This is a genomic window from Promicromonospora sp. NPDC050880 (assembly GCF_044456525.1).
Taxonomy (GTDB): Bacteria; Actinomycetota; Actinomycetes; order Actinomycetales; family Cellulomonadaceae; genus Promicromonospora.
On record NZ_JBITFV010000006.1, the window covers coordinates 109,326 to 224,668 of the forward strand.

Genomic DNA, 115,343 nt, shown 5'->3' on the forward strand with positions numbered 1-115,343 from the left:
CCCCGGCGCGCCCCCCCCCCCGCCCGCCCCCGCCCCCCCCCCCCCCCCACGTCCGGGGACGGGCAGGTGGGTCAGTACCCCGTGGACGTCGGCTCCGGGTAGTACTGCGCGTACTTGCGGCGGTAGTTCTGCGTGATCGCCTCGACGATGAGCCGGCGCTTGAGGCCGGAGTCGCCGTCATACTTCAGCGGGTTGACCACGTCGCCGCTCGCCTTGAGCGCCTTGAGCCGGGCCTTGAGCTCCGGGTCCAGCACGTACTTCGACAGCAGCCCGAACGGCACCACCGTGTACAGCACCTCGCGCACGGCACGCACCGCGCGGATGGGGCGGTGCAGCACCCAGTCCTCCACGAGCACGCGGGCCACGTTGGCCCCGCCGGCCGTCACGTAGTAGTTGTTCCGGCCGATGCGCGGGTTCACCTCGAAGTACACGTGCTGCCCCGTGCGCGGGTCCAGCTTGTAGTCGAAGTTCGCGAAGCCCACGTAGCCGGTCGCGTCGAGGAAGCGCGTGGCGGCGTCCATGGCGTCGTCGTACGGCTCCACGAGGATCGCCGCCGGGATGCCGAGCGTGCCCGGCGTGTGCTCCTCCAGGAGCACCCGGCCCGTGGCGAGCATCGTCACCGCGCCCGACGTGTCGCGGTAGGCGGTCAGGGACCGCATCTGCGTCTCGTCGCCCGGGATGAACTCCTGCACCAGGAACGTGCCCGGGAAGCTCGCGTCCGCCAGGTGACCCAGGATCACGTCGAGCTCCTCGCGGGAGTCGATGTGGTGGATCTTCGCCTTGCCGGGGAAGTCCACGTAGTACCACTCGGCGCTGTTGGACGGCTTGCCGACCACCGGGTACTGGAGGTCCACCTCCAGTGCGGGTACGGCGGCACGGCCGCCCTCGGCCACCAGCTTGGCGACGTCGACGGCGACGGTGCGCGGCGTCGGGATGCCGAGCTGGTCGCAGACCTCGGCGAAACCCTCCTTGCTGCTCACCTGCTCCAGGACCGGGAGCGACGGGTACGGCAGCACGTAGCCCGCCGCCTCCAGCCGCTCCCGGTTCAGGATGACGGTCCGCACGTGCCAGTCGGCGTTCGTCAGCAGCACCAGCGTCTTGTCCCGGTGCTGCTGCGCCACGCCCTCCAGGGTGGACAGGAACACGTCCACCTCGTCCAGGCCCGGCACCACCACGTTCTCGGCGATCGCCGAGTCCTGCATGGCGCGCGTGGCCACCTTGGACAGCACGATGGCGCGGGTGCGGTACTGCTCGTGGAACGCACGCACCAGGGCGTACATCCCGACGTCGCCGCCGACACCCACCACCAGCATCTCCGGCGCGGGCTGCTCCCCGCCGCCTACCGGCCCCTGCTCCGCGGGGAGACCCCTCACGCCTCGGCCTCCGTGCGGTCGCCGGACCACTCGGTGTGGAACGTGCCCTCGCGGTCGACGCGCTTGTAGGTGTGCGCCCCGAAGAAGTCGCGCTGCGCCTGCACCAGGGCGGCCGGCAGCCGCTCGGCGCGGACGCCGTCGTAGTACGCCAGGGACGAGGAGAACGCGGGCGTGGGCACGCCGTTCTGTGCCGCACCGGCGACGACGCGGCGCCAGGCCGGCAGGCCGCTCGCGACGGCGTCGGTGAAGTACGGGTCGGCGAGCAGCAGCGGCAGGTCCGCGTCCCGCTCGTACGCCTCGGTGATGCGGTTCAGGAACCGGGCGCGGATGATGCAGCCGCCGCGCCAGATCCGGGCCATGGCGCCCCGGTCGATGTCCCAGCCGTACTCCGCGGCGGCCGCGGCGATCTGGTCGAAGCCCTGCGAGTAGGCGACCACCTTGGAGGCGTACAGGGCCTGGCGCACGTCCTCGATGAACGCGTCGCGGTCCTTGACCTCCCACGCCTGCGCGTGCGCGGGCAGGGCGGCACGCGCCGCCTCGCGCTGCGGCACCGAGCCGGACAGGGCGCGGGCGAACGTCGCCTCCGCGATCCCCGTGATCGGCACGCCGAGGTCGAGACCGTTCTGCACGGTCCAGCGGCCGGTGCCCTTCTGCTCGGCCTGGTCGAGGATGATGTCCACGAAGGCCTTGCCGGTGTCCGCGTCGGTGTGCTTGAGGACGTCCGCCGTGATCTCGATGAGGAACGACTCGAGGTCACCCGTGTTCCACTGCGCGAAGATCTCGCCGATCTCCGCCGCGGAGGCACCCAGCCCCTGGCGCAGCAGGTCGTACGCCTCGGCGATGAGCTGCATGTCGGCGTACTCGATGCCGTTGTGCACCATCTTGACGAAGTGCCCGGCGCCGTCGGAGCCCACGTAGGTGGCGCAGGGCACGCCGTCCACCTTCGCGGAGATGTCCTCCAGGATCGGGCCCAGGGACTCGTACGCCTCGCGCGTACCGCCCGGCATGATGGACGGGCCGTTCAGCGCGCCCTCCTCGCCGCCGGACACACCGGTGCCCACGAAGTGCAGACCGTGCTCCTTGAGCGCCGCCTCGCGCCGGATCGTGTCCGGGAAGTGCGCGTTGCCGGCGTCGACGACGATGTCGCCCTCCTCCAGCAGGGGCACGAGCTCGTCGATGACGGCGTCCGTCGGACCGCCCGCCTTGACCATGATGACCACCTTGCGCGGCCGCTCGAGCGACGCGACGAAGTCGGCCATCGACTCGCTGGGCACGAAGGTGCCCTCGTCGCCGTGCTCCGCCACCAGCGACTCGGTCTTGGCGTAGGAGCGGTTGTGGACCGCCACCGTGTAGCCGTGCCGTGCGAAGTTCCGCGCGAGGTTGCGCCCCATCACCGCCAGCCCGGTGACGCCGATCTGTGCTGTGCCTGACACGTTCTTGCTCCTTCTCCAGTGGGAACCGGGCCGGCCCACGCGCGGCGCGCCGTGCCCCTCCGTCAGCCTAGTAGTGCCCGGGAACGGACGGCGACGCAGGTCACGATCCGGAGACAGCCGCGCGCCTCCACCCGGTGGACGTCAGGTGGACGTACGGTGAAGTGGTGACCAGCGGCCCGCCCACCGGCGTTCCCGTCGACTTCGCAGCAGCCCTCGCCGACCTGCGGCGTCAGGCGCTGCGTACCGAGGTGCGCCTCACGGAGATCCCGGCGCCACGCCGGGTGGCGCCGTTCAGCGTGGCCCTGGCGGGCGACGTGCTGCCCGGCCCGCCGGCCGGCCCGGCCGGGGCGGACGACCACGACCACGACGACGAACCCCTGGCCACCGGCCGCTTCGTGGTGCTGCACGACCCGGCGGGCCAGGAGGCCTGGCACGGCACCTTCCGCGTGGTGACCATGGTGCGCGCCACCCTGGAGCCGGAGATGGCGGCGGACCCGCTGCTGGCCGACGTCGCCTGGTCCTGGGTGGGCGAGTGCCTCCAGGCCGCGGGCCTGGAGCCCGGCACGGGAACCGTCGCCGAGGGTGGCACCGTCACCCGCGTGCTGTCCCAGAGCTACGGCGCGCTCGACGGGACGCCGGACGCGGTGGACCTGGAGATCCGCGCGTCGTGGACACCGGTCGACACCGGGCTCGGCACGCACCTGCGTGCGTGGGCGGCCCTGCTCGCCATGGCGGCGGGAGTGCCCCCGCTGCCGGACGGCGTCGCGGCTCTCACCAGGCGTTTTACCGGCCCTTCCAGGCAACGCCATACGGTAGGCCCATGACCACCACGGAGCGAGGAGTCCCTGCGGAGACATCGACGCCCGTGCCGCCACCCGTCACCCCGCTGACCGAGCCCGCCGACGGGCTGCCCGACGTCGTCGCGACCGAGGCCGTGTTCGCGCGGGTCGTCGAGGCCTTCGCCGCAGGGACCGGACCGGTCGCCGGCGACGCCGAGCGCGCCTCCGGGTACCGGTACGGCCAGGCCACCTACCTGGTCCAGCTCCGCCGCGCGGGCGCGGGCACGGCACTGATCGACCCGGTCGGCGTGCCGGACCTCTCCGCCCTGGGCGAGGCCGTGGGCGACGCCGAGTTCGTGCTGCACGCCGCCTCGCAGGACCTGCCCGGGTTCGCCGCGCACGGCCTGCGCCCCGCCCGGATCTTCGACACCGAGCTCGCCGCGCGCCTGCTGGGCATGGAGCGGGTGGGGCTGGCCGCCGTCGTGGCCGAGGTGCTGGGCCTCGGACTCGCCAAGGAGCACTCGGCAGTCGACTGGTCCACCCGCCCGCTGCCCGAGGACTGGCTGCGGTACGCCGCGCTCGACGTCGAGGTGCTGGTCGAGCTCCGGGACCGCCTCGCCGAACGGCTGGAGGCCGCGGGCAAGGCCGAGTGGGCGGCCCAGGAGTTCGAGGCCGTGCGGACCGCTCCCCCGCCGGCACCTCGCGTGGACCCGTGGCGGCGTACGTCCGGCATGCACGTGCTGCGCAACCCCCGGCAGGTCGCAGCCGTGCGGGCGCTCTGGCTGGCCCGCGACGCGAGCGCCCGGGCACGGGACGTCTCGCCGGGCCGGGTGCTGCCGGACCGGGCGATCGTCGCGGCGGCCAAGGCCATGCCGCGCACGGCGGGTCAGCTCGTGGCCCTGCAAGAGTTCGGGGGCAAGGGCACCAAGCGTCGGGCGGCCTACTGGCAGCGCGCGATCGACGAGGCGCGGGCCCTGCCCGACGCCGAGCTGCCCACGGTCCGTGGCCCCCGGTCCGACGGTCCCCCGCCGCCTCGCACCTGGGGCGACCGGGACCCGGCGGCGGCCCGGCGCCTGGCGTCCGCGCGCGAGCTCGTGACCGGGCTGTCCGCCGAGCACAACGTGCCGGTGGAGAACCTGCTGCAGCCCGATGCGCTGCGCCGCCTGTGCTGGACACCGCCGGCCGGCGCCGACGCGGCGGGGATCGCGGAGTTCCTGCGCGGTCGCGGGGCGCGCGAGTGGCAGGTCGGCCTGCTCGCCGAGGGCCTGGAGCGGGCGTTCGCCGACGCGGCCGCCGGGCGGGCACCGGCCCGTGCTGCTGGCTCGGCTACTGACTCAGCTGCCGACTCAGCTGCTGACCAGGTGTGAGAGCCCGGCCCGTACCCCAGTAGAGTCGTCCCCATGCCAGCCCTGTCGGAGCCCATCACGCTCGCCGTCGACGTCGTCACCGAACCTGCGACCTGGGACCGTGAGGTCCTCGCCCTGGGCGGGCACCCGCTCCAGCTCTGGGGCTGGGGTGAGGTCAAGGCAGCCGGGAACTGGCGCGCGCACCGGTTGCGCGTGACGGAGGACGGCACGACGGTCGGCCTCGCGCAGCTTCTGGTGCGCCCGCTGCCGGCCCAGTTCCGGGCGCTGTCGTACGTGCCGCGCGGCCCCGTGGTGGCGCACCACGACGGCGAGACGGCGCAGGCCGTGTTCGGCGTGGGTGACACCGCGACCCGCAACGCCGTGACCAACACCGTGGTCCAGTGGGCCCGGGAGAACGTGGGCGGCGTGGGCATCACGATCGAGCCGGACTGGCCCGCGGGCACGCAGCTCGACCTGGCCGGGCGGCGGTACGCGCCCAACCAGATCATGATCCCGAGCACGCTCATCCTGGACCTCACGCGGTCCAAGGACGAGCTGATGGCGGACATGCGCAAGTCCACGCGGTACGAGATCCGCAAGGGCGCGCGGGCGGGCCTCGACATCCGCCGGGTGACCGAGGAGGCGGAGGTGCTGCGCGTGCTCGACGTCTACAAGGAGACGGCCGAGCGCGCCGGGTTCGCCATCCACCACGACAAGTACTACCTCGACATCCACCGGGAGCTCGGCGAGCGGTCGGTGCTGGTGGCCACCTACATCGACGACGCACCGGCGACCTTCGCGTGGTGCGCCAACTCGGCCAGCACGTCGTTCCTGCTGTACGGCGGCGGCAACGACGCGGGCCGCAAGGCCACCGCCACGGCGCCCACCTACTGGCGCACCATCGAGATCGCCCAGGAGCAGGGTCTCGTGCGGTACGACATGAACGGCCTGCTCAACGACGGCATCAGCGACTACAAGAAGAGCTTCGCCAAGCACACCGACGAGCTGGTGGGCTCGATCGACGTCGCGTTCTCGCGCTGGTACAACACCTGGAACACGGCCCTGCCGACGGCCAAGAAGGTGGTCCGCAAGCTCCGCCGCGGCTGACCGCTCGGCGCGGCGCGCCCGCGCTTGACCTCGGTCACTCGCTCGGCGCTGTGCGCCTGACTTCGGTCACTCGCGCCCCGCCGTGTACCTGACTTCGGTCACTCGCGCCCCGCCGTGTACCTGACTTCGGTCACTCGCGCCCCGCCGTGTACCTGACTTCGGTCACTCGCCTCGCCGTCGCGCGCCTAAGTTCGGTCATTTGCACCCCGCCGTCGCGCGCCTGACTGCGGTCACTTGCTCCTCACTTGACTTCGGTCGCTCGCTCCCGACCCCGCGCCGGCTTCGGTCACATGACCCCACCCCGCGCTAACTTCGGTCGCTTGCCTTGAGATCGGTCACTCAACCGGCCGATCTCAAGACAAGCGACCGATGTCGTCGCGGCGCCCGGTGCAACCGACCGAGCTCGCGGCTCGGTGTCGCACCCTCCCCGGAGACTCCGTTTCAGCCGCCCCGAACTGGGTCTCAGATCGTGCGTGCTTTTTACCGGTACTCGCGGTAGCGTGTATCTCGATCCAGCGGCGTCGCTCACCGGACGTCGCCGTCCCGAAAACCCCCAGGAGTTGGAGCTGATGACCGCAGCCCCGGAAACACCGCGTACCCGCCGGGCGGTACGCGACGTCGTCTTCGTCGACGGCGCCCGCACGCCCTTCGGCAAGGCCAAGCCGGACGGTCTCTACGCCGAGACGCGTGCGGACGACCTGATCGTGAAGGTGGTGCGCGAGCTGCTGCGCCGCCACCCCGAGCTCCCGCCGGAGCGCATCGACGAGGTGGCCGTCGCCGCCACGACGCAGCAGGGCGACCAGGGGCTCACGCTCGGTCGCACCGTGGGCATGCTCGCCGGCCTCCCCCAGTCCGTTCCGGGCTACGCCATCGACCGCATGTGCGCCGGCGCCATGACGGCCGCCACCACCACGGCCGCGGGCATCGCCATGGGCGCCGCCGACGTCGTGATCGCGGGCGGCGTGGAGCACATGGGCCGCCACCCGATGGGCTTCGACGCCGACGTCAACCCCCGGTTCGTGGCCGAGAAGCTCGTGGACCCGCAGGCGCTGAACATGGGCGTCACCGCGGAGAACCTGCACGACAAGTTCCCGCAGCTCACCAAGGAGCGCGCCGACCGGTTCGCCGTCGAGTCGCAGGCCAAGTACGCCAAGGCGCTGGCCAACGGGAACATCGACCCCGACCTGGTCCCGGTCGCGATCCGCTCGTCCGAGCTCGGCTGGGGCCTGGCCACGGCCGACGAGCTGCCCCGCCCGGAGACCACGTTCGAGTCCATCCAGGGCCTCAAGACGCCGTTCCGCCCCGGCGGCCGCGTCACCCCCGCGACGTCGTCCCCGCTGACCGACGGCGCCACGGCCGCCATCCTCGCCTCGGGCGACGCGGCGGCCGAGCTGGGCCTGCCGGCGAAGATGCGGCTGGTGTCCTACGGGTTCGCCGGCGTGCCGCCGGAGATCATGGGCTACGGCCCGGTGCCCTCCACGGACAAGGCGCTCAAGGCCGCCGGCCTGACCATCGACGACATCGGCCTGTTCGAGCTGAACGAGGCCTTCGCCGTGCAGGTGCTCTCCTTCCTGGACCACTACGGCATCGCCGACGACGACCCGCGCGTGAACCCCTACGGCGGCGCGATCGCCATGGGCCACCCGCTGGCCAGCTCGGGCGTGCGCCTCATGACGCAGCTCGCCAGGCAGTTCGAGCAGCACCCCGAGGTCCGCTACGGCCTGACCGCCATGTGCGTGGGCCTGGGCCAGGGCGGCAGCGTCATCTGGGAGAACCCGCACCACGCCGACTACTCCGGCCACACGGACGAGGAGAACTGACCGTGACCGAGAACCCCGCCTTCACCGAGCGCGTCACCCACTCCCTCGTCCGGGACGTCCAGCTCCCCGGCGGCGCCGGTGTGCTCGCCCTGGTCACGCTCGACAACGGCCTGGACCACACCAAGCCGAACACGCTCGGCCCGGCCGGCATCGCCGAGCTCAGGACCGCCCTGGAGGGTGTCCGAGCCCGCGCCGAGGCCGGCGAGATCGCCGCGGTGGGCGTGACCGGCAAGCCCTACTTCGTCGCCGCGGGCGCCGACCTCAAGGGCATCACGTCGGTGCACGGCCACGACGAGGCCGTCGAGCTGGGCCGCATGGGTCACGCCGCGTACTCGATCCTCGGCGACCTGCGCGCCGAGACCGGCGTGCCGACCTTCGCGTTCGTGAACGGCCTGGCCCTGGGCGGCGGCCTCGAGGTCGCGCTCAACTGCGACTACCGCACCGTCGCGTCCGACGCCGCGGCGCTCGGCCTGCCCGAGACCGGCATCGGCCTGGTGCCCGGCTGGGGCGGCGCCTACCTCGTGCCGCGCCTGGTCGGGATCGAGAAGGCGATCGAGGTCATCCTGACCCGCCCGGCCGCGAACAAGCCGTTCAAGCCCGCCGAGGCCCTGTCGATCGGCCTCGTCGACGAGCTGTTCGACGCCGCAGACTTCCTGGAGCAGTCCATCCGCTGGGCGGCGAAGGTCGTCACCGGCGAGATCGAGGTACCGCGCCGCGAGCTCGACCCGCAGCCCGTGTGGGACGCCGTCGTCGCTGCGGCCAAGGAGCGGCTCGACGTCGTGGTCGGCGCGTCGCGCCCCGCGCCGCACCGTGCCCTCGGACTGATCGCCGCGGCCCGCAACGCCACCAAGGAGGAGGCGTTCGCAGCGGAGGACCAGGCCCTGGCGGACCTGATCATGACCGACGAGATGCGCGCCAGCATCTACGCGTTCAACCTCGTGGGTGCCGGCAAGAAGCCCGCGGGCGCACCGGACCCGAAGCTCGCGCGGCCGGTCACCCGGGTCGGCGTCGTGGGCGCGGGCCTGATGGCCGCGCAGATGGCGTTCCTGTTCGCGCAGCGTCTCGGCGTCCCCGTCGTCATGCGCGACCTGGACCAGGAGCGCGTGGACAAGGGCCTGGCGTTCGTCCGGGAGACCGCCGAGAAGCTTGCCGGCCGCGGGCGCCTGTCGCCCGAGGCCGCCACGCGCATCGTCGCCTCGGTGTCCGGCACCACGGACATCGGCGAGTTCGCCTCCTGCGACTTCGTCATCGAGGCCGTCACCGAGGTGATGGGGCTCAAGAAGAAGGTGTTCGCCGAGCTGGAGGGCATCATCTCCCCGGAGGCGATCCTGGCCACGAACACCTCGGCCCTGTCGGTGACCGAGATGGCGGCGGACCTGGCGCACCCGGAGCGCGTGGTCGGCATCCACTTCTTCAACCCGGTGGCCCAGATGGCGCTGGTCGAGGTGATCACGGCGGACAAGACGTCCGACGAGGCCCTCGCCACGGCGTTCGCCGTCACCAAGAAGCTGCGCAAGACCGCCATCGGCTCGGCGGACCGCCCCGGCTTCATCGTCAACCGCCTCCTGCTGCTCGTGATGGGCCAGGTCGTGGACGCGATCGAGGGCGGAACCCCCGTGGAGGTCGCGGACCGGGCGCTCGCCCCGCTCGGCTTCCCGATGCCCACGTTCGAGCTGACCGACCTGGTCGGCCCCGCCGTGGCGCAGCACGTGCTCACCTCGCTGCGGGAGAACCTGGGCGACCGCATCCCGGCGTCGCAGGGCCTGGCCCGGATCGTCGAGGACGGCACGCGCGTGGTGCTGGACGCCCCGGCGAAGGGCCTGCCGAAGCCGGTGAACCCGGCGATCCAGGAGTACTTCGGCCCCGCCCGGCCGGGTGAGCCCGGTGTGCTCGACGCGGACGGCGTGCTCGACTCCGTGCTCACAGCCCTCACGACCGAGATCGGCCTGATGCTGGACGAGGGCGTCGTGCCCGGCCCGCAGCAGATCGACCTGGCCATGATCCTGGGCGCCGGCTGGGGCTTCCACACGGGCGGCATCACGCCGTACCTGGACCGCACCGGCTACAGCGAGAAGGTGCTGGGCAGGCGGTTCCTGCCCGACGGCGTGGCGAACGTGCCCGCCTGAGCCTCCGCTCGGGGACCCTCCGGCACCGGCTGAGCCCGGTGTCGGAGGGTCCCGCTACGCTCGCGCCCATGACGGACGCCATGTCGGGCACGAGAGCGCACTACGTCGTCGTCGGGGACGGTCCCCTCGCCTTCCGCCTCACCCGTGCACTGTCCACCCGCTTCCGGGGCACGGTGGCCGTGCTGGTGCCGGACCGCGCCTCCCGGTACGCGCAGCAGATGGCGGACCTGCCGTCCGTCGAGGTCGTCGAGGTGGAGCGGGTCGACGAGGACTCCCTGGCCACGGCGGGGGCCGACCGCGCCGCGTCTGCGGCGCTCGTGGAGCAGGACGACGGCGGCAACGTCGCCCTGGCACTGCTGCTGCGCGAGAAGTGGCCCGCGCTGCACGTCGTGGTCCGGATCTTCGACGAGTCGCTCGGCCGGCACCTGGAGCGTGACCGCTGCACCGTCCTGTCGTCGTCGGCGTTCGCGGCGCCGGAGATCGTCGCCGCCGCCCTCCGGCGACAGATCCGGTTGCCGGTGGATCACCGCCGGCTCGTCACCGTGTCGGACGAGGAGGAGTCCCTGCCGACCCGGATGGTCCTGTTCGCCACCGACGAGGACGACGCGGTCGTGGCCCTGCCGAGCACCGCCGAGCTGCCCGGGCTGACCCCGAAGGTGCTCCTGGCCGACGCCGGCCCGGAGGACGTGATGCCGGAGGTCAGGGCCGAGCTGGAGCCGGACGAGGACGAGGTGGACCCCCACCGCCACCGCCGGTTCGGCGAGTACGTCCGCTCGCTCGCGATCACCTCGGGCCGCAACCTGCTGCTCGCGGCCGGCGTCCTGGCGCTCGTGGTGCTGGTCGGGGCGACGACGATCAAGATCGCCACCGGGTCCTCGTGGGCGGGGGCGCTGTACGAGGCGGTGCTGCCCTCCCTGGCCGGCAGCGACCCCGACCACGGCGCCCACCCGGTCGTGAAGGCGACGCAGGTCGCGCTCACGATCGTCAGCGTCGCCGTGATCCCCTGGGTCACGGGTGTCGTCGTCGACGGCGTCGTGCGCACCCAGCGCCTGCTCGACACCGGCGCCCCGCTGCACCCCATGTCCGGCCACGTGGTGGTCGTCGGGATGGGCGACCTCGGCACCCGCATCGTGCGGTCCCTGGATCGGCGCGGGGTGCCCGTGATCGCCGTCGACGTCGACGAGTCGGCACGCGGCATCGCCGTCGCCCGTGCCCGGGACGTGCCGGTCGTGATCGGCGACGCCCGCCGGTCCACGACCCTGCGCGGCGCCTACGTCGGCTCCGCGCAGGCGATCGTCGTGGTGACCAGCGGCGGCGCGACCACGATCGGTATCGGGTTCGCCGCGCGTTCCGTACCCCGGCCGGCGGACGCGCCGCCGCTGCGCACCGTGCTGCGCGTCTACGACCGTGACCTGTCCCGCCGCATCCGCCGGGAGGTGCCGGACTCCGTCGGGCTGAGCTCGTCGTTCCTCGCCGCCCCCTGGTTCGCCGCGGCGATGATCGGCCAGGAGGTCAAGGCCACCGTCCCGTACCGCGACCGGGTGCTGGTCCTCGCGGAGATCGAGGTCGGCGAGCACAGCACGCTCGTCGGCAAGCACTCCACGGAGCTCGACGTCCCGGAGACCGACGCCGGGCCCGACGACGGCGCCCCGGGACGTCCCCGCGTGCGCGGCATGGCGAGCCGACTGCTGGCGGTGCGCACGCTCTCGTTCGACAGCGGGGGCGGCGGCCACCTGATCGAGCCGGCCGCGGGGCGCTACCTCCAGCCGCACGACCGCGTGTTCGTCATCGCGACGACCGCGGGTCTCCAGCACGTGCGCGAGGCGGCCCGGTCCCGACCGGCCCCGACCGGCCTGAACGACCGGACCAGAACCGGCCCGCTCACCGGTCCACCTGCCGCATAGGTTCGGGGCATGCAGAACGGTCTCAGCGTGCCCCAGGGCGCGGCCCTCACCCTCGGTGCCATGCTCGGCACCGGCGTCATCTCGCTCCCGGCTCTCGCCGCGGGCGTGGCCGGACCCGCGTCGCTCGTGGCGTGGGCCGGGCTCGTGCTCCTCTCGGTCCCGCTCGCCACGACGTTCGCCGCCCTCGGCGCGCGCCACCCCGACGGCGGCGGGGTGGCCACGTACGCGCGGCTCGCGTTCGGCGAGCGGGCCTCCACCATGGTCGGCTGGGCCTTCTACGGGACCATCGGCGTGGGCGCTCCGGCCGCGGCGGGCTTCGCCGGCGCCTACGTCGCCGACGCGACCGGCGGCGGGTCCGGTACCGCGCTGGTCACGACGATCGCGATCATCGCGGTGTGCGCCGTCATGAACTGGTTCGACCTGCGCGTCTCCGGCACGGCGCAGCTCGTCATCGCGGGATCGGTGGCGCTGCTGCTCGCGGTCGCCGTCGTCGTGGCGCTGCCGCACGCGCAGACCGGCAACCTGGTGCCGTTCGCGCCGCACGGGTGGGGCGCCGTCGGCCCGGCGGCCGCGCTGCTGGTGTGGGCCTTCGCGGGGTGGGAGATCCTGGGCTCGCTGTCCGCGGAGTACCGGCGCCCGGCGCACGACATCCCCCGTGCCACGGCGATCGCGGTGGCGGCGGTCGGTGTGCTGTACCTCGGCGTCGCGTTCGCCACGGTCGCGGTGCTCGGGCCGGCGCCGGGCCCCGCACCGCTGTCGGACCTGCTCGTGCTCGGGTTCGGTGAGCAGGCGCGGCCGGTCACCGCGGTGGTGGCGGTGCTGCTGACCGTGGGCGCGATCAACGTCTACTTCGCGGGTGGCAGTCGGATGGGTGCGGCGCTCGCCCGGGACGGCGCCCTGCCCGGCTGGCTCGCGGCCCGGCCGGGCCGCACGCCGCGCCGCTCCCTGACCCTCATCACGGTGGTCGCCCTGGGCACGACGGCGCTGCTGGCGGCCCTGCACCAGACGACCGACGCGATCCTGCTCATGGCGACGGCCACGTTCTCCCTGCTCTACGTGGTGGGCGCGGCCGCCGCCCTGCGGCTGCTGCCCCGCTGGGGCGTGGCGTGGTGGTGTGCGGCGGTGTCCCTGGTCGCCGCGCTCGGGCTGCTCGTCATGACCGGCGCGCACATGACAGGCCCCGTGGTGGCGGCACTGGGCGGGCTCGCCTGGACCACCTGGCGGCGGCGCCGGGCGCGGCGCGCACCCGGCCTCAGGGATCCAGCAGGCTCGCCAGCACCCGGATCCCTGGCCGGATCGAGCTCGTGACGGCGTTCCCGATCCCGAGCACGATCCCGTCCCGGTGCGGACCGGTCGCATAGGTCGCGAGGGACTCCAGCGCGACGGACCGCCGTCGGGCCCGGGCCACGAGGGTCCGGGAGTCCACGCCGCCGTCCTCCGGCAGGTGGGCGGCCACGTGCAGGCCCGCGGCGGACGGCACCGGCGCGACGGGCAGGTCCGCGAGGGCGTCCAGCAGGATCTCGTGCCGCTCCGCATACCGCGCCGAGGCCTTGCGGACGTGCCGCGCGAGCAGCCCGTCGTCGAGGAAGCGGGCGAGCGCGGCCTGCACGTGCACGGCACCGTGGCCGTCGGTGAGCTGACGGGCCGCGAGCAGGGCGTCCCGCAGGGACGGCGGGGCCACGAGGTACCCGGCCCGCAGGCCGGGCAGCAGCGACTTGGAGAAGGTACCCACGTAGACCACCCGGCCGTCCCGGTCGAGGGCCTGCAGCGGCTCCAGCGGGCGGCGGGTGCGGCGGAACTCGCTGTCGTAGTCGTCTTCGACCACGGCGGTACCGTGGCGCCGTGCATGCGCCAGCAGCGCCCGGCGCCGCGCGAGCGACAGCGGCATCCCGAGCGGGAACTGGTGGGAGGGCGTGGTGTACACCAGGCGGGCGCGCGCCGGGACCTCGTCGACGACCAGTCCCTCGGCGTCCACCGGCACGGGAACCACGCGCGCGCCGTGCAGCGCGAACAGCTCGCGGGCCTCGGGATAGCCGGGGTCCTCGACGGCCACGACGTCGCCCGGTTCGAGCAGCACCCGGGCCACCAGGTCGAGCGCCTGCTGCGCGCCCGTGGTGGCGATGACGTCGTCCGGGCCGGCCTGGACGCCGCGGGCTCCCGAGACGTACCGCGCGACGGCCGCGCGGAACCGGGGCAGGCCCGCGGGGCTGCCGTACGCCCCCGCCGCCGGACCGCCCGCCCGGGACTCGGCGGCCAGCAGCCGGCGCCACGTGTCGAAGGGGAAGAGGCTCGCGTCCGGGATGCCCACGCGGAAGTCGTGGTCGGGTGCGGCCGCGTCAGCGCTGGTGGGCCGGGGGCTCCAGTGCCAGCCGGCGCGCGGCCGCAGCGCGCCCGTACCCCGGCGGCGCGCGGACGGCGCGTCGTTCGCCGCGTCGGTCGCGTAGGTTCCCGCGCCCGGCCGGGACTCCAGGAAGCCCTCGGCGACCAGCCGCTCGTACGCGGTGGCCACGCTCGCCCGGGACACACCCAGGTCGCGGGCGAGGTCCCGCGTCGAGGGCAGCCGCTCCCCCGCCGGGACCCGGCCCGTGGTCAGGGCGCCGCGCAGCGCACGGTAGATGGCGTCGGTGCGCCCGGTGCGGTGGCTGAGATCGACGGCGAGGTCCATCCGCCGATCATCGCCCATGGCCGCCGCGCTGCTCAGGTCCCGGGTTCCCCCGGCGGCCCGGACACGGTTGAATGCGTACCGACATGACCACGTATTACACGTCCGACCTGCACTTCGGACACCTGAACATCATCCGTTTCTGCGACCGCCCGTTCGCCGGCGTGCCCGCGATGAACGCACGCCTGGCCGAGCTCTGGAACGAGACGGTCACCGAGGACGACACCGTCTGGGTGCTGGGCGACGTCGCCCTGGGCGCCCTCGACGAGTCACTGACGTGGATCGGCCGGCTCGCGGGGCACAAGATCCTGGTCCCCGGAAATCACGACCGCTGCTGGGAGGGCGACCCCTCCCTGCGCAAGGGCGACCCGGAGGCACGGAGCCTGCGGCGCACGGCGGCCCGGGAGCGCTATCTGGCCGCGGGTTTCGCCGAGATCCACGACCGTCCGGACCCGGTGACGCTCGGCGTCCCGGACGTGACGCTGTCCCACTTCCCCTACGAGGGCGACTCGCACGGGGCGGACCGGTACGTCGAGCACCGGCCCCCGGACCGGGGCGGCTGGGTGGTGCACGGGCACGTGCACGACACGTGGCGCCAGCGGGGGCGGCAGATCAACGTCGGCGTCGACGCGTGGGGCGGGCGACCTGTACCTGCCGCGACCGTGGCAGCGCTGATCGCCGACGGCCCGCAGGAGCTGGCCCCGGTGGCCTGGGCCTGACCCTGGCCTGGTCCGGGTCATGGCGGCCGGACATGACAAGAGCGCACGTTCTGAAGGTGACGAACGTGCGCTCAGGCGTCAGTGTGCGTGGCGTCGCAGGTACGCGAGGCCCACGCACTGCGTCAGCGGAAGCGCCAGGGCGCCGGCCGCCGCGCGGGGGTCATGCCGATACGAGGGTCTCCGCGTCGCGGTGCTCACGGTCCGACTTGTAGGACGCGATCTCCGCGGCGTTGAACCGGAGGTCCGTACCGACCATGTGGTAGTCGATCTCACCCGCTTCGAGCAGGTCGATGACGTGGAGCTTCGACACGCCCAGCAGCCGCGCGGCTTCGAGCGTGGTGAGGTCCTGACGGGTCCTGTTGGCTTCGGCTTCCAATGTGATTTCGTTCACACGACAAGTCTTGCGCCTTCGAGCGGCTGGAGTCCAGTCGAATCGGTGCGAGTTTCCATATTCGATGATGATTCTTTTCTCCGCCCGGTCGCATTGTTCGGTAATTGGTCCCCCGCGGACCGCGACGAGTGGACGCGACGACGCTCCGGATGTGGCACGATGGCGGCGTTCCGCCGTGAGCCGCGGTGGACCTCCTGCCAGTTTTCCTGCCGACTGGCGGATCGAAACGATCCACCGCGCACGAGGGGGATGGATGGGCGCTCCGCCCGTAGTGCTCGACGAGATTCCCGCGATCAGCACCACGCCCTCGCAGCTCCAGGCGATTCTTGACATCAATCGGAACGCTTACGACGCGCTCGCGGGGACGTACCGGGCAACAACGCTCTCCCGCCAGGAGAACGCCAAGAAATGGCTCACTCAACGGCTCCCGCGAGTGACGGGTGCCGAGCAGCCCACGGCGCTGGACATCGGCTGCGCCGACGGGACCCACTCCCGAGTGCTGTCCGCCCTCGGGTACACCGTCACCGGCGTGGACTTCTCGGCGCAGATGATCGCCGCCGCCCGGGAGCTCTGCGCCGACCCGACCCAGCCCCGCCGCCCTCGCCTGCTGCACGGAGAGTTCCTGGCGGGCCGGTACGTCGACGAGGACGGCCGGGAGACCCGGCTCGACGGGGCGGTGTTCGACCTCGTGCTCGCCACCGCCTTCGTCCACCTCTTCCCGCCCGAGAGCGACGAGGAGGCCGTGCACAAGGTGCTCGCCCATGTGGCCCCGGGCGGGACCGCGCTCATCTCGACGACGGTCGCCGCCGCGGGCCACCGGGGCTTCGAGAGCAAGACGGGTGCCGACGGCCGGACCACCGTGCGCTGGCGGAACCGCTACGAGCTCGAGACCTTCGTGTGGCTCGTGGGCCAGGCGGCCCGTGATGTCTACGGCGCGAAGACCTCCGTGCGACCGTGGGTGGTCGGCGACCCGGAGGACACCGGCAAGGTCTGGATCGACGTCGCCGTCGCCCGCCCGTCCTGATCAGGCCTGCTGCAGGCCGCGGTAGACGGCCGTGCGGAGCTCGACCGCGTAGGGCCGCAGGGCGGGCATGCCCAACCGTGTGGCCGCGTCGATCTCCGCCTCGACGTCGTACGGCACACGAACGAGCTGGAGCCCGAAGGGCGCCGGGGCGGGGTCGTCGACCACGCCCTCCAGGATCGCGTAGCTCGGCACCGGCTCGTCCAGCGGATTACCCACGCTCCCCACGTTGAAGAGGGTCCGGCCGTGGTCCACCTTGACGAACGCGTCGTGGATGTCGCCGTACCCCACGACGGACGGCGCAGGACCCTCGCCCGTCATCGGGGTGTTGGCGAACATGCCGTCGAACTCCTCCGGCGTGTGGCGCGCCCGCACCCGGACGTGCGGACTGACCGCCGACGCGTGGAACAGCCGGATCTGACGCCCGCTGATCAGCAGGTCGTGGCTGAGCGGCAGCGCTGTCAGCCACTCGCGCTGATCCGCACGGAGCTCGTCGCGCCACCAGATCATCTCCGCGGCGGACTCGTCGTCCCAGACGGGCAGGTGGTCGTCCCAGTTGCCCCTGATGTTCACGTCACAGACCTTGTCGCACCGGTCGACGACCTCGCTGCCCCGGGGCCCCTTGCCCACGAAGTCACCGAGGTTGATGATCCGGTCGATCCCACGCGACGCGATGTCGTCGAGCACCGCGTCCAGGGCCGTGAGGTTGCCGTGCGCGTCGCTGATCAGGGCAATTCTCTCCAGAGGCACACTCCGGATCGTCCCACACCCCAGCCCTGCCTCACCCACCCGTCTCCGGCCGGAGGTGCTCCACGCCCAGGACGCGCCGTTCGCCGCCCGGGCCGAGCGCGGGCGCCGTCCGCTCGGCCGGCACCGGGTGCCCCACGGCCAGCGAGAGCGAGTGCAGCACGTGCTGCAGGATCGGCGGGTTCAGCTCGTCGCCGCCGTCGTACTGCGCCAGCCCGATGCCGAGCCGTTCGATCGACTTGCGATAGAGGTGGAACTCGACGTAGCCGGACGCCTCCGGCGTCCCCGGATCCCGGATGGAGCCGCTGTACTGGACGGTGGTCTGGTAGGTGTGGATGTTGAGCTGACCACGTCCGGCCGCGTTGATCTCCTCGGCGAGCGCGAGGAGCCGGCCGTGCGCCCGCACCACCTGCCCGATGAAGGCACCGTCGCGGTCGTAGTACCCGTCGATGGTCGCCGCGATCGCCGGATGGTCGACCAGCCACACCGGATCCACCTTGACCACGTCCACGTCCACGCCACGGTTGGCCATCGCCCAGATCAGGTCGGGATCGCGCGCCACGCTCGTCATGCCGAACCCGAACACGACGACCTGCCGCCGCGCCGACTTCCAGATTCCCAGCGAGGCGTTGCGATGCTCACGGTCGGCGCTCACCCACTCGATGCCACGGTACTGCCGCAGCTCCTCGAGCAGGCGGGCCCGTTCGAGCTCCGCCTCCCGCTCGAGCCGGTGCCGCGCGACGTAGACCTGCTCGACGAGGTAGAGCACGGCGATGACCACCGTGGCGACGGCCGTACACCAGACGATCGGCACCGTCACGCTGGGTGGCATCAGGTCGGGAACGAACGTGAGAGCCAGGTTCGACACCGCTCCCAGCGCGACGACCAGCAGACTTCCCCTTGCCCAGCCCTGCACGTGGACCACCCCCAGGACCTGCGCACAACGACCTGGTTTCTGTACGTCGATGCTATGGCAACAAGTAGGTCAAGTCTAGATAATTACGAAACGTCAGTTTCCTCGGCGAACCATCGGGGTCCCCAGGTCCTCCGCCTCCCCCCGTGCCTCCTGCGCCTCCCCGAACCGCTCCTGGTCGTGCAGAGCCAGCGCCAGCGCCCGCAGCGCCTCGGCCAGCGGCGCGCGGTGCCGCTCCGCGTCCGGGCCAGGGCCGCCCGCCAGGTCGCGCAGCAGCACGACCGCCTCGGACGCCGGGGCCACGGCCTCGTCGCCCAGCCGCAGGGCCGCGAAGCTCGCGCTCACCGTGGTCAGCGACCGGGCCAGCCGGGGGCGGTACCGCTCCGGGTCGCGGGCGGCGAGCTCGCGCCATGCCCGCGTCGCCTCCCGCTCCGCGTCGAGCGCGGCCAGCGGCCGGTCCAGGCGGGCGTACGTGGCGCCGACGCCGGACAACGCGCCGGCCAGCCCCGGCAGGTGCCGGTCGCGGTCGCCGGCCACGAGCCGCCGTCGGACCTCGACCGCCTCGAGCTGGAGCGCGACGCCCTCCCGGGTCTCGCCCCTGGCCGCCAGCGTGGTGCCCAGGGCCTGGAGGGAGCGGGCGAGGTCGGGCAGGTAGCGGCCCGGGTTCTCCTCGGCGGTCCGCCGGTGGGTCGCGACGGCCTCGGTGAGATACGGGACGGCCTCCTCGCCGTCCCCCTGCTCGACGAGCGCGCTGCCCGTCACCGACAGCGCGTCACCCAGACCCGGCAGGTGGGCGTCGGGGTCCGTGGCCGCCAGGTCCCGGCTCAGCCCCAGGGACTCGGCGGCCGGGCCGATGGCCTCGGCGGCCCGGCCCAGGTCCACCAGCCACCGGGCCACGCCCGCCAGCGCACGCGCCAGCCCCGGGACGAACCGCTCCGGGTGCTCCTGCGCGAGCCGCCGCCAGACCTCTACCGCCTCCCGGCCCGGCGCCAGCGCGGCCGCGGGGTCGCCCAGCGCCGCCGTCGTCGCGGCCAGGTCGGTGAGGGCGGTCGCGAGCTCGGGCCACGCGGCACCGGTGGCGTCGCCCGCGGCCAGGAGGCGCAGCAGCGCCACGGCCTGCCCCGCCAGGTCCCGGGCCTCCTCGTACCGGCCCTGCTCGGCGCACGTGGCCGCCAGGTGGGCGAGCTGGACGGCCAGGCGCGGCCGGAACCGCCGCGGGTCGGTCCCCGCGAGGCGCTGGAACTGGGACACCGCCCGGCGTTCGTGGGGTTCGGCGTCCTCGGCCCGGCCGGCCTCGCGCAGCGCGACGCCGGCGTCGTGCCGGGCCTCGGCGAGCCGGGCGCCGTCGGGGGCGGCACCGAGAGCCCCGAGCGTGCGCGACGCGAGCTCGGCGCGCAGCTCGCCCAGTGCCAGCGACGGGTGCGGGAAGGCCCCCGAGACGGCGCGGAGGGCGTCGTGCTCCGGGGGCAGGGCCGCGACCGCCGCGCCCAGCCGGTCCAGGGCCGGTCCGTGCTCCGCGCAGCGGGCGTCGAGCCGCTCGGCGGCGACGGCGGTCATCCGCAGGGCCGCCCGGCGGGCCGCTGCCGGGCTCGCCCCCGTCAGGCACGCCGCGAGCAGGTCGGGTGTGTCCGTCAGCTCGGCCAGCAGGTGGGGGTCGAGCAGCCGGGCGGGCAGGGCCCGGGCCGGATCCAGCGCCAGCAGCCAGCGGGCCACGCCGGCCCGGCCGGCGTCCTGCACGCCCGGTACCACCGCCGCGACCCGGCGGACGAGGTTCTCCGCCGCGTCCTGGGTGCGCACGCCGGTGAGCGTGGCCGCGGCGACCAGGGCGTCCATGGCCTCGGGCCGGAAGCCGGTGCCGCCGAGCACCCCCTCCTCCTCGGCCGAGCGGAACCAGCTCCAGCGCTCGTGCTCCAGCAGCTCGTCGAGGGCGTCGGACACGTCGACCGGCAGGACTCCCGCCGGCGGGCCCGTCTGCGAGCGCAGCACCGCGCAGAGCGCCGCCGCCTGGAGGTCGAGCATCCGGGCCCCGCCCGGCACGGAGGCGACCGCGACCCGCGGCACGGGTACGCCGAGCGCCTGTGCGTACGGTTCCACGAACGCGGTCACGAGCCGGGCGTCGACCTGGCCGGGCAGCACCTCGGGGCGCAGTGCGCGGTCGGACCGGGCGGGTCCGAGCAGCGCCCGGACGTCCGGGTCGGTCGCCGCCAGACGGTCGAACCACACACCGGCGTCCCGTGCGGCCAGCAGCACGCGCAACGCGCCGTTGCGGCCTCGGGCCGCCGTCCGCAGGAGGTCCGCGAGCGCCGGGCCGCGCCGTTCGGCGTCGTCCACGAGCAGGAGGGCGGGGGCACCGTCGGGGACGGCGGCCAGGGCGGCGGCCTCGGCACCGTCGGGCACGTCGAGGCAGGTCCAGCCGGCGTGCGCCCTCTCGTGCGCGACCTCGCGCGCGAGGCGGGTCTTCCCGACGCCGCGCGCACCGCTGACCAGGCGGACGGACACCGGTCGCGGGTCCTCGCACCAGGCGGCGAACGAGGCCCGCTCGGCCGTGCGCCCGAGGAACGGCACGGTGCGCCGGGCGGGGGCGAGCAGCCGGGCTGGCGAGGTGACGTGCGCGACCGTCGCACCGGCGGGTGACGACAACGGGGACACGACGTCAGTGAACCGGAAAACCTCTCGAACCGGTTATCACACCCGTCGCCGACCGCCGAGGCTCATTCCGTGCTGGCGAGGCGCCGCTGCTCCTCGGCCAGGATGGTGCGCGACAGCGTGGTCTCGGACGGCGCGGCGACGTCCACGGCCGACGGCGACGCGTCGGTGATCTCGGACTGGCGGGCGAACTCCTCGAACAGCGCCGCCTTGGAGCCGAGGATCTCCATCATCCGCTGGTCAACGGAGTGCTCGACCAGGAGCCGGTGCACCTGGACGGTGCGGGTCTGGCCCATCCGGTGGGCGCGGGCCACGGCCTGCGCCTCGATGGTGGGCTTGACCTGGGGTTCGCAGAAGATGACGACGCTCGCGGCCTGCACGTTGAGCCCGACTCCCCCGGCGGTGATCTGGCTGACCAGCACGGACGGTCCGCCGGGCGCGGACAGCGCGTCGACCATGGTCTGCCGCTCGGGCACGGGCACGGACCCGGTCAGCGGGCCGACGGCGAGGTCGCCGAGCAGGTCCATGACCTGTTCCAGCACGGACAGGAAGTAGGAGAACACGATGACGCGGCGGCCGGCGTCGACGGCCTCGGCGACGAGCTCGCGCAGGCGCACGAGCTTGGCCGAGTCCCCCGGGTCGGTGACCGCGAACGCGGCCTGGCGCATCGCCATGAAGCTCCCCGCGAGGACCGCCTCGCGGTAGGCGGCGCCGTCCACGGGACCGAACTGCTCCCACTCGTCCACCTGCACCATCTCGGGCAGCTCGGTGAGCACGTCCTCCTGGTTGCGGCGCAGGTAGGCGGGCGCGACGATGCGGCGGAACGCCTTGGCTCCGGACAGGCCGGCGTTGGGGTCGAGCTGCCCGGCCACCTCGGGCTGCAGGTAGCCCACCATGTTCTTGAACTCGGCGACCTTGTTCTCCATCGGGGTGCCGGACAGGAACAGGACGCGGTCGGACCGGTCGGCCCAGCGCCGCACCTCGCGGCCGCGCAGCGTCTCGGGGTTCTTCACGTAGTGGGCCTCGTCGACGACCAGGAGCGCGGGCCGCAGGTCGTGCGGCAGGTCGAGCCGGCCGAGCACCTCGAAGGTCGTCACGGCGACGCCGCCGTCGGTGACCCAGCGGGCGGCGGCCCGCTCCCGGTCGGTGCCGTGCAGCACGACGGCGGTCAGGCTGGAGTGCTGCCGCACCTCCCGCTCCCAGTTGGTGACCACGCTGGCGGGGCAGACGACGAGCACGTGCGTGCCGCCGGTCGCCACGAGGTGCGCGGCCACGGCGATGGACTGCATGGTCTTGCCCAGCCCCATCTCGTCGCCGAGGATCGTGCGCCGCTGCACCAGCGCGTACTTCGCGCCGAACTGCTGGTAGCCGCGCAGGCTGGCGCGCAGCAGGGTCCGGTCCAGGGGCTGCGCCTCGACCCGGCGGACGACGTCGGCGGGCAGCCCGCCCTCGGCGGCCTCGTGGTCGTCGCCGAGGTCCACGACCTGGGACAGCAGCCCGTAGTACTCGGCCGAGCGCGCCTCGAAGTCGGCCCACACCTCGGCCGCCTCGGGCGGCTGCCCGACGGCGGCGCGGACGGCCCGTGCGTCGTCGGTCAGCCGTGCGGCCGCCACCTGGTCCGCGAGCGCCGAGACCGCGACCAGGGCGGCGGTCCTGCGGTCGGCGGGGGCCACGAGCCGGCGCCAGACGCTCGCGGCGAGCCCTGCGGGCTCCAGGTGGGCGGGGACGACGTCGGCCACGCGGCGGGCCTCGTCGAGGTGCCGGTGCCGGGCGTCGGTGGCGAGGCCGAAGGCGTACAGCGCCTGGACCAGCACGGTGGCGTAGGGGTCGTCGGGGTCGACGTCGATGCGGAAGCGCAGCTGGGCGTCGGCCTGGTCGGCGAGCTCGCGGGCGGCCGACGTGGCGAGCCGTGCGGTGCCGGCGCCGATGCCGGCGTCGACCAGGCGGTCGGTCCCGGCGGCGAGCACCTGCGTGACGTGCGTGAACCCGGCCTTCTCCAGGACGGCGACACGCAGCTTCTTGCGCCGTTCCTCCAGTGCCGTGACCGGGACGGTGCGCAGGTCGGCGTGCACGCGGACCTCGCGGGTGGCGGTGTAGGCGTCCCGGACGCGCTCGCGCAGGCCGAGGTCGGCGGTGGTGAGCAGGCGGGCGTCGTCGAGCAGCGCCCGGGCCTGCTCCAGCACGCGGCGGGCCGCGCGGGCCTTCCAGGGCCGGGGCGGTGCGGGGGTGGCCGGGGTGTCCGCCGGGCTGGGGAGGGTCGTCTGCTCGGTCATGGCGCTGCGAGCGTACCCGGATGGTCTGACATGCCCCATTTGCTCCAGGGCTATGTTGAGGGCATGACCCACGAGCAGAGCACATTCGGCGGAACGCCCGTCACGACCGTTGAGGAGCTGCGCGAGATCATCCCGCCGCCCCTGGACACGGCGGCGAACAAGGTGCGCCCCACCCTGCACGAGCTCGACCGGCAGTGGCTGGCGGCCTCACCGCTGTGCCTGGTCGCGACGTCCGACGCCGAGGGCAACCTCGACGTCTCCCCCAAGGGCGACCCGGCGGGTTCCCTGGTGCGGGTGCTGGACGACCGCACGATCGCGGTCCCGGAGCGACCCGGCAACCGGCGCACCGACGGGTTCCTCAACGTGCTGGCCAACCCGCACGTGGGGCTCATCTTCGTGATCCCCGGCCGGGGCGACACGCTGCGGGTCAACGGCCGCGCCCGCCTGGTGCGCGACGCGCCCTACCTCGCCGACCTCCAGGTGCGCCGCAACGTGCCGGTGCTCGCGCTGGAGGTGGACGTCGAGGAGGTCTTCCACCACTGCTCCAAGGCGTTCCTGCGCTCCCGGGCGTGGGACCCGGAGACGTGGGACGCCGAGTCGGTGCCGCGCCGTGCCGTCCTCGCGCACACGCTGGAGCGGCCCGAGCAGACCCTGGCCGAGGTCGAGGCGCACTACGGCCCGGGGTACGCCGAGACCATCTACGGCTGAGCCTCATCCATCCCCAGCATCGCGCGGACCGGTGCCACGCCCCGCAGCGTCACGCCGGGGCGGTGCGCGTCGGGCCGCGCGTCCCATGCCGCACGCGTCATCCGGTACCGGTTCTCGGTGGCCCGCTCGCCCTGCCTGTCACGCAGGACGACGCCGTTCGGCGCGTAGCCGAGCGAGCGCGTCACCCCGTTCGACTCCGGGTTGTCGTCGAACGCCTCCGTGGTGGCGACGGCGGCGTCGAACCCCTCGAACAGCAGGTGCAGGGCCATGAGCCGCATGCGCTTGCCGAGGCCCTGGCCGTGGTGCGCCAGGCCGAGCCACGACCCGGTGCCGGCCGACCGCGTCACCGGGTAGTCGGTGGCGGCCACGGACTGCACGCCGACGGGCTCCCCGTCACGGAACACCGCGAGCTCCAGCGCCCACGCCTCGGGCGCCGTCCGGCCTCTGGCCGCCCAGTGGTACTGCAGCACGCCGCGCCGCACCTCCTCGGGCGTCCCGACGTTCCACGGGACCAGGAACGGACGGCGTCCCGGCTCGTGGACACCGGCCACCGCGAGGTCGGCCAGCGTGGCGAGCTCGGCGTCGTCGGGCAGGCGCAGCTCGAGGTCGGCGCAGGCGACCCGGAGGCCGAACGGCGGGAACATGTCGGCGAGGTCCATCGTCCGACCGTTCCAGGACCGGTCGGTCAGGGGCAACCCGATATTCCCCGCCGGCGGAGGCGCCGCGGGGCCCGGCGGCAGGTCCGGCACACGGGCCGGGTCTCGGCCGGCTCTCGTGGCAGGACGCCCCGGCCCGCCCGGCGAGCCGTCTACTCCAGGGTCGCGTCCGCCGCGCGCAGCGCGACCGCCGCGAGGTCACCCTCCGTCTCGGCCGCCCAGGCGCGCTGCCGGGCAGCGCCCCCGCCCGAGGCCCACAGGCCGCCCAGCAGGTCGGTCACGGCGTCGAGGTCACCCTGGTCGGCCAGGGCCTCGCGCACGTGCGCCACCAGCGCGCCGACGACGTCGTGCGCCGGGGCCGGACGCCACGTCCGCGGGTCCACGAGGTCACCCTTGAGACCGGACCGGCCCGCCCGCCACAGCGCCGTGCGCAGGATCTCGACCGGTACGTCCGGCGCGGGGTCGTCCGCGGCCCGTGCGGCCGTCTCGACCAGGGCACGGGCCAGTGCCGCCAGGAGCGTCGCGGTGTCCGCCGACAGGCACACGTCCGCCACCCGGATCTCCACGGTCGGGTAGCGCGCCGACAGCCGGGCGTCGAAGTACACCATCCCCTCGTCCAGGATGGTGCCCGTCGCCACCAGGTTCTCGACCGCCTCGTGGTACGCCTCCGGAGTGCCGAACCGCCGCGTGGGGCCCGCCGTGTGCCAGCGCGACCAGACCTGGGAGCGGAAGCTCGCGTACCCGGAGTCGTCGCCCATCCAGTACGGCGAGTTGGTCGACAGCGCCAGCAGCGGTGCGAGCCACGGCCCGATGCGGTCCAGCACGGCGACGCCCTCGGCGTCGTCGGCCACCGCCACGTGCACGTGGCAGCCGCTGGTGAGCTGCTCGCGGGCGGTCAGCCCGAACTCGGCCCGCGCCAGGAGGTACCGCAGCTTGCCGACCGTGGTGCCGGCGAGCGCCAGGGGCGACGTCCCCAGCGCGGCGATGCGGGCGTCGTGCCGGTCGGCCGCCGCCTGGGCACCCGCACGACCCTCCCGGATCGCGGCGGCGATGTCCTCGAGCGACCGGCGCGGCGGCGTGGCCGTCTCGATCTGCTCCTCCATGAGCTCGTGCTCCAGCGGCCCGTCGTCCGGCTGCGCGCTGCCGATCACGTCCTGCGCCCGCGCGATGGGGGCGCCGTCGTGCCCGACCAGCATCAGCTCCTCCTCGACGCCGACGGTGCGCCCGGCCCTGGTCACAGCAGCGCCAGTGCCGCCAGGGCGTCACGCGTCGCGTCGGCGGCCGTCATGCGCTGCGCACGGACGATGTGGTCGCGGCTGGCGTGGTCGAGGAACGCGACCGGCAGACCCAGGTGCACCTGCGGGGTGATGATGCCCTGCTCGCCGGCGCGCTGCGCGAGCATGTCGCCCACCCCGCCGTCCACCACGCCGTCCTCCACCGTGACCACCAGGTCGTGCTCGCCGCACAGCTTGACGAGGTTCTCCGGGACGGGCAGCACCCACGTCGGGGAGGCCACCGTGGCCTCGACGCCGTGCGCCGCGAGCGCCGCGCCGGTCTCCATGGCGCAGGCCGCCATCGAGCCGACGCCGACCACGAGCACCCGCCGGGCCGGGCCGTCCTGGCGGCGGTTGGTGTCGGGGGCGAACCGCCCCACGACGTCCACGCCGTCGAGGGCCTCGAGCGCCGGGATCTCGTCGCCGACGGCGCCCTTGGGGTAGCGGACCACGGTGGGCGCGTCGTCGACGTCGACGGCGGTGCGCAGGGCCTCGCGCAGCGTCGGCTCGTCGCGCGGGGCGGCCAGGCGCAGGCCGGGCACGATGCGCAGCATCGCCATGTCCCACATGCCGTTGTGGCTGGCGCCGTCGTCGCCGGTGACGCCGGCGCGGTCCAGCACGAACGTGACGCCCGCCTTGTGCAGGGCGACGTCCATGAGCACCTGGTCGAACGCGCGGTTCAGGAAGGTCGCGTAGACGGCGACGACGGGGTGCAGCCCGGCGAACGCCATGCCGGCGGCCGAGGTGACGGCGTGCTGCTCGGCGATGCCGACGTCGAAGGTGCGGTCCGGGAACTGCTCCTGGAACGGTGCGAGCCCCACGGGGTGCAGCATGGCGGCGGTGATGGCGACGACGTCGGGCCGGCGGCGGCCGATGGTGACGATCTCGTCGGCGAAGATCTTGGTCCAGCCGAACCGGCTGGGCGCCACGGGCAGCCCCGTCTCGGGGTGGATGACGCCGACGGCGTGGAACCGGTCGGCGATGTCCTCCTCGGCGGGCTTGTAGCCGCGGCCCTTCTCGGTGATCGCGTGCACGATCACGGGGCGGCCGTAGGCCTTGGCGCGGCCGAGGGCCCGTTCGAGCGCCTCGGTGTCGTGGCCGTCGACGGGACCGATGTACTTGATGCCCAGGTCCTCGAACATGCCCTGCGGCGCGACGACGTCCTTGAGGCCCTTCTTGAGGCCGTGCAGCCAGCGCCAGGCGAAGCGCCCGGGCGCCCCGGAGCGGTGCAGGGTGCGCGTGCCCCAGCTCAGGAACGCCTCGTAGCCGCGGGTGGTGCGCAGGGTGTCGAGGTGGTTGGCGAGCCCGCCGATGGTCGGCGAGTAGGAGCGGCCGTTGTCGTTCACGACGATCACGAGCCGGCGGTCCCGGCTCTCCGCGATGTTGTTCAGTGCCTCCCAGGCCATGCCGCCCGTGAGTGCGCCGTCGCCGATGACGGCCACGACGTGGTCGTCCTTGCCGCGCACCTGGTTGGCCTTGGCGATGCCGTCGGCCCAGGACAGGGCGGTCGAGGCGTGCGAGTTCTCCACGACGTCGTGCTCGGACTCGGCGCGGCTCGGGTAGCCCGAGATGCCGCCGCGCTTGCGCAGGTCGGAGAAGTCCTGGCGGCCAGTGAGCAGCTTGTGCACGTAGGACTGGTGCCCCGTGTCGAACACGATGGCGTCACGGGGCGAGTCGAAGACGCGGTGCAGCGCGATGGTCAGCTCGACGACACCGAGGTTGGGGCCGAGGTGGCCACCCGTGCGCGAGACGCTCTCCACGAGGAATCGGCGGATCTCCTCGGCGAGCTCCGGCATCTGGCCGGGCGTCAGCGCCCGGACGTCCTCGGGGAGGCGGATGTCGCTCAGCAGACCCATGCGCTTCCTTTCGTCGTGCCCGGTGAGGGGCGGATCGGGGCCCCACTCTAAGGGTCCCCGACCCCTCCACTGTGCCACGCCCGGCAGTCCTGCCACGGCTGTCTCCGGGGTGCCCGCGATACCTCCACACCGATGTGGCCGGACTCATAGGCACGAGCAGAAGAATTCTTTACCCTTGGTGAACGTGCGATTCCTCCCTGGGCAGTCCCCGGCCACCGACCTCACCTACGGCGACGTCTTCCTCGTGCCGTCGCGCTCGGACGTGACCTCGCGGTTCGACGTCGACCTCTCCTCCGACGACGGCACCGGGACCACGGTCCCCGTCGTCGTCGCCAACATGACGGCGGTGGCGGGCCGGCGCATGGCCGAGACCGTCGCCCGGCGCGGCGGGCTGGCGATCCTGCCGCAGGACGTCCCGGCCGACGTCGTGGCGGCCGTGGTCGCCGACGTGAAGGCCAAGGACCCCGTGATCGAGACTCCGGTCGTCGTCTCGCCGCACGACACCGTGCACAGCGTGCTGACCCTGCTCGGCAAGCGCGCGCACGGCGCCGCCGTCGTCGTGGCCGACGGCCGGCCCGTCGGGGTGGTGACCGAGTCGGACTGCGCGGACGTGGACCGCTTCACGCAGGTCGCCCAGGTGATGTCCGCCGAGCCGCAGCTCCTGGACGCCGCGCTGCTGGACGGGCCGGGCGGCCTGGAGGCGGCCTTCGACGTGCTGCACTCCGCCCGCCTCGACCTGGCGCCCGTCGTGCGCGACGGACACCTGGCCGGCGTGCTGACCCGCAAGGGCGCGCTGCGCTCCTCGATCTACTCCCCCGCGCTCGACGCGTCGGGCCGCCTGCGCGTCGGCGCCGCCGTCGGGATCAACGGCGACGTCGCCGCCAAGACGAAGGACCTGCTGGCCGCGGGCGTGGACGTGCTCGTGGTCGACACCGCCCACGGCCACCAGACCAAGATGCTCGCCGCCCTGGAGGCGGTGCGGTCCGTGGACCCGGACGTGCCCGTCGTGGCCGGCAACGTGGTCACGGCCGACGGCGTGCGCGACCTCGTGGCCGCCGGCGCCGACATCCTCAAGGTCGGCGTGGGCCCGGGCGCCATGTGCACCACGCGCATGCAGACCGGCGTGGGGCGACCGCAGTTCTCCGCCGTCCTGGAGTGCGCGGCCGCCGCGCGCGAGCTCGGCAAGCACGTCTGGGCCGACGGCGGGGTACGCCACCCCCGCGACGTCGCCCTGGCGCTGGCCGCCGGCGCGTCGCAGGTGATGGTGGGCTCCTGGTTCGCCGGCACGTACGAGTCCCCCGGCGACCTGAAGGACGACGGCACGGGCCGCCTGTACAAGGACTCGTTCGGCATGGCCTCCGCGCGCGCCGTCGCGGCCCGCACCGCCGGGAGCGGCACGGCCTTCGCGCGGGCCCGCAAGGCCCTGTACGAGGAGGGCATCTCCACCGGCAAGATGTACCTCGACCCGGCCCGGCCGGGCGTGGAGGACCTGCTCGACGAGATCACGTCGGGCCTGCGGTCCTCGTGCACCTACGCGGGCGCGCGGTCCCTGGCGGAGTTCGCCGACCGGGCCGTGGTCGGCATCCAGTCGGCTGCCGGGTACCAGGAGGGCATGCCGGTCGCCACGTCCTGGTAGCCGCCGGCTCAGCCGACCACGACGAGCCGCCGGGTCGGGCGGGTCAGCGCGACGTAGAGGTCGCGCTCACCGCCCGGCCGTGCGGCGGTGATGCCGCCGGGGTCGGCGACCAGCACGGCGTCGAACTCCAGGCCACGCACCTGGGACACCGGCACCACCCGGACCGCACCGGCCGCGTTCGCCGCGGTGCCCAGGACCTCGGTCAGGCCGGGGACGGCGTCGTCCGCCGCCACGACGGCCACGAGGTCGCCGTGCGCCAGCTCGCGGCCGACCTCCTCCGCGACCGCCGCCGCGAGGTCGTCGCCCGCGGCACGGCGGCGGGGCTCGTCCCCGTGCCGCACCGCCCGGGCCGGCGTCTGGCCGGGGGCGATCCGGGCGAGCAGCGGCGCGGCCTCGGCCAGTACCTCGGCGGTGGTGCGGTAGCAGACGGTCAGCGTGCGCACGTCGGCCCGCCGCGCCAGGTCCCGGCCCAGCGCGTCCGCCCACGACGCCGCGCCGGTCGCCGGCCCGGCCTGCGCCAGGTCGCCCACGACGGTCATGGACCGTCCGGGGCAGCGGCGCAGCACCGAGCGCCACTGCATGGGCGTCAGCTCCTGCGCCTCGTCGACCACCACGTGCCCGTAGGTCCGGGCGGGCGGCCCGTCCAGCAGGTGCGCGGCCTCGTCGAGCAGCGGCAGGTGGGCGGTGGTCCAGGCCGCCTCCCCGCCCGGCACGAGCCCGGGGCGCCGGTCGAGCAGGTCCAGCACCACGTCCTCCGGCACGAGCCGGGGCCACGCCGCCTCGACCGCGCGCTCCAGCGCGACGTCCTCGGCGAGCTCCGCGGCCAGCGCGGTGGGGTCGAGCTCGGCCACTGCGGCGGCGTGCCCGAAGGTGCCGCCGTCGTCCGGGGCGAAGCCGAGCCGCGCCAGGTCCCCGGCCGCGGCCTTGTCGACGTTCACGCCGCCGGTGAGCACCTCGATGTCCTCGTCCAGCTTCGCGAGGAACACGCGGGCGCGCGCCTGCACCTCGTCGGCCACGACGTCCACGACCAGGTCCTTGAACACGGCCCGCGCCTGGTTGTGCGGCAGGCCGGTGCCGACGGCCGTCTCCCGCGCCTCTGCGAGCGCGTGCTCGTCCAGCGTGACCGGGTCGCCGTCCACCCGCACCGTCAGCGTGCCGGACGCCGCCTGGTAGCCCGCCACCACCTCGGCCAGCTCGTCCGCCAGGCGCGCGTCACCCGCGACGCGCCGCAGCTCGTGACCTGCCTCGGGGATCCCGGGCAGGCCCAGCGCGTCGCCGAGCAGGCGGTCCGCCGTGCTCATGGCCACGTCGTTCTCGCCGAGCGACGGCAGCACCTCCGCGATGTAGTCGAGGAACCGGGTGTTCGGCCCCAGCACGAGCACGCCGTCGGCCCGCGCCTCCTCGAAGCCCGCCAGCACGTAGGCCGCACGGTGCAGGGCGACCACGGTCTTGCCCGTGCCGGGACCGCCCTCCACGACCGTGACGCCACGGTGCGCCGAGCGGATGATCGCGTCCTGCTCGGCCTGGAGCGTGGAGACCACGTCCCGCATGCGACCGGTGCGCCGCGCGCTGATCGCCTCCAGCAGCGGGCCGTCCCCGACCACGTCGTGCGGTCCCGGCTCGGTGCCGTCCAGGATCTCGTCGCTCACGCGGGCCACCCGGCGCCCGTCCAGGGCCAGGTGCCGGCGGCGGCGCAGGCCCATCGGGTGGGCGGCGGTAGCGGCGTAGAAGGGTCGCGCGGCCTCGGCCCGCCAGTCGACGAGGAGCTGGTGGTCACCGTCGCTCAGCCCGGTGCGGCCGATGTGCAGGGTGCGGCCGTCGGCGCCGTCGATGCGGCCGAAGCAGAGGTGGTTCTCGGCGGCGTCGAGCGTGCGGGCGCGCCGGTCGAGCATCGCGACCCGCACCTCGCGAGTGTAGGCCTCCTCGGGGTCGCCGGACGGGGCACGCAACGCCTCCGCCAGGTCGGCCTGCACGCGGGCCACCTCGGTGTCGAGGCGGGCGTACAGGACGTCGACCAGCACCTGCTCGGCGGAGCGCTGGTCGGGGAACTGCTCGGTCTGGCGTGACGGCACCGGGTCTCCTCGTGGTCGGGGCCTGGTGTCAACGCGATCGGGTCGCCGAACGTTCCCGGCGTGACACCGCATCCGGGCGCGTTCCCGCGCCCGTCAGGACTCACGCGCCCGTCGTCCGAACGTACCGGCGGTGACGGTGGACCAGGACCGCCGCACGATCTCCTCCAGCACGCCGAGGTCGACCTGCTCCAGGTCCTTGACGTAGAGGCAGCCGACACCCGTGGTGTGCGGCCCGAGCCGGGCCAGCAGCTCCTCGTGCGCGCCGACGCCGTCCGGCAGGTACACCGTGGTGGCCGCCTTGCGCGGCGCGAAGCTCGCCGCCGGCGCCTGGCCCGAACGACCGCTCGCGTACTCGTACCGGTACTGGCCGAAGCCGACCATCGACGTGCCGAACATGCGCGGCTCCTGACCGGTGACGCGACGCATCAGCTCGAGCAGGGTGTGCGCGTCCCGGCGGCGGACGGCGGGCGCGGCACGCTCGACGAAGGCGACCGGGTCACCGTCGGTCCAGGTCGTGGCCATGCGGTCAGTATCCACTCGTCGGCTCCCGCAGGCACCCCGCACGGGGACCCTCGCGGCTGAGGCCGTAAGGTTGTCCTCCTCCACCCCCCCCATCCGGCACCTCATCCGGCGCGCCCGGGTTTGCGCGCCCCGACGAAGGAGGAAACCGTGGTCGCCGCCGACCTCGACGTGACCGTCGACCTCGCCCGGGCGCTCCTGCAGGAGCAGCATCCCGACCTCGCCCGCCTGCCGCTGGAGCTGGTGGCCAACGGGTGGGACAACGTGGTGGTCCGGCTGGGCGACGACCTCGCCCTGCGCCTGCCGCGCCGCGAGCTCGGCGCGCAGCTCATGCGCAACGAGCACAGCGTGCTCCCGCTGCTGGCGCCGCGCCTGCCCGTCCCCGTGCCCACGCCGGTCCGCGTCGGCACACCCAGCGACGCACTCGGCTACCCGTGGCCGTGGGGCGTGGTCCGGTGGGTGGACGGCGTCGCCGCCGCGCTCGTCCCGCCCGCCGAGCGCACGCCGTGGGCCGAGCACCTCGCGCGGGTGTTCGTGGCGCTGCACCAGCCGGCGCCCGACGACGCCCCCGGAAACAGGTTTCGCGGCATCCCGGTCGGCGAGCGCGAGGCGACGTTCGAGGACCGCCTCGGCCTGCTGCCCGAGCGGCTGCACCGTCGCGCCCGCGCCCTGTGGGCGGACGCCGCGAGCGCCCCGGAGTACGACGGCGCCCCGATGTGGCTGCACGGCGACCCGCACCCGGCCAACCTCGTGACCGCGGGCGGCCGGTTGGCCGCCGTGATCGACTTCGGCGACGTGACCAGCGGCGACCCGGCGTCCGACCTGGGCGCCATGTGGCTCACGTTCGACGCCGAAGGCCGCCGTCGGTTCCGGGCCGTGGTCGACGCCCAGGCCCGGGGCGGGCGCGGCTGGGACGCCGGGATGTGGCGCCGTGCCCAGGGCTGGGCGCTGCTGTACACGACGATCTGCTTCTCCTACCCGGACACCCACCCGGTCATGGTGGGCGTCGGCGAGCACGCGGTGGAGCAGCTCCTGGGCTGAGCGACGGCCTAGAGCCGGACGGCGGTCGTGTTCGCGCCGCACACCAGCACCGCGACCCGCTCCCCCGGTGCGGGCACGTAGGCGCCGGACAGCACGGCGGCGAGCGCCGTCGCCCCGCCCGGCTCGGCCACGACGCGGGCCGTCTCCCACAGGGAGTGCTGGGCGGCCGCGATGGCCTCGTCGGTGACCAGCACGGAGCGCTCGACGAACTGCTGGGCCAGGGGGAACATGAGGCGGCCCACCTGCTGGGGCGCGAGCGAGTCGGCGGCGATGCCCTCGGTGGGTGCGTCGACCGGTTCGCCGGCCGCGAGGGCGCGGTGCAGGGTCGGCGCACCCTCGGGCTCCACGGCCACGACGCGCACGTCGCCGCGGAACCAGGCGGAGATGCCGCCGATCAGCCCGCCGCCACCCACGGCCACCAGCAGGGTGTCGAGGTCGGGCAGGTCCTGGGCGATCTCCAGGCCGAGGGTGCCCTGGCCGGTCAGCGTCTCCACCTGGTCGTAGGCGTGCACGGTCATGGCGCCGGTGCCGGCGACGAACTTCTCGCTGGCGGCCAGGGCGTCGGCGTAGCGGTCGCCGCCCACCACGAGCTTGGCGCCGTAGCCGCGGATGCGGTCGGCCTTGGCCGCCGACGTCACGCTCGGCACGAAGATCGTCGCGGGGATGCCCAGCCGGGCCGCGGCGTAGGCGACGGCGGCCCCGTGGTTGCCGCCCGACGCGGCCACGACGCCGGCGTGGGGCACGTCGCGGGTGAGCAGGCTGGTGAACGCGCCCCGCGCCTTGAACGAGCCGGAGTGCTGGAGGCACTCCAGCTTGAGCGCCAGCGGGTGCGCGGGGCGGCCGAAGTCGGCCAGGTCGGCCTCCAGCACCGGGGTGTGCCGCACGTGCGGGCGGATCAGGGCCTCGGCCGCGCGGATGGCGTCGCGGGTCACGTCGGTCATCGGTTCCTCCTCGGGCATCACGCGATGCCCAGCTCTCGGGTGCGGTCCCAGGGCTCGGTCCAGCCGAGCTGGTCGAACACGGCGTCGAGGATGCCCGCGGTGAACCCCCACACGAGGTGGGTGAGGTCGCCGTCGTGCACGTGGAAGCCCGGTCCGCGCCAGGTCTGGCGGCCGCGGCGCAGCACCGTGGTGAAGCGGTTGCCCGGGTCGAGCAGGTCGGCCACGGGGGCGCGGAACACGTGGGCCGACTCGGCGACGTCCACCACGCGCACGGGCGTGGGGCGGGCCCACCAGCCGAGCACGGGTGTGACCACGTGGTTGCTGACGGGCATCGGCAGCTCGCCGAACGCGCCCAGCACCTCCACCCCGGCGGGGTCGAGCCCGGTCTCCTCCTCCGCCTCGCGCAGGGCGGCCGCGACGGCGTCCTCCCCGTCCTCGGCCCGGCCACCCGGGAAGGCCACCTGCCCGGCGTGGCTGCGCAGCGTCGCGGCACGGGCCAGGAGCAGCACGTCGAGATCGGCCGGCACCGCGACGTCGGGGTTCGCGGCGCGGTCGGCGGGCAGGTCGTCGAGCACGCCGAACAGCACGAGCACGGAGGCGGGCCGGGCGTCCGCGGTGAAGTCGCCGCGCGCGTGCCGCCACGGCCCCTCGAAGCCTCGCTCGGCGAGGGCGACCAGCTGCTTGCGTGCGGATGCGGAGGAGCTCACCGCCCGACCTTAACCCCGCGCGGTGACACCCGGTCCAGGGCGGCGAGGTCGGCGCCGTGGGCCACGAGCAGGGCCCGCGCCGCCGCCAGCGCCCGGTCGTACACGCGATCGTCGCCCAGCAGCAGGGACCGGTCGTTCGCGGCGTTGAGCAGCGCGTTCACCTCGAACGCGACCTGTTCGGGGTCCGTGTCGCCGGACAGGTCGCCGGCCTGCGCCGCGAGCTGCGCCTGGTGCACCAGGTACGCCTCCCAGTCGCGCTGCGCCGCCACGACGGCATCGCGTACGGCGCCGGTGCGCATGTCGAACTCGACCTCGACCGTGCGGAAGAAGCAGCCGCCCCGGAACACGCGCGCCCGGGAGTACGCGGTCCAGGCCAGCACGAGCGCCCACAGCCGCGGCAGGCCGCGCGGGGCGGACCGGGCCGGGACGATCACGTGCTCGGTGTAGATCTGGCGCGCGCGCTCGACCGCGGCGAGCTGGAGCCCCTCCTTGGACCCGAACAGCCCGGCGATGGCGCTCTTGTTCACGGGGGCGGACGCCGCGAGCGCGCCGAACGACAGCGCCTCCAGGCCGCTCACGGAGGCCTCCTGCACGGCGGTGTCGAGCACGGTGCGGCGGGTGCGGTCGCCGCGCAGGCGCCTGCCGTCGGTCTCGGTGCCGGTACCCGCGTCGCTCGCCATGGTGGAAAGTGTACGACCGTTCGGATACTATCCGTACGGTCGTCCAGATTTCTCCCGACAGGAGCTCCCATGCCCCGGATCCACCCCGCCGTCCGCGCCGCGTTCCGGGTCACCGGCCGCGTCGCGCCGCCGCTCGCGCTGGCCGCGTCCTACCGCGCCTTCCGCACGATCGGCGCGCCCGCGCCGGTGCGCACCGCCGACCGCGCCGTCCACGAGCGCGCCCGCCGCGGCGAGCTGCGCGTGGCCGGCGAGCGGGTCGTCACCTACGCCTGGGGCGACCCGGCCGGGGACCCGGTGCTGCTGGTGCACGGCTGGCGGTCGCGGGCGTCGCGGTTCGCGCGCCTCGTCGAGACCCTGGAACGGTCGGGCCGCCACGTCCTGGCCTACGACGCCGTGGCCCACGGCGACTCGACCGGCCGGTACACGACGATCCTCGACCACCTCGCGATCATGCGCCGCATCGCCGACGACGCCGGGCCGCTGGCCGGCATCGTCGGGCACTCGTTCGGGGCGCTCGCCGCGGGCACCGCCGTCACGGAGGGCGTGGACGCCGCAACGTATACCGCCGTCGCCGCCGCACCGTCGTTCGACGCCCTGAACGACGGGTTCGTCCGGGCGATCGACCTCCCGGCGACCCTGCACGACCGGCACGCACGACGGGTGGCCACACGACTCTTCCCCGACGAGCCGGATCCCGCCGCCCGCTTCGACCTCTTCCGCCACCCCGTGGCGGCGCCCGCCCTGTTCGTGCACGGGTCGCGCGACCGGGAGATCCCGCCGGCCTCGTCACGCGCGCTGCACGCCGCACACCCGGGCAGCCGGCTGGTGGAGCCGGACGCCGGGCACAACGGCGTGCTGGACGCGCCGGAGACGCTCGGCGCGGTCCTCGGGCACGTCACGGCGGGCGCGGTGAACTCCGCGTGAACCCCTCGGTGAACATCGCGCGACATCACCAGCCAGATATCCGAAACCTTCCCTGACCTGCACGGACGTCTTAGGCTTGCGCCCGGTTTGTGCCGATTTCACGGCGCCGGTCCCGGGTGGAGGGAAGAACGATGGAGTACGCGAGCGACCACGCCCTGGCGGCGACCGCGGTCAGCATCCTGGGCGCGCTGTGGTTCGGCTGGACCGTCCGGCACTCGGGCCCGTGGACCCGCCTGGCCCCGGTCGCCGGGCTGGTCCTGGCCGGCGTCGTCGCAGCCCTCGGCGCCCTGGCCGCCGCACGGGCCTGGCCGGACGGCACGGTCGCGACCGGGCGGGTCGTGAGCATCTACGTCGCCGCCCTGGCGGTGCACGCCGGCCTGACCCGCCTGTGCACCGGCCTGCTGGCGAGCCGGTACCGCCGGGCGGTGGCAGCCGCGAAGGACGAGGCCAAGGCCGCCGTGACCGTGGGCAAGCAGCGGGTGCACCTGATCCCGACGGTCGTCGCGATCTCGACGGCGCTCCAGGTGGCGGTGATCGCGAACACCCTCGACGTCCCCGCGCTCTACCTCGGCGCCGCGGCCGGGATCGCCGTCGCACTGGCCGCCTGGCCGCTGGGCTGGGTGCTGCGGGCCGTCCCGCACCCCCGGGGCCACCGGCCCACCGTGGCGCTCGTCCACCCGCTGACCGGCCTGCTCACCGGCGCAGTCCTCGTCGCGACGGCGGCCCTGGTGCTCCTGCCGTAACCACCTTTTACCGGTGCGAGCCGACGAAGTCTGACGATCGACCTTCATCTTTTGCTTGACACTCGGCAGAAGTCGCCATAGGTTCACAAAGCCACCTTGTGGTGCACAACACGCATGCGAGCCATCTGTCGCCATACCGGCAAGGCGGCCGTATGCGTCCTGAGGGCACGACCGTCGCCGCTGACGGTCATCAGCCGACGTCCTGGGAGGCAACGACGATGTGGTCCACCTCGTGACACCGCTGTCAGCGACTCCCCTCCCTCCCGATCCCTGTCTCGTCGGGCCGGCCTGACCGCGACCCGACGGTGTCGAACGGAGACGCATGCCTGAGCACAGCACTGACCACCGCCCCGCATCGGGCGGTGTGTCCCGCCGTACCGTCCTGACCGGAACCCTCGCCGGCCTGATGGCGCCGACCGCCGCGCTCGCGCTCGGCGCCGACAGCGCGGTCGCCGCCGGACCGGGCCCGATCACCACGCTGGGCACCACCCGGCACATCACCATCTACGCCGAGGCCCTGCCCGGCGGCCAGTACGGCTACGGGCTGGCCCCGGGCAAGGCCACCATCCCCGGCCCCCTGCTGGAGATGTGGGAGGGCGACACCCTGCAGATCGAGCTCGTCAACAACACCGACAAGCGGCTGTCGATCCACCCGCACGGCGTGGACTACTCGACCGACTCGGACGGCAGCCCCTTCAACGCCTCGTTCAACGAGCCCGGCGAGACCCGCACCTACACGTGGCGCAGCCACGTGCAGACCCAGCTCGACGACGGCCACTGGGTGCCCGGCTCCGCGGGCTACTGGCACTACCACGACCACGCGATGGACGGCGAGCACGGCACGGCAGGCCTGCGCGCGGGCCTGTACGGCGGCCTCGTGGTGCGCCGCAAGGGCGACATCCTGCCCGACCGCACCTACACGGTCGTGTTCAACGACATGACCATCAACAACAAGGTGGCGCCCGACACCCCGATGCTGGAGGCGAACCTCGGCGAGACCGTCGAGTTCGTCGCGATCGGCCACGGGGACCAGCTCCACACCTTCCACCTGCACGCCCACCGCTGGGCGAACAACCGCACCGGCTACCTCGCGGGCCCGGACGACCCCAGCCAGGTGATCGACACCCGCGACCTCAACCCGGGCGACTCGTTCGGCTTCCAGGTCAAGGCCGGGCAGAAGGTGGGCGCGGGCGCCTGGATGTACCACTGCCACGTCCAGTTCCACTCGGACGGCGGCATGGCCGGCATCTTCCTGGTGCGCAACGCCGACGGCTCCATGCCCGAGGGCGCGCAGGACGCCATCGACCGGTTCCACGAGCACGGCGGGCACACGACCGCCACCAAGACCGCCGAGACCACCGAGTCCTCGACCGACAGCCACACCGGCCACTGACCGCCATGCACTCACGCGACACAGGCGTGGTGAAGGGAGCAGCAATGGAACGGACAGAACGACGAAGGATCCGCGGGGCGGACGCCTCGCGCAGGACGACGCGGGGCGCGTTCGCCGCGCTCGCCGGTGCGGCGCTCGTCGTCAGCATGGCGACGGTCCCCGCCCAGGCGCAGCGCACCACGGTGGCGGACGCCGCCCCCGTGGCGGCCGCGACGCAGGACGCGGCCGACGTCACCGTGCTCGTGTTCTACGGGGCGCCCGCGCAGCAGCGCGACCCCGTGACGACGGCGGTGCGGACCTTCCGCGAGCTGGGTGCCGAGCACGGGTTCACCGTGGAGACGGCCAGCGACCCCAAGGTGTTCACCGCGAAGAACCTCGCCGCCTACCGCGGCGTGGTCTTCCTCTCGGCGGAGGGCGTCGAGATGAGCACCGCGCAGGAGGACGCGCTCAAGGGCTACGTGCAGGCCGGCGGCGGCTTCCTGGGCGTGCGCGACGCCGCGCGCGCCCAGGACCGCTCCCAGTGGTTCACGGGCCTGATCGGCACCCGGCCGGCCGGCAACCTGCCGGACCCGCTGGACGTCGCGAGCGTCACCGCGAGCGCCGAGAACCCGCCGAACGAGGACGCGCCGAACCTGATCGACGGCGACTCGAACACCAAGTGGCTCGCGTTCGAGCCCACCGCGGTGATCGACCTGGAGCTGGCCGAGCCCGCGGTCGCCACGCGCTACGCGCTCACGTCGGCGAACGACTTCGCCGGGCGCGACCCCCAGGACTGGACGCTGCAGGGCTCGGCCGACGGCGAGACGTGGACCGACCTGGACTCGCAGGCGGACCAGGACTTCCCGGAGCGCTTCACGGCGCAGGACTACCGGTTCGAGAACGAGACGGCCTACCAGCACTACCGCCTGGACATCACGGCGAACGCAGGTGACGACCTCACCCAGCTCGCCGAGATCCAGCTCTTCGACGCCTCGGGCGAGCAGGAGCCGGACCCGGTGGTGCCGGTGCAGGAGGCGACGGTCAACGTCCTGGACCCCGCGCACCCGGCGGGCGAGGGCCTGCCCCAGAACTGGACCCGGTCGGACCGGTGGCTGAACTGGTCGCCCAACCCGATCGGTGACGTGCACACCGTGGCCCAGGTCCAGGAGTGGGACTACGAGCCGGGCGAGGGCGCGAACGGCGCGTTCCACCCGATCTCGTGGTGCCGGGACTACGACGGCGGCCGGTCGTTCTACACCGGCATGGGCGGCACGGCGGCGAGCTACGCCGAGGAGGGCTTCCGCGACCACCTGCTGGGCGGTCTGCTGTGGTCCACGGGCATGGTGCGCGGCGACTGCCAGGCCACCATCGCGGCCAACTACGAGTCGGAGCGCCTGACGGCGCAGAACGCCGCGGGCACGCTCGACCAGATCGGCGAGCCGCACGGCCTGACGGTCGCGCCCGACGGCGGCGTCTTCTACATCGGCAAGGCCGCCTGCCCCTCGGGGCCGGTCGTGCCGTGGGAGGACCCGGACGTGGGCCTGGGCTGCGGCACGGTGCACCGCTGGGACCCGGAGAGCGAGACGACGACGCTGCTGACCACGCTCGACGTGATGGGCAACCGCGGCAGCGGCAGCGAGCTGGTCAAGAACGAGGAGGGTCTGCTCGGCATCACGCTGGACCCGAACTTCGAGGAGAACCAGTGGGTCTACCTCTACTGGATGCCGCACGAGTCGATCGACGTCGAGCGCCGCGTGGGCCAGCGGACGGTGTCGCGCTTCACGTACGACGCCGAGGCGAACACCATCGACCAGGCCACGCGCGTGGACCTGCTGCACTGGGACACGCAGATCCACAGCTGCTGCCACGCGGGCGGCGGCATGGACTTCGACGACGAGGGCAACCTGTACATCGGTTCGGGTGACAGCAACTCGTCGGGCGGCTCGGACGGCTACTCCGGCAACAACTGGACCCAGGAGTTCGCGGGCATCTCGTTCCAGGACGCGCGCCGCACGGCGGGCAACACGAACGACCTGAACGGCAAGATCCTGCGGATCCACCCGGAGCCGGACGGCACGTACACGATCCCCGAGGGCAACCTCTTCCCGGAGGGCGAGTACCCGGCCGACAAGACTCGGCCGGAGATCTACGTGATGGGCGTGCGCAACATCTCGCGCCTGGCCTACGACTCCCAGAACGACTGGCTGACCGCCGCCTGGGTGGGCCCGGACGCCGGACTGCCGGACCCGGAGCTCGGCCCGGCCAAGTACGAGACCGCCACCATCATCACGGAGGCGGGCAACCACGGCTGGCCGTACTGCATGGGCAACAAGCAGCCCTACCGCGACCGGAGCAACGAGGACGCGAGCGTCCTGACCGGCTGGTACGACTGCGACAACCCGAAGAACACCTCGCCCCGCAACACGGGCCTGGTGGACCTGCCTCCCGTCAAGGACAACATGATCTGGTACTCGCCCAGCGGCGGCGGCCCGGTCTTCCCCGAGAACGAGGAGGGCATCCCGTCGTACGTCGACTCCGAGGCCACCTACACGCTGCCGTACCTGCGCGGCGGTGGTCAGGCCGTGATGGACGGCCCGACCTACCACCGGTCGGAGGTCGACACCGACAGCGGCGTGGCCTGGCCGGCGTACTGGGACGACAAGTGGTTCATCGGTGACCAGTCGAACGCGAACAACCGGATCGCCGTCACGGTGAACCCGGACACGGTCGAGGAGGCCGGTCCCCCGGTCTACGCCGAGGACCTGCGCCAGATCATCTCGGGCGGCAACGGCAACGCCGAGGTGCAGCAGTGGATGGACGCCAAGTTCGGTCCGGACGGGGCGCTGTACCTGCTCGACTACGGCGGCGGCTTCTTCTCGCTGACCAACAGCCAGAAGCTGGTCCGGATCAGCTACACGGGCGGCCCGCCGACCCCGCTGCCGGCCGGCGCCGGGGCGAGCGTGCAGAGCGACCCGCTGACGGTCGCGTTCACGGGCAGCGACTCGGGCGGCGTCTCCTACGCCTGGGACTTCGGTGACGGCACCACCTCCACCGAGGCCGACCCGCGGCACACCTACGCCCGCGTGGGCAGCTACGAGGCGACGCTGACGGTGACCTACGCCGACGGCGAGACGACGACCCTCGACGTGCCGGTGACCACCGAGTGCACCATCCCGGACGACCGCGACACGGTCTGGATCGGTGACGTCGACAGCGGCGTGGCCAACGACGACCTGGGCGGCTGCACGATCGCGGACCTGATCCGGGACGAGGCCGAGTGGGACACGAACGGCCGGTTCGTGAACCACGTGACCGCGGTGGCGAACCAGCTCCTGGCGGACAAGGTGATCACCCGCAAGGAGCGCACCGCGCTGCTGGCGGCGGCCGAGGAGTCGGGCATCGGCGCGGAGGGCAGCCCCACCGGTTACCGGTGGCTGTTCGACGGCACCGCCGAGTCCCTGGCCGGCTGGCGGCAGGCGCCGGGCGGGCACTTCGACCTGAAGCCGGACGGGTCGATCCGGGCGCAGGGCGGCCTGGGCATGCTCTGGTACCCGGGCGAGGAGCTGGGCGACTTCTCGCTCAAGCTCCAGTTCAAGGACGTCGCGCCCGGTGACGGGCACGCCAACAGCGGCGTCTTCACCCGGTTCCCCGACCCGCGCGTCCCGCAGGACGAGCGCCCCGGGTGCGGGCAGGGCACCGACGCCGAGGCGTGGGTGGCGATCTACTGCGGCCACGAGATCCAGATCTACGACGGGACGACCGGGGAGCCCCAGAAGACGGGATCCGTGTACAACTTCGACCCGAACGGCCTGGACGAGGCCGGGGTGACCCCCAAGGGCGAGTGGAACGACTACGAGATCCAGGTGGTCGGCCAGCAGTACACGATCATCCGCAACGGCGTGGTGATCAACGAGTTCGAGAACTCGCCGGGCAAGGAGTCCTCGCGCGCCGGCGACCCGCCCACGGACCTGCGGCAGTTCCTCACGGGGTTCATCGGGCTGCAGAACCACAGCGACGCGGACGCCATGGAGTTCCGCAACATCCGGGTGCGTGACCTGTGAGCACGCCCCGGACCGCGAACAGGAGAGGTAGGTCCATGAGACAGCAGCTGTCCCGCCTCCTGGCCGGGCTGGCGGTCGGTGCCCTCGTGGCACTGCCGCTGGCCCCGGTCGGCGCCATCGCGGCGGAGCCCCACGAAGAGGGCGTCACCGCGTGGTCGCCCCCGAAGGCCAAGGGGAAGAACCATGCGCAGGACGAGGCGGGCGCCACCGCGGCCGCCACCACCGCCGAGGCGGCCGACCAGGTCCTGACCTGGACGGCGAGCGCGAGCGTCTCGCAGTACGCGTCGGCGCCGGACACCGCCACGGCGGGGGCCACGACGATCGTCTTCGAGAACAGCACGGCCACGGGCAACAACATCGCCATGAGCCACACGCTGACGTTCGACACCAGCACGCCGGGGTACAACCACGACGTCACGCTGGACATCCTGGCCAACCCCCTGGACGCCAACGGGGGCCGCTACGAGGCCGAGGTCGTCCTGACCCCGGGCACGTACCGGTACTTCTGCGCGATCCCGGGGCACGGCACGATGACGGGCGAGCTCGTGGTCACCGAGGACCCGGGCGAGGACACCACGGCCCCGGTCGTGACCCCGCAGGTGGCCGGGCAGCAGGACGGCACCGGCGCCTACATCGGGTCGGCCACCGTGAGCCTGGCGGCCGAGGACGACAGCTCCGGCGTCGCCTCCGTCGAGTACGCGCTCGACGGCGGGGAGTTCGGCCCGTACGGCGAGCCCGTGGTCCTCGACGAGCCGGGCACGTACTCGCTGGCGTACCGCGCCACGGACAACGCGGGCAACGTCTCCGAGCCCGGCACCGTGGAGGTCACCGTGGTCTCCGCCGACGGCGAGGACACGACGGCACCCGTCGTGACGGCCGAGGTCACCGGCGAGCTCGACGACGCCGGCGCCTACGTGGGCACGGCCACCGTGAACCTGGCGGCGCTGGATGCCGGGTCGGGCGTGGCGAGCGTCGAGTACGACCTCGACGGTGCCGGGTACGCGGCCTACACGGATCCCGTGGTGGTCGACGCACCCGGCGAGCACACGGTGACGTACCGGGCCACGGACAACGCCGGCAACGTCTCCGAGGAGGGTTCGGCGACGTTCACCGTGGTCGAGCCCTCGCAGGAGGACACCACTCCCCCGACCGTGACCGCCCACGTCATGGGCGAGCAGGACGAGGACGGTGCCTACGTCGGCTCGGCCACGGTGCACCTGACGGCCGAGGACGAGGCGTCGGAGGTGGCGAGCGTCGAGTACGACCTGGACGGCGGGGGCTGGTCCGACTACGGCGACCCCGTGCTGGTCGACGTGACGGGTCCGCACACGCTCACCTACCGGGCCACCGACGCGGCCGGCAACACCTCGGAGCCGGGCTCCGTGGAGCTGGTCGTGGTGGGCGGCGCGGACCCGCCGGACGTCACGCCGCCGATCGCGTCCGCGCAGGTCGACGGCGACCAGGACGACTACGGGGTCTACCTCGAAGTCGCCACGGTGTCGATCACCGCCCGGGACGACGAGTCGGGGGTCGCGTTCATCGAGTACGCGTTCGGCGACTCCGCGTTCCGGGAGTACACGGGCCCGTTCGACGTCACGGACCCGGGGGCGCACGCCATGGCCTACCGGGCCACGGACAACGCCGGGAACGTGACCCGCACGGGCACCCTCCGGTTCTCCGTGTCGCGGTCCACGATCGACGCGTGCCCCGTCTCCGACGAGCGCCCCACGGTGATCATCGGCGACAAGGACAGCAGGGTGGCGAACGTGGACACCGGCAACGGGTGCACGATCGCCGACCTGATCGACGCGGACGGGGCGTGGGTCAGCCACAGCGCCTTCGTGCTCCACGTGACCCAGGTCGCCGACCAGCTCGACGACGCCGACGTCATCACCCCGCAGGAGGCCACGAAGCTGATCCGGGCCGCCCGGCAGTCCGACGTCGGCCGGTAGCACGACCCTGCACGAACGCCGCGCCCCGGTCCTCCGCACGGAGGGCCGGGGCGCGGCGTCGTGTCAGCTCAGGCTCAGGCGACGAGCGAGCGCAGCACGTACTGCAGGATGCCGCCGTTGCGGTAGTAGTCCGCCTCGCCCGGGGTGTCGATGCGCACCACGGCGTCGAAGGCGACCTGCGAACCGTCGGCCTTCGTCGCCGTGACCGCCACCGTCTCGGGCGTGGTGCCCTCGTTCAGCGCGGTGACGCCCGCGATGTCGAAGGTCTCCGTGCCGTCCAGGCCCAGCGACTGGGCGTTCTGGCCCGCCGGGAACTGCAGCGGCAGCACGCCCATGCCGATGAGGTTGGAGCGGTGGATGCGCTCGAAGCTCTCCGTGATGACGGCCTTGACGCCCAGGAGCGCGGTGCCCTTGGCGGCCCAGTCACGCGACGAGCCGGAGCCGTACTCCTTGCCGCCGAGCACCACGAGCGGGGTGCCGGCCGCGGCGTAGTCCTGCGCGGCGTCGTAGATCGTGTCCTGGGCGTTCTTCACGAAGTTGAACGTGAAGCCGCCCTCGACGCCCGCACCGTCGTTCTCGGCGGCCAGGAGCTGGTTGCGCAGGCGGATGTTCGCGAACGTGCCGCGGATCATGACCTCGTGGTTGCCGCGGCGCGAGCCGTAGGAGTTGAAGTCGCGGCGCTCGACGCCGTGCTCGGCGAGGTACTTGCCCGCCGGGCTGTCCGCCTTGATGGAGCCGGCAGGGCTGATGTGGTCGGTGGTGACCGAGTCGCCCAGCTTGGCCAGCACGCGGGCGCCGGAGATGTCGGTGACGGGCTCCGGCGTCATGCCCATGCCGTCGAAGTACGGGGGCTTGCGCACGTACGTCGACTCCGGGTCCCACGCGAAGGTGTCGCCCTCGGGGGTCTCCAGGGCGGCCCAGCGCTCGTCGCCCTTGAAGACGTCGGCGTAGTCGGACTCGAACATCTTGCGGTCGATCGAGGACGCGATGGTCGCCTCGACCTCCTCCGGCGACGGCCAGATGTCGCGCAGGAACACGGGGTTGCCGGCCTCGTCGCGGCCCAGCGGGTCGTGCTCGAAGTCGAACTCCATGGTGCCGGCCAGGGCGTACGCGATGACCAGCGGCGGGGAGGCCAGGTAGTTCATCTTGACGTCCGGGTTGATGCGGCCCTCGAAGTTGCGGTTGCCCGAGAGCACCGAGACGACCGACAGGTCGTGCTCGTTGACGGCCTCGGAGACCTTCTCGTCCAGCGGGCCGGAGTTGCCGATGCAGGTGGCGCAGCCGTAGCCGACCAGGTGGAAGCCCAGCTTCTCGAGGTACGGCCAGAGGCCGGCCTTCTCGTAGTAGTTGGTCACGACCTGCGAGCCCGGGGCCATGGAGGTCTTGACCCACGGCTTGGAGACGAGGCCCTTCTCGACGGCGTTCTTGGCGAGCAGCGCCGCGGCGAGCATGACCGACGGGTTCGAGGTGTTGGTGCAGGACGTGATCGAGGCGATCGCGACCGCGCCGTGGAACAGCTCGAACTCCTTGCCGTCGCTGTTCGTGACGTGCACGTGCTTGCGGCCGTTCGGCGTGATGGCCGGCGAGTCGGACGCGGGGAACGACTCCTTCTCGGCCTCGTCCACCTGGTCCAGCACCTCGGGGGCGTAGGTGGGCAGGTCACGCGTGAACGCGGCCTTGGCGTTGCTCAGCTCGATGCGGTCCTGCGGGCGCTTCGGCCCGGCGATCGAGGGGACCACCGTGGACAGGTCGAGCTCCAGGTACTCGGAGTAGACCGCCTCGGGCGTGTCGGCGTCGAGCCACAGGCCCTGCTCCTTGGCGTACGCCTCGACCAGGGCGAGCTGCTCCTCGGAGCGACCCGTCAGGCGCAGGTAGTCGACCGTGACCGAGTCGATCGGGAAGATCGCGGCCGTCGAGCCGAACTCCGGGGACATGTTGCCGATGGTGGCGCGGTTCGCGAGCGGCACCTGGGCCACGCCCTCGCCGTAGAACTCGACGAACTTGCCGACCACGCCGTGCTGGCGCAGCATCTGCGTGATCGTGAGCACCACGTCGGTGGCGGTGACGCCGGCCGGGATGGAGCCGTTGAGCTTGAAGCCCACCACGCGCGGGATGAGCATCGAGACCGGCTGGCCGAGCATCGCGGCCTCGGCCTCGATGCCGCCGACGCCCCAGCCCAGCACGCCCAGGCCGTTGACCATGGTGGTGTGCGAGTCGGTGCCGACGCAGGTGTCCGGGTAGGCGCGCAGCGCGCCGTCGACCTCACGCGTCATGACCGTGCGGGCCAGGTACTCGATGTTGACCTGGTGCACGATGCCGGTGCCCGGCGGGACGACCTTGAAGTCGTCGAACGCGGTCTGTCCCCAGCGCAGGAACTGGTAGCGCTCGTGGTTGCGCTGGTACTCGAACTCGACGTTGCGCTGGAACGCGTCGGCGCGGCCGGCGACGTCGATCTGCACGGAGTGGTCGATGACCATCTCGGCGGGGGCCAGCGGGTTGATCCGCGTCGCGTCGCCACCGAGGGCCGCGACGGCCTCACGCATGGTGGCGAGGTCCACGACGCAGGGCACGCCGGTGAAGTCCTGCATGATCACGCGCGCGGGCGTGAACTGGATCTCGGTGTCGGGCTGCGCGTCCGGGTCCCAGGACGCGAGGGCGCGCACGTGGTCGGCGGTGATGTTCGCACCGTCCTCGGTGCGCAGCAGGTTCTCGGCGAGGATCTTCAGCGAGTACGGGAGGCGCTCGACGCCCTCGACCGCACTGAGCCGGAAGATCTCGTAGGGCGTGCCGGAGACCTCCAGCGTTCCCTTCGATCCGAACGTGTCCACGGTGCTCACACTGGCTCCTTCTGCGGGGCTGACGGTGCGTCGGCTCTCACAGGCGCTGTCATCGCGCGATGGAGCCTTCGCATGGGTTCCAGGGGGCTTCACCCAGCCTAGGCCGGGCTGCTGCAGCCAGCATAACGCATTTATCTTGACGTCAAGATATCTGCGTGACCACCCGGCGCGCGATGGCGGCGTACCCCTCGTCGGTCACGTGGATCCCGTCCGCGTCGACGTAGCGCTGCCGCACCACGTTCGGGTCGATCAGCGACACGTAGGTCGCGCCGTACCGCTCGGCCGCCGCGCGCACCGCACCGTCCAGGGCCCGGACCTCCAGCCCGACCGCCCACGGCGTGGACGGCCCGACGGCGATGATCCGCGCGTCCGGGAACCGCTCGGCAGCGAGCGCATAGGTGTCCTCGACGGCCTGGAACACCGTGGCCGGCTCGGTGCGCAGCTCGTCGAAGTCGTTCTGCCCGCCGGCGATGACCACCACGTCGATGCGCGCTGGATACTTGACGGAGCGCAGCTGCTCCGCGTAGGAGAGCAGGCCCTTGTCGGGGTACCGGCTGACGAACCCGGTGCCCCCGTCCGCGACGTTGCGCTCGGTCCAGCGCATCTGCCGGGACACGATCGAGCTCCACCGCTCCTCGGGCGACGACGCACGCTGCCCCACGGTGTACGAGTCGCCCACGAACAGCGCGGTCGCCGGGCGGGCGCCGTTGCGCGGCAGGGGCTCGGTCGGGGTGGGGCGGGGCGTGGGGAGCGCGGACGGCTCCGTCGGCGCGGGGCTCGGCGTCGGCGAGACCACCACGGCCGGCGCCGCCGTCGACACCGTCTGCGGGGTCCCTCCGGCCGTGTAGCTGCCGCCACCGAGGAACATGCCCACCACGACGGCCAGCACGAACGCCGCCGCCACCCCGAGGACGACCCCGCCGCCCACCAACCACCGCTTCACGAGACGATCCTCACGAGGCGAATCCTATGCGTCCGGAGCAGTGCGATTTGTCCATCTCGTCGGTCAGGCCCGGTCCAGTACGGCGACGGCCTCGACATGGTGCGTATGGGGGAAGAGATCGAACCCGCGCACCCCCGACAGCGCGTACCCGTGCGCGGCCAGGTAGCCCACGTCGCGCGCCAGCGCGGCGGGGTCGCAGGCCACGTACACGATCCGGCGCGGGTCGCGGGCTGCGATCGCGTCGACCACGGCGCGCCCGGCACCGGTGCGCGGCGGGTCCAGCACCACGACGTCGGCCGCCGGGACCCGCTCGGCCAGCACCTGCTCCACGGCGCCCACCTCCAGCGTCACCTGCTCGAACGCGTGCGCGTTCCGGCGGGCGTCCTTCACGGCCCGCTCGTCGCCCTCCACGGCCACGACCCGCCCCTGCGGCCCGACGGCGTCCGCGAGCGGCAGCGTGAACAGCCCGGCGCCGGAGTACAGGTCCAGGACGGTCGCCCCGGTCAGCTCCCCCGCCGTCGCCCCCGTCGCGTCCAGCACGGCGCCGGTCAGCAGCGCAGGCGCCGCGCGGTGCACCTGCCAGAACCCGTCGGCCGCCACGCGGTAGCGGTGCGTGCCCCACGGCCCGGTCACGACCTCGGTCACCGCCCGGCGCGCGTTGGGGCGGGGGTCGGGCCGTCCGCGGCGCCACGGCGCGCCGTCGACCAGGAGCAGCGGCTCACCCTCGGACGGCGCCACCAGGCGCAGGTGCGCGCCCGGCGTCCACGTCCGGGTGAACACGTCCTCCGCCACGGCGAAGTCCATGAGCTCGGTGGTGGCCAGCGGCATCTTCTTGAGCGGGATCACCCGGTGCCCGCGGTGCGCGCGCATCCCCGCGTGCCCGTCCGAGTCGGCCACCAGCTCGATCCGGGTGCGGTAGTGCAGGCCGCGGCGCTCGTCGTCGCCGGGTGCGGCCTCGACCGTGACCTCGCGCTCCAGCCACTCGGGGTCGATGCGCGCCAGCCGCTCGAGCTGCTCGACGAGCACCGTCTTCTTCCAGTGCCGCTGAGCCGGCATGGCCACGTGGGAGAGCTCGCCGCCGCCCGCGCCGTCCGGGCCGGCCGCGGGCCACGCGGGCTCGATCCGGTCGGGGGACGCCTGGAGCACCTCGACGGCGTCGGCCCGCCAGAAGGTCTGGCCGCCCTCCGTGACGCGGGCCCGCACGCGCTCGCCGGGCAGGGCGTGCCGGACGAAGACGACGCGGCCGTCCAGCCGGGCCACGCAGTGGCCGCCGTGCGCGACCGGGCCGACCTCGAGCTCGACCTCCCGGCCTACGGCGGGGTCGGGGACGTCGCTCACGCGGCGGGCGCGGCCCGGCCGCGGGGAACGCTGCGGACGGCGGCGCGGGCGGCCACCGGAGTCCGGGTCGGCGGGCGCGGTGCGGCGGTCGGGGGTACGGGGCATGCCTCCAGTATCGCCCACGGGACCGGCCCGCTACATCCGCCGCCCGCGCAGGAAGGTGTCGCCCTCCAGGCCCGTCTGGCCGCTGGACGAGTCGAGCTGCCACGGCACGGAGGCCACCACGACGCCCGGTGTGAACAGCAGGCTGCCCTTGAGCCGCAGCGCGGACTGGTTGTGCAGGAGCTGCTCCCACCAGTGGCCCACGACGTACTCCGGGATGTACACGATCACGAGGTCGCGCGGCGACTCGCGGTGCAGGGAGCGCACGTACTTCACCACGGGCCGGGTGATCTCGCGGAACGGCGAGTCCAGGATGCGCAGCGGCACCGGCAGGTCGAGGGCCTCCCACTCGGCGACCAGTCCGTCGACGTCCTCGCGGTCCACGCCCACCGTGACGGCCTCCAGCACGTTCGGCCGGGCGGCGCGCGCGTAGGACAGGGCCCGCATGGTCGGCTTGTGCACCTTGGAGACCAGCACGACGGCGTGCACCCGGCTGGGCAGCGCCCGGGCGGCCGAGACGTCGTCCAGCGCGAGCTCGTCGCGCACGCGGTCGTAGTGCTTGCGGATCGACCGCATGAGCACGAACAGGACGCCCATCGCGAGCAGTGTGATCCACGCGCCGTGCGTGAACTTGGTGATCAGCACGATGATCAGCACGATGCCCGTGAGGCCGAACCCCACGCCGTTGACGAGGCGCGAGCGCAGCATGCGGCCCCGCACCGCCGGGTCGTGCGCCGTGCGCAGCTCGCGCGTCCAGTGCCGCAGCATGCCGAGCTGGGACAGCGTGAACGACACGAACACGCCCACGATGTAGAGCTGGATGAGCCGGGTGACCTCGGCGTCGAACAGGACGATGAGCACGATCGCCGCGACCGCGAGCGTGATGATGCCGTTCGAGAACGCGAGCCGGTCGCCGCGGGTGTGGAGCTGCCGGGGCAGGTAGCCGTCGCGGCCGAGGATCGAGCCCAGCACGGGGAACCCGTTGAAGGCCGTGTTGGCGGCGAGCACGAGGATGAGGCCCGTGACGGCGGAGACCGCGTAGAACGCGGGCGGGAAGCCGGAGAACACGGCCTCGGCGAGCTGGCCGATCACGGGGATCTGCACGTAGTGGTCCGAGACCGGCTGGCCGTTGAGCGAGAGCTGCTCGTGCGGGTCCTCGGCGAACCGGACACCGGTCGCCTGGGCCAGCAGGAGGATCGAGATGATCATGGTCGAGGAGATGGCGCCGAGCAGCAGCAGGGTCGTGGCGGCGTTGCGCGACTTGGGCTTGCGGAACGCGGGCACGCCGTTGCTGATGGCCTCGACGCCGGTCAGGGCGGCACAGCCGGACGCGAAGGCGCGCGCGAGCAGGAAGGCGCCCGCGATGCCCACCAGGCCCTGGTCGAACGCCGCCTCGGCGGAGAGCTCGAAGTCGGCGCTGGCGGCCTTCGGCAGGTTCCCGGAGAAGAACCGGAAGGCACCGGTCACGATGAGGGCCCCGACGATCGCCATGTAGCAGTACGTCGGGATGGCGAACGCCGTGCCGGACTCCTTGACGCCGCGCAGGTTCACCAGCGTGAGCAGCACCACGGCGATCACGGCGGCGGCCGCCTCGTGCCCGCGCAGCCCGGGGATGGCGGCGGAAGCGTACTGGGCCGCCGACGAGATCGACACGGCCACGGTCAGCACGTAGTCGACGAGCAGGGCCGAGGCGACGCCGATGCCCGCCGTCGGGCCCAGGTTGGTGGTGGCGACCTCGTAGTCGCCGCCGCCGGACGGGTAGGCGTGCACGTTCTGGCGGTAGGAGGCGACCACGATGAGCAGCACCACGACCACCACGAGACCGACCCATGGCGAGAACGCGAGGGCGGCGATGCCGGCGAGCGAGAGAGTCAGGAGGATCTCGTCCGGCGCGTAGGCCACGGACGACAGCGCGTCCGAGGCGAACACGGGCAGGGCGATCCGTTTGGGCAGCAGCGTGTGCCCCAGGCTCTCGCTGCGCATGGGGCGGCCGACCAGGAGGCGTTTGGCCGCATCGACGATGTCTGACACGTTGGATGACTCTATGCCCGTCGATGGCCTCCAGCGCACCCGGGGCACCGCCATCACCCGCGGCGCGGTAGCGTTCCGTCCGTGCACTTCGTCATCATGGGCTGCGGCCGCGTCGGCTCCAGCCTCGCCCAGGAGATCGAGGGTCGCGGGCACTCCGTGGCCGTCATCGACCAGAACCCGGACGCGTTCCGGCGCCTGCCCGCGGACTTCTCGGGCAAGAAGGTGACGGGCGTCGGCTTCGACCGGGACACGCTCGTGCAGGCGGGGATCGAGGACACGTACGCGTTCGCCGCGGTGTCCGACGGCGACAACTCCAACATCCTGTCCGCCCGCGTGGTGCGTGAGACGTACGGCGTCGACAACGTCGTGGCGCGCATCTACGACCCGCACCGCGCCGAGATCTACCAGCGCCTGGGGATCCCGACGGTCGCCACGGTGCGGTGGACGGCCGACCAGGTGCTGCGCCGCATGCTGCCGCTGGGCTCCAGCGACGAGTACGTGGACCCGTCGGGCACGGTGCGGCTCGCGCAGATCGACTACCACCGGCGCTGGGTGGGCCGGCCCGTGCTCGCGATCGAGTCCGCGACCGGCGCCCGGGTCGCGTTCGTGACCCGCTACACCTCGGCCGTGCTGCCCACGCCCGACGTCGTGCTCCAGGAGAACGACACCCTGCACCTGCTCATGACGGCCGACGCCTCGGCCGACGTCGAGCGGATCCTGACCGCCGCCCCGACCGCCGAGGAGGACTGATGCGCGTCGTCATCGCCGGGGCCGGCTCCGTGGGCCGCTCGATCGCCCGGGAGCTGCTCAGCCACGACCACGAGGTCACCCTGATCGACAAGAACGCCGCGGCCATGCGGGTCTCGCAGGTCCCCGAGGCGGAGTGGGTGCTCGCCGACGCGTGCGAGCTGCCCGCACTGGAGGCGTCCGAGATGGAGCAGGCCGACGTCGTGGTGGGCGCCACCGGCGACGACAAGGTGAACCTCGTGTTCTCCCTGCTGGCCAAGACGGAGTTCGGGGTGCCGCGCACGGTCGCGCGCGTGAACAACCCGAAGAACGAGTGGATGTTCGACCAGTCGTGGGGCGTGGACGTGGCGGTGTCGACGCCGCGCATCATGACGGCGATGGTCGAGGAGGCCGTCGCCGTGGGCGACCTGGTGAAGATCTTCAGCTTCAGCCAGTCGGGCGCCGACATCCTGGAGCTGACCCTGCCCGCCGACTCCCGCGTCGCGGGGACGCGCGTGGGCCAGGTCGTGTGGCCGGCCGAGGTCACGCTCTCGACCATCGTGCGCGACGGGCGCCCGCTGGTGCCCAGCGGCGACGACACCCTGGAGGCGGGCGACGAGCTGCTCCTGGTGGCCGGGAAGGACGCCGACACCGCGGCTCTCCAGAAGCTGCTGGTGCCGAAGGGCTGAGGGCTAGGCGCCCTCGGGCGCCTGCCGCCGCACCACGTACCAGGTCAGGTACAGCACCAGCGCCCACAGCGGCACGCCCAGCAGCAGGTGGAAGGTGCCCAGCCACGCGATGTCGCCCGCGAAGTACAGCGGCGTCTTGACCGCCAGGCGCAGGGCGAACAGCCCGACCCAGAGCCAGGTGGCGATCGTGTAGGTGCGCAGCTTGGCGGGGTCGTCGCGCCAGGCGGTCAGGGCCGCGAACGGCGAGGGCCCGTCGCTCCCGGGCTCCCGGCCGGCCTCGGCGCGCACCGCGTCGGGCGTCAGGCCGGCCCGCAGGGCCTCGACCACGTACCCGACCGCGGGGCGGCGCACCAGGATGGTGACGAGCAGCACCACGAGGTAGCCCGCGTTGAGCAGCAGGCCGCCCGCGTAGTAGTTCTCCGCCTCGCCCGACGTCCATGCCCACACCACGCCGATGGCGATGCCGAGCAGACCGCCCAGGGCCTGCGTCACGGGCGTGCGCTGCACGAGCCGCGCCACGACGAGCACGAGGGCGGCCACGACCGAGGCGATCAGCGGGACCGTCAGGTCGGTGAAGATGACGAACGCGACCACGAACACCAGGCCGGGGAGCACCGCCTCGACGAGGCCGCGCACGCCGCCCACGGCCTGCGCGGCCGAGAACTCCTCGCCGGTGAGGGCACGCATCCCGCGGGCGGGGGCGTGCTCGGGCTCGGGCTGCGTGGGCACGTCGTCACGTACGGGTTCGCTCATGGGGCCCATTGTGCCGTGCTCGGCCGGCCGCTGATTCACCCGTGCTCCCCCGGCCGCGGCCGGAGCTCGTAGCGCGGGTTGAACATGGTGCGGCGGCCGTCGACCTCGCACACCATGCCCTCCACGCGGATGCGCCGGCCGGGCTCGATGCCGTCGATGGTCCGCCGTCCGAGCCACACGAGGTCCAGGGCGCCGGAGCCGTCGAACAGCTCCGCCTCCAGGGTCGGCACGCCCTCGCGCGGACGCAGCACCACGGACCGCAGCACACCGGCCACCTTGCCCCGGCTGCGCAGCGGCAGCGACGTGACGGCGGCACACCCGGCGTTCCGGGAGGCGTCGGCGCGCTCCTCGGTGTCCGAGACCTCCTCGTTGGACGCGAGCGTCCGTGCGATGCGCGACGCGAGCGCCGAACGCAGCGACATCAGTACCTCACCTCGTCAGCCGATCTGGGTGATCTCGGGGCCGCGACGCAGCGGGTTGAAGTCCGACAGCTGCGGTGCCGCGCCCTCGGGACCGGCGGCGGGTGCCGCCTCCTGGGCACCATCCTTGCGCGCCGACTTCGGCAGCGCCAGGGGCAGCAGGTCCCGCGGGGGCCGCGGGCTCTGGTCGCGGACCACGACGATGTTCGCGAACACGGACTCCAGCGGCTTGGCCGCCTCGGCGTCCAGCGCCGCCCGGCCCGCGAGCACGCCCCGGACGAACCAGCGCGGGCCGTCCACCCCGATGAACCGGGCCGGCCGCTGACCGGTCTGCCCGTCGGGGCCCTTGACCGGCATCCGCACCAGCAGCTCGCGCCCGAACACGCCCGGCACGTCATCCACGACGCCGCCCTGGCCGCCCACGGACTGGGCGATCTCGTGCCGGATCTCGTCCCAGATGCCCTCGGTGCGCGGTGCCGCGAAGGCCTGCACCTGCAGGTTCGACCCCTCCAGCGCGGCCGTCACCCCGGTCACCTTCTGCGTCTTCTTGTCGATCTCCATGCGCAGCTCGAGGCCCGGCATCACCGGCAGCCAGATCGCGCCGAGGTCGACACGCGGACCCATCTCGTCCACCTGCGACCGGTCGAACGGTCCGTGCGGCCGCTTCTGCTGCTCGGCCTCGACCGACGCCCACTCGACCGGCGCGGGCTCATCCGCCGCACCTCGTCGGCTGAACAGACCCACAGCCACGCTCCTTACGTAGTTCGGCTCGCCGCGCGCGTGCGGTTGCTCCGCACGGCGGCGTTATCCACTCGTTACCTACAGCCTAGACCCCTGCGGCCCACGGCCGGTACGGAAGTCGGTGCCGGCTCAGCGGCCCGCGAAACCGCCGCTGGAGCCGAAGCCCCCGTCGCCCCGGTGCGACCCGGGCAGCGTCTCGGCCTGCACGAACCGGGCCCGCTCGACCTTCTGGACCACGAGCTGCGCCACGCGGTCGCCACGGACCAGCTTCACGGCCTCGGTGGTGTCGGTGTTCAGCAGCGTGACCTTGATCTCGCCCCGGTACCCGGCGTCCACGGTGCCGGGCGCGTTCACGATCGTGACCCCGTGCTTCGCCGCCAGCCCCGACCGCGGGTGCACGAACGCCGCGTAGCCGTCGGGAAGTGCTATCGAGACGCCCGTGGGCACCATCACCCGCCCCTGGGGCGGGATCTCGACGTCGACGGTCGTCACCAGGTCGGCACCGGCGTCGCCGGGGTGCGCGTAGGAGGGGACGGGAACGTCGTCGAGGAGGCGGATGAGCACGTCGACCGTGCTGCCGTCGGCGCCGGAGGCGGCGCTGGTCTCGGGGGTGGGCACGCCGGAAGAGTACGCCACCTCGGGGCCCGCTGCCGCAAGAGTGCCGGTCCGGGTGCCCGGGCAGGCATCCGGGGCTGGGATGATGTCCCCATGACGGCGACCACCCTCACCTTCCACGAGCGCCTGCTGCCCGGTCCGGGAGGCTGGCTCGGCACGGTCGGTCTGGGAGCCATCGCGGCGATCGCGCTGTGGCCCGTGCACGCGGGCGCGGCGGTCCTGGCCGGGCTCCTGGTCTGTGTGGGCACGGCGGCCGCCCTCGCGGTGACGTCACCGGTGGTCGAGGTGTCCGACGGCGTCCTGCGCGCCGGCAGCGCCCGCGTCCCGGTCGCGCTGCTCGGGCCCGCGCAGGCCCTGGACGTGGCCGCGATGCGGCACGAGCTCGGACCGGGCCTGGACGCGCGCGCGTACGTGTGCCTGCGGGCCTGGGCCCGCACCGGGGTCCGGGTCGCGCTCGACGACCCGGCCGACCCGACCCCGTACTGGCTCGTCTCCACGCGCCGGCCGGAGCTGCTGGTCCGGGCGCTGGAGGGCTGAGGACCCCGGGCACGACGAAGGCTGCCACGCATCGCATGACAGCCCGGTCGTGTCGTCAGTGCCTCGTCAGTGCTCGACGGCGTGCGGAAAGGCCTGGTGGATCAGGCGGCGCACTCCGTGCAGATCATCTGGCCGGCCTTCTCGTAGGCCAGCTGGCTGCGGTGGTGCACGAGGAAGCAGCTGGAGCACGTGAACTCGTCCGCCTGACGCGGCAGCACACGCACGGCGAGCTCCTCGCCGGACAGATCGGCACCCGGGAGCTCGAAGCCCTCGGCCGCCTCGGTCTCGTCCTCGTCCACAACGCCCGAGGACTTGTCGGAACGACGTGCCTGCAGCTCCTGGATCGAGTCCTGCTCGACATCCTCATCGGTCTTGCGTGGGGCGTCGTAGTCAGTTGCCATGTGGTGTTCTCCGTCGGTAGGTGGTCGCGCCGGAAGGTTTCGGGCCATCCGGGGTTCGACGCCGCCCCGGCCGGGTCCCCGCACGACGCCGCGGAACGGCGCCCTCAGCGGGTGTACGCGCTGATAATGCATGCGGCCCCGGATTTGTTCCCGAGTCGGCCCACGGATTGTGCACCATTTCTGTCAGGCGCGCTACATCTGCCGGTGTAACCCCCGTCACGTAGGCTCTGACCTGCATTGACGGCCTTCCCAGCGCCTTCTCACCGGGTTCCGGGGTGCTGACCGGTCACAGGCCGTGTCAGAAAAAAGATCACCCGATTCCGGGCTCGGCCGCCCCGTCGGCGTCGATCTCCTCGAGGATCCCGGCGAGCTCCGCCACCAGGTGCGCGGGCCCCGCGACGGTCATCGCGTTCCCGGCCGGCCCGCCCCGCAGACCGGTCACCACGGCCCCCGCCTCCGTCGCCACCACGGCCCCCGCCGCCATGTCCCACGGGTTCAGGCCCCGCTCGTAGTACAGGTCGATCGAGCCCTGGGCGAGCAGGCACAGGTCGATCGCGGCCGAGCCGAGCCGGCGGATGTCCCGGATCTTCGGCAGCACCTGCGTGAGGACCTGCGCCTGCTGCGCGCGGCGGCCCGCGTCGTAGCCGAATCCCGTGCCGACCAGGGAGGTGCCCAGCGAGGACGCGGACCCCACCCGGACGGGCTCGCCGTCGCGCGTGGCCCCCTCGCCGAGGCCGGCCGACCAGGTGCGCCCGTCGGCCACGCTGTGCACGCACCCGGCCAGCACCGTCCACGCACCGGGCTCGGGCGGACCTGCCACCACCGCGACCGACACCGCCCACGACGCCACCACGTACAGGTAGTTCACCGTGCCGTCGATCGGGTCGAGCACCCAGGTGAGCCCGCTGGTGCCGGGCACGTCGTCGCCCTCCTCGCCCAGGATCGCGTCGTCGGGCCGCTCTGCGGCGATCATCTCGCGCAGCAGGTCCTCCGAGGCGCGGTCCATGACCGTGACCGGGTCCACCTCGCTCGACTTCGTGGCCGCCACGACCACCCGTTCCGGTCTACCCTCACGGACCAGGGCACCGGCCGCCGTCGCGAGGCGGACGGCGAGGTCGCGGAGGGCGGTGACGGTGACGCCGTCTGGCAGCTCGGGCAGTGCGGGTGAGGTCACGCACCCATCCTGCCCCACGCGTGTGCCGGCCACTATCCCGCGGCACACCGACGCGCCTGCGCCGCGGGGCCGCCCCGCGGTGGCAGGCTCGGCCCACAGGACTACCCCGGGAGGACTGGCATGGACGAGCTGGAGCTGGTACGGCTGCACGAGGACGGCGAACGGCTCGTCCTCGTGGCGCGCGACGGCGCCCAGAGCACCCTGCCGATCACGGATGCCCTGCGCGCCGCGATCCGCGGCGACCGCCCGCGCATGGAGTCGATCCGGGCCCAGGAGGAGTCCGCGCTGCGACCCCGCGAGATCCAGGCACGCCTGCGCGCCGGCGAGACCGTCGAGCAGCTCGCCGAGGCCTCGGGCCTGCCGGTCGAGCACGTGCGGCGCTTCGAGTACCCCGTGATCTCCGAGCGCGAGCACTCGATCTCGCGCGTGCGCGCCAAGGCGGTCCTGACCGACGACGACGGCGCGACCACCCTCGGCGAGGTCGCCGACGAGCGCCTGCGCTCGCGGGGCGTCCGTCCCGACGACGCCCGCTGGAGCGCGACCCGCGAGGGCACCCACCCGTGGATCGTGCAGGTGGAGTTCACCGCCGCCGAGCGCCCACGGGTCGCCCGCTGGTCGCTGGAGCCGCGCGGCGGGTTCGTGGAGGCGCTCGACGACGAGGCCCGCTGGCTCGGTCTGCCCGAGGACGACGGCGGCCCCGCGCTGGCAGGCGTGTCCGCCCTGTCGCCGCTGCGCGGCGGTCAGCACCCGACGCGCCCGGCCCCGCCCGAACCGGACGACACCGACCTGCTGCTGGACAACCTGTCCGAGCGACGCGGCCAGCGCCCGGCGCGCCGTCCGAGCCCGGACCACGAGCAGCCGCACCTGCTGGACCCGGACGACCTGCCCGACCCGGCGGGCGACGAGCCTGCCGGTGCCGCCGAGCCCGCAGAGCAGTCCGCGGCCGTCGTCGACATCGGCGCGCGGCGGGGCGGCTCTCGCCCGAGGATGCCGTCCGTCGTCGTGCCGGACTCCCCCGCCGACCTGGAGTGGGAGGCGCCCAGTCAGTGGGAGATCCCCGGGCCGGGACGGGCGGACGGGACGGAGCCGGGTCAGGAGCCCGAGGCCGTCACGGAAAGCCCGGAGCCGGAGCCTGCGCCGGACGTGCCCTCCCCCGAGCCGGCACCCGAGAAGCCGCAGGCCGAGCCGAGGCGGCCGGCTGCCAAGCGCGGGCGCAAGTCCCGGGCGCAGGTGCCGAGCTGGGACGAGATCGTGTTCGGGTCGCGGCCAGAGATCTAGCGGCCGTCAGCCCCAGAGCGAGTCCTGCGCCGACCGGCGCCTCGCGGTGAGCGCCGTCATGCGGCGCACGTGGTGCCGGCGGCACAGCACCTCGTAGGCGACCTCGGCGGCCGGTTCGAGCGCTCCGACGTCGCCGATGACGACCTGCTCGCCCTCGGTGACCATGACGCCGTCGACGGTGCGCGCGTTGTGCGTGGCGCGCGCACCGCACCAGCACAGCGACTGGACCTGGAGCACCTCGATGCGGTCGGCGAGCTCGATCAGGCGGGCGCTGCCGGGGAACAGCCGGGTGCGGAAGTCGGTGGTGATGCCGAAGGCGAAGATGTCGATCTCCATCTCGTCCACCAGCCGGGCGAGCTGCTCCACCTGGGCGGGCGAGTAGAACTGCGCCTCGTCGCACACGAGGTAGTCGACGGCCTGGCCAGCCGCGCGCCGGGTGCCGATCTCGGCCCAGAAGTCGGTGTCGTCGGTGACCTCCTCAGCCGCGACCTGCAGGCCGAGCCGGCTGGAGACCCGGGCCTCGCCGGCCCGGTCGCCGCGGCTGAAGATGAGGCCCTCGCGCCCGCGGGCCCGGTAGTTGTGGTCCGTCTGGAGGGCGAGGGTGGACTTGCCGGAGTCCATGGTCCCGGAGAAGAAGACGAGCTCGGCCACGAGTCCTCCTAGGCGACGGCCGTCAGCAGGGGCACGAGCATCTCGTGCGGGGTCAGGGAGCCGTGCACGCCGGGCAGGGCCCGCGCGGCGGCGGAGTGCACCCGGGAGTCCACGACGGTCGCGGCGCCCGTCATCGCCACCACGACGTCGCCGACCGCCGGCAGCACGTGCGGGGCGACCGGACCGAACCACCCGGCTGCGACGGCCTCGTCCCGCCGCCGGACCACGGCGTGCTCCCCCAGGCGCCCGGCCCACCGCCGCGCGACGTCGGCCGGGTCGGTGCCGGGGTCGGTGTAGACGTGCAGGGCACGCGGTTCCCCGCCGACCATCGCGACACCGGGCCGCAGCTCGCCGTCGGTGGCGACGTCCCACTGGGTGCCGAGGTCGGCCTTGATCTGACCGTGGTCCGCCGTGACCACCACGAGCGTGCCGCGCGGCACGCTCCGCAGCAGCCGGCGCAGCTCGCGGTCGGTCGCCTCCAGGGCGTCGCCCCACTGCCACGAGTCCCAGCCGAACCCGTGGCCGGTCTTGTCGACGTCGCCCTGGTACAGGTAGACGAGGCGCTGCGGCGCGGGGCCCGGCCGGCGCAGGGCCGCGACCGTGGCGTCCACCCGCTGCTCGAACGTCTCGGCGGCCACCTGCACGGGGCCGCGCAGCGCGGCCTGGGTCATCCCGGACCCGGCGAACTTGCGCGGGCCGGGCGCCGTCACGCTCACGCCCGCCGCGGCCAGCGTCTCCAGCACCGTGGGCTCGCGCTGCACGTCGGCCGGGTCACCGAGATCCTTCCACTGCACGACGGCGGCCAGCCGCCCGCTCACCGGGTCGCGCTGGGTGTAGCCGAGCATGCCGGTGCGACCCGGCGCGGTGCCCGTGCCGAGGATGCTCAGGCCCGCGGCGGTCGTGGAGGGGAAGCTGGAGGTCAGCGTGGCGGCGTCCACGTCCCGCTCCCGGAGCAGGCCACGCAGGAACGGCGCGTGGCCTCCGCGCTCGGCGAGGTTGCGGATGCCGAGGCCGTCCACGAGCACCACCACCACGCGCTCGGCGTCGGGCAGGCCGAGCGCCGCGCGGCTGCCCGCGGCGGTCAGGCCGGTGGCCGTGGTCAGGTCGTGACCCAGGGCGCCGGCGACGGCGGGCAGCACCGCCGCCAGGCTCGTCGTGTCGTAGGTCGGCGCGACCAGGCCCGCGGGCAGGTCCGGTGCGCTCACGCAGACGTGGCCCGGGACAGGGCGCGGGCGAAGTCGACGGCGGCCCGGACAGCGGCGTCGCCCTCGGCCTCGCCGGAGACCCGCACCACCACGTCGTCCGGCGTCACCTGGCCGGTGAGGCCGTGGTCGGCCGTGCAGCTCGGGTCCACGCACGTGGCCGGCTCCAGGTCGACACGGGACACGGCACCCCAGCCGATCGCGAGCGTGACCTCGCGCGTGCCGCCCGCGTGCGGGTACCGCTCCGGGTCGGCGATCACGTGGGTGAGCGCCACGGAGCGGACCTCACGCAGCGGCACCACCTCCGTCGTGGCGGACGCCGAGCCCGGGCTGGCCGGGTCGGCCCCCGCGTGGTCGTCGACGTGCGCGGTGACCAGCCGGGTCGGCGTGAGCACCAGGACCGTCAGGTGCCGCCGCACCTCCGAGTCGAACGTCGTCTCCGCCTGCACCAGGTGCGACACCACCTCCTCGTCGGCGAGCGCCACGTCGAGCACGTCCGCGACGAGCTCCGGGTAGTAGCCGGCCCGGTGGAGGTGGGCGGTCAGGTCTGCACGGGCATCGGTAGGGGCATGGGGCACGGGGAGAATCCTCCCACGAGCGGGCCGGTCGCCGTTAGCCGAGTCAGCCCGACAGGTTGGCCGGGTCAGCCCGGCAGGTTGGCCGGGTCAGCCCGGCAGGTTGGCCGGGTCAGCCCGGCAGGGCGCGGCGCGGCGCGTCGGTGCGGCGCTCCGCCGGGCGCAGACGGACCGTCGCGTGCAGCACCGAGGCGCCGTGCTCGGCGACGGCCACGGGGTACAGCTCCAGGGAGGCGAGCTCCGGCAGGTCGTCGGCCATGACCGACACGCGCGCGAGCACGTCCTCCAGCGCGGCGACGTCGGCGGCCGGTGCGCCCTGGTAGCCGAACAGCCGCGGGGCCGCGCGGACGCCGCGCACCATGCGCGCCACGTCCACGTCCGTCAGGGGCGGCACGCCGTGGGTCACGTCGTCGAGCAGGTCGACGGCGTCGCCCGCCAGGCCGAACGAGACCACGGGGCCGAACAGCTCGTCCTCGACCGAGCGCACCACGCAGGCCACGCCGGTGGGTGCCATGGCCTGCACCTCCAGCACCGGGTCGGGCGCGGGCAGCAGGGCGGACGCCGCGGCCAGCATGCGCTCGGCGTCCTCGCGCAGGTCCTCGGCGTCGGCGATGTCGAGGCGGACGCCGCCCAGGTCAGCGCGGTGCCGCAGCGCGGGGGCGGCAATCTTGAGCGCGACCGGCCAGCCCAGCTCCTGGGCGGCGGCCACGGCCTCGTCCGCCGTGCGCACGCTGACCGATCCCCACAGGGTCAGGCCGTAGCAGGCCAGCAGCTCGGCGGCCTCCCCCTGGTCCAGGAGGACGCCGTCGGCCGGGGCCGGTTTCCCGGCGTGCCGGGCCAGCAGGGACTCGACCAGGGTGCGGGCCTGCGCCCGCGCGGCGCCGTCGGACATCCCCTCGCGCAGGGGCGGGCGCACCGGGGTGCCGTGGTCCTGGGTGCGCCACTGCGCGTAGCGCACCACCTCACCGAGCGCCCAGACCGCGTCCTCGGGCGTGGAGAAGGCGGGGATGCGCACGTCGCCGGAGGCGAGCTCGTCGGGCAGCCCGTGCAGGCCGACGGCGCTGACCACCGTGGTGCGGCCCGTGCGGGCGGCGGCCTCGGTCACGGCCCGCGCGATCGCGTCGGTGCGCGGCAGCACCACGGGCACGGAGACCACGACCACGGCGTCGCAGGCGTCGGGCGCGTAGAGGGCGTCGACGGCGGCGGCGATCTCGTCGTCGGGCGCGCCCGCGGACAGCGGCTCGGGCGGGCCCACGACCGTCAGGCCGGCCGCGGCCACGGCGTCGGCCACGAGGGCCGCGAGCGACGGCGAGCTGGCGAGGATGCCCACCCGGCCGCCCGCGGGCAGCGGCTGGTGGGCCAGCACCTGGGCGACGTCCATGAGCTGGTGCGTGTTCTCCGCACGGATCACGCCGGACTGCCGGAGTACCTCGTCGAGCATGCGCCGCGGCGCGCGCGTGGCCCGCACGGTGTGCCCCGGGGGCACCACGCTGCCGTGCCGGCCCGCGACCACCACGACGACCGGCTTGACCTGCGCGAGCCGCCGGGCGATCCGCGAGAACTTGCGGGGGTTGCCGAGCGTCTCCAGGTACAGGCAGACGACGTCGGTGTGCGGGTCGTCCTGCCAGTACTGCATCACGTCGTTGCCCGAGACGTCCGCCCGGTGCCCCGCCGAGACCAGCGTGGACAGGCCGAGGCCCCGGCGCTTGACGGTCTCGGCGGCCGTGACGGCGGCGGGCGCGCTCTGGCTGAACAACCCCACGCGCCCGGGCCGCGGGGCGGTCAGCGCGAGGCTGGCGCGCAGGCGCGCACCGGGCACGTTGGTCAGCAGGCCGTAGCTCGCCGGGCCGACCACCCGCATGCCCTCGGCGTGCGCGGTGCGCAGCAGCTCGCGGCGCCGGGCGACGCCGTCGGGCCCCGCCTCGGCCCAGCCGGCCGACAGCACGACCACACCGCGTGCGCCCGTGCCCCGCAGGCGGCGGACGGCGTCGATCACCTCGTCGGGCGGCGCGGCGATCACGGCGAGGTCGATGCTGTCGGCACCGAGGTCCGCCCACGTCACGTGCTCGCCGAGCACGAGGAGCTCCGTGTCGCCCGGGTCGGCGGCGTGGGCCTCACGGACCCGGGCGGCCAGGAGGTCGTCGACGGTGGGGGCGGCCGCGGCGTCGTGCGGGCCGATCAGCAGCACCCGCCGGGCCGAGAGCAGCCCCTGCATCGAGCGGGCCTCCGTGCGGTGCTCGCGGTCGGCCATGACCTCGCGGGAGCGGTCGGTCGGGTCGAGGTCGACCGACACCGTCACGACGCCGTCGTCCAGGTGCTGCTCGACGGCATAGCCCGCCTCGCGGAACACGCCCAGCATGGCGCGGTTCTGCGGCAGCACCTCGGCCACGAACCGGTGCACGCCCCGCTCACGCGCCGCCGCCGCGATGTGCTCAAGGAGCACGGAACCCAGGCCCTGGCCCTGGATGGCGTCCGCGACGTTGAACGCGACCTCGGCGGTGCGGCGGCCGGGCTGGTCGTCGATCACGTCGTAGCGCGCGACGCCGACGATGTCCTCCGCCCTGCGGTCCGGGCCGTCGCCCGCGGCGGGCCGGACCGCGACGAGCGCCGTCCGACGCACGTGGTCGACCGTGACGAGCTGGGTGAGCATGCGCTCCGGGATGCGCTGGAGGGCGGCGAAGAACCTCAGGTAGGTGGAGCGCTCGGACTGCGCCATCTGGAAGCGCTGGAGCGCATCGGCGTCGTCGGGGCGGATGGGACGCACGTGCGTGGTGGACCCGTCGCGCAGCACGACGTCCGCCTCCCACTCGACCGGGTACCCGGTCGGATAGGGCAGGCGCACGGTACCCACGGCCTCTGGCTGATCCACGGTCCCAGGCTAGCGACCGCCACCGACAGCCGGCCTCGGCGCACGAGGTCAGCGCACGAGCACCGTGCCCACGAGCAGCATGACCCCGAAGCCCACGAGCACGAGGCGCTGCCGGCGGCTCGGGCCGGAGGCCGTGAGGATGGCGGCGACCGCCGGGCCCACCGCGAGCAGCAGCCAGGCACCCAGCGCGGGCGCGACGTTGGCGGCGACGGCGGCGACCGCGACCACCACCAGCCCGTGCACCACGCCGAGCCCGGCCCGCATCGAGACCACGATGTGCAGCACGGCCGCGAGGATCGCCAGCCCGGCCCACACGGTGATGCCCTCCTCCAGGCAGCCCCACTCCTGCTGGGCGCACTGCCAGGCCTGCATCCACCACGTGATCAGGGCGCCGAGCACCAGGACGGGCACCACGCTGAGCCCGACGACGCCGTACGCGAGACCGACCCGTGCCAGCCAGCCCGGGACGGTGGCTGACCTGCTGACCAGCGGCAATTCGGGCATACCCAAATACTGCCAGGTGAGAGGCCCGATGTGCACACGCCCCGTGGTGAGTGCGGCGAGATCTGGTGTCGGTGTGTGACGGGCTGGAGTGTGGGTGGCGCGGGGTACCGTTTGCCTGTCCCGTCAGCCCCAGAGTGCAGGAGTCCCACGAACCATGGCGCGCAAGCCGTCGCAGCCGCTCGACGAGAGCGAGATCCACGAGAAGGTCGTGGACATCGACGTCGCCTCGGAGATGGAGACCTCGTTCCTCGAGTACGCCTACTCCGTCATCTACTCGCGCGCCCTCCCGGACGCGCGCGACGGCCTCAAGCCGGTGCAGCGCCGCATCCTCTACATGATGTCGGACATGGGCCTGCGGCCCGACCGCGCGCACGTGAAGTCCTCGCGCGTGGTCGGCGAGGTCATGGGAAAGCTGCACCCGCACGGTGACGCCCCCATCTACGACGCGCTGGTGCGCCTCGCGCAGGACTTCTCGCTGCGGCTGCCGCTCGTGGACGGGCACGGCAACTTCGGCTCGCTCGACGACGGCCCCGCCGCCCCCCGGTACACCGAGGCGCGGCTGGCGGCGCCGTCGATGGCGATGACCACGGGCCTGGACGAGAACGTCGTGGACTTCGTGCCGAACTACGACAACAAGCTCACCCAGCCGGAGGTGCTGCCGGCGGCGATCCCGAACCTGCTGGTCAACGGCGCCTCCGGCATCGCGGTCGGCATGGCGACGAACATGGCGCCGCACAACCTCGTCGAGGTCGTCTCCGCGGCGCAGCACCTGATCAAGAACCCTGAGGCCACCCTGGAGGACCTGCAGCGGTTCGTGCCGGGCCCGGACCTGCCCACGGGCGGCAAGATCGTCGGGCTGGAGGGCGTGCGCGACGCGTACCGCACCGGCCGCGGCACCTTCCGCACCCGGGCGACGGCCCGCATCGAGAACGTGACGCCGCGCCGCAAGGGCATCGTCGTCACGGAGCTGCCCTACCTCGTGGGCCCGGAGAAGGTGATCGAGAAGATCGCCGACGGCGTGAAGGCCAAGCGCATCCAGGGCGTCTCCAACGTGCAGGACCTCACCGACCGCACGCACGGGCTGCGCCTGGTCATCGAGGTCAAGACGGGCTTCGACCCGGACGCCGTGCTGGAGCAGCTCTACCGCGTGACGCCGCTGGAGGACTCCTTCGGCATCAACAACGTGGCCCTGGTCGACGGGCAGCCCCGCACGCTGGGCCTGGTCGAGATGCTGCGTGTGTGGGTGGACCACCGCATCCTGGTGGTCCGGCGCCGGTCGCAGCACCGCCTCGACAAGCGCCTGGAGCGCCTGCACCTGGTGGACGGCCTGCTCATCGCCATCGTCGACATCGACGAGGTCATCCAGGTGATCCGCTCGTCCGACGACGCCGCCATCGCGCGCGACCGCCTCCGCGAGATCTTCGACCTGTCCGAGCCGCAGGCGTCCTACATCCTCGACCTGCAGCTGCGCCGGCTGACCAAGTTCTCGCGCATCGAGCTGGAGAAGGAAGCCGAGGAGCTGCGCCGCGAGATCGCCGAGCTGGAGCAGATCCTCGGTGACGAGAAGCTGCTGCGCCGCCTGGTGAGCACCGAGATGGGCGAGGTGGCCAAGACGTACGGCACGCCGCGCCGCACGGTGCTCCTCGACGCCGCGGGCGGGTCGGTCGGTTCGGTGGCCGCCCCCGCGAGCAACGGGCGCAAGAAGACGGCCGAGCCCATCGACCTGCAGATCAAGGATCAGCCCACGCGCGTGGTGCTGTCGGCGACAGGTCTCCTGGCGCGGCTCCCGGACGACGTCCCGGTGCCGCGCGACGGCAACCGCGCCGCGCACGACGCCCTGCGGGGCGACGCGTCCGCGACGACGCGCGGGTTCGTGGGCCTGGTGACGTCGGCCGGCCGGATGCTGCGGATCTCCGTGCTCGACCTGCCGTCGCTCCCGCCGACCGACGGAGCGCCGTCCTTGTCGGGCGGCATCCCGGTCAGCGAGCTCGTGGAGCTGGAGCGCGGCGAGACGGTGCGAGCGGTGACGGGGCTCGGCGCCGACGCGCCGACCGTGGCGCTCGGCACGGCGCAGGGCGTCGTCAAGCGGATCGCGCCGTCCGACGCCCCGGCCAAGGGCGACGAGTGGCCCGTGATCGCGCTCAAGGACGGCGACTCCGTGGTCGGCGCCGCGGTGGTGGCGGACGACGACGAGCTGGTCTTCGTGGCCAGCGACTCCTCGCTGCTGCACTTCCCGGCGTCCGCCGTCCGGCCGCAGGGCCGCGCCGCGGGCGGCATGGCGGGCATCAAGCTCGGCGAGGGCCAGCAGGTCGTGTTCTTCGGCGCGGTCCCGGCCGGCGTCGAGGCCAGCGTGGTGACGATCGCGGGCGCCGGCGACGCGCTCCCGGGGATCGAGCCGGGCGCGGGCAAGGTCACGCCGTTCGCCCTGTACCCGGGCAAGGGGCGCGCGACCGGCGGTGTGCGGTCGCAGCGCCTGCTCAAGGGCGAGGACGGGCTCATCATGGCCTGGGTGGGTGCCACTCCCCCACGGGCGCTCGGCGCCGGCGGCCAGCCGGTCGACCTGCCCGAGGTGGACGAGCGTCGCGACGGGTCCGGCACGCCCATCTCGGTACCGGTCGCGGTGATCGGCTGACCAGTTTCGTCGGGGGTGTCGATTCCTGCGTCGCTCGCACGTCCAAGGCGTGTCACCATCCAGCGAAAGAGGAGCTCGACATGACCGACACCTGGATCTTCCTGATCCGCGAGAACGACTGGGACTCGGACGCCTTCCTCCCGGAGAACCTCCAGGGCGCGGACCGTCGCGACGACCCCGACATGGCGGCGCACCAGCGTTTCGCCGAGGCGGTGGCCGAGCTCGGCGTGAAGATCACCGGGAGCGACGCCCTGCAGAACGCCAGGTACGGCGGCTGGGTGGTGCCCGGGAAGGACGGCGCCGAGCCCGTGTACACGGACGCGCCGTTCACCGACACCAACGAGGTGATCACCGGCTTCTACGAGGTCGAGTGCGACGAGGCCACGGCGCGCAAGATCGCGGCCCTCGTCCCGAGCGGCAACGTGGTCGAGTGGCGCAAGGTCATGCGCTTCGGCTCCTGACCCTCCCGTGGTGATCGACCCCGCGGCGTTCCGCACCGCCTGGCCCCAGGTGGTGCGGTCGCTCGCGGTGACCACCCGCAGCCTGGACCACGGCGAGGAGTACGCCGCGGAGGCGTTCGCTCGCGCGGCGGCCCAGCCCGACGGCACCGTCACCGACCTCGTCGGCTGGTGCGTCCAGGTGGGCCGCCGGTCCTGGCTCGACGCCGTGCGCCACCAGGCGGTGTTCACCCGGATCCAGCCCCAGCTCGCCAGGCCGGAGGTGGCCCCCGTGCACGTGCCCCCGGAACCGGGCTCCGAGCTGGACGACCGCCTGGCCCTGCTCTTCGTCGCCTGCGACGACGCGATCGCACCGGGCGCCCAGCTGGTCCTGGCGATGCGCGTGGTCTGCGGCCTCACCATCCAGCAGATCGCCGGCCACCTCGGCATCGCCGAGGCGACGGCGGCGGCCCGCCTCACCCGCGCCAAGGCGGCGCTGGCCCGAGCTCGCGGCGAGTTCGCGGTGCCCGAAGGCGCGGCGCGGGACGCCCGGCTGCCGATCGTGCTCGCGTGCGTGGCCGGCCTGTTCACCGTGGGCCAGCGCTTCGAGCTGGAACCCGCGGACGCGACGCAGGACCCGGCACGGGACGCCCTCACGCTCGCGGAGGCGCTGGTGGCTCAGTACCCGGCCGACCCCGAGGTGCTGGGACTGCGGGCGGTGTGCCGGCTCGGGCTGGCGCGGCGCCCGGGGCGGGTGCGGGACGGTGTGGCGCTGCCGCTGGACGAGGTGGATCGGGGGCTGTGGGACCGGCGGTTGCTGGTGGCGGGGCTGGACGATGCTTCGACGGCGGTCGCTCGGACGCTGGGGCGGCCGGGGCGATTCACGCTGGAGGCGGCGATCTCCGGAGTACATGCGACGGCGCGGTCGGCGGAGGAGACGGACTGGGTTCGGCTGGCTCAGCTGTACGACGCGCTGCTGGAGGTGTGGCCGTCGCCCGCTGTGCGGGTGGGGAGGCTGGTAGTGCTGGGGCGGGTCGTACTGGCGCGATCAGGCCGTTCGGATCCAGCCGCGCCTCTGGACGAGCGGCCCGCGCACGACGGGGCACCCCACCAGTCGGTGCGAGGCATTGTTCCCGGCCTCGACCGGATCGAACGGGAGCTGGAGGATCTGGTGGCGGACGGCCCGCCGTACGCCGCCCGTGACGCGAGCCTTGCTCTGGCCGACCTCGCGCGTCGCACAGGCCGGACCGATGAAGCGGCGGGGCAGTACCGGGAATTGCTGGAGGTAATGCCGGAGGGGCCGTTGCGGGAGTTCTGCCGACGACGCACAGATTAATCGCAACAAAGCACCCGTGCGGGTTTGCAATGTGACAGGTTCGAGCCCGTCCAGGCCCGGCGCGCTTTTGATCAACCGCTACGAGAGGGAGCGCGAACTGAACGAAAGCTTCGATCCAACCAGCACATTTCCGGCCGCAAGACACCAGAGCACATCATTCACCACTCTTCTTGCGAATAGCTTCGAGAGTCAGATCGCCACCCCATACGCCCAATGTGACGACCACAGCATCGAATACCAGTTTCAAGCCACTAAACTCTCCCACCTCGTTGAAGTGAGGCAAGAAATCCCGGAGCTTGCTTCCGACAACTGCAGCTGCCGGGCTCCCTTCAGGGAAGGACTCTATCACCCACCGCCCCAAGTCCCAATCCGGGTCGCTAACATCCACTCCCTCGAAAGGGTCTTGCCACGCACCTAGCGAGATCCTCAATGCCCAATCGGAGCCAACATCGAAGGTCGAGGCAGCGCCGTCATCCCAATTCACCTCTACCGCACTAAGCTTCGGCGCCTCTCCCGGCCACAAGTAATACACGCGAGAAAAGCCAGTACAAGCGATCCCCGATCGCAAGAATTCCAGGTCAGCACTCAATGGAACACCTGCGCATCCTTGAACCATCCATTCTCGCGACCTGGGAACATCGACACAAATTCGCCGTCGGGCTTAGTTAGGACGACATCGTCGCCCTGACGGAAGAAGAAGTACCCATCTCCACCTCCACCCTTCGGATTAAACGGGCCCCGTCGCACTTCGTCTGGATTTCTGTGAACCTCCCGGAGCCTCTCCGCATACCACTTACGACCGGCCGCATCGCGAGGGTGGTATCCGTAATCTGTTGCATGCTTTCCCCACTTCTGCCCGACCTGCCCCGGCGAAGCCACCAGCGGCGGTCGAATCAGTCGCACACCTGATCCCGCAGCCGCTGTCGCACCCTTGCCCGCCCCCCTGAGGCCGATAATACCAACGATGAACACACCGGCGAGACCAGCGGCTTCAGCCTCGTTTCCAGCAGCAACGGCGCCACCAATCTCTCGACCATCGGCGATAGTGCCTTCGATCGCCGCTTCCGGCATACCTGCAACCGTCGGACCGTAGGCTCTGCATTCATCAGTGACCTCGAGGTCAAAGTTGCACGCCAAATACAGGCCACCAAAAGCACTGATACCGTCAATTTGCTCTCGCCATTTGCGGTCAGCGGCAGCATCAGCACTATCGAACCATCGGGGGTAATCGATCGGTTCTTCATCCCCTGGGCAGATGAGGAAGACGACACACCAGCCATCTGGCTCATATGTGAGTTCTCCCTCAGGGTCGTTCGGCTTCGGGTCCGGGCGGGGATCGGGGTCCGCAGTTGTACCGCCACCAGCCCCCTTTCGTGGGTCGCTCTTGCCACCTCCGACGCCCCACTCTCCGCCGTAATAAACGCAGTCATTTCCGCATCCTTCAGGCTTTAGCCCCGTTGGATCCGACCATGTCTTGGGGTTGTTGTTCGCGTATGCGTACGCGTTCCACTGTTGCGGGTCGGTCAGATCCATCACCGGATCAACAGTCAGGAACCGACCCTGCGTCTCCCCGTACCACCGAGCCCCGATCAGCGTCAGCCCCGACTCGGCATCCCGCGTCTTACCCAGGAACACCCTGTCGGTCGGCATCGCCCGACCACCGCGCACCTGTCCGAACGGCAGCGTGTAGTGCTTCGCCACCGACGTCGTCGTCCACTTGGTATTGTGCACGGAAGCAACAGGCGTACCGTGCGGATCGGTGATCAGCGACGTGACAGCACCCAAGCCGTTGCCGTCACGTGTCGCGACCGCCTGCCCAGCGAACGAGTAGTACCGCTGCGCCGTGACCGTGCTCGTCCCGGGGTGCCACGTGATCTCCTGGCCACCGGCCAGGTACACCGTCACGCTCTCGTCGCCGGAGATCGCGGTGTCCGGCTCGGAGGTCCGGATCAGCCGCTCGCCGTCGCCGCCCCAGATGTTCGAGGTCCGGCTGGTCCGCGCGGCACCCGGCGTGACGACACCGGTGTCCGGGTCCTCCACGTCCGTGGTCGAGGTGGCCTGGGCCCTGGTCAGCTCGCTCTCCGGATCCCACGTGAGAGTCTGCTGGGTGCGCGTCAGCCCCTCGGTGGTGTCCCACCCGGTGGTCCGGCCGGCGTCGTCGTAGGTGTACGTCGTCGTCGCGCGCTCGTTGGTGCCCGTCGTGGTGGTCGAGGCCACCGCGTGCGGGCCGACGTCGCCTGTGTCGGTCAGGTCACCGTCACCGTTGGCGTCACGGCCGTAGTCGTACCCGGTGCTCTGCACGACGGCGGAGCCACGTGCAGTCGACGCGTTGCCCAGGACCAGCCGCTCGGAGATCCGGTTCCCGAGCTCGTCGTGCTGCCAGGAGGCCCAGTAGGGAGCCGCCCCACCGAGTGCGGTGGCGCCCGACTTCACGGACGGAAGCACACCGCACCTGCCGTCGGCAGGGGTCCACGCCTCACTCAGCCGTCGTAGGGCGTCGTAGCGGAAGCACTGCTTGTCGGTGGCACGGCCCACCGCCGTCGGGTCATCCGTGATGCTGGTGATGTTCCCGGCCTGGTCGTAGGTGTACCGCAGGTCGAGCTCGGTACCGCCGATGCGTTCGCGGTCGAGCCGGAGGTTGGTGAGGCGGTTGGTGCCCTCCTCCCACAGGTACGACACCACGGTGCCATAGGTGTTGCCGAGGTCGAGGAAGCCCTGGCGGCCCCAGGCGTCACGCCGCGAGTCGGCGACGTAGGTGCCCCAGCCGAACCCGCCACCCATCCACTCCGGCAATGACGCGGCGTCGTAGTGGGTGGTGACCTCCTCGCGGTTGAGCACGCTCGTGCCGTTCGGGCCGGTCACGGCGGGCAACGTCTGCGTCGCGACCTGGCCGTCAGCGGTGTAGGTCCAGCTGGTGGTCCACGACTTGGCCGACAGGTGACCGAGCGCGGTGTCCGTCGGCAAGGTGGTCTCACTGCCGGTGGGCAGATAGGCACCCGCCTTGACCGTGTACCCGGTCGCCGCAGTGGTGTAGGCCTTGCCACTGATGGTCCGGACCGTTGCGGTCAGCTGCCCCTTCACGGCCGCCTTGTCGGCGTCGACGGTCGTGTGAAGGCGGTCGTAGAACCACGTGACCGTACCCGTGCCGCCGGTCTGGGAGACCTTGCGGCCGAGGTTGTCGTAGCCGTACGTCAGCGTCTGACCGGCGCCGTTGGTCGTGGACGTGACCTGCCCGGCCGCGTCGTACTTCGTGGACGTCGCGCCTGCGTCCGGGTCGACAGCCGCGGTCTGCCGTCCGTGCCGGTCGTACGCGTAGGTCCACTCGTTGGCGTCCGGATCTGTCACGACCGTGAGGAGACCGGCAGCGTTGTAGGTGTACGTCGTGCCCTGGTACTCCAGGTCCTCGACCTCTGCCGGAGTGTCGGCCGCGGCGTTCTTGCGCGGGTCTCGCAGGTACTCACGCAGCTCGATCGTGCGTCCCTGGGCATCGTTGATCGTGCGGGTCGGGGTCGCGCCGTCGGGCGGTACCACCGTGGTGAGGTGGGCGTTGTACGCCGTCGTCGTCCGCCACCGCAGGTACTCGGGGTTGGTGGGGTTGCCGATGTAGAACCGCTCGGACGTCGCCCGCCCTGCGCCGTCGTAGGTGACCTGCGTGTACGACGGCGCCTGGTGGGCACCGTTGCGGGCCGTGACCAGCCCCATCGCAGGGCTGCCAGGAGCGACCATGCCGCCCGAGGTCTGCCACGCGCGCCCAGCAGTGTCGTAGAGGGTGGAGACCACGACCCGGGCCACGTCGGCGCCTGTGTGGTGTCCGTCCAACGACTCGGTCTGCGTCTGGATCTGCCGGAGCAGACCGTCGAAGATCCCGGTCGAGGCGTGTCGCCGCGATCCGTCCGCGCCGAGGGTCGACGTCTTGACGGCGTTCACGCCGGAACGCGACACGACGTAGTCGTAGCTGACGGACGAGGACTGGCCACCGGCCTTGCTCCGGTCGGGGAACCAGACCGCCTTGCTGCGCCCGAGGGCGTCGTAGGTCGCCGTGGTCACCTTGCCCGCGGCGTCGGTGCTGGTGACGATCTGCCCGGTGAACGGCGAGAGCTCGGTACGCACCTGGTGCGAGCTGAGGTCGTACCCGTCGGCGTTTCCGTCCCCAGCACCATCAGGGTCCGCGCTGGTGGTCGTCGTCGCGGTGACGATTCCGCCCGACTCGATATAGGCAGTTCCGGTCGTCCGCCCGAGCGGATCGGTGACGGCGGTCACCCGCCCCTTGCTGTCGTACGCCGTGACCGTGGCGCCACTCTCCGGGAATGCCCAGCCAGCGCCTGGGTCGGCGGCCAGGGGGGTGACCGTCGTCGGCCGCCCTCGTACCGGTGCGGTGTTCCATGCCTGCCCGTCATAGCTGGTTCGGGACGCAGAGATCACCGTCGCCGCTTCCGGGGTGCTGTCGGCAGGACACGCTCCCTTGACCGTGACGGTCTCGACCGGGACGAGGACGTTGCTCGCACCGCTCAGGTACCGGTTACGGGTGCACGTGTCGTCCGAGCCCATCGGCGCACCGCTGATGGTGGTGTCCTCTGTTCCGGCCTGACCACGGTCGTCGGAGGTGACGACCTCTCCCCTGTCCCCATAGGTCGTGATCACGCGCGTCTTGTACGCCAGGTTGCCGGCGTTCGTGAACGTACCGCTCCAGACGTCGGCCGATGCGACCTGGCCGGCGACGATCGGCTCCTCCCCCGGCGCCGGTGTGTACCGCCCGGTCTCACGAACGGTGGGCAGGCTCGCCTTCTTGGACAGGACGTTCTGGCCGGCCTGGTCGGAATAGGTCGTCGTGACGAGCGGCGTACCCGCCAGGAGCTCGTGGTCGGTCACGGTGTCGCTGGTCAGGCTGCCGTCGACGGACTCCACCACCCCGTCGACTCCACGGAGGTACCGCGTCGTCGTCACCTGCCGGTCGGCGCCGGTGCCCAGTGTCGATGTGACCGTCTCGTAGCCGCGGAACACGCTGTACGTGCGGTACTTCTTCGCCACCAGGGCGTCGTCCACCTTGGTCCAGGCCGCGCCGCCCGCGTAGTCGTACGACGTGGTCACGTCCGGGGAGAACCCGGCCGCTCCTTGCGGTGAGGCGGACTGGACGACGGTGTCGACCAGGTAGGTGTGCACGTAGTCCACCCGCGGGTTCTCGACCCCGGACGGGTGCCACTTGACCGCCTGGCAGGCCAGCGTGTGCTCGCCCTGGCTGCCGGGTACCTTGACGGTGCCGTCGGCGGTCCGGGGAATGTTGCTCCCCGTGCACTCCCGGTCGCGGTACGTGATGTGCAGCCCGCCACCGGTCTCGGTCGTCACGCTGGTGAGGCGCACCTGCTTCATCGCGGGGTACCCGTCCGTGGCGGTGTCGTTCACCCGGCCGGGGAACTGCTCACCGACGAAGGTCACCTTGGGGGCGGTGATGTCGTCGCCCACGAGCCCCGGCGCGCCGGCCACCGCGTGCCCCGTGTGCTGGATGGAGCGCAGCCACAGGACACGCCCGGTGCCGTCGCCCGGGTCACGCCAGCCGTGCTCCAGGGACCATGTCGAGACCTTGGCCAGGGTCCCGGTCGCTGGGTTGCGCACGTGCGCCGTGATGCTGGTCAGTCGCTTGGTGGAGTAGAACACCGGTGACTGCACGAACTGGCACGACGTGGTGGAGGTGCAGCGCAGGTCGGTCGGCGTGTCGTGCCACCGGCTCGCCGTCGACCTGGTCCACGTGTCCGGGCACGGGTTGGCCGCTGTCCCGAGGCAACGTTCGGCGGTGTGGAACTCGACACGGTACGGCGGTGCGCTCTCGGTGGACGCCGTGGTTCCGTACTCGATCCAGTCCAGGGTGCCGCCGCGGACGTACTGTGACGTGTCGCCGGTGTTGGCGTTGGAACCGTACCGGTTCGTCTCGGTCGCATACCCGTAGGTCATCGTGTTGTCGGAGGTGTCGACCACATGGTCGAGCATCCACCGCCAGCCCAGCGTCACCTGGGAGTCCTTGAAGGCACTCGCGTGGCCCGGTTCACCGGCGTGGTTGCCGTAGACCGGCACCGTCCAGCGGCTCTTCTGCCCGTTCGCCTGACGGCCGAAGTCGTACACGGTCCCGTCGGTGGTCGACACCCGCCACCACTCCCCGGCCGTGCGCGGGCCGTACTGAGCCACGACGGTGCCGTCGTCGGCCTTCGGACGCCACTCCACCTCGGAGGTGGCGGCGACGTCGTCCTTGACGAGCTCGGTCGAGCTGCCGTTGAACACCAGGTACGCGTTGTCGGTGTCCCAGCACAGGTCACCGGTCTTGCGACTGGTGTTGTTCGGGTCGGCACCGCTGACCGGGTCCGTGTCCTGGGTGCAGGTGGTGTACTTGCGCTCCACGAAACCGGAGCTCAGGTCCCAGCCCGCGCCGATCCACGAGGACTGGTTGTTCGCGCCGGAGATGCGCCCGTCGAGCGCGGACGAGGAGTAGCCCAGCGTGAGCTTGGGCGCCGGCCCGGTGCCCGGCGTCGGCACGCCGACCGGGTACGACCAGCCCAGCGAGCCCGTCGCCCCTGAGACCGTCCAGGACGACGACGCGGACAGGGGCGTGGCCTTCCAGTCACCTGCTGCAGAGGCGGAGCGTGCGGTGACCGCGAACTTGTCACCCGATCCGGCCTGTGTGGTGGTCCCGGCCAGCGCCTGGACGGTGGTCCGGGCAGCGCGCACCGTGGCCCGGGCCTCGTCGAGCTCGTCCTGCGCTTCCGCGGCAGCTTCTTCGGCTTCCGCGACCACCGTGGCGTCGTCGGCGCGTGCTGCCTCGTCCGGCGTGCCGCCGTCCTGCTCCGCGGACACCGAGCCCGACGGCGACATCGACGGAGTCGGAGAAGCGGAGGGCTGCACGACATCTTCGTTCTCAGCGGCCTGGAGCGTGGCCAGGGCCTCGTCGGCGTCGCGCACGGCCGTCCTGGCCTCGTCGGTGGCGTCGGTCGCGGCCTCGAGCTCGGTCGCGGCCTGCTCGGCTGCGGCGGCCGTGGCGGCCGTCGCGATCTGCAGGGTTCCGGTGATCGTGCCGGCGTCGGTGTCGTTGAGCACGCCGTCGACCTCGACCGGCTGGCACTCCTCCGCCTCGGGCGTGGTCGAGGCGCACGCAGGGATGCGGACGAGACCGAGGCGGGATCCCCAGTCCGCTCCCCCGCCCAGGTCGGCGAACTCGCCGTAGTCCACCTGGACCTGCAGGCTCGTGGTGGCCGGCTCGTCCTCGACGGCCGCTGCGGTCGCCGACCGCACCTGCTGGGCCGAGGTGGTCGACACGTCGGTGACGTCGAGCAGCACGCCGGTCAGACCCAGCGCGTCTGCCTCCGCCTGGTCGGCGACCTCCAGATCGACCTGATCGGGCGAGGCGACGCCGGCCGCCGCACCGATCGACAGGTCCAGACCGCCCAGACCGTCGACCGGCGTCAGGGTCTCAGGCACGGGCGCGGTCGTGGCGGCGGCGTCGGGCGCCGCGGCCTGCGGCGTCGGATCCGGCTCGACGGACGGTTCGGGTGAGGGCGTCGGCGACACGGGGTCGACCGGTTCGGGCGACGGGACGACCTCGACGTCGTCGGTGGCGTCGGCGCGGTTGTCCTGGCGTGCCTTCAGATCGGCGCCCTCACCGGTCGCGGTCTCGCCCGCAGGCACGTACTGCACCGTGAGGGTGGCATCCGGCCCGTACGTCTTCCAGCCCGCGGCCATGCTGACCTCGTCGGTGGCCTTGAGTCCGAGGGTCAGCACTCCCGCGTCTGTGCTCGCCAGGTACTTCGCGGCCGTCAGCACGTTCAGACTGATCGTGCGGGGCAGTGCGCTCGTGCACCCGTCCTTGTGCGCGACGGTCGTGGTGGTGATCCGCTCGCCGGGATCGGTGTCGCCTGTCCACCGCTCGTCCAGGTCCTCGAACGTCGAGGTGGGACCGAACTGACCGATCCGCCACGCCTCCAGGCCCGTCGGCGTACAGGATGCCGAGTCGACTCCGGTGACCTTCAGCGACGCGGCGCTGACCTGATCGGCGTCGGTCAGGCCGACCTCGTCCAGGCCGGTGAACTGCCAGGCCAGACGAGAGGCACCGGACGTCTCGCCGCACGCGGTGTTCGTCGCGCTGTCACAGTAGCCGACAGGCGCCGGGCTCTCGAACATGTACCCCGCCACGGTGGCGAGCTCCGGATCGATCGGCTCGCCCGCCCGCACCGCGATCCGCTCGACGGCCGCGGTCGGGGTGCCCGGAGTGATCATGAGCGGATACGCCACCGCATCCATCTCGGAGGTGTCCGCGTCGACGACCAGAGCAGAGCTGGTAGGTCCTTCCGCGGCACCGAACCCGGTCGAGGTCACCGCGGTACCCCCGACGGTCAACGCTCCCGCCGAGCCGGCGGCCTCAGTCGTCCCGAACCCACCGGCGGACGAGTCGCTCTGACCGTCGGTCGTCGTCGCGGGATCGACGACCGGTGACAGCGTCGCGGCCAGACGCTCCCGCTGGTCGCCCAGCAGCGGGCCGTCCAGCCGCTCCTCCGGGTCGTCCAGCGCGGAGGCATCGACGCCGGTGACCTGTTCCCACTCACCGACCGTCATGACATCCGGGCGCGCAAGGCCGGACAGCTCGCCGCCGGGGGCACCGGCGCTGGAGTCAGCGGCGCCGACGACGTCGGCGGCAGAAGTGTCCCAGGCGGCGGGAGCTGCCAGGGAGAGCAGTCGCTGCCCGAACGGGTCGGAGACGACGAAGCCACCGTCACCGGCGGCCAGGACAGTCAGCCCCGGTGACGTGGTCACGTCGAACCTCAGCGCATCGAGGTCCAGTTCCCTCGCCGCCCTTTGGGCGGCCGCGGCGTCGGCGATACGCAGCGTCGGGACGAATCCCGTGCCGTCCTCGGTGACAGTGACCACCAGATCGACACCCTTGCCGGCGACGTCGGCATAGGTCAGGCGGTCACCGTCGATGCTCGGGGCGGGAAGGTCGAACGGCGCGTCGTAGACCAGTTCGTAGCGGCCCTTCATGAGCACCCGAGCCAGCGGCTGGGCCGGGGTGGAGCCGTCGGAGAAGGACATGTGGTAGACGCCCGCGGCGACCTCGACTCGCCCGTCGTCAGGAGCGCCGTCCACGACCTTCGTGTTCAAGGACGTCCAGTCACCGGAGAGTCCTCCGGTCACCGCCGACGCCGGGGCGCGCTGCGCCCGCGTGCTCGTCTCCACGACGACCGAGCCGTCGTCGTGAGCGACCGTGGTCGACCACGGGGTCGTCTTGCCGACGACCCGCACGTCGATGTCGCACTCCTGAGCGATCTCCAGCGCATCGCTCAGCTCCTCCGCCTGGAACTCACAGTTCAGCGACCTGGGTGGTGCCGCGATCGCGGTACCCGTCCCCAGCACCACGGCCGTCCCCGCGGCGACGATCGAGACCGCCACCCGGCGCACCCGCGCACCCGTTACCAACCGCACAATGCTCCTCGTCATGGCCGCCGCCGTCGTTCCGCTCGTCCTCGCACGCCTCGTCACGGATGTCACCAGTCCGAGCTCTCGACCGTGTCCTTGATGGTGGGGTCGATCGCAGCCGCACCCCGGGTGAAGTCCTTCGCGTCGGCGCCCTGGCACAACCGTCGGACCTTGTTCTCGGCCACCAGCTGGCCGTCGAAGACGCGCACGTTGTCGATGCGGCCCTGCCAGAACTTGTCCTGCACATCACGAACCAGGCTTCGCCCCACCACGAACGGCCGGGTAGTGGCGAAGGACACCGCATCGGCTTCGGCCCGGTCGTATCGCTGCGGATCGGCCGGCTTCGGATCCTGAGGCGTCCCGATCTCGCACACCCACAGCGACACCTTCTTGGTCTTCGCGTCGAATGCGCCGGTCAGGTGGACCCACTGACCGGTGACGACGGGTGTCGTCGACATCACCCGATAGACGGTCGCCGTGCCGGAGTCGGTACCCGCGACATGGAAGTTGAAGCATCCGACGCCCGTGGCGTGCTGCGAGCAGGGGAACGTTCCGAGCTGGAATGCCGACGTCGTCGACCCGTCCTGCGACAGGGCGGCATGCAGGTCCCGGGTGGCGCCGGGGTCGACCCACACGTGAGCGCTGACGACGAAGCTGCTGTTGGTGCTGACCACGCCCGCGGTGGTGAACAGACGATCGTCGACGCCATCGAAGGCGACGGCATGGTCGCCGTCACGGGACCCGAACAGCTCGTGTGGACCGTCGACCCATCGCGGCAGCGCGCTGGTGCTCTCCGTCCCCCGGAACTCCAACGGTTGGGAGCCCACCAGCCCGAGCGCCTCGCTTGCCGATGTGCCCGAGCCGTCATCCAGGCGCCACACCGCAGTCTCGCGCGGAGCGGCGACGTCGAACGTGTAGGTTGCGGCAGTCGACTCGTTGCCGGACTTGTCCCGCACCTTGGCATAGATCGTCACCGGCCCCTCCCGGCTCGGGACGAAGCTCACGACGATCTGTCCGCTGCTGTCCAGGGTCCACCGGTGGGGCAAGGACGGGTCGGCGAATCCGAACAACATCCGCTCCGCGTCCCAGGCACCGGTCGAGATCCGGAACTTTCCCCGCATCCCGATGCCGCCGTGCTCCTTGGGACCGTCCGGATCACGCTCCAGATAGACCGCTTCCACGCCCGACGTACTCATCGGTTCTGCGGTGATCTTGGGCGGACCGGGCGCCTCGTTGTCGATCATCATGGGGCACCACGACGACCACGGACCGCCGACGCCGTCCCGCACGGCCCGCATCCGCCAGGTGTACCGCTCGTTCGCCACCAGGTTGCTGCCGGGCCGGATCGTGTGCCGGGACCCGGACGACTTGAGGCTGGTCCAGTGCACGCTCACCGACCCGGTCGACACCCGCTTCACCTGGAAGTGACCCTGGACCGACTGCCCGTCCGGATCACGCAGCACGCCGGAGATCTGTGGCCTCAGCCACGCTGAGAAAGCGAGCCCGTCGGCGCACCACCACTCCGGGTAGTCCGAGCTCGTGAACGTCTTCGTGCCGGTGGGGGCCAGCGGCAGCTGGTCGTAGACAACGGAGAACGACGCCCCGAAGTCGGCGTTTCCCGCCCACTGGTTGCCGGCGTAGCGCTTCCAGTCGGTCATCGAGTCCTCGTTGACCTTCAGACCCAGCGTGAGCGACGTCCAGTTCGAGGAGGCGACCTTCTTGGCCGCGGCAGTCGACGAGAAGCCGATCGGCTGCTGGGACCCGCACTCGTGCCACTTGTGCGCGGTGTCCCGGATCGCGATCGCGTTCGTCCACGACCCGCCTGAGCTCCAGCTCGTGGACGAGCTGATCTCGTTCGAGCCGATCAGGTACAGCGCCGTCTTGCGCGCCTGGCAGTCGAAGGCCCACGACCCGAAGACGTTGAACTCTGCGGACTTGATCTCGCTCGCGTCCAGACCAGCAACCTTGCCGAGATTGTTGAACTCGTACAGCACCCGGTGCTTCGACGTGCGCTCGCACGGGAACCCGTAGGGGTTGTAGTAGTCGCACAGGCCCGTGCCGTGGTCCTTGTTCGGCTCGTCGGCGAACTTGTAGCCGGAGGAGGAGTCCGGCCACGCACTTTTGATACCGGTGAACTCGTGCAGGGAGCCACTTGCTCCCGGGTCCAGGAAGAGGGGGAACTGAGTGTCCGGGTCCGAGGCGACCGCGGCGAGGTCGGGATCGAGCCGCAGGACGCCGGCCGACGCTCCGGACTCGCCGTTGTCCTCGGGCTGCAGGTCGGCGGGAACCTCCACGAGACCCTGGCGGGACTGTGGGCCCTCGATCAGGTCCGGCTGCTCCTGTTCGACGGCCTGGACGTCTCCCGCGACGCGGGAGCCGAACAAGGCGGTGGGCTGTACCGGCACGGGGTCGATCACACGGGCGTCCCACAGCAACGGCGTCGGTGAGCGGAAGACCTCCGTGCCCTCGTCGTCGGTGGCGACGAACCCGCCGCCCGACTGCCCCAGCTCCAGGCCGTCCGACACCTCCACCGGGAACTCGAGGCCCTGCAAGGCAGGATTGGCAGCCGCTTCTGCCGTCCCCACACGGATGACCTCACGCCAGCCGGTCCCGTCCGAGTCCACGGTCACGACCAGGTCGATGTCCTCGTCCCCGAGGATGCCCGGGTAGGTCACGCGGTCGCCCTCGACCACGGGTTCGGTCAGCTCAAAAGGGACGTCGAACGAGAGCGTCTCACCCTCCATCGACTCGATCACAGCCAACGGTTCGGCCGAGCTGCCGTCGCTGAACGACATCGGCAGGGCCGGTGCCGCAACCTCCAGGCGTCCGTCAGGGCCGGCGGTCGGCTCGATCGTGGTGTCGATCATTCCCCACACGCCGTCACCGTCGCTGTCCTGCCTACCGGCGGAGGTCCGCGTCGACCACTCGAGACGCCCGTACTCCGGCAACGCGGCCACCTGCTCGAACGGCGTGTACGACTCAATCGCGAAGACCTTCTGGTCACATCGGGCCGCGACCTCGGTGGCCTCGGCGATCGTCGGGACCTCCGTCGGGCACTCGTCCGTCACGGCCGCTGCGCCGTCCGCGCCCATTGCGCTGATCAGACCGTCCTCGATGTCCGTCGTCGCCACGGCGGCACCACCGGCAACGAGAGTGAGCGCCGTCAGTCCGGCGACGACACGCCCGCGCCCACGCGACATCGCCGCCACCGCGGCCCGCCAACCCCCGGCCCGAAAGTCCTCAGTCACCCTCAACGCAAGCTCCCTCACACGATGGATGGCCACGAGGCCACCAAGTCCGGAGCGAGGCTACTGTCCAGTTTCCTTACTAATGACGCGTTTGGGGTGAAACCTGGGGGTGATCTTGTGACAGCGGAGCCGTGATCAGTGCTCCCACCGTTCAAAACGGCAGGGCGGCGGGCTTCGCAGCTGACCTCACGCCGCGCCCCTCTCCCACGGGTGCGCCCCCTGACTCCCCCGACAGCCGGGCACCAGACGGACGCCGCCCCCTGAGCGACCGCAGCGTCAGGTCGTAGCTGGTGTCGGCATCGACGACACCCGTAGCCGCCAGTTCAGGGATCCCGATGTGCGTGTCCAGCACCGTCGGCGGGCGCGCGTGCACCCGTCCTGCGGGCGCGATCCAGGTCGTGATGCCGCTGTCCGGGTCTCTGACGACGTCCCAGCCACCGTGCGTCTTGAGCACGTGATGCCGTCGGCACAAGGGGTGGAGATTGTCGGCCCGGGTCTGCCCGCGGGTGCCCGGACGCAGCTCGGCCACGTCGAGGTCGTGGTCGAAGGGGACGATGTGGTCCAGGTCGCTCCGGTCTGCCGACCGTTCACAGTGGGGGAACGTGCAGGTCTGGTCGCGGGCGGCCACAGCCTGCCGCAGGACCGTGCCCGGCCGGTAGGACGTCGTCGAGTAGTCGGTCAGCACGCCGGTGGCCGGGTCGGTGACCAGGCGCTGCCAGGTCGCGTCCGTGGCGATCCGCGCAGCCTGGTCCGCAGTGACGGCGCCAAAGCCGTCCAGGTCACCGGGTGCGTCGTCGGTACCCAGCAGAGCGGTGGCCGGGACGGTCACCCGGACCACGGGTCGCGTGGGCGCCACGCGCACGACGGTGCGCTGCACCGGGGCACGGCCGCCGCATGTGCACACGCCAGCGGCGGACCGGTCCGTCGCGGCACCTTCAGCGCGGCTGCCGTCGTCGTCGGTCTGGCCGGACGTCCGCAGCCGGCCCGTGACGATTGCTGTCAGGCAGTCGGCCCGCAGCTGTCCGAGGTCGCGCTCCTCGCCGGGCGTCCGTCGCAGCTGATGAGCCAGGTCGTCCACGACGCCCCACACCGCCGCCGCGTCGACGGCGGGTAGATAGGCCGACAGCCAGGCCATGTCGTTGTCTGCCCGGTCCACCTGCACCGAGCGTCGCTCTGCCGCCGCCTTGGCCGCCTGGTCCGCGCCGTGCCGCGACTTGGCGAACGCCAGCAGCTTCGACCGCAGCCAGCGCCAGGTCCGGTGCGGCGCCTGAGGCAGGTACCGGGCGATCGCCTCGGCCCGCTCCTCCGTGGTGAGCTGTGCGGCCGATCGCAGCAAGGTGTGTGCCTTCCTGACGTCGATCCGCCCAGCGGTCAGCGCTCTGATCACCACGGGGTGATCCACCCCGGACTCGGCGCGCACGACGACGTCCGACGCCTCCGTCCCGGTCACCACCAGCTCGGTACTCACCTGCGCGACCAGCGAGCTGTGCGCCAGCGGGCTGGTCTCCCGGCCTGCGCGTTCGCCGACCACACGAGCCTGGAGGCCCGCTGCCCACGACTGCAGGCGCCCGCACGCGGCCATCAGGTCGCCCAGCGCCTCCTCGGGCAGATCGGCGAGCAGCTCAACGTGGTGATCGGTCGCTTCCGCGACCACCCGCGCCAGCTCGGCACCCACAGTGCCGGCCAGCGCGGCACGCAGCTGGTCCACGGACCAGAGGGCGACCGGCAGGGCATCCGGCGGCCACACCTGCCCGCGGCCCCCGCCTGGTGACTCCGAGGGCTCGTCGTCCAAGAGCACGCGGCCCACATCCCGGTACTTCCGACCGTCATCCATGCCGCCACCACCCTTGGCCATATCTATCGAGAAGATCATTGCTACGGACACCTGTTCGACCCTAGCCCCTGCCGCCCACACTCGCAGGCCTGACAACCGTCCCTGTGGATATCGCTCGGTACATGTCGGTGAGCGGTGGTTGACTCCCTCCCATGAACGACGACCAGCCCTACGAGTTCTCCACCGACCCCGCCCGCATCGACGCCGCCCGCGTGCACGACCTCATCTCCCGGCACACCTACTGGGCCAAGGATCGCCCGCGCCACGTGATGGACGCCGCCATCGCCGGATCCCGCCCCTACGGCGTCTACCGACGCTCGACGGGCGAGCAGGTGGGCTTCGCGCGCATCGTGACCGACGGCGCGACGTTCGCCTGGCTGGCCGACGTGATCGTCGACCCGGACCTGCGCGGCGAGGGCATCGGGAAGCTCTTGGTGGCGGGCGTGGTGGCGGACGTCGAACCGCTCGGCCTGCGCCGGATCCTGCTGGCGACAGCCGATGCCCACGGCCTCTACGAGCGGTACGGGTGGCGGCCGATCGGCGACGACTTCACGTGGATGGAGCGCCCCGGGACCGGCACGGGACCGCAGGCAGGCAGCCAGGACGCCCCGACTGACCGGGCGCACGGCCCAGGCCAGGACGGGCCAGGTGCGAACGGCCCAGGTCAGGATGCACCACGTTCGGACGCACCACCCACGGACGCGCCGCACCCTGGCGAGCCCCGTGCCGACCAGGGAAGCGCCACATGAGCGCCCTCACGGTAGAGATCGGTGACCTGACCCGCATCGAGGCCGACGCCGTGGTCAACGCCGCGAACTTGACGCTGCTCGGCGGTGGCGGGGTCGACGGTGGCGGGGTCGACGGCGCCCTGCACGCCGCCGCCGGGCCACGCCTGCTGGAGGCCTGCCGCCGCCTGCGCAGCACGACCCACCGCGACGGCCTGGCGGTCGGTGACGCCGTGGCGACGCCGGCGTTCGACCTGCCCTCCTCCTGGGTGATCCACACGGTCGGACCGAATCTGCACCGCGGTCAGGACGACCCCACGCTGCTCGCGTCGTGCTTCGCCCGGTCGCTCGACATCGCCGCCCGGCTCGACGTGCGGTCGATCGCGTTCCCCGCCATCAGTGCGGGCGCCTACGGCTGGCCCATGGCTGACGTCGCGCGGATCGCCGTGGGAACGTGCCGAACCTGGCTGGCGGGACACCCCGACGGCAGCCCTCAGCAGGTGCGGTTCGTGGTGCTGGACGACCGGCCGCGGGAGGTGTTCGACATCGCGCTGCGGAGCGCGGGCCCGACACCCTGACGAGCGACCCTCAGCTCACGAGCAGCTTGCCGAGCTCCGCGGGGCGCGTAGCCACTGCGACCGCCCCGGCGGCGTCCAGCTCACCGGGCGTGCCGTAGCCCCAGGCCACGCCGACGGTCGGGACGCCGTGGTGGGCGGCGGCGTGCACGTCGTGCTCGCGGTCGCCCACCATGACGACCTCCCCCGGGTCGGCGCCGAGCGCGACGGCGTGGGCGAGCGCGTGCTCCACCACGACCTCCTTGCCCTGGACCTCGCCGACGGCCTCGGGGTCCGCGCCGTGCACGCCGTCGAGCCCACCGGCCAGGTAGGCGTCCAGGCCGAAGTGCTCCACGATCTGCCGCGCGTAGTGCTCCGGCTTGGCCGTCGCGACCAGGAGCGTCACACCGGCCTCGCGCAGCTCCGCGAGCGCCTCGGGGATGCCCGGGAACACGGAGTTGTCGAACATGCCGCGCGCCTCGAAGTCCCGCCGGTAGGCGGCGATGGCGGTCGCGGCGTCGGCGTCGGACAGGCCGATGCTGGCCATGCTCGCGCCCAGCGGCGGGCCGACGAAGGTGCGCAGCACCTCGTCCGAGGGGACCGCGAAGCCCGCGTCGGCCAGGCCGGCGCGCAGGGACGACACGATGCCGGGCGCGGAGTCGGTGAGGGTGCCGTCGAGGTCGAGCAGGACGTGGGTGGTGCGGGAGGGGAGGGAGAGAGTCACAGGACGAGCGTCGCACAGGTTCAGTGGTGCCCCTGGTGGGCGTCCGCGTCCGGGACGTACCGGGGCCCTGTCCCGGACGCAGGCGCGACCGCCTGGTCGGCACTGCCGGCAGCGCCGCCCCCGTCATGACCCGCCGTGTCGTGCCCCGCACCCGCGTGCCCCGGCGACCCGGCCTCCTCCCCCGGCCGCACCACGACGAGCTGCCCCATCATGCCGCCGTCCTCGTGCATGAGCATGTGGCAGTGGTACATGTACGGCACGTCCGGGTCGCTGTAGTCGTCGAACCGCATCAGGAGCCGGTAGTCGCGGCTGGGCTCCAGGTAGATCGTGTCCTTGCGGCCCGCGAGCTCGGGCGGCGGGGCCTGGCCGTCGATGCTCTGCACGCGGAACTGCACGTCGTGCACGTGGAAGCTGTGCGGCATGGGCACGGTGCTGCGCACCTCCCAGACCTCGGTGGCGCCCACGGTGGCCACCTCGTCGATGCGGCTCATGTCCATGGTCCGCCCGTTGATCCGCCGGTCGTCGAGATCGAACTCGCGTGTGACGGAGACGTCGGACTCCCGCAATGCGTCGGCGGCGGCGTGGAGCGAGGGGTCCCAGGCAGGTTCGGGCGACGGCGCCAGCCGGTCGGCGGCCCGCAGCTCCAGGACGTCGAACTCGTCGTTGCCGCCCATCGCGAACGGGACGACGACGCCACCGAGGTCGGCCTCGAACGAGTGCAGGCGGGTGGTCTCGCCGGGCTTCATCCGGACGACGACCTCGGCGCGCTCGCCGGGCGCGAGCCGCATCTGCTCGAGCCGGACGGGGGCGTCGAGCAGCCCGCCGTCGGTGGCGACCAGGTCCATCTCCCGGTCGGGGAAGCCGAGCTGGTAGGTGCGGGCGGTCGACCCGTTGAGCAGGCGCAGGCGCACGGCCTCGGTCGTGACCTCGTGGTACGCCCCCACCGTCCCGTTGGCCAGCACCGTGCCGCCGAGCGTGCCCGGTTCGCTGCCGTCGTCCGAAAGCTCGAGCTGGCCGGCGTCGTCGAGCACCTTGTCCTGCACGACGACGGGCACGTCGTCGACGCCGTACTCCTGCGGCAGGTCGGCGGCGCGGGAGGCGTCGTCGTCGAGCAGGAACATGCCCGCCAGGCCGCGGTAGACGTGCTTCTCCGTGGCACCGTGGGGGTGCGGGTGGTACCAGAGCGTGGCGGCGGGCTGGTCGATCTGCCAGGTGGGCCGCCAGCTCTCGCCCGGTTCGACCTCCTGGTGCGGGCCACCGTCCATGGCCGCGGGCAGGTGCATGCCGTGCCAGTGCACGCTGGTGGGCTCGTCGAGGTCGTTGGTGACCTCCACGGCGACGCGCTCGCCGCGCTCGGCGCGCAGGGTCGGCCCGAGGTAGGGGCCGTCGAAGCCCCAGGTGCGCGTCTCGACCCCGGGCAGGAACTCGGTGGTGCCCTCCTGCGCGGTCAGCGAGAAGACGCGCGTGCCGTCCACGACGTGCGACGGTGCCAGGGGCGGGATCGCGAGCTCGTTCGTGAACTCCACCTCGTCGACGGGGGTGACAGAGCCGGGCACCAGCGCGCAGCCCGCGAGCCCGAGCAGCAGGGCCAGCGCGCCCGCGGAGACGGAGCCGATGACGTGGCCCGGGGCGACGCGCCTCATCGGCCGGCCCCGCGCAGCCGCTGCACGCCCGCTGCCACGACGCCCGCCAGGGCGCCCCACATCGCGTCGAACGCCAGGGCCGGGATCAGGGTCCACGCCGGCCCGTCGCCGGGGCCGCCGAACCCCGACAGCACCGGGACGAGGAGCCCGATCGCGTGGGCGACCAGGCCGTAGGCCAGGCCGGTCAGGGTCAGGGTGAGCACGGGGCGGGGCACGCGGCCCAGTCCGACGACGCCGATCCAGACGGCGGCGGTGATGCCGATGATCGCCAGCGCGCGGGGTGCGCCGGTACCGAGCGCGCCGGTCAGGCCGGTCAGCGGCCAGAGCAGCGCCAGCGCGGACAGGCCCGCGACGAGGCTCCACGGGACGGGGACGGGGACGGGGCCGCCCGCAGGCCCCGGCGTCGGCCGGGCTGGAGGCTGTGGTGAGGTCATGCCCCGACGGTGCCCGCCGGACCCGCTCGGCCACATCGGCCCGGGATCGTCTCCTGGTGTCGCCTGGGAGCGACACCAACCCTGGACCCTGGTCTGATGCCTCGGGGTCGGGCCGTCCGTAGGGTGTCGGTGTGCCCGAGAAGAGCGAGGTCCCGTACGTCGTGGACCCACGTGTCACCGATGTCGTCCTGGCGATCGCGATGGCCCTGGTGGTCGCCGTGGTCATCGCCGCCGACCCCGACGCGACCCACCACGCCGGGCCCGGCGCCTACCTGTTCGCCGCGGGGTTCGGGGCGCTGGTGCTGCTGCGACGGCGGCTGCCGCGCACCGTGCTCGTGGTCACCGTGCTCGCGGTGTTCGTCTACTACACGTTCCAGTTCGCGCCGATCGGCATGGCGCTGCCCGCGATCGCGGCCCTCTACTCGGCCGCGGAGATGGGCCGGACCGGCTGGGCGGTCGGCGGGGGCGCCGTCCTGGTCGCGGTCGCCACCTACTACCGGGTGACGGGCACGGCCGAGGAGTACCTGACGCCGTACGACCTGGTCACGAACCTCGCGCTGGTCGCGGCGGCGATCGCGCTGGGCGTCGCCGTGCGGTTGTCCCGGGAGGCCCGGGTGCACCAGGCGCACGCCGCCGAGCAGCGGCTGCAGGCCGAGCGGCTCCGCATCGCCCGGGACCTGCACGACGTCGTGGGGCACAACCTGTCCGTGATCGCCCTGCACTCGGGCGTCGCGGCCGAGGCGGTGGGCCGGGACGACGACGCGGCCCGGGGCGCCCTGGAGCACGTGCGGCAGGCGACGTCGGGCACGCTGCACGAGCTGCGCTCCACGGTCCGGGTGCTGCGCCGCCCTCTGGACACGGCGGACGGCGCGCCCGCACCCACCGGTCTGGCCGGCGTCGGCGCCCTCGCGGCGTCCGCCCGCGCCACCGGACTGCACGTGGACACTGACATCGACGTACCCGACGGCGTCCTGGACGGCGCGATCGACGCCGCCGCCCACCGGATCGTGCAGGAGTCCCTGACCAACGTGCTGCGGCACGCCGCCGCCACCCGCGTCACGGTGTCCGCAGGGATCGACGGCGACCGCCTCACCATCAACGTGTCCGACGACGGGCGTGGGTCCGGTCCGGGCCTGGTGCCCGGCTCGGGGATCTCCGGGATGCGCGAGCGTGCCTCGCTGCTCGGCGGCACCCTGACCACGGGCGACGCCCCGGGCGGCGGGTTCGTCGTCGCCGTCGTCCTGCCCCTGCGTCTGGCAGGGTGAGCGTCGTGATCCGCATCGTGCTGGTGGACGACCAGGAGCTCGTGCGCGCGGGCCTGCGCGCCCTGGCGGAGAGCGACGGCGACATCGCCGTCGTCGGCGAGGCGGCCGACGGCCGGTCCGGCGTGTCACGGGTACGCGAGCTGCGACCCGACGTCGTGCTCATGGACATCCGGATGCCGGTCCTGGACGGCCTGTCCGCGACGCGCGAGATCGTGGCCGACCCGGCGCTGGCGGGCACCCGCGTGCTGGTGCTGACCACGTTCGACGAGGACGAGCACGTGTTCGACGCCGTCCGGTCGGGCGCGGCCGGGTACCTGCTCAAGGACGTGGCCCCGGCCGAGCTGCGCCGCGCCGTCCGCGTGGTGGCGGCCGGCGACGCGCTGCTCGACCCCGCCGTGACCGCCACCGTGCTGCGCGCCGTCGCGGCCGGTCCCGCGCCCCGGACCGGTGCCGACGACCGGCTCGCGGGGCTCACCGAGCGCGAGCGCGAGGTGCTGCAGCAGCTCGGCCGCGGGCTCACCAACGACGAGATCGCCGCCGCGCTCTACCTCAGCCCGGCCACCGCGCGCACCTATGTGAGCCGGCTGCTGGCCAAGCTCGGCGCGCGGGACCGGGCGGCGCTGGTGATCCTCGCGTACGAGACGGGGCTGGTCAGCCCCTGAGGATCACAGCTCCCGCAGGCGCGGCAGCACGTCCTCGCCGAACTGGGTCAGGAACCGCTCCTGGTCGTGCCCCGGCCCGTGGACCACGAGGTGGTTCAGCCCGGCGTCGACGTAGGGCTTGATCATCGCGACGGCTTCCTCCGGGTCGGACGCCACGATCCAGCGCTTGGCGACCTGCTCGATCGGCAGCTCGTCCGCGAGCTGTTCCATCTCGGTGGCCGAGGTGACGCTGTGCTTCTGCTCCGGCGTGAGCGAGAGCGGGGCCCAGAACCGCGTGTTCTCCAGCGCGGCGGTGGCGTCACGGTCGTAGGAGATCTTGATCTCGATCATCTTGTCGATGCCGGCGGCGTCGCGCTCCGCCTTGGCGGCGCCCTCAGCGACCGCGGGCAGCAGCTTCTCCGTGTACAGGTCCATGCCCTTGCCGGACGTGCAGATGAAGCCGTCGCCGGCGCGGCCCGCGTACTTGGCCACCAGCGGCCCGCCGGCCGCGATGTACACGGGCACCGGGTTCTCGGGCCGGTCGTAGATGTTGGCGCCGACCAGCTCGTAGTAGTCGCCCTTGAAGTCCACGGACTCCTCGGTCCAGAGGGCCCGCATGAGCTGCACGGCCTCGCGCAGGCGCGCGAACCGCTCCTTGAACTCGGGCCACTCCATGCCGGAGACGGCCGTCTCGTTGAGCGCCTCGCCCGTGCCGACACCGAGGATGACGCGGTTCTCGGTGAGCAGGGCGAGCGTCGCGAACTGCTGCGCGATCACCGCGGGGTTGTACCGGAACGTGGGGGTGAGCACGCTCGTGCCGAGCTGGATGCGCTTGGTGCGCTCCCCCGCCGCGGCGAGCCAGACGAGGGCCGACGGCGCATGACCCCCCTCGTGCCGCCACGGAAGGAAGTGGTCGGAGACCATCGCGCTGTCCAGTCCCACCTCCTCGGCGCGGACGGCGAGCTCGACCAGCTCGCGGGGCCCGAACTGCTCGGCGGACGCCTTGTACCCGATCTTCAGAGTCACAGCAGTGACCCTACGCTCGATCGCCGGTCCGTGAGCGGTAGCGTCGCGCACATCACATCCGGCCTGGTCAGCCCCGCCGCATCGCCCACGCGGCCCACCCGCCGGCCACGGCCACGAGCACCACGAACGCGCCGAGCACGGCCGCCGCCGGCAGGTACGCCAGACCCACGCCGACGGCCAGCACGGGCACCACCAGGCCCGCGTAGGCCACCAGGAAGACGAGCGCCAGCGCCTCGGCCCGCTCCTGGGGCGGCACCAGGGCCGCCGTGCGCCCCAGCGCGGTGCGGAACAGCAGCCCGGCACCACCGCCGGCCAGGAGGCCACCCGCCACGAAGAGCCACGTGGACGCCAGCACGACGCCGCCGAACAGCGCCGCCGGGCCCGCGACCATGAGCACCCCCGCGGCGGTGAGCTGGGCGCGCGGGGCGACCCGCGCCGCGACCGACTGACCGAACGCGCCCGCCAGGAACGGCGTCGCCGCGACGACACCCGCCACGACCAGCGACGACTGCCCCAGCTCGTCGCGCACGAAGGACGCGGCCACCGAGCTGAACAGCCCGAAGACGGCGAACGCCGTGAAGGCACCGACACCGCCCGCCGCGAACCGGCCGCGCAGCTCGCCGCCGACCGCGACCCGCTGCGGCCGGTAGGGGCGCAGGCCCGGCCGGTGCAGCACGGTCTCCGGCACCAGGAGGGTGGCGACCAGGAGCACGACGAGCACCCCGGCGAACACCGCGTACGGCGTGGTCAGCGGGTGCGCGGACCGTTCCGCCAGCAGCCCGGACAGCACCGGGCCCAGCCCGAGCCCGCCCAGGTTCGCCACGGTCGCGACGACGGCGGCCCGCGCCGGCGCGGGCCGGGACCGGGCACCGTCCAGCTCGGCCAGGTAGGCGGTCGCCGTGGCGGTCAGCGCGCCGATGCCGACGCCGGACACGACCCGGGCCACGAGCATCCCGGGCAGGTCGTCCCGCACGAGGAAGATCACGGCCGCCAGGATCTCCAGCACCGCCGCGAGCAGCACCAGCGGACGGCGGCCCACCCGGTCGCTCAGGTGGCCCACGAGGAACAGGCTCGCCACCACACCCACGGCGTACGCGGCGAAGATCACCGTGACCGTGAACGGACCGTAGCCGTCCCGGACCACGTAGAGCGGGTAGAGCGGCGTCGGCACGGTGGAGAACGCCATGAGGAGCAGGAAGGTCAGGCCGATGACCCAGAACCCCGCGCCGTGGCGACGCGGGCCGGCGACGGAGGGAGTGCGGGCGGGTGCGGTGGAGATGGTCACCCCAGCAGTCTGCGCCCGGACATTCATCAGGACAAGCGAATCATTCTGATCAGATCTATCGCAGATACAGATAAACTGGCCGGATGGACACCCGGCACCTGGAGTACTTCATCGCCGTCGCGGAGGAGGGCAGCTTCACGCGCGCCGCCCACCGTCTGCAGACCGTCCAGTCGGCGGTCTCCGCGGGCGTGCGCACGCTGGAGCGCGAGGTCCGGGCCACGCTCTTCGTCCGATCCACCCGCCGCGTCGAGCTGTCCGACGCCGGACGCGCCCTGCTGCCCGAGGCGCGCGCCGCCGTCGAGTCGGTCGACCGCGTCTTCGACGTCGTGGCCGCCGCCGAGAGCGGACTGACCGGCCGGCTGCGGCTCGGGGTCTTCGCCAACTCCGACATGCTCGACATCCCGGCGCTCGCCGGGCGGTTCCACCGCCTCTACCCCGGCGTCGCGCTCAGCGTCGTCGCCTCCCCCACCGGCTCCACGGGCCTGGTCGACGACGTCCGGGCCGGCCGGCTCGACCTCGCGATCACCGGGCTGCCTGCCGGCGACCTGACCGGCCTGCGCGCGCACGAGCTGCTGGCCGACGAGTTCGTCGCCGTCGTGCCCGAGGGCCACGAGCTCGCCGGGCGCACGGTGGTCACGCTCGACGAGCTGGTGGCCGAGCCGTTCGTCGACGGCCCGCCCGGGTTCGGCAACCGCGTGATCATCGAGCGCGAGCTCGCGACCCGCGGCCTGCGCCGCTCGATCGTGGTGGAGAGCCCCGACATGAGCCTCGTGTCGCAGTTCGTCGCCGCAGGGCTCGGCGTCGCGGCACTGCCCCGCCTGGTGCTGCGCCCCGTGCCGGGCGCGGTGATCCGGCCGCTGGACGTGTCGGTCCCGTTCTCGATGCGGTCCGTGAGCCGGCCGCGCACCACCCGCCCCGTCGAGGCCGCACTGGCGCTGCTGCGCGGCCTCCCGGTCCGGGCGCTGACGGCCTGAGCGATCCGTCAGGCGCCCCGCAGCGCCCGGTACACCCGGCCGGTCAGCTCGTGGTCCAGGTGCGGCTCCAGCCAGCCGCTCGCCTCCACGAGCCGCGGCAACGACACCCCCGTGGTGATCCCCAGGCCGTCCAGCATCCACACCAGGTCCTCCGTGGCGAGGTTCCCCGTGGCGGACTCGGCGTACGGGCAGCCGCCGAGGCCGCCCGCCGACGTGTCGAACGTCGTGACCCCGTGGCGCAGCGCGGCCGCGACGTTGGCCAGGGCCTGCCCGTAGGTGTCGTGGGCGTGCAGGGCGAGCACGTCGTCGGGCAGGCCCGCCGCGTTGAGCGCGTCCAGGAGCGCGACCACGTGCCCCGGCGTGCCGACGCCGATCGTGTCCCCCAGCGAGAGCTGCTCGGCCCCCAGGTCCATCAGGCGCCGGCCGGCCGCCACCACCTGGGCGACCGGCACGTCCCCCTCCCACGGGTCGCCGAAGCACATGGACACGTACGCGCGCACCCGCATCCCCGCCGCCCGCGCCCCGGCCACGACCGGCTCGAACATCGCGTACTGGCCGTCCAGGGACCGGTTCAGGTTGCGGCGGGCGAACGTCTCCGTGGCGCTGGCGAACACGGCGACGTGCCGCAGCCCCAGGTCCAGGGCCCGGTCGAGGCCCCGCTCGTTGGGCACGAGCACCGGCAGGTCGCGGGCCCGGTCGCCGAGCCGGTCCAGGAGCGCCCCGAGCACCTGCTCGGCGTCGGCGAGCTGCGGCACCCAGCGCGGGTGCACCAGGCTCGTGGCTTCCACGACCGGCAGCCCGGCGTCCAGCAGCCGCTCGACGAGCTCCACCTTGACCGCGGACGGGACCACCGCGTCCTCGTTCTGGAGCCCGTCGCGCGGGCCCACCTCGTAGACGGTGACGTGTTCGGGCAGGGCCGGGTCGCGGACCACCTGGGGCTGCCGCGCTCCGGACCCCGTCGTCGCGTGCTCAGTCATCGCCCGCTCCCGTGCTCGCCTCGCCCGGCGCCCCGTCGTCAGCACCGGTCGTCACCTCGAACAGCACCTGCCGCGCCGCGACCTGCTCCCCCGCGGCCGCCCGCACCCGCACCACGCCGTCCGCGGGTGCCACGAGCGCCACCTCCATCTTCATCGCCTCCAGCACGCCCAGCGCCTGCCCGGCGGTCACCACCTCGCCGTCACGCACCTCGACACGGACCAGCGAGCCCGGCATCACCGCGACCACCACGCCGTCGGACAGCTCGGCACGCGCCGGGCGGGCGGCGCCCGGCCGCACGAACCGGAACGTCTGCCCGCGCGTCACGACCTCGACGGACCACGGCCGCACGTCCACCTCGAACCGGGCCGTGACGCCGTCGATCTCCAGCAGCCCGTCACCCGCCGCGCGGCACGACGCCGGCGGCTCGCCCGTGCGCCGCACCTCGCCGCGGGCGACGCTCACCCGGAGCACCTCCTCGTCCAGCTCGACCCACGTGTCGGCGGGCGGACCACCGGGCCGCCAGCCGTCCCCGCCGTCGCGCGCCGCGGCGGCGGCCACGGCCCAGGCCGCCGCGACCAACGCGGGTCCCGGGTCGGGCGCGGGCAGCGGGTGGGTGTCCAGCCACGCGGTGTGCACCTCGCCGTCGCGGAACGCGGCCGAGTCCGCGAGCGCCCGCACGAACCCGGTGTTGGTGACCAGCCCGCCGATCGCCGTGGCGTCGAGGGCGTCGACGAGGGCGTTGCGGGCGGTCTCGCGGTCGGGGCCGCGCGTGATGATCTTGCCGACCATGGGGTCGTAGGCGGCGGGCACCACGCTGCCGTCCTCGATGCCGGCCTCGACGCGGGCATGCCCGGGCCAGCGCACGCGGGTGGCGGTCCCGGCCTGGGGCAGGAACCCGCCGAAGGCGTCCTCGGCGTAGATCCGGGCCTCGATCGCGTGGCCGGTGACGGCGACGTCGTCCTGGGTGAAGCCGAGCTCCAGCCCGGCGGCGACGCGCAGCTGCTGCTCGACGAGGTCGATGCGCTGGCCGCGGACGGTGACGACCTCCTCGGTGACGGGGTGCTCGACCTGGAGGCGGGTGTTCATCTCGAGGAACCAGGCGCCTACGCTGTTCGGGCCGCCCACCGAGCGGCGCCAGTCCCGCGGGTCGACCGCGGAGGCGGAGAATCCGTCCTCGACCAGGAACTCGGCCGTGCCCGCGCCGGTGTACCCGACCTCGCGGGCCAGGTTCACCGCCCACGTGTGCAACCAGCCGCGCAGCACCGGGTCGAGGTCGGGCGCGGGCGCCTCCTCCAGCACCTTCTGGTGCCGCCGCTGGGCGGAGCAGTCGCGCTCGTGCAGGTGCAGTACGTTGCCGTGCTGGTCGGCGAGGATCTGCACCTCGATGTGTCGGCCGCGCTCGACGTACCGCTCCAGGATCACGGTGTCGTCACCGAACGCGGCGGCGGCCTCCCGGCGGGCGGCGGCAACAGCGGAAGCCAGCTCGTCCGGACCGCGGACGATCCGCATCCCCTTGCCTCCACCTCCGGCGGCAGCCTTGACCAGGAGGGGATAGACGAGGTTTCCCGCGACGGCGAACCCGTCCTTGCCGAGGAACATCGGCATCTCGCGGAGCACCGGCACCCCCGCCTTCTCTGCGATGGCGCGGGCCGTGTCCTTGCGCGCCATCGCGTCCATCGCCCCGGGCGGCGGCCCCACCCACGTCAGCCCGGCGCCGACGACGGCGCGTGCGAAGTCGGCCTGCTCGGACAGGAACCCGTAGCCGGGGTGCACGGCGTCGGCCCCGGACTCCTTGGCGGCGGCGAGCAGGGCGGGGATCGACAGGTAGGACTCGGCGGCGGGCGTCGGACCGAGGCGGACGGCGACGTCGGCGGCCCGGGTGTGCGGGGCGCCGGTGTCGGCGTCGGAGTGGACGGCCACGGTGCGCAGGCCGAGGCGGCGGGCGGTGCGGATGATCCGCAGGGCGATCTCGCCGCGGTTGGCGACCAGCAGGGTGCGCATCGTCATCACATCCGGAAGATGCCGTAGGAGGGCTCGGCGATCGGGGCGTTCGCGGCGGCGGCGAGGCCGAGGGCGAGCACGCGGCGGGTGTCGGCGGGGTCGATCACGCCGTCGTCCCAGAGGCGGGCGGTGGCGTAGTACGGGTTGCCCTGCGTCTCGTACCGGGCGCGGATCGGTTCCTTGAACGCCTCGACGTCCTCGGGCGCGAGGTCCCGGCGCACCGTGGCGAGCACGGAGGCCGCCTGCTCCCCGCCCATGACGGAGATGCGGGCGCCGGGCCACATCCACAGGAACCGCGGGTCGTAGGCGCGCCCGCTCATGCCGTAGTTGCCGGCACCGAAGGAGCCGCCGAGCACCACCGTGAACCGGGGCACCGAGGTACAGGCGACGGCGGTGACGAGCTTGGCGCCGTCCTTGGCGATGCCGCGGTGCTCGTACTCCTTGCCGACCATGAACCCGGCGATGTTCTGCAGGAACACGAGCGGGATGCGCCGCTGGTCGCAGAGCTGCACGAAGTGGGCGCCCTTGAGGGCCGACTCGGAGAACAGGATGCCGTTGTTGGCCACGATGCCCACCTGGTAGCCGTCGATCCGCGCGAAGGCGCAGACCAGCGTCTCGCCGTAGCGGGCCTTGAACTCGACCAGCCGCGAGCCGTCGACGATCCGCCGGATCACGTCGCGCACGTCGTAGGGCGTGCGCGGGTCGGCGGGCACGTCGTAGAGGCCGTCGGGGTCCAGCTCGGGTTCCTCCGGTGGCTCGCGGTCCAGGCTCGGCGGACCGGCGGTGGTGGTCGCGACGATCTCGCGGACGATGCGCAGCGCGTGGGCGTCGTCGTCGGCGAGGTGGTCCGCGACGCCCGACGTCGTGGTGTGCACCAGGCCGCCGCCGAGCTCCTCGGCGGTGACCACCTCACCCGTGGCGGCCTGCACCAGCGGCGGGCCGCCGAGGAAGATGGTGCCCTGGTCGCGCACGATGACGGCCTCGTCGCTCATGGCGGGCACGTAGGCGCCGCCGGCGGTGCAGGAGCCCATGACGGCGGCGACCTGCGGGATGCCGCGGGCAGACAGGTTGGCCTGGTTGTAGAAGATGCGCCCGAAGTGCTCCCGGTCGGGGAACACCTCGTCCTGCATCGGCAGGTAGGCGCCGCCGGAGTCCACGAGGTAGACGCAGGGCAGGTGGTTCTCCGCCGCGACCTGCTGGGCGCGCAGGTGCTTCTTGACCGTCATCGGGTAGTAGGTGCCGCCCTTGACGGTGGCGTCGTTGGCCACCACCACGCACTCGCGGCCGGCGATCCGGCCGACGCCGGTGACGATGCCCGCGCTGGGCACCGCCCACTCGTCGCCGTACATGTCGTAGGCGGCCAGCGCCCCGATCTCCAGGAAGGCCGACCCGGCGTCCAGCAGCCGGTCGACCCGGTCGCGCGCGAGCAGCTTGCCGCGCGACGTGTGCTTCTCGCGGGCGGCGGGCGAACCGCCCTCCCGCACGCGCGCCATGCGCTCGCGCAGCTGCGCGGTCAGGGTGCGCAGATCGGTTCCAACGCCCGTGTCGGTGGCCATGTGCCGCAGCATAGCCCGCCGGTTAACGATCGTTAACCCCTGACGCGCCCGGCGGTCCGCGCCCGGCGGTCCGCGCTCAGCGGAAGCTGCGCCGGTAGTCCCCCGGCGCCACGCCGCACACCTGCCGGAACGTCTCGTAGAAGCTGCTCTGCGCCGTGAACCCCGCCAGGTGCGCGATCTCGGCCGCCGTGCGGTCCGAGGTGAGCAGCAGCCGCTGCGCCTCGGCGACGCGGCACCGCGCGATGTACGCGCCGACCGTGGTGCCCACGACCCGCCGGAAGAGCGTCATCGCGTGGCTGGGGCTCAGGTGCACGGCGCGGGCCACGTCGGCCGCCGTGATCGGCGAGCGGTAGTGCTCGGCCACGAACTGGGCCATCGCCGCGGCGCGCCCGGCCGGGCCCGATCGTGGCACGGGCCCCGGCTCCTCCCGCGTGGCCCCGGTGAGGGCCCGGCGCACGAACGCCTGCGCCTCCAGCATGACCACGGTGTCCTGCCCGCCGTCCAGCACGTCCCGGCACCACGTCGCGAACAGCGCGGCGACGTCGCGCACCAGCGCCTCGGAGGGCACCACCACGGGCCGCGCGTGCAGCAGCACCGCGAGCTGCTCGGTGGGCAGGGCCCAGCTCAGCACCTCCGTCAGCGGGATGTGCACCCAGGACACGTCGGTGGGCGTGGCGGCCGGATCGACGAGCTGGTGCGGCGTGCCACCCCAGAACAGCGCCACCTCGCCCGCCTCGACCCGCAGGTGCGACCCGCCGAAGAGGTATTCCAGGCGCCCGGTGTGCACGAGGTTGAGCTCCAGGTCGTCGTGCCGGTGCGGGCGCGGCATCACCGGCGGCGCCCCGTGGCGCACCCACAGGGCGGGTTCGGCCAGCTCCACCTCGTCGTCCGCGAGCGCCATGGGCGGGAGCATAGGGGTGCCGACGCCGGGGCGCAGACCGAAGGATCCCGGAGAGCCGGGGCACGCAGCCGGAGGACTCACCGCCATCCTCGCCCCTAGCGTCGCAGCATGGCTTCCTCACCCAAGATCACCATCATCGGCGCCGGTGGCTTCGTCTTCCCGTTCCGCCTGGTGGGCGACCTGCTCAGCTTCCCGGCGCTCCAGGGCGCCACGCTCAGCCTCATGGACCTCGACGCCGCACGCCTGGACCGGGTGGCGTCCGCGACGCGCGAGCTCGTGGCGCACCACGACCTGCCGACCGTGGTCGAGCAGACGACCGACCGCCGCGAGGCCCTGCGCGACGCGGACTTCGTGATCATCACGTTCCAGGTGGGCGGCGTGGAGTCCTACCGGCACGACGTCGAGATCCCGCGCCGCTACGGCGTCGACCAGACGGTGGGCGACACCGTGGGGCCGGGCGGCGTGTTCCGGTTCCTGCGCTCGGTGACCGCCTACCAGGACATCGCCGCGGACGCCCTGGAGCTGTGCCCCGGCGCGCAGTTCATCAACTACGCCAACCCGATGGCCATGGCCACGGCGTACCTCAACGCGCTGGGGCTGCGCACGGTGGGACTGTGCCACAGCGTGCAGGGCACCACCCGCATGCTGGCGCGCACGCTCGGCGTGCCGTACGAGGAGGTCACCTACCGCTGCGCCGGCATCAACCACCAGGCGTGGGTGCTGGAGTTCCGGCACGGCGCCGAGGACCTGTACCCGCGGCTGCGCGAGGTGATGACGCGGCGGCACCGGCGCGGCCGGGCCGCGGCCGACCTGGTGGCCGACGACGGCGACCACTCCGAGGCGGCGCTGGCGGCCAGCACCTACGAGGGCGGCAACGAGCAGGTGCGCACCACGCTGATGAACCACTTCGGCTACTTCGAGACGGAGTCCAGCCACCACGCCTCGGAGTACGTGCCGTGGTTCCGCAAGGACGACGCCACGACGAAGGAGTACCTGCCGGAGCGCTGGGACTACTACGAGATCTGCGCCGCGCACGACGAGCAGGGTGACGTGGACGAGCAGCTCGCCCGCCTCAAGGCGGACCTGAGCCCGTCGGTGGAGTACGGGGCCTCGATCGTCAACGCGGTGGTCACGGGCGTGCCCGCCGTCGTGTACGGCAACGTGCCGAACGCGGGCCGCGTGGTGACCAACCTGCCGGACGACGCGTGCGTCGAGGTGGCGTGCCTGGTGGACGCGAACGGGGTGCAGCCCACCAGCGTGGGCGACCTGCCGCCGCAGCTCGCGGCGATCAACCGCACCAACGTGAACGTGCAGACGCTGGCGGTGCGGGCGGCTCTGACGGGTGACGTCGCGCACGTGCACCACGCCGTGGCGCTGGACCCGCTGACGTCGGCGCACTGCACGCTGGAGCAGGTCCGCGCGATGACCGAAGAGCTCCTGGCGGCGCACGCGGCGCTGCTGCCGGCGGCGCTCACGCGCTGAGCACGCCACGGTGTCCCGGGCGACGGAGCCCGGGACACCGCTCACGAGCCCGCACGGCGCGGGCCGCACCACCCTCGACGGAGAGGAGACGACATGCCGACGCACCCTGCGCGCGGGCGGAGACTGTCCCGGCGCGCGTTCATCGCGGTCGCGGGGATCAGCGTGGCGGGCGCCCTGGCGGCCTGCTCCGGCGCCCCGACGGCGACCAGGCACCTGCGGCTGTCCTCGTGGAACATCCCGCTCGACCTCGAGTCCTACCAGGCGATCGCCGACGAGTTCGTGGCGGCGCACCCGGGCACGAGCGTGGCGGTGGAGGTGACGACCGGCCAGTTCCACCAGTGGTTCATCACGCGGCTGGCGGCCGGGCTCGCGCCCGACATCATCCGCATCACCCCGCAGCAGATCGGCCGGTACGCCGCCAACGGCAGCCTCGTGGACCTCACGGGGGCCGTGCCGGCGGACTACCGGGACGACTACTCGGAGCCGTTCTGGGCGATCGGCGCCCGGGAGGACGGCCTGTACGGCGTCTTCCAGCACACGGACAACTTCATCACCTACTACCACCGGGGCGTGCTGGAGCAGATCGGCGTGACCCCGCCGTCGTCCCTCGACGACGCGTGGCACTGGGACGAGTTCCTCGAGATCGCGCGCGAGGCGCGCGCCGTGACCGGCGGGTACGGCTTCGGCTACGGCTGGGGCGGCGCCGAGACGGCGTACCGGTGGTTGCCGATCGTCTACCAGAACGGCGGCACCTTTCTCGGGGAGGACGGCGAGACGCCGTCCATGGACAGCGCCGAGGCCGTCGGCGCCCTGGAGTTCGGACGCCGGTGGTACGCCGAGGGGCTGGTGTCGCCGGCGAACATGAGCAAGTCCGGGGGCGGGGCGGTGGGCCGCGACCTCTTCCTGACCGGCCAGATCGGGCTCCTGCTCGACAACCCGGAGTCGATCGCGCCGCTGGACGAGGGCCTGCCCGACGAGTGGGGCACCGCGCCCATGATCCGCAACACCGGCGAGGCGTCGGACCTGGGCGGCAACGCGCTGGCGGTCACCAGGTCCAGCAAGCATCCCGAGCTGGCGGCCGAGCTGGTCGCGTACATCACGAGCCGGGCCAACGTGGTCGAGTTCTGCCGGCGAGGCAACTGGCTGCCCGCCCGGTCCTCCCTGGACGCCGCCGACATCGGCTACGACCGCCACGCCGGCACCATGCAGCAGTTCATCGACCAGGCGACCACCATCCCGCTGTCGATGGTGCGCGCGGAGTCCGGTCCGTACTTCAGCTCGCTGAACTCGGTGTTCGCCGACTACCTCGACCTGTGCTTCCTCGGCGAGCTGACCCCCGCCGAGTGCGGCGCCCAGATGACGGAGGCGATGCGCAGTGTCACCACGCGATGAGGCCCCGGCCCCGCCCCGGCGACGGCCCCGCTGGGCGCCGTACGTCTTCGTCGGCCCGGCAGCCCTGCTCTTCCTGGCCTTCTCGCTGCTGCCGATCGTCATCGCCGTCGCCCTGTCCTTCCAGGACACCGCGACGCTCGGCGACGGCGAGTGGGTCGGCGCCGCGAACTACCGCACCATGCTGGGCGACCCGCTGCTGCGCACCGCGCTGCTGAACACCCTGGTGTTCACGGTGGGCACGGTACCCACGGCGATGGCGATCGGCCTGGCCCTGGCCGTCGCCCTCAACCGCCCGCTGCCCGGGCGCGGCCTGCTGCGCGCGCTGTTCTTCGTGCCGATGATCGCGGCGGGCGTCGTGGTCGGCGTCATCATGTCGTGGATCTTCAACCCCGACTACGGCGTCGCGAACAACGCGCTGGCCGCGCTCGGCCTGGCAGGCCTGCCCTGGCTGACGTCGCCGCGGACGGCGATGTTCACCCTGGTCGCCGTGGTGGTCTGGACCCGCATCGGGTTCTGCATGGTGATCTACCTCGGCGCGCTCCAGTCCATCCCCGCCGAGCTGCGCGAGGCCGCCGCGATCGACGGCGCGAGCGGGTGGCAGCGGTTCCGGCGGCTCACGGTGCCGATGCTGGCGCCGACCACGTCGATCCTGCTGATCCTCAACGTGGTGTTCTCGCTGCAGGCGTTCGACGTCATCTACGTGATGACGGGCGGCGGCCCCGGGTTCTCCACGACCGTGCTGATCCAGTACGTGTTCCGGTCGGCGTTCGCGGACGCGCGGATGGGGTACGCGGCGGCGCTCGGCCTGCTGCTCGTGCTCATCCTGCTGGTCTTCACCCTGCTGCGGCACCGCGCCACGAAGCGAGCGGAGGAGCTCCTGTGACCCTGACCAGCAGACGACGCGCCCGGCGCTGGCTGCTCACGGCCGGCCTGACCGCCGTCGCAACCGTCGTGGTGTTCCCGCTGTACTGGATGGTGGTGTCCGCGCTCACGCCGGGCGGCCAGTCGCAGAGCAGCGAGTTCTACCTGTGGCCCGACGCGCCGACGACCGGGAACTTCACCGAGGTGTTCGCCCAGCAGCCCGTGTGGCACTGGCTCGGCAACTCCTTCTTCGTGGCCGCCGTCGGCACGGCGCTGTCGGTCTGCGTCTCGCTCGGCGCCGGCTACGCCCTGGCCAAGTACCGGTTCCGCGGGCGCGGCGCGCTGTACACGGCGTTCCTGGTGACCATCATGATCCCGATCCAGGTCACGCTCGTGCCCGCGTTCCTCGTCACGGCACGCCTGGGGCTCGTGGACTCGCCGTGGGCCGTGATCCTGCCGACCCTGTTCGACGTGGTGGGCATCTTCATCGCCCGGCAGTTCATGCTCGGCGTGCCCGACGCGCTCGTCGAGGCCGCGCGCCTGGACGGCGCCGGGGAGCTGCGCACGTTCGTCCGCGTGGTGCTGCCGACCTGCTGGCCGCTGGTGGGCGTGCTGGTCATCCTCGGGTTCATGAACCGGTGGAACGACTTCCTGTGGCCGCTGGTGGTGCTCCAGGGCAACGAGAGCCTGACCGTGCCGGTCGGGCTGTCGACCCTGACCAGCAACCCGGCGTTCACCTCGCCCTGGGGTGCGGTGATGGCGGTGGCCACGGTCGCCGTCGTGCCGCTGCTCGTCGTGTTCCTCGTGTTCCAGCGGACGTTCGTCCAGGGCATCGCGAGCACGGGGATCAAGTGAGGCGCCCGCGCTCCTAGACTGCTTCCCGTGACCCCGCGCAGGCAGCAGATCCTGAGCACGGCGGCCGACCTGTTCGCGGCCCGCGGCTTCCACGGCGTCTCCATGGGAGACATCGGCGCAGCCGTCGGCGTCTCCGGTCCGGCCCTGTACAAGCACTTCGCGGGCAAGGAGGACATCCTCGGCCAGTGCCTGCTGCACGCCTCGGACCAGCTCCTGGCGGGCGCACGGGAGCTGCTGTCCGACGTCGGCGCACCGGCGGGTGCGGGACCCGAAGGGGCCCTGCGCGCCCTGATCGCGCGGCACGCGGACTTCGCGCTCGACAACCCCGCGCTCATCGTGATCCAGGAGCGCGAGTGGGGCGCGCTGGGCACCGAGGCCCGCGCGCAGGTGCGCAAGCACCAGCTCGCCTACATCGACGTCTGGACCGACGCGCTGCGCCCCCTGCGCCCGGACCTGTCCGCGCCGGAGGCCCGCGCCGCGGTCCAGGCGGCGTTCGGCCTCCTGAACTCGACCCCGCACAGCGCCCGCATCGGCCGCGGGACGATGCACGCCCTCCTGACGAACATGGCCTTCTCCGCCCTGTCCGGCGATCGTTGAGTGCCGGGCATCCGTTGCCTCGATCCGTCCCGAGACAACGGATACCCAGCACTCAGCGGGTCATTCGACCGGGAGGCCCAGGCCTCTTGCGATGAGCATGCGTTGGAGCTCTGACGTGCCCTCGCCGATCTCCAGGACCTTCGCGTCGCGGTAGAAGCGGGCGATCGGGCCGTCCTCCATGACGCCGTAGCCGCCGAAGACCTGCGCCGCGATGCGCGTGGCCGTCACCGCCGACTCCGTGGCGTAGAGCTTGGCGACCGAGGACGCCCGGCGGAACTCGTCCAGCGGGGCGCCGGAGTCCTTCAGCGCCGCCGCCCGGAAGGTGAGGGCCCGGCTCGCCTGGAGCATGACCTCGATGTCGGCGATCTGGAACGCGACCCCCTGCTTGCGGCCGATCGGCCCGCCGAACGTGGGACGCACGCCGGCGTGCTCGACGGTGAGCTCCAGCATCGCCTGGATGCAGCCGGTCGCGAGCGCCGCCACGGCCACGCGCCCGGTGTTGAGGCAGGTCATGAGCTGCTTGAACCCGTTGCCGCGCTGCCCCAGCAGGTTGGCCTCGGGCACGCGCACGTCCTCGAAGCGCAGCGGGTGGGTGTCGCAGGCGCGCCAGCTCATCTTGTCGTGCAGGGGTTCGACGACGTACCCCGGGGTGTCGGTCGGCACGACGATGGCGCTGAGCTCGGGGCTGCCGTCCGGTGTGGTGCCGGTGCGCGCCGCGACGGTGCAGACGCTGGTGACGGGCGTGCCGGAGTTGGTGATGAACTGCTTGGCGCCGTTGATCACCCACTCGCCGCCGGACAGCTCGGCGGTGGTGGCCATGGCGTTGGCGTCGCTGCCCGCGCCCGGTTCGGTGAGGCCGAACGCGCCGAGCGTGCGGCCCGCCACGAGGTCGGGCAGCCAGGTCTCCTTCTGCTCGTCGGTCCCGTAGGCCAGCAGCGTGCCGACGCCGAGGCCGACGCCGGCCCCGAGCGTGATGCCGACGGACTGGTCCACGCGGCCGATCTCCTCGACGGCGATGGCGAGGCCGGTGAGCCCGAGGTCGGACCCTCCGTACTCCTCCGGGGCAGTCAGGCCGAACAGGCCCAGCTCCCCCATCTGGTGCACCGCCTCGACGGGCAGACGGTTGTCCCTGTCCCATCGGGCGATGTGGGGCGCGATCTCGCGGTCGGCGAAGTCCCGGACCGCGTCCCGGAGCTTGGTGTGCTCCGGGTTCTCTGGTGGATGCATGTTGCGCATGTCACAGAGGTTAACCACCATTAACCCCAGTACGCCATACTCGACGCGCACGGATCAGCGCACGGACCCACGCACGGCCCGCAGGAGGATTCCCCGATGCCCACCCAGACCCTCGTCACCTACGAGGTCGCCGACGTCCGGACGACCGGCGGCCCCGCGGCGTCGTACGCCCGGATCACCCTCGACGGGCCCCGCCGCAACGCACTGTCCGCCGCGCTGCTCGACCAGCTCGGCGCGGCCCTGGACCGCGCCGCGCACGACGACGTCCGCGCCGTCGTCCTGGCCGCGAACGGGCCCGCGTTCTGCTCCGGCGCCGACCTGACCGAGGCGCTGGCCGACGGCATGGCGTCGGCCGCCCGGCGGCTGGCCGACGTGCTGCGCGCACTCCTCGCCCTGCCGCGTCCTGTCGTGGCCCGCGTGCACGGCCCGGTGCGGGCCGGCGGCATCGGGCTGGTCGCCGCGTGCGACGTGGCGATCAGCACCGACGCCGTCACCTACGCGTTCACCGAGGCCCGGCTCGGGCTCGCGCCGTCGGTCATCTCGCTGGCGGTGCTGCCGCGGATGACGCCGCGTGCGGCGTCGCGCACGTTCCTGTCCGGCGCGCCGTTCCCGGCCGCCGAGGCCGCCAGGCACGGGCTGGTCACGAGCGCCGTCCCGGCCGACCGGCTCGACGCGGAGGTCGCCGACGTGCTCGCCGGCCTCGCGGCGGGCGACCCCCAGGGTCTGGCCGCGACCAAGGCCCTGCTCAACGCCGACGCGCTGGCCCGCTTCGACCGTCACGTCGACGACGCCGTCGCCACCTCGGCCGCGCTGTTCGCCTCGGAGCCCGCCCGGGCCGCCATGGAGAGGCTGCTGAGCCGCTAGGGATGTTTGGATGGGGCGTGGCCACCCGCATCTCCTCGCGCAACGCGCGCTTCCAGCAGCTCCAGACCCTCCTGACCAACCGCACCAAGCGGCACCGCGCCGGGGAGTTCCTGGTGCAGGGCGTGCGCCCGCTCACCATGGCGGTCGAGCACGGCTGGGAGATCCGGGCCCTGCTGTACGACGGCGACCGCCGGCTCTCGCAGTGGGCCCGGGACCTGCTCGCGGCGCACCCGGACGTCGAGCACGTGCGGATGGCCCCCGACCTGCTGGCCGAGCTGGCCGAGAAGGCCGAGGCGGAGCTGCTGGCCGTGGTGGCGATGCGGCCCGACGACCTGGACCGGATCCCGGCCGCCCCGGACTTCCTGGGTGTCGTGTTCGACCGGCCCACCCAGCCGGGCAACATCGGCGCGATCGTCCGCTCGGCCGACGCGTTCGGCGCGCACGGCCTGATCACCACGGGGCACGCCGCCGACGCCTACGACCCCAAGGCGGTGCGAGCCACCACCGGGTCGTTCTTCGCCACCCCGGTGGTGCGCGCGCCGTCGACGGCCGAGGTCATGGCGTGGGTCGAGGCGCGGCGCGCCGCCGGGCTGCCCGTCGTGGTGGCCGCCACGGACGAGCACGGCGACGCCGACGTGTCCGCGTTCGACCTCACGCAGCCGGTGCTGCTGCTGGTGGGTAGCGAGACCGCTGGCCTGACCCGCGCGTGGCTGGACGCCGCCGACGTGACGCTGAGCATCCCGATGACGGGCTCGGCCAGCTCGCTCAACGCGGCCAACGCCGCCACCGTGGTGCTGTACGAGGCCCGGCGCCAGCGCCTGGCGCGCTGACGCCGGACGGGCTCAGAGCTCGATCGACAGCATCCGCGAGCCCGTGGTCTTCACGTACCCCAGGCTCGCGTACAGGCCGTGCGCGCCGCTCGGGTTGGCCGTGTCGACGTCGAGCGCCGCGTACTGCATACCGTCCGACGCGAACGCCCGCATGCCCGCGGCCAGCGCCGCGAGGGCGATCCGGCGGCCCCGGTACGCGCGCCGGGCGCCGAGGATGTCCGTGTACCCGAACGAGTACCCGCGCACGGCGAAGTCCTCGGGGTACCGGCCCGCGAGCTGGTAGCCCACCACCAGCGGCTCGCCGGCACGCAGGGCGGCAGCGGTGGCGTCGTCGGTGTCGGGCGAGGCGAGCAGGGCGTCGACGTCGGGCGCTTCGTCGACCACGACGAACGACCAGTCGGGCGCGAAGCCGGCGCGCTGCGCCCACTGCCCCGGCGTCTGGGGCTGGCTGCCCCAGTGGTCACGGAAGGCGTCGTTGTGCGCCAGTCGGGTGGCCTCGTCGAGCTCCGCCGACCACGGGACGAGCCGCAGCGTCCCGTCCAGCGCGACCTCCGGGACGGGCGCCGCGTCCGGGCCGGTCAGCGGGCGAGCCAGATCGGAGTAGTAGCGGCGCGGGGTCATGCCGGCGCGCTCGTAGAGACGGTGCTTGGACGCCGGCGCGTCGTCCTCCGCGAAGACCGCGATGCGCGCGGGCACGTCCTTGCCCGACGCCGCGAGCTTCTGCCGCCCGCGCCCGATCGCCCAGGCCAGCAGCTCCCGGCCGATGCCCTCGCCGCGCCGGTCCGGGTGCACCCCGCCCCAGGTGAAGGCACGCACCTCCGTGACGTCGCCCGGCGGGCACTCGACCTGCGCCCAGGCGACGAGCGCGCCGTCGTCCGCGGGCGAGGTGGAGAACCCGAGCAGGGAGTCGGCGGCCATGTCGCGCCACGCGCCGTCGAACAGCTCCTCGATCTCCTCCAGGGTCTCGACGTACGGCTCGGCGTCGGCCCGGGCGATGTGGTTGCGCAGCAGGAGCCACGCGGGTGCGTCCTCACGGGTGGCGGGACGCCAGGTCAGGTTGCCGGCCGTCGGGATCGCGAGCGTCGCCGGCGCGGCGGCACGCTCCGCGATCGGGGCGGACGCGGGCTCGGACACCGGGTCGGGGACGGCTGAGGGGGCGGACGTGCTCGTGGACATACGGTCACGCTAGGCGAGCACACGGTGCCGGGCACGGGATTTTGCGGGTGATCGGCCCGGGCGGCAGATTGGTGCGTCAGTTCCGGGCGTCTGTTCGCCTGGCGGCTCCAGGCGGCAGGCCCAGGCGCCAACTCCGGGCGCAAGCTCCGAGTGCTGAGCAGTCGCCAGGTCGGCAGTTTGCACCTTCCCGACCACGAGGTCGGGGCGGGGGGGCCCCCCCGCGCGGGGGGGGGGCCCCCCGCGGGGGCCCCCCCCCCCCCCCCCCCCCCCCCCCCCCCCCCCCCCCCCCCCCCCCCCCCCCCCCCCCCCCCCCCCCCCCCCGCCCGCCCCCCGCCCCCCCCCCCCCCCCCCCCCCCCCCCCACGACGGCGGGCGTGGCCGCCGTGGCGGGCGCACGATGAGTGCATGGACGCCGACAACCAGAGCATCACACCGATGACCGAGGACGAGTGCTGGGAGTTCCTCGCCATGCAGCCCATCGGCCGCCTGGCCACCGCGGTGGGCGGCGAGCCGGAGATCTTCCCGCTGAACTTCGCCGTCGCGGACCGGAACCTGTACTTCCACACGATCCCGGGCACCAAGGTCGCCGAGGTGGCGATCAACGGGAAGGTGGCCTTCGAGGTGGACCAGTGGGGTCCCGAGATCGCGTACAGCGTGGTGGTCAAGGGCACGGCGGAGATCCTCGAGACGGACGCCGACATTGCGTCCGCCGAGGCCACCAACCTCGTCAGCTATCTGGAGGAGACCCGGGACACGTGGGTGCGGATCACGCCCTCGCACGTGACCGGTCGCCGGCTGCGCCGCTGACCCGCGGCCGCGGCAGGTCGATGTCGGTGGCCGCGGTTAGTGTTGCGGCGTGAACGCACCGGGCTACTTCATCTCCTTCGAGGGCGGCGAGGGTGTCGGCAAGTCGACCCAGTCCCGCCTCCTCGGCGACTGGCTGGCCGGCCTGACCGGCCGTGAGGTCGTGCTGACGCGCGAGCCCGGAGGCACCGCGCTCGGCCAGGAGCTGCGGGCCGCCGTCATGCACGGGCAGGACATGGGGCCGCGCGCCGAGGCGCTCATCTACGCGGCCGACCGCGCCCACCACGTCGACACCGTGGTACGGCCCGCGCTGGAGCGCGGCGGGGTCGTGATCACCGACCGCTACATCGACTCGTCGGTGGCGTACCAGTCGGGCGGGCGGGACCTGCCCGGCCACGAGGTGGAACACATCTCGCTGTGGGCCACCCGCGGCCTGCGCCCGGACGTCACGGTGCTGCTGGACCTCGAACCCGGGGCGGCCGCCGAGCGGCGGGCCGCCGCCGAGGGCAAGGGTGCGCTGGACCGGCTGGAGCGTGCGGGCCTGGAGTTCCACACGCGCGTCCGGGACACCTTCCTCCAGCGCGCGGCGGCCGACCCGGACCACTGGGTGGTCATCGACGCGGCCGCGTCGATCGACGACATCCAGGCGCAGATCCGCGTGGACGTCGCGGCCCGGCTGGGGCTCACGCCGGTCGTCGTCGAGGCCACCGGCATCCACGGCCTGGGCAGCGAGGATCCCTCCGGGGACCGTGACGGCGAGGGCGCGTCATGACGGTGTGGGACGACGTCGTCGGGCAGGAGACCGCCGTGGCCACGCTCCAGGGCGCCGTGGCCAACCCCGCCGCGATGACGCACGCGTGGCTGGTGACGGGGCCGCCGGGCTCGGGCCGGTCGGTCGCCGCGCGCGCCTTCGCCGCAGCCCTCCAGTGCCCGCAGGGCGGGTGCGGCGTCTGCCAGGCCTGCACCACCACCATGGCGGGCACCCATCCCGACGTGACGTTGCTGGCCACCGAGAAGGTGGTCATCACGATCGACGAGGTGCGCGACCTCATCATGACGGCGTCGCGGTCACCGTCCGGCGGCCGGTGGCGCGTGATCATCATCGAGGACGCCGACCGCATGGCCGAGCGCACCACCAACGTGCTGCTGAAGACCATCGAGGAGCCGCCGCCGCACACGGTGTGGGTGCTGTGCGCGCCGTCGGTCCAGGACGTGCTGCCGACCATCCGCTCGCGGTGCCGCGGCGTGGTGCTGCGCGTGCCGCCGCCGCAGGCCGTGGCCGACCTGCTGGTCCGCCGGGACGGCGCCGACCCGGCGACCGCGCTGAGCGCCGCCCGCGCCGCGCAGAGCCACGTCGGGCTCGCCAAGCGCCTGGCCCGTGACGCCGGCGCGCGCGAGCGGCGCACGGCCGTCCTGAGCATCGCGCGCCGCATCCGGGGCGTCGGCGATGCCGTGCTCGCCGCGGGCGAGCTCGTCGACGTGGCCAAGGCGGAGGCCACCTCGGCCACCCAGGAGCGCGACGCCGCCGAGAAGGCCGAGCTGCTGCGCACCCTGGGCGTGGCCGACGGCGAGACGCTGCCTCCGCGCCTGCGCTCGCAGCTCAAGCAGCTCGAGGACGACCAGAAGCGGCGCGCCACGCGGCACCAGCGCGACGTGCTCGACCGGGCGATGGTCGACCTGCTGTCCCTGTACCGCGACGTGCTGGTGGTCCAGCTCGGCGCGGACGTCGAGCTGGTCAACGCCGAGCTCGCCGAGACGGTGCGCTCCCTGGCCGCCGACTCCACCCCGGAGCAGACCGTGCGGCGCATGGACGCGATCGGCGTGGCCCGCACGCGTCTGGGCGGCAACGTGGCGCCGCTCCTCGCGCTGGAGGCGATGGCGATCGCGCTGCGCCCGCAGGGATGACCCGTGGTCCTGTGAAGATTTGGCGCGGGTGACGCCGAACCACCGAGGCGCATTGTCCTGATTGCCGTCCCTGGTTAGAGTGCGGGGCGCCCCCAGAGCCTTTCCGTGCGACAAGGAGTCCACCGTCCGATGAGGATCCTCCTGCTGGTTTCTGCCTTCAACGGTCTTACCCAGCGGGTGTGGTGCTCCCTGCGGGAACAGGGCCACGACGTGGGCGTCGAGCTCGCCCCGACCTTCGAGTCGGGCGCCGCCATGACGCGCGCCGTCGAGCGGGCCGACCCGGACCTGATCCTGTGCCCGTTCCTCAAGCACCGGGTGCCCGACACGATCTACGACCGGTGGCCGACCGTCATCGTGCACCCGGGCCCGGTGGGTGACCGCGGCCCGTCGTCCCTGGACCACGCGATCCGGGACGGCCGCGACCGGTGGGGCGTCACCGCGCTGTCGGCGGTCGAGGAGCTGGACGCGGGTCCCGTGTGGGCCACCGCCGTCTTCGACATGCCGGACGAGCCCATCACCAAGAGCGCGCTCTACAACAGCCGCGTCGCGGACGCGGCCATGGCCTGTATCGGCGAGGTGGTCCGCAAGGTCGCCGACGGCGAGCGGCCCATCCCGGCGGAGGCCTGCCTGCGGATCGTGCCGGTCGACGGTGAGCTGCCCCTGCTGCGCCGCGAGGACTTCCGCGTGGACTGGAACCGCCCCGCGACCGAGCTGGAACGCCTCGTGGCCGCGGCCGACGGCGCCCCCGGCGCCCCCGCGACCGTGAACGGCCGCTCGGTCTGCGTGTTCGACGCCGTCGCCTCGCCCGAGCACACCGGCGCCCAGCCCGGCACCGTGGTGGGCCGCAACCTCGACGCCGTGGCGATCGCCTGCGGCGTGGGCACGCTCTGGGTCGGGTACGCCGCCGAGCTGAGCGGCCGTCGCGGCCCGAAGCTCCCGGCCGCGCAGGTCATCGACGCGAGCCACGCGCCCTTCCGCCGCGTCCCCGACGCCCTGGCGGAGACCACCTACGTGCGCGACGGCGCCGTCGGGTACCTGACGATCCGCTCCTACAACGGGGCGATGTACACCGAGCAGTGCCGTCGCCTGACGAGCGCCGTGGAGAAGGCCCTCACCGAGGACACCCGGGTGCTGGTGATCAAGGGCACCGAGCACGCGTTCTCCAACGGGATCCACCTCGGCACGGTCGACGCGTCGCCCGACCCGGCCGCCGAGGCCTGGGACAACATCTGCGCCATCGACGAGCTGTGCCTCGCCATCGCGACCGCGGAGCAGCTCACGGTGGCGGCGTTCACGGCCAACGCGGGCGCGGGCGGCGTGATGGCGGGCCTGTGCGCCGACGTCACTCTCGCCCGCGAGGGCGTCGTCCTGAACCCCTACTACGACATGGGGATCTACGGGTCGGAGCTGCACTCCTGGAGCGTCCCGGCACGGGTGGGCGAGCACCGCGCCTCGCTGCTGCTGAACCGCAAGCTGCCGATCTCGGTGGCGGAGGCGGCCCGCATCGGGCTGATCAGCGCGGTCGGGCCGCGGGAGTGGGGCGAGTTCAACTCCTGGCTGGCCTCGGCCGCCCAGGGCTACGAGGAGCCCGCGACGCTCGGCTGGATGCTCGCCGCGCGCGCGGAGCGCCGGGCCACGGACCGCCCGCTGTCGTACTACCAGACCATCGAGCTGGCCGAGATGGCGCGCGACTTCTTCGACGACCGCAACGCCTTCTCCGTCCACCGCCGGGCCTTCCTCCGCAAGACGCCCGCGGACGCCACCCCGGAGAAGCTGCGCTTCTCGACGGCGCGCGTGTGAGCCGCTGACCACCGGACGCATCCGACCGCACGTGCAAGGAGTGCGGCCGTCGCCACACGAGGAGGGTGGGGGCACAGCCCCGACCAGCGAGTCTCAGTGGCGAGTGGAAGGATCTGGGCATGACGATCAGGCGGATGCAGTGGTCCGGTGGCACGGCGGGGAGCACCACACGAGCCCTGGTGGCCGTTCTCGGCCTCGGGATGACGGCGGCGCTCACCCTGTCCGGGTGCGCGCAGTCCGACGTCGGCGGGGCCGGCGGGAGCACCTCCGACGCGAGCGCGTCCGAGACGCCCCAGGAGAGTGACACGCCCAGTCCGAGCCCCTCGGAGAGCGACGGCGGGGGCACCCTCCCCGACGCGGCCGAGATGGACACCACGCCGGGGACGTCCGGCCGTGGCCTGCCGCCGGGGCTGGAGGGCAGCACCGACTCGACCGTCGGGGTGGCCTGGTCGCCGGAGGAGGGCCTGCTGTACGTCGTGACCAACGGGTCCAGCTCGTGCCCCACCCTCGCCGAGCCGGAGGCGACCTTCGGCGCGGGCGCCAAGTCCGACGCCGTGGCTGCCGCCGACGGCGTGCTGTCGGTGCAGCTCGTGCCGGCGGAGGACGGCATCTGCACCATGGACTTCGTGCCCACCACGACGGTGGTCCAGGTGCCGGCCGAGGCGGACACCGGCGAGGAGATCCCGGTCATGCTGGGTGACAAGGGCAAGGTCGAGCTGATGCCGCGACCTGCGGCGGGAGAGCCCGGACCGGTCGCGTGGCTCGAGTCGTGAGGGTCGCGTGTCGGTTCGCCGACGGGTAAGAAATCTACCCAGCACTACCGATAGGTTGTTCGGGTGATTCGCCCCGCCCGCCGTCGTCAGCCTGCGGCCGTCGTCGCCACGTTGCTCACCACAGCTCTTCTCCTCGCTGCCTGCGGCGCGCCGCCGAAGGTGCAGACCGCGCTGGAGGACGTGGGCCGGTCGGACGGCTCGGCGACGGAGGGCGCGCCCGAAGGTTTCGAGGACTACTACGGTCAGTCGCTCGAGTGGACCGAGTGCGGCGAGGGCTTCCAGTGCGCGACGGCGTCCGCACCGCTCTCCTGGCACGACGCCGGGTCGGGCAGCATCGAGATCGCCCTCAAGCGCATCCCCGCCGAGGGGCAGAAGGTGGGCTCGCTGCTGGTCAACCCGGGCGGGCCCGGCGGCTCCGGCGTGGACTTCGTGGGGGACCCGGCGCGGTTCGGCCAGTCGCTGCGCTCGTCGTTCGACATCGTCGGCTTCGACCCGCGCGGGGTGGGGCAGTCGACGCCGGTGAAGTGCTACGACGACGCGGGCAAGGACGAGTTCCTCAGCACCGACTACCCGTACACGCCGGCCGGGCTGGCGGCCCGCCAGGACTCCGTCCGGGCCTGGGGCCAGGCCTGCGCCGAGAACACGGGCCCGCTGCTCGGCAACGTGGACACGCAGTCGGCAGCTCGTGACATGGACATGCTCCGGGCCGCCCTCGGCGACGACGAGCTCCACTACCTCGGCTTCTCCTACGGCACCCAGCTCGGCGCCACCTACGCCGGGTTGTTCCCGGACCGTTCCGGCCGCCTGGTGCTGGACGGCGCGCTCGACCCGACGCTGAGCTCGGACGAGGTGGCCCTCCAGCAGGCCGAGGGGTTCGAGAGCGCGCTGCGCGCCTACGTGACCGACTGCCAGGCGGGCGACGACTGTCCGCTCACCGGCGACGTCACCAGCGGCCTCCAGCAGATCCAGGCGATCGTCGAGGACGCCGAGCCCAACCCCATCCCGACGTCGTCGGGGCGGCCCGTGACCAAGAAGCTCGCCTTCTACGGCGTGGCGGTCACGATGTACGACGAGGCGTCCTGGTCGTTCCTGACCCAGGCCCTGCAGGAGGTCCTGTGGGAGGGCACGGGCGACGACCTGCTCTACCTCGCGGACGTCTACAACGACCGGAACGAGGACGGCACCTTCAAGTCCAACAGCGAGGAGGCGTTCCGCGCGATCAACTGCGCCGACGCCCGCGCCGAAGAGGACATGGGCACGATGCAGCAGCTCGCCACCCAGATCCAGGAGGCGGCCCCGACGCTGGGCGAGTCGTTCGGCTACTCGGGCATCGAGTGCACCGACTGGCCGTACCCGGCGGCGGAGCAGGAGTTCGACCCGGCCGCCAAGGGCGCACCGCCGATCCTCGTGATCGGCACCACCAACGACCCGGCCACGCCGTACCGCTGGGCCGAGTCGCTGGCGAAGACGCTCTCCTCGGGCGTCCTGGTCACCTACGAGGGCGAGGGCCACACGGCCTACGGGCGGTCGAACACGTGCGTGGCCGGGGCCGTCGAGGACTACCTGGTGGAGGGCACCGTGCCCGAGGACGGGCTCACCTGCTGACCCCGACCGGGCGCTGTTCGGGCGGATCGAGCACGTCACACGGTTTCGCTTTGGAACCTGGGTCGTGCATTGGGTACAGTTAGGGCCGCTCACCCATCCGGTCGTGGCCGGTGCGTGGTGTCAGCGCCGCCTTAGCTCAGTCGGCAGAGCGTCTCACTCGTAATGAGAAGGTCGTGGGTTCGATTCCCACAGGCGGCTCCCCTCAGGAAACCCCGTCCCACCAGGCCATATGCGCCAAGGTGAGGCGGGGTTTCTCGCGTCTCAGGCGTGGCTACGGTCATCTCGCGCACCCCCCGCGCTCCCCGGGTCGTTGTTCAGCCTGTTCAGACCGGCCTTGTCGGCGTCGGTGCCGAGGAAGTGCAGGTACCGGTTCGTGGTCGCGATGGACTCGTGCCCGCACCACGCCTGGACCGTTCCCGGCTCGACGCCACGGGACAGCCAGAGGCACGCGGCGGTGTGCCGCAGGTCGTGCAGCCGCCGCCCCTGACCGGTTGTCTCCCAGGACAGAGCGCGCACCGTTGCCGTGCGCCAGAGCTGCGACCCGCCCTCCGTCGTGAACAGCAGATCATGCGGAGCCCGACCGTCCGCCAGGTCCTGCACGATGGACAGCACCCGGTCAGCGAGCGGGACCCGGCGCATCGACCGGCCCTTGGTGGCCTTGACCGGCGACCCTTCCGGCTGGCTGCGACGGACCATCAGACCCGGCGTGGGGACCTCAACGAAGTTCGCCACC

The 115,343-nt window shown here is 73.0% G+C and carries 88 protein-coding genes and 1 tRNA gene (1 of these 89 only partly in view); 43 read left to right on the top strand and 46 right to left on the bottom strand.

What is annotated here, in order from left to right; translation table 11 throughout:
- Positions 1 to 71: 71 nt before the first annotated feature.
- Both ACIBBF_RS12820 and gndA read right to left on the bottom strand, forming a co-directional pair.
- Positions 72 to 1,373 (bottom strand): carboxylate--amine ligase, encoded by a 1,302-nt coding sequence (locus ACIBBF_RS12820; protein ID WP_397413614.1) that lies wholly within the window; start codon positions 1,371 to 1,373, stop codon positions 72 to 74.
- Positions 1,370 to 2,806, bottom strand: coding sequence for an NADP-dependent phosphogluconate dehydrogenase (gene gndA, locus ACIBBF_RS12825; RefSeq protein WP_397413617.1), 1,437 nt, complete (start codon positions 2,804 to 2,806; stop codon positions 1,370 to 1,372). Before gndA ends, ACIBBF_RS12820 begins: the two co-directional genes overlap by 4 nt.
- A gap of 164 nt (positions 2,807 to 2,970) precedes the next feature.
- On the opposite strand from gndA, the gene ACIBBF_RS12830 reads away from it, so the two are divergent.
- From ACIBBF_RS12830 to ACIBBF_RS12860, 7 genes are all read left to right on the top strand, one after another.
- Complete coding sequence (locus ACIBBF_RS12830) at positions 2,971 to 3,630, top strand: DUF3000 domain-containing protein (protein WP_397413619.1); 660 nt, start codon at positions 2,971 to 2,973, stop codon at positions 3,628 to 3,630.
- Positions 3,627 to 4,952, top strand: coding sequence for an HRDC domain-containing protein (locus tag ACIBBF_RS12835; RefSeq protein WP_397413621.1), 1,326 nt, complete (start codon positions 3,627 to 3,629; stop codon positions 4,950 to 4,952). Before ACIBBF_RS12830 ends, ACIBBF_RS12835 begins: the two co-directional genes overlap by 4 nt.
- A gap of 33 nt (positions 4,953 to 4,985) precedes the next feature.
- Entirely contained in the window at positions 4,986 to 6,038 is a 1,053-nt protein-coding gene (locus ACIBBF_RS12840; RefSeq protein WP_397413623.1) for a lipid II:glycine glycyltransferase FemX, read from the top strand.
- Between the two features lie 569 nt (positions 6,039 to 6,607).
- Positions 6,608 to 7,858, top strand: a complete 1,251-nt coding sequence (locus ACIBBF_RS12845) for a thiolase family protein (RefSeq protein WP_397413625.1) — start codon at positions 6,608 to 6,610, stop codon at positions 7,856 to 7,858.
- 2 nt (positions 7,859 to 7,860) lie between these two features.
- On the top strand, positions 7,861 to 9,984 hold the full coding sequence (locus tag ACIBBF_RS12850; protein ID WP_397413627.1) for a 3-hydroxyacyl-CoA dehydrogenase NAD-binding domain-containing protein: 2,124 nt from the start codon (positions 7,861 to 7,863) through the stop codon (positions 9,982 to 9,984).
- Between the two features lie 68 nt (positions 9,985 to 10,052).
- Positions 10,053 to 11,888 carry a potassium channel family protein gene (locus tag ACIBBF_RS12855; RefSeq protein WP_397413630.1) on the top strand — a complete coding sequence of 612 codons (1,836 nt, stop codon included), beginning with the start codon at positions 10,053 to 10,055 and terminating at the stop codon, positions 11,886 to 11,888.
- A gap of 9 nt (positions 11,889 to 11,897) precedes the next feature.
- Positions 11,898 to 13,196, top strand: a complete 1,299-nt coding sequence (locus ACIBBF_RS12860; RefSeq protein ID WP_397413633.1) for an APC family permease — start codon at positions 11,898 to 11,900, stop codon at positions 13,194 to 13,196.
- On the opposite strand, the gene ACIBBF_RS12865 is transcribed toward ACIBBF_RS12860, so the two are convergent.
- Positions 13,141 to 14,553 carry a PLP-dependent aminotransferase family protein gene (locus ACIBBF_RS12865; RefSeq protein ID WP_397413635.1) on the bottom strand — a complete coding sequence of 471 codons (1,413 nt, stop codon included), beginning with the start codon at positions 14,551 to 14,553 and terminating at the stop codon, positions 13,141 to 13,143. The two genes, ACIBBF_RS12860 and ACIBBF_RS12865, sit on opposite strands and share 56 nt — an antisense overlap.
- Before the next feature lie 83 nt (positions 14,554 to 14,636).
- On the opposite strand from ACIBBF_RS12865, the gene ACIBBF_RS12870 reads away from it, so the two are divergent.
- Positions 14,637 to 15,269, top strand: a complete 633-nt coding sequence (locus tag ACIBBF_RS12870) for a metallophosphoesterase (RefSeq protein ID WP_397413638.1) — start codon at positions 14,637 to 14,639, stop codon at positions 15,267 to 15,269.
- A 160-nt stretch (positions 15,270 to 15,429) separates the two neighbouring features.
- Here the strand turns inward: ACIBBF_RS12870 and ACIBBF_RS12875 are convergent, their stop codons facing one another.
- Entirely contained in the window at positions 15,430 to 15,660 is a 231-nt protein-coding gene (locus tag ACIBBF_RS12875; RefSeq protein ID WP_397413640.1) for an excisionase family DNA-binding protein, read from the bottom strand.
- A gap of 253 nt (positions 15,661 to 15,913) precedes the next feature.
- On the opposite strand from ACIBBF_RS12875, the gene ACIBBF_RS12880 reads away from it, so the two are divergent.
- A complete protein-coding gene (locus tag ACIBBF_RS12880) occupies positions 15,914 to 16,684 on the top strand; it encodes a class I SAM-dependent methyltransferase (protein WP_397413642.1) in 771 nt (256 codons plus the stop codon).
- Here ACIBBF_RS12880 and ACIBBF_RS12885 read toward each other — a convergent pair whose 3' ends face one another.
- From ACIBBF_RS12885 to ACIBBF_RS12900, 4 genes are all read right to left on the bottom strand, one after another.
- Positions 16,685 to 17,431, bottom strand: coding sequence for a metallophosphoesterase family protein (locus ACIBBF_RS12885; protein ID WP_397413644.1), 747 nt, complete (start codon positions 17,429 to 17,431; stop codon positions 16,685 to 16,687).
- Between the two features lie 31 nt (positions 17,432 to 17,462).
- Positions 17,463 to 18,353 carry a hypothetical protein gene (locus tag ACIBBF_RS12890; RefSeq protein WP_397413647.1) on the bottom strand — a complete coding sequence of 297 codons (891 nt, stop codon included), beginning with the start codon at positions 18,351 to 18,353 and terminating at the stop codon, positions 17,463 to 17,465.
- A gap of 84 nt (positions 18,354 to 18,437) precedes the next feature.
- The gene (locus tag ACIBBF_RS12895; protein WP_397413649.1) at positions 18,438 to 20,990 is read right to left on the bottom strand and encodes a tetratricopeptide repeat protein; all 2,553 of its coding nucleotides are present in this window, start codon (positions 20,988 to 20,990) and stop codon (positions 18,438 to 18,440) included.
- Between the two features lie 62 nt (positions 20,991 to 21,052).
- Positions 21,053 to 23,260: a DEAD/DEAH box helicase gene (locus ACIBBF_RS12900; protein WP_397413651.1), complete on the bottom strand. Its 2,208-nt coding sequence runs from the start codon at positions 23,258 to 23,260 to the stop codon at positions 21,053 to 21,055.
- Between the two features lie 63 nt (positions 23,261 to 23,323).
- Between ACIBBF_RS12900 and ACIBBF_RS12905 the strand changes: the two genes are divergently transcribed.
- A complete protein-coding gene (locus ACIBBF_RS12905) occupies positions 23,324 to 23,968 on the top strand; it encodes an MSMEG_1061 family FMN-dependent PPOX-type flavoprotein (protein ID WP_397413653.1) in 645 nt (214 codons plus the stop codon).
- On the opposite strand, the gene ACIBBF_RS12910 is transcribed toward ACIBBF_RS12905, so the two are convergent.
- From ACIBBF_RS12910 to dxs, 3 genes are all read right to left on the bottom strand, one after another.
- Positions 23,959 to 24,627, bottom strand: coding sequence for a GNAT family N-acetyltransferase (locus ACIBBF_RS12910; RefSeq protein WP_397413655.1), 669 nt, complete (start codon positions 24,625 to 24,627; stop codon positions 23,959 to 23,961). The genes ACIBBF_RS12905 and ACIBBF_RS12910 overlap by 10 nt on opposite strands.
- 149 nt (positions 24,628 to 24,776) lie before the next feature.
- Positions 24,777 to 25,862, bottom strand: a complete 1,086-nt coding sequence (locus ACIBBF_RS12915; protein ID WP_397413657.1) for a glutamate--cysteine ligase — start codon at positions 25,860 to 25,862, stop codon at positions 24,777 to 24,779.
- A complete protein-coding gene (gene dxs / locus ACIBBF_RS12920) occupies positions 25,859 to 27,754 on the bottom strand; it encodes a 1-deoxy-D-xylulose-5-phosphate synthase (RefSeq protein ID WP_397413660.1) in 1,896 nt (631 codons plus the stop codon). Before dxs ends, ACIBBF_RS12915 begins: the two co-directional genes overlap by 4 nt.
- A gap of 184 nt (positions 27,755 to 27,938) precedes the next feature.
- On the opposite strand from dxs, the gene ACIBBF_RS12925 reads away from it, so the two are divergent.
- Positions 27,939 to 29,390, top strand: a complete 1,452-nt coding sequence (locus ACIBBF_RS12925) for a GuaB1 family IMP dehydrogenase-related protein (protein WP_397413662.1) — start codon at positions 27,939 to 27,941, stop codon at positions 29,388 to 29,390.
- An 8-nt stretch (positions 29,391 to 29,398) separates the two neighbouring features.
- Here ACIBBF_RS12925 and ACIBBF_RS12930 read toward each other — a convergent pair whose 3' ends face one another.
- Complete coding sequence (locus ACIBBF_RS12930) at positions 29,399 to 31,462, bottom strand: HelD family protein (protein ID WP_397413664.1); 2,064 nt, start codon at positions 31,460 to 31,462, stop codon at positions 29,399 to 29,401.
- Between the two features lie 93 nt (positions 31,463 to 31,555).
- Positions 31,556 to 31,984 carry a DUF1801 domain-containing protein gene (locus ACIBBF_RS12935; RefSeq protein ID WP_397413666.1) on the bottom strand — a complete coding sequence of 143 codons (429 nt, stop codon included), beginning with the start codon at positions 31,982 to 31,984 and terminating at the stop codon, positions 31,556 to 31,558.
- Between the two features lie 147 nt (positions 31,985 to 32,131).
- Between ACIBBF_RS12935 and ACIBBF_RS12940 the strand changes: the two genes are divergently transcribed.
- Positions 32,132 to 33,022, top strand: a complete 891-nt coding sequence (locus ACIBBF_RS12940) for an aminoglycoside phosphotransferase family protein (protein WP_397413668.1) — start codon at positions 32,132 to 32,134, stop codon at positions 33,020 to 33,022.
- A gap of 8 nt (positions 33,023 to 33,030) precedes the next feature.
- Here the strand turns inward: ACIBBF_RS12940 and ACIBBF_RS12945 are convergent, their stop codons facing one another.
- The 3 genes from ACIBBF_RS12945 to ACIBBF_RS12955 are packed head-to-tail and all read right to left on the bottom strand — an operon-like array spanning position 33,031 to position 35,350.
- A complete protein-coding gene (locus ACIBBF_RS12945) occupies positions 33,031 to 33,963 on the bottom strand; it encodes a threonine/serine dehydratase (protein ID WP_397413670.1) in 933 nt (310 codons plus the stop codon).
- Between the two features lie 17 nt (positions 33,964 to 33,980).
- A complete protein-coding gene (locus tag ACIBBF_RS12950) occupies positions 33,981 to 34,670 on the bottom strand; it encodes an NUDIX hydrolase (protein ID WP_397413672.1) in 690 nt (229 codons plus the stop codon).
- Complete coding sequence (locus ACIBBF_RS12955) at positions 34,667 to 35,350, bottom strand: TetR/AcrR family transcriptional regulator (RefSeq protein WP_397413674.1); 684 nt, start codon at positions 35,348 to 35,350, stop codon at positions 34,667 to 34,669. The genes ACIBBF_RS12950 and ACIBBF_RS12955 overlap by 4 nt, the downstream gene beginning before the upstream one ends.
- A gap of 69 nt (positions 35,351 to 35,419) precedes the next feature.
- Between ACIBBF_RS12955 and ACIBBF_RS12960 the strand changes: the two genes are divergently transcribed.
- The 5 genes from ACIBBF_RS12960 (at position 35,420) to ACIBBF_RS12980 (ending at position 44,402) form a co-directional block, all read left to right on the top strand.
- Positions 35,420 to 36,274, top strand: coding sequence for an alpha/beta fold hydrolase (locus ACIBBF_RS12960; RefSeq protein ID WP_397413676.1), 855 nt, complete (start codon positions 35,420 to 35,422; stop codon positions 36,272 to 36,274).
- Between the two features lie 131 nt (positions 36,275 to 36,405).
- Positions 36,406 to 37,017, top strand: coding sequence for a hypothetical protein (locus ACIBBF_RS12965; RefSeq protein WP_397413678.1), 612 nt, complete (start codon positions 36,406 to 36,408; stop codon positions 37,015 to 37,017).
- 322 nt (positions 37,018 to 37,339) lie between these two features.
- On the top strand, positions 37,340 to 38,410 hold the full coding sequence (locus ACIBBF_RS12970; protein ID WP_397413680.1) for a multicopper oxidase domain-containing protein: 1,071 nt from the start codon (positions 37,340 to 37,342) through the stop codon (positions 38,408 to 38,410).
- Positions 38,411 to 38,454: 44 nt separating this feature from the next.
- Entirely contained in the window at positions 38,455 to 42,450 is a 3,996-nt protein-coding gene (locus ACIBBF_RS12975) for a ThuA domain-containing protein (RefSeq protein WP_397413683.1), read from the top strand.
- Positions 42,451 to 42,485: 35 nt separating this feature from the next.
- The gene (locus ACIBBF_RS12980) at positions 42,486 to 44,402 is read left to right on the top strand and encodes an OmpL47-type beta-barrel domain-containing protein (protein ID WP_397413685.1); all 1,917 of its coding nucleotides are present in this window, start codon (positions 42,486 to 42,488) and stop codon (positions 44,400 to 44,402) included.
- Between the two features lie 74 nt (positions 44,403 to 44,476).
- Here ACIBBF_RS12980 and acnA read toward each other — a convergent pair whose 3' ends face one another.
- The 4 genes from acnA to ACIBBF_RS13000 all read right to left on the bottom strand — a co-directional run bounded on the left by acnA (position 44,477) and on the right by ACIBBF_RS13000 (position 51,653).
- Positions 44,477 to 47,239: an aconitate hydratase AcnA gene (gene acnA, locus ACIBBF_RS12985; RefSeq protein ID WP_397413688.1), complete on the bottom strand. Its 2,763-nt coding sequence runs from the start codon at positions 47,237 to 47,239 to the stop codon at positions 44,477 to 44,479.
- Positions 47,240 to 47,381: 142 nt separating this feature from the next.
- Complete coding sequence (locus tag ACIBBF_RS12990; RefSeq protein ID WP_397413690.1) at positions 47,382 to 48,182, bottom strand: SGNH/GDSL hydrolase family protein; 801 nt, start codon at positions 48,180 to 48,182, stop codon at positions 47,382 to 47,384.
- Positions 48,183 to 48,245: 63 nt separating this feature from the next.
- Entirely contained in the window at positions 48,246 to 49,625 is a 1,380-nt protein-coding gene (locus ACIBBF_RS12995; RefSeq protein WP_397413692.1) for a class I SAM-dependent RNA methyltransferase, read from the bottom strand.
- Positions 49,626 to 49,655: 30 nt separating this feature from the next.
- Positions 49,656 to 51,653 carry an APC family permease gene (locus ACIBBF_RS13000; RefSeq protein ID WP_397413695.1) on the bottom strand — a complete coding sequence of 666 codons (1,998 nt, stop codon included), beginning with the start codon at positions 51,651 to 51,653 and terminating at the stop codon, positions 49,656 to 49,658.
- Positions 51,654 to 51,749: 96 nt separating this feature from the next.
- On the opposite strand from ACIBBF_RS13000, the gene ACIBBF_RS13005 reads away from it, so the two are divergent.
- The gene (locus tag ACIBBF_RS13005; protein ID WP_397413955.1) at positions 51,750 to 52,403 is read left to right on the top strand and encodes a potassium channel family protein; all 654 of its coding nucleotides are present in this window, start codon (positions 51,750 to 51,752) and stop codon (positions 52,401 to 52,403) included.
- Positions 52,403 to 53,068: a potassium channel family protein gene (locus ACIBBF_RS13010; protein ID WP_397413697.1), complete on the top strand. Its 666-nt coding sequence runs from the start codon at positions 52,403 to 52,405 to the stop codon at positions 53,066 to 53,068. The genes ACIBBF_RS13005 and ACIBBF_RS13010 overlap by 1 nt, the downstream gene beginning before the upstream one ends.
- A 3-nt stretch (positions 53,069 to 53,071) precedes the next feature.
- On the opposite strand, the gene ACIBBF_RS13015 is transcribed toward ACIBBF_RS13010, so the two are convergent.
- The 4 genes from ACIBBF_RS13015 to dut all read right to left on the bottom strand — a co-directional run bounded on the left by ACIBBF_RS13015 (position 53,072) and on the right by dut (position 55,599).
- Positions 53,072 to 53,821 carry a DUF3159 domain-containing protein gene (locus ACIBBF_RS13015; protein WP_397413699.1) on the bottom strand — a complete coding sequence of 250 codons (750 nt, stop codon included), beginning with the start codon at positions 53,819 to 53,821 and terminating at the stop codon, positions 53,072 to 53,074.
- Between the two features lie 35 nt (positions 53,822 to 53,856).
- Positions 53,857 to 54,243 carry an OB-fold nucleic acid binding domain-containing protein gene (locus tag ACIBBF_RS13020; protein ID WP_397413701.1) on the bottom strand — a complete coding sequence of 129 codons (387 nt, stop codon included), beginning with the start codon at positions 54,241 to 54,243 and terminating at the stop codon, positions 53,857 to 53,859.
- Between the two features lie 15 nt (positions 54,244 to 54,258).
- A complete protein-coding gene (locus ACIBBF_RS13025) occupies positions 54,259 to 54,984 on the bottom strand; it encodes a DUF3710 domain-containing protein (RefSeq protein ID WP_397413704.1) in 726 nt (241 codons plus the stop codon).
- A gap of 126 nt (positions 54,985 to 55,110) precedes the next feature.
- Complete coding sequence (gene dut, locus ACIBBF_RS13030) at positions 55,111 to 55,599, bottom strand: dUTP diphosphatase (RefSeq protein ID WP_397413706.1); 489 nt, start codon at positions 55,597 to 55,599, stop codon at positions 55,111 to 55,113.
- Between the two features lie 90 nt (positions 55,600 to 55,689).
- On the opposite strand from dut, the gene ACIBBF_RS13035 reads away from it, so the two are divergent.
- Positions 55,690 to 56,133, top strand: a complete 444-nt coding sequence (locus ACIBBF_RS13035) for a DUF3093 domain-containing protein (protein ID WP_397413708.1) — start codon at positions 55,690 to 55,692, stop codon at positions 56,131 to 56,133.
- A gap of 101 nt (positions 56,134 to 56,234) precedes the next feature.
- Here ACIBBF_RS13035 and ACIBBF_RS13040 read toward each other — a convergent pair whose 3' ends face one another.
- Together ACIBBF_RS13040 and ACIBBF_RS13045 are read right to left on the bottom strand one after the other, a co-directional pair.
- Complete coding sequence (locus ACIBBF_RS13040; RefSeq protein WP_116675819.1) at positions 56,235 to 56,534, bottom strand: DUF4193 domain-containing protein; 300 nt, start codon at positions 56,532 to 56,534, stop codon at positions 56,235 to 56,237.
- A gap of 310 nt (positions 56,535 to 56,844) precedes the next feature.
- Positions 56,845 to 57,708: an inositol monophosphatase family protein gene (locus ACIBBF_RS13045; protein WP_397413710.1), complete on the bottom strand. Its 864-nt coding sequence runs from the start codon at positions 57,706 to 57,708 to the stop codon at positions 56,845 to 56,847.
- A 120-nt stretch (positions 57,709 to 57,828) separates the two neighbouring features.
- Here ACIBBF_RS13045 and sepH point away from each other — a divergent pair, with 120 nt between their 5' ends.
- Positions 57,829 to 58,986, top strand: coding sequence for a septation protein SepH (gene sepH / locus ACIBBF_RS13050; protein WP_397413714.1), 1,158 nt, complete (start codon positions 57,829 to 57,831; stop codon positions 58,984 to 58,986).
- A gap of 6 nt (positions 58,987 to 58,992) precedes the next feature.
- Here the strand turns inward: sepH and ACIBBF_RS13055 are convergent, their stop codons facing one another.
- From ACIBBF_RS13055 to ACIBBF_RS13075, 5 genes are all read right to left on the bottom strand, one after another.
- On the bottom strand, positions 58,993 to 59,637 hold the full coding sequence (locus ACIBBF_RS13055; RefSeq protein ID WP_397413716.1) for a thymidine kinase: 645 nt from the start codon (positions 59,635 to 59,637) through the stop codon (positions 58,993 to 58,995).
- Between the two features lie 8 nt (positions 59,638 to 59,645).
- On the bottom strand, positions 59,646 to 60,842 hold the full coding sequence (locus tag ACIBBF_RS13060; protein WP_397413719.1) for an alkaline phosphatase family protein: 1,197 nt from the start codon (positions 60,840 to 60,842) through the stop codon (positions 59,646 to 59,648).
- Positions 60,839 to 61,417 carry a DUF5998 family protein gene (locus tag ACIBBF_RS13065; protein ID WP_397413721.1) on the bottom strand — a complete coding sequence of 193 codons (579 nt, stop codon included), beginning with the start codon at positions 61,415 to 61,417 and terminating at the stop codon, positions 60,839 to 60,841. Before ACIBBF_RS13065 ends, ACIBBF_RS13060 begins: the two co-directional genes overlap by 4 nt.
- A gap of 109 nt (positions 61,418 to 61,526) precedes the next feature.
- On the bottom strand, positions 61,527 to 64,283 hold the full coding sequence (locus ACIBBF_RS13070) for a GNAT family N-acetyltransferase (protein ID WP_397413723.1): 2,757 nt from the start codon (positions 64,281 to 64,283) through the stop codon (positions 61,527 to 61,529).
- Positions 64,284 to 64,331: 48 nt separating this feature from the next.
- Positions 64,332 to 64,787, bottom strand: a complete 456-nt coding sequence (locus ACIBBF_RS13075) for a hypothetical protein (RefSeq protein WP_397413725.1) — start codon at positions 64,785 to 64,787, stop codon at positions 64,332 to 64,334.
- 154 nt (positions 64,788 to 64,941) lie between these two features.
- Here ACIBBF_RS13075 and ACIBBF_RS13080 point away from each other — a divergent pair, with 154 nt between their 5' ends.
- The 3 genes from ACIBBF_RS13080 to ACIBBF_RS13090 all read left to right on the top strand — a co-directional run bounded on the left by ACIBBF_RS13080 (position 64,942) and on the right by ACIBBF_RS13090 (position 69,192).
- Complete coding sequence (locus tag ACIBBF_RS13080; protein WP_397413727.1) at positions 64,942 to 67,419, top strand: DNA topoisomerase (ATP-hydrolyzing) subunit A; 2,478 nt, start codon at positions 64,942 to 64,944, stop codon at positions 67,417 to 67,419.
- A gap of 80 nt (positions 67,420 to 67,499) precedes the next feature.
- On the top strand, positions 67,500 to 67,880 hold the full coding sequence (locus tag ACIBBF_RS13085) for a YciI family protein (protein WP_397413730.1): 381 nt from the start codon (positions 67,500 to 67,502) through the stop codon (positions 67,878 to 67,880).
- 10 nt (positions 67,881 to 67,890) lie between these two features.
- Positions 67,891 to 69,192 carry a DUF6596 domain-containing protein gene (locus ACIBBF_RS13090; protein ID WP_397413732.1) on the top strand — a complete coding sequence of 434 codons (1,302 nt, stop codon included), beginning with the start codon at positions 67,891 to 67,893 and terminating at the stop codon, positions 69,190 to 69,192.
- A gap of 585 nt (positions 69,193 to 69,777) precedes the next feature.
- Here ACIBBF_RS13090 and ACIBBF_RS13095 read toward each other — a convergent pair.
- The 3 genes from ACIBBF_RS13095 to ACIBBF_RS13105 all read right to left on the bottom strand — a co-directional run bounded on the left by ACIBBF_RS13095 (position 69,778) and on the right by ACIBBF_RS13105 (position 83,775).
- Entirely contained in the window at positions 69,778 to 78,663 is an 8,886-nt protein-coding gene (locus ACIBBF_RS13095) for an RHS repeat-associated core domain-containing protein (RefSeq protein ID WP_397413734.1), read from the bottom strand.
- Positions 78,664 to 78,710: 47 nt separating this feature from the next.
- Complete coding sequence (locus ACIBBF_RS13100; protein ID WP_397413737.1) at positions 78,711 to 81,773, bottom strand: LamG domain-containing protein; 3,063 nt, start codon at positions 81,771 to 81,773, stop codon at positions 78,711 to 78,713.
- Between the two features lie 268 nt (positions 81,774 to 82,041).
- The gene (locus ACIBBF_RS13105; RefSeq protein WP_397413739.1) at positions 82,042 to 83,775 is read right to left on the bottom strand and encodes an HNH endonuclease; all 1,734 of its coding nucleotides are present in this window, start codon (positions 83,773 to 83,775) and stop codon (positions 82,042 to 82,044) included.
- 101 nt (positions 83,776 to 83,876) lie between these two features.
- Between ACIBBF_RS13105 and ACIBBF_RS13110 the strand changes: the two genes are divergently transcribed.
- Both ACIBBF_RS13110 and ACIBBF_RS13115 read left to right on the top strand, forming a co-directional pair.
- Positions 83,877 to 84,473, top strand: coding sequence for a GNAT family N-acetyltransferase (locus tag ACIBBF_RS13110; RefSeq protein ID WP_397413741.1), 597 nt, complete (start codon positions 83,877 to 83,879; stop codon positions 84,471 to 84,473).
- Complete coding sequence (locus ACIBBF_RS13115) at positions 84,470 to 85,027, top strand: O-acetyl-ADP-ribose deacetylase (RefSeq protein WP_397413744.1); 558 nt, start codon at positions 84,470 to 84,472, stop codon at positions 85,025 to 85,027. The genes ACIBBF_RS13110 and ACIBBF_RS13115 overlap by 4 nt, the downstream gene beginning before the upstream one ends.
- 10 nt (positions 85,028 to 85,037) lie before the next feature.
- Here the strand turns inward: ACIBBF_RS13115 and ACIBBF_RS13120 are convergent, their stop codons facing one another.
- Genes ACIBBF_RS13120 through ACIBBF_RS13130 form a run of 3 tightly spaced genes read right to left on the bottom strand, consistent with a single transcriptional unit; the run spans position 85,038 to position 87,804 of the window.
- Positions 85,038 to 85,727: an HAD hydrolase-like protein gene (locus tag ACIBBF_RS13120; protein WP_397413746.1), complete on the bottom strand. Its 690-nt coding sequence runs from the start codon at positions 85,725 to 85,727 to the stop codon at positions 85,038 to 85,040.
- Positions 85,728 to 85,747: 20 nt separating this feature from the next.
- Complete coding sequence (locus ACIBBF_RS13125) at positions 85,748 to 87,370, bottom strand: multicopper oxidase family protein (protein ID WP_397413749.1); 1,623 nt, start codon at positions 87,368 to 87,370, stop codon at positions 85,748 to 85,750.
- The gene (locus ACIBBF_RS13130; RefSeq protein ID WP_397413751.1) at positions 87,367 to 87,804 is read right to left on the bottom strand and encodes a hypothetical protein; all 438 of its coding nucleotides are present in this window, start codon (positions 87,802 to 87,804) and stop codon (positions 87,367 to 87,369) included. The genes ACIBBF_RS13125 and ACIBBF_RS13130 overlap by 4 nt, the downstream gene beginning before the upstream one ends.
- Positions 87,805 to 87,935: 131 nt before the next feature.
- Between ACIBBF_RS13130 and ACIBBF_RS13135 the strand changes: the two genes are divergently transcribed.
- Positions 87,936 to 89,069, top strand: coding sequence for a sensor histidine kinase (locus ACIBBF_RS13135; protein ID WP_397413754.1), 1,134 nt, complete (start codon positions 87,936 to 87,938; stop codon positions 89,067 to 89,069).
- Between the two features lie 5 nt (positions 89,070 to 89,074).
- Positions 89,075 to 89,731, top strand: a complete 657-nt coding sequence (locus ACIBBF_RS13140) for a response regulator (protein ID WP_397413756.1) — start codon at positions 89,075 to 89,077, stop codon at positions 89,729 to 89,731.
- A 3-nt stretch (positions 89,732 to 89,734) separates the two neighbouring features.
- Here the strand turns inward: ACIBBF_RS13140 and fgd are convergent, their stop codons facing one another.
- Both fgd and ACIBBF_RS13150 read right to left on the bottom strand, forming a co-directional pair.
- Entirely contained in the window at positions 89,735 to 90,736 is a 1,002-nt protein-coding gene (gene fgd, locus ACIBBF_RS13145) for a glucose-6-phosphate dehydrogenase (coenzyme-F420) (protein WP_397413759.1), read from the bottom strand.
- A 67-nt stretch (positions 90,737 to 90,803) separates the two neighbouring features.
- Positions 90,804 to 92,021 carry an MFS transporter gene (locus ACIBBF_RS13150; RefSeq protein ID WP_397413761.1) on the bottom strand — a complete coding sequence of 406 codons (1,218 nt, stop codon included), beginning with the start codon at positions 92,019 to 92,021 and terminating at the stop codon, positions 90,804 to 90,806.
- 83 nt (positions 92,022 to 92,104) lie between these two features.
- Here ACIBBF_RS13150 and ACIBBF_RS13155 point away from each other — a divergent pair, with 83 nt between their 5' ends.
- Positions 92,105 to 92,995, top strand: a complete 891-nt coding sequence (locus tag ACIBBF_RS13155; protein ID WP_397413763.1) for a LysR family transcriptional regulator — start codon at positions 92,105 to 92,107, stop codon at positions 92,993 to 92,995.
- 8 nt (positions 92,996 to 93,003) lie between these two features.
- On the opposite strand, the gene ACIBBF_RS13160 is transcribed toward ACIBBF_RS13155, so the two are convergent.
- The 4 genes from ACIBBF_RS13160 to ACIBBF_RS13175 form a co-directional block, all read right to left on the bottom strand.
- Positions 93,004 to 93,972, bottom strand: coding sequence for a hydroxymethylglutaryl-CoA lyase (locus ACIBBF_RS13160; RefSeq protein WP_397413766.1), 969 nt, complete (start codon positions 93,970 to 93,972; stop codon positions 93,004 to 93,006).
- Positions 93,965 to 95,980, bottom strand: a complete 2,016-nt coding sequence (locus ACIBBF_RS13165; RefSeq protein ID WP_397413768.1) for a biotin carboxylase N-terminal domain-containing protein — start codon at positions 95,978 to 95,980, stop codon at positions 93,965 to 93,967. The genes ACIBBF_RS13160 and ACIBBF_RS13165 overlap by 8 nt, the downstream gene beginning before the upstream one ends.
- Complete coding sequence (locus tag ACIBBF_RS13170) at positions 95,980 to 97,530, bottom strand: carboxyl transferase domain-containing protein (RefSeq protein ID WP_397413771.1); 1,551 nt, start codon at positions 97,528 to 97,530, stop codon at positions 95,980 to 95,982. Before ACIBBF_RS13170 ends, ACIBBF_RS13165 begins: the two co-directional genes overlap by 1 nt.
- Positions 97,531 to 97,606: 76 nt before the next feature.
- Complete coding sequence (locus ACIBBF_RS13175) at positions 97,607 to 98,431, bottom strand: helix-turn-helix domain-containing protein (RefSeq protein ID WP_397413773.1); 825 nt, start codon at positions 98,429 to 98,431, stop codon at positions 97,607 to 97,609.
- Between the two features lie 108 nt (positions 98,432 to 98,539).
- On the opposite strand from ACIBBF_RS13175, the gene melA reads away from it, so the two are divergent.
- The 5 genes from melA to ACIBBF_RS13200 all read left to right on the top strand — a co-directional run bounded on the left by melA (position 98,540) and on the right by ACIBBF_RS13200 (position 103,618).
- Positions 98,540 to 99,913 carry an alpha-galactosidase gene (gene melA / locus ACIBBF_RS13180; protein ID WP_397413775.1) on the top strand — a complete coding sequence of 458 codons (1,374 nt, stop codon included), beginning with the start codon at positions 98,540 to 98,542 and terminating at the stop codon, positions 99,911 to 99,913.
- 93 nt (positions 99,914 to 100,006) lie between these two features.
- A complete protein-coding gene (locus tag ACIBBF_RS13185; RefSeq protein WP_397413777.1) occupies positions 100,007 to 101,305 on the top strand; it encodes an ABC transporter substrate-binding protein in 1,299 nt (432 codons plus the stop codon).
- Positions 101,289 to 102,188 carry a carbohydrate ABC transporter permease gene (locus ACIBBF_RS13190; RefSeq protein ID WP_397413779.1) on the top strand — a complete coding sequence of 300 codons (900 nt, stop codon included), beginning with the start codon at positions 101,289 to 101,291 and terminating at the stop codon, positions 102,186 to 102,188. The genes ACIBBF_RS13185 and ACIBBF_RS13190 overlap by 17 nt, the downstream gene beginning before the upstream one ends.
- Positions 102,185 to 103,021, top strand: a complete 837-nt coding sequence (locus ACIBBF_RS13195) for a carbohydrate ABC transporter permease (RefSeq protein ID WP_397413781.1) — start codon at positions 102,185 to 102,187, stop codon at positions 103,019 to 103,021. Before ACIBBF_RS13190 ends, ACIBBF_RS13195 begins: the two co-directional genes overlap by 4 nt.
- 27 nt (positions 103,022 to 103,048) lie before the next feature.
- Positions 103,049 to 103,618 carry a TetR/AcrR family transcriptional regulator gene (locus tag ACIBBF_RS13200; protein WP_397413784.1) on the top strand — a complete coding sequence of 190 codons (570 nt, stop codon included), beginning with the start codon at positions 103,049 to 103,051 and terminating at the stop codon, positions 103,616 to 103,618.
- A 60-nt stretch (positions 103,619 to 103,678) separates the two neighbouring features.
- On the opposite strand, the gene ACIBBF_RS13205 is transcribed toward ACIBBF_RS13200, so the two are convergent.
- The gene (locus ACIBBF_RS13205; protein WP_397413786.1) at positions 103,679 to 104,854 is read right to left on the bottom strand and encodes an acyl-CoA dehydrogenase family protein; all 1,176 of its coding nucleotides are present in this window, start codon (positions 104,852 to 104,854) and stop codon (positions 103,679 to 103,681) included.
- A gap of 96 nt (positions 104,855 to 104,950) precedes the next feature.
- Between ACIBBF_RS13205 and ACIBBF_RS13210 the strand changes: the two genes are divergently transcribed.
- The gene (locus tag ACIBBF_RS13210) at positions 104,951 to 105,718 is read left to right on the top strand and encodes an enoyl-CoA hydratase-related protein (RefSeq protein ID WP_397413788.1); all 768 of its coding nucleotides are present in this window, start codon (positions 104,951 to 104,953) and stop codon (positions 105,716 to 105,718) included.
- A 17-nt stretch (positions 105,719 to 105,735) separates the two neighbouring features.
- Positions 105,736 to 106,548 carry a TrmH family RNA methyltransferase gene (locus ACIBBF_RS13215; RefSeq protein WP_397413790.1) on the top strand — a complete coding sequence of 271 codons (813 nt, stop codon included), beginning with the start codon at positions 105,736 to 105,738 and terminating at the stop codon, positions 106,546 to 106,548.
- A 12-nt stretch (positions 106,549 to 106,560) separates the two neighbouring features.
- On the opposite strand, the gene ACIBBF_RS13220 is transcribed toward ACIBBF_RS13215, so the two are convergent.
- Entirely contained in the window at positions 106,561 to 107,724 is a 1,164-nt protein-coding gene (locus ACIBBF_RS13220; protein ID WP_397413792.1) for a GNAT family N-acetyltransferase, read from the bottom strand.
- A gap of 404 nt (positions 107,725 to 108,128) precedes the next feature.
- On the opposite strand from ACIBBF_RS13220, the gene ACIBBF_RS13225 reads away from it, so the two are divergent.
- The 7 genes from ACIBBF_RS13225 to ACIBBF_RS13255 all read left to right on the top strand — a co-directional run bounded on the left by ACIBBF_RS13225 (position 108,129) and on the right by ACIBBF_RS13255 (position 114,808).
- The gene (locus ACIBBF_RS13225; RefSeq protein WP_397413794.1) at positions 108,129 to 108,530 is read left to right on the top strand and encodes a pyridoxamine 5'-phosphate oxidase family protein; all 402 of its coding nucleotides are present in this window, start codon (positions 108,129 to 108,131) and stop codon (positions 108,528 to 108,530) included.
- A gap of 49 nt (positions 108,531 to 108,579) precedes the next feature.
- Positions 108,580 to 109,299, top strand: coding sequence for a dTMP kinase (gene tmk, locus ACIBBF_RS13230; RefSeq protein ID WP_397413796.1), 720 nt, complete (start codon positions 108,580 to 108,582; stop codon positions 109,297 to 109,299).
- Positions 109,296 to 110,432: a DNA polymerase III subunit delta' gene (locus ACIBBF_RS13235; protein ID WP_397413798.1), complete on the top strand. Its 1,137-nt coding sequence runs from the start codon at positions 109,296 to 109,298 to the stop codon at positions 110,430 to 110,432. Before tmk ends, ACIBBF_RS13235 begins: the two co-directional genes overlap by 4 nt.
- A 129-nt stretch (positions 110,433 to 110,561) precedes the next feature.
- A complete protein-coding gene (locus tag ACIBBF_RS13240; protein ID WP_397413800.1) occupies positions 110,562 to 112,232 on the top strand; it encodes an enoyl-CoA hydratase-related protein in 1,671 nt (556 codons plus the stop codon).
- A 119-nt stretch (positions 112,233 to 112,351) separates the two neighbouring features.
- Complete coding sequence (locus ACIBBF_RS13245) at positions 112,352 to 113,005, top strand: hypothetical protein (protein ID WP_397413803.1); 654 nt, start codon at positions 112,352 to 112,354, stop codon at positions 113,003 to 113,005.
- A 63-nt stretch (positions 113,006 to 113,068) separates the two neighbouring features.
- Positions 113,069 to 114,610: an alpha/beta hydrolase gene (locus ACIBBF_RS13250; RefSeq protein ID WP_397413806.1), complete on the top strand. Its 1,542-nt coding sequence runs from the start codon at positions 113,069 to 113,071 to the stop codon at positions 114,608 to 114,610.
- A gap of 125 nt (positions 114,611 to 114,735) precedes the next feature.
- A tRNA-Thr gene (locus ACIBBF_RS13255) sits at positions 114,736 to 114,808 on the top strand.
- 63 nt (positions 114,809 to 114,871) lie between these two features.
- On the opposite strand, the gene ACIBBF_RS13260 is transcribed toward ACIBBF_RS13255, so the two are convergent.
- A protein-coding gene (locus tag ACIBBF_RS13260) for a tyrosine-type recombinase/integrase (RefSeq protein ID WP_397413808.1) crosses the window boundary here: on the bottom strand, positions 114,872 to 115,343 show its end. Its footprint extends 611 nt past the window's final position; 472 of the gene's 1,083 nt are visible here — the last part of the coding sequence; its start codon lies beyond the right edge, outside the window; its stop codon occupies positions 114,872 to 114,874.

Coding starts and splice junctions, on each gene's coding strand:
- ACIBBF_RS12835 (WP_397413621.1), top strand. CDS start 3,627: ATGACCACCACGGAGCGAGGAGTCCCTGCGGAGACATCGACGCCCGTG.
- ACIBBF_RS12840 (WP_397413623.1), top strand. CDS start 4,986: ATGCCAGCCCTGTCGGAGCCCATCACGCTCGCCGTCGACGTCGTCACC.
- ACIBBF_RS12845 (WP_397413625.1), top strand. CDS start 6,608: ATGACCGCAGCCCCGGAAACACCGCGTACCCGCCGGGCGGTACGCGAC.
- ACIBBF_RS12855 (WP_397413630.1), top strand. CDS start 10,053: ATGACGGACGCCATGTCGGGCACGAGAGCGCACTACGTCGTCGTCGGG.
- ACIBBF_RS12860 (WP_397413633.1), top strand. CDS start 11,898: ATGCAGAACGGTCTCAGCGTGCCCCAGGGCGCGGCCCTCACCCTCGGT.
- ACIBBF_RS12865 (WP_397413635.1), bottom strand. CDS start 14,553: ATGGACCTCGCCGTCGATCTCAGCCACCGCACCGGGCGCACCGACGCC.
- ACIBBF_RS12870 (WP_397413638.1), top strand. CDS start 14,637: ATGACCACGTATTACACGTCCGACCTGCACTTCGGACACCTGAACATC.
- ACIBBF_RS12880 (WP_397413642.1), top strand. CDS start 15,914: ATGGGCGCTCCGCCCGTAGTGCTCGACGAGATTCCCGCGATCAGCACC.
- ACIBBF_RS12900 (WP_397413651.1), bottom strand. CDS start 23,260: ATGACCGAGCAGACGACCCTCCCCAGCCCGGCGGACACCCCGGCCACC.
- ACIBBF_RS12905 (WP_397413653.1), top strand. CDS start 23,324: ATGACCCACGAGCAGAGCACATTCGGCGGAACGCCCGTCACGACCGTT.
- ACIBBF_RS12910 (WP_397413655.1), bottom strand. CDS start 24,627: ATGGACCTCGCCGACATGTTCCCGCCGTTCGGCCTCCGGGTCGCCTGC.
- dxs (WP_397413660.1), bottom strand. CDS start 27,754: ATGGGTCTGCTGAGCGACATCCGCCTCCCCGAGGACGTCCGGGCGCTG.
- ACIBBF_RS12935 (WP_397413666.1), bottom strand. CDS start 31,984: ATGGCCACGACCTGGACCGACGGTGACCCGGTCGCCTTCGTCGAGCGT.
- ACIBBF_RS12945 (WP_397413670.1), bottom strand. CDS start 33,963: ATGACCGACGTGACCCGCGACGCCATCCGCGCGGCCGAGGCCCTGATC.
- ACIBBF_RS12955 (WP_397413674.1), bottom strand. CDS start 35,350: ATGGCGAGCGACGCGGGTACCGGCACCGAGACCGACGGCAGGCGCCTG.
- ACIBBF_RS12960 (WP_397413676.1), top strand. CDS start 35,420: ATGCCCCGGATCCACCCCGCCGTCCGCGCCGCGTTCCGGGTCACCGGC.
- ACIBBF_RS12965 (WP_397413678.1), top strand. CDS start 36,406: ATGGAGTACGCGAGCGACCACGCCCTGGCGGCGACCGCGGTCAGCATC.
- ACIBBF_RS12970 (WP_397413680.1), top strand. CDS start 37,340: ATGCCTGAGCACAGCACTGACCACCGCCCCGCATCGGGCGGTGTGTCC.
- ACIBBF_RS12975 (WP_397413683.1), top strand. CDS start 38,455: ATGGAACGGACAGAACGACGAAGGATCCGCGGGGCGGACGCCTCGCGC.
- ACIBBF_RS12980 (WP_397413685.1), top strand. CDS start 42,486: ATGAGACAGCAGCTGTCCCGCCTCCTGGCCGGGCTGGCGGTCGGTGCC.
- ACIBBF_RS12995 (WP_397413692.1), bottom strand. CDS start 49,625: ATGCCCCGTACCCCCGACCGCCGCACCGCGCCCGCCGACCCGGACTCC.
- ACIBBF_RS13005 (WP_397413955.1), top strand. CDS start 51,750: ATGGGCTGCGGCCGCGTCGGCTCCAGCCTCGCCCAGGAGATCGAGGGT.
- ACIBBF_RS13010 (WP_397413697.1), top strand. CDS start 52,403: ATGCGCGTCGTCATCGCCGGGGCCGGCTCCGTGGGCCGCTCGATCGCC.
- ACIBBF_RS13015 (WP_397413699.1), bottom strand. CDS start 53,821: ATGAGCGAACCCGTACGTGACGACGTGCCCACGCAGCCCGAGCCCGAG.
- ACIBBF_RS13020 (WP_397413701.1), bottom strand. CDS start 54,243: ATGTCGCTGCGTTCGGCGCTCGCGTCGCGCATCGCACGGACGCTCGCG.
- ACIBBF_RS13035 (WP_397413708.1), top strand. CDS start 55,690: ATGACGGCGACCACCCTCACCTTCCACGAGCGCCTGCTGCCCGGTCCG.
- ACIBBF_RS13040 (WP_116675819.1), bottom strand. CDS start 56,534: ATGGCAACTGACTACGACGCCCCACGCAAGACCGATGAGGATGTCGAG.
- sepH (WP_397413714.1), top strand. CDS start 57,829: ATGGACGAGCTGGAGCTGGTACGGCTGCACGAGGACGGCGAACGGCTC.
- ACIBBF_RS13075 (WP_397413725.1), bottom strand. CDS start 64,787: ATGCCCGAATTGCCGCTGGTCAGCAGGTCAGCCACCGTCCCGGGCTGG.
- ACIBBF_RS13080 (WP_397413727.1), top strand. CDS start 64,942: ATGGCGCGCAAGCCGTCGCAGCCGCTCGACGAGAGCGAGATCCACGAG.
- ACIBBF_RS13085 (WP_397413730.1), top strand. CDS start 67,500: ATGACCGACACCTGGATCTTCCTGATCCGCGAGAACGACTGGGACTCG.
- ACIBBF_RS13095 (WP_397413734.1), bottom strand. CDS start 78,663: ATGACGAGGAGCATTGTGCGGTTGGTAACGGGTGCGCGGGTGCGCCGG.
- ACIBBF_RS13110 (WP_397413741.1), top strand. CDS start 83,877: ATGAACGACGACCAGCCCTACGAGTTCTCCACCGACCCCGCCCGCATC.
- ACIBBF_RS13115 (WP_397413744.1), top strand. CDS start 84,470: ATGAGCGCCCTCACGGTAGAGATCGGTGACCTGACCCGCATCGAGGCC.
- ACIBBF_RS13125 (WP_397413749.1), bottom strand. CDS start 87,370: ATGAGGCGCGTCGCCCCGGGCCACGTCATCGGCTCCGTCTCCGCGGGC.
- ACIBBF_RS13130 (WP_397413751.1), bottom strand. CDS start 87,804: ATGACCTCACCACAGCCTCCAGCCCGGCCGACGCCGGGGCCTGCGGGC.
- ACIBBF_RS13155 (WP_397413763.1), top strand. CDS start 92,105: ATGGACACCCGGCACCTGGAGTACTTCATCGCCGTCGCGGAGGAGGGC.
- ACIBBF_RS13160 (WP_397413766.1), bottom strand. CDS start 93,972: ATGACTGAGCACGCGACGACGGGGTCCGGAGCGCGGCAGCCCCAGGTG.
- ACIBBF_RS13165 (WP_397413768.1), bottom strand. CDS start 95,980: ATGACGATGCGCACCCTGCTGGTCGCCAACCGCGGCGAGATCGCCCTG.
- ACIBBF_RS13170 (WP_397413771.1), bottom strand. CDS start 97,530: ATGGCCACCGACACGGGCGTTGGAACCGATCTGCGCACCCTGACCGCG.
- ACIBBF_RS13175 (WP_397413773.1), bottom strand. CDS start 98,431: ATGGCGCTCGCGGACGACGAGGTGGAGCTGGCCGAACCCGCCCTGTGG.
- melA (WP_397413775.1), top strand. CDS start 98,540: ATGGCTTCCTCACCCAAGATCACCATCATCGGCGCCGGTGGCTTCGTC.
- ACIBBF_RS13185 (WP_397413777.1), top strand. CDS start 100,007: ATGCCGACGCACCCTGCGCGCGGGCGGAGACTGTCCCGGCGCGCGTTC.
- ACIBBF_RS13205 (WP_397413786.1), bottom strand. CDS start 104,854: ATGCGCAACATGCATCCACCAGAGAACCCGGAGCACACCAAGCTCCGG.
- ACIBBF_RS13210 (WP_397413788.1), top strand. CDS start 104,951: ATGCCCACCCAGACCCTCGTCACCTACGAGGTCGCCGACGTCCGGACG.
- ACIBBF_RS13220 (WP_397413792.1), bottom strand. CDS start 107,724: ATGTCCACGAGCACGTCCGCCCCCTCAGCCGTCCCCGACCCGGTGTCC.
- ACIBBF_RS13225 (WP_397413794.1), top strand. CDS start 108,129: ATGGACGCCGACAACCAGAGCATCACACCGATGACCGAGGACGAGTGC.
- ACIBBF_RS13235 (WP_397413798.1), top strand. CDS start 109,296: ATGACGGTGTGGGACGACGTCGTCGGGCAGGAGACCGCCGTGGCCACG.
- ACIBBF_RS13240 (WP_397413800.1), top strand. CDS start 110,562: ATGAGGATCCTCCTGCTGGTTTCTGCCTTCAACGGTCTTACCCAGCGG.
- ACIBBF_RS13245 (WP_397413803.1), top strand. CDS start 112,352: ATGACGATCAGGCGGATGCAGTGGTCCGGTGGCACGGCGGGGAGCACC.